Origin of the sequence: Streptomyces sp. NBC_01410, from assembly GCF_045040195.1 — a bacterium.
Lineage (GTDB): Bacteria > Actinomycetota > Actinomycetes > Streptomycetales > Streptomycetaceae > Streptomyces.
The window spans coordinates 7,045,582-7,160,924 of the sequence record NZ_CP109530.1 but is presented as its reverse complement, the minus strand read 5'-3'; the positions used below and the strand labels follow the sequence as shown (position 1 = coordinate 7,160,924).

Here is a 115,343-nt window from a genome sequence, read left to right as displayed (position 1 = left end):
CACTCCCGGTCAGCAGGAGGAGGCCATGAACTCAGCCGTCGTACTCCCGGCGACCACAGCGTCGGGCCCCGTTCGGGTGACCAGCCCCGCCCCGCGGGAGACCTGGCGGCAGCTGGCCGACACCGACGAGAACGCCGTGGTCAGCCAGACTCCGACGTGGCTCGACTGCATCTGTGCGACGGGACCGTTCGAGGACGCCAGCCGGCTGTACGAGTTCGACGGAGGGCGCCGGCTCGTCGTACCGCTGGCCCGGCGGCGAGGCTGGCCGGCGAGGCTGGCGGGCGAGGACTCCTGGCCGTTGGACTGGGGTATCGGCGGGCCGTTGGTGCCCCCCGGGTCGCCCGACGAGACCGAGGCTCGCGTCGTCTTCGACGACCTTGCGCGACGCCCGACGCTCCGGGTCGCCATTCGGCTCGGGCCGGGCGCCGACCCGGTGTGGGCACGGGCGGCCCCGCAGAGCTTCCACGCGGAGGAACACATGACGCAGGTGCTGAACCTGGACGGCGGCTTCGGCACCGTCTGGGACCGGCGCTTCCACGGGCGCGTCCGACGTGCCGTGCGCCGAGCCGAGCGGTCCGCGATCGAGGTGGAGGTCGATCGCACGGGCAGGCTCGTGCCGGTCTTCTACCACCTGTACGAACAGTCGATGGAGCGCTGGGCCCGGCAACAGCACGAGCCGCAGGCACTCGCCCGGTGGCGGCAGACCCGGAGCTTCCCACGGCAGTGGCTGGAGGCCGTTGCCGAGCGGTTCGGTGAATCGTGCGTGATCTACGTGGCATCGTGTTCCGGCGAGCCTGCCGCGGCGATTGTCGTCCTCCGTCACGGGCCTCATGCGAAGTACTGGCGCGGTGCGATGAACCGGGATCTCGCCCACCCGGTCCGGGCGAACTTCCTGCTCCACCACCTCGCCGTCGAGGACGCGTGCGAGGCGGGCTGCACCTATTACCACCTGGGGGACTCCCGGCCGGGGTCCTCGCTCGCTCATTTCAAGGAGGGCTTCGGGGCCGAGAGCTACTCGACCCCCACCTTGCTGCGCGAGCGGCTTCCGGTCTCGGCCGCCAATCGCGGGCTGCGGGAGATCGTCAAGCGCCTGATCCGCTTCGAGGACGCCTAAGCAGTTTCGTTTGGATCACCTGGCGGACCAGAGGAAGATGCCCGCCATGTGCAGTCCGGCCAGGTAGATGGTCGCGGTCTTCTCGTATCGGGTGGCGATGCCGCGCCACTGCTTCAAGCGTGGACCCACTGCGATCCGGTCTGGAACTTCCAGGCGATCGCACCTCACGGTGGTCCCTCCACCGGCCACCCCGCTTCGGCGTCCGGTCCGGAAGCAACGGCTCGATCCGCGCCCACTGCGCGTCAGTCAACGACGCACCTGGACCAACGATCAGATGATCCGAACGAAACGGCCGAGCTGTGGGCGACGTGCCTCAGTCGTGATCGTCACGAAGCCACACCATGCGCCGTCGATCTGGAACAGGGCATCGATTGGACCGTCGTGAAGCGCGGTCAGCTCCGCCTGTCGGTGAGGCGGGCCTCGACAGCTCCGCGGATCCGGTCCAGCTGATCCTGGAGCCGGGTGAGCGGCAGGCGCTCGAGCCGGTACTCGGCGAGAAGTCGTGCGCGTGCGCCAAGTTTTTCCTTGAAGCGCTCCAGCGAAGCGACCCCGCCCGATTCGCCCATCTCGTAGAAGCGGCAGCCGGCCTCACAGGCCAGCTCGACGGAGCGGAGCTGAAGGAGCTGGTTCGCGCGCAGCGGACCGGCCGTCTCCTTGTCGCCGTAGCCGCGCCAGTAGATGCAGACCGATCCGTGCAGCAGAACGATCGTGGCGGCCACCGGTTCCCCGTCGAGCCTGGCGACCAGGATGCGACAGGTGCCCGGGAGGGACGCAGCCACCGCCTGGAACTTGGCGAGCGGCTCCGCACGCTTTCCACGGCTGCGGACGACAGCCGGGGGCAGGTGCCGTTCCCGCGCGCGCCGGTCGAGCCACCGCAGGTACAGGTCATAGTAGGCAGCCACCAGCTCGGGCGAGTTGCCGGTTTCGATGACCAGGCCCGCCTTTTCGGCCCTGCGTTCCGCGGTGCGCAGGCGACTTCGCGTATTACTGGACCATCGCTGCGTCCACAGGGCGTCCATGCCGCCGTCGAGATCCAGTACGTGGACCGTCCGGGGCACGGTGAGGACCCCCGGTGCCGCGGCCGACCACGCGTGGGCAGCGGTGAAGGCGGGACGGACGCTGGTGCGCAGTGCCCGGTCGGAGATGAGGTCGGCGAGGACCATGTCGACTTCGTGGGGGTCAACTCCTCCGGACGCCAGAATGCCGCCTGTACCCCACCACGGTGGGAAAGAGGACTGCAGCGAGAGCGCACGGACATGCCCTGGCCGGCGAACCATCGGCAGGACGAGCTCCCGTCCTTCGCCGGTCCGGTAGAGGCGGCTCGCGTCCTGCCAGCCACCGACGCGGCAGATGCAGTCCAGCCACTGGGGCAAGTGGAATGCCGTGGCTCCCGGGTCTGTGGCGAGAACCTGCGCCCAGGTCTCACGTGGGACCGGGCTCATGCATACCACTCCATCACCGGTGGGGACGTCCCACTCCCGGGGCTCATGTTCGGGTGCCTGGTGGTGGCTCACAGATAGCCTCCTCACGACCCCGAGCAGCCGGATGGACACCACGGTCCAGCGTTCCGGCAAGCCGAACAGGAGGGTACGGAGCGTCGGCTCCAGGCTCCTGCTACCAAGGTCCATTGTCCGAACTCCCGCAGAGCCACGCAACGCGAGGCCAGGACCGACGATCAGATGATCCAAACGAAACGGCCGGGCTCGGGGACACGGAAACGCGTGCGAGGACGGCCCGAGGCGGACCATGTCGCAGACTGCCCGTCCTCGACCTAGGCTGAGGGGAAACGAGGAGTTGTTGGAAAACCAAGCTATCCGTGGCCGCCGGATGGAGTCCTCCGTAGCGCAAATTCTTCGTACGGATCACCCGTCGCCTCCTTGTCCGGGCTGCGCATCACTGGGAGGCACCTTGCGCCGTCGGCAGGAGTGCCACCGCGGACACCTGAGCATCGCCCGGTGTCCTGAGGGTGATTGGGCGAGCGTTGCTGCCGACGGCCGTGCGGCCGCCCCGTCGCAGGAGGCCGAGCACCTGACCGACAACTGGCGGACACGGTGAGCCCGGGGCGGCAGGCCAAGGACCATTTGCTGCGTACCGGCCACGTGCTGACGTTCAACTCGCTGTTGACAGCAGCACTTGGGGCCGGGTACTGGGCGTTGGCCGCCCGCTGGTACGACACCGGTGCGGTGGGCCGCAACTACTCGGCGGTGTCGGCGATGATGCTGCTGGCCGGGGTGGGCCAGCTCAACCTGACCAATGTGCTGCTCCGTTTCGTGCCCACCGCGGGGGAACGCACCCGGCCGCTGGTCTCCAGGGCCTATCTGGCCGCTTGCGTTTTCACCGCGTTCCTTGCGGGGATGTTTCTCCTCCTGCTGCCCCAGATCTCGCCGGGGCTGCTCTTCCTGCGCGAGCCGCTGCTCGGGGGATGCTTCGTCCTGGCCACTGCGGCGTACGCGGTCTTCGTCATCCAGGACGGCGTGCTGACCGGCCTGCGACGTCCGGAATGGGTGGTATGGGAGAACGCGGTGTTCGCGGTGGGGAAGATCGTGCTCGTCGGCGTGCTCGCCGTCGTCGCGAAGTCGACCGGAATCCTGCTGTCCTGGGCTCTCGCCCTGATCCTCGCCATCAGCCTCACCAACGGCTTCCTGTATGCCAGGGCCTTCCCCCGGCATGTCAGCAACCCTGCGGACGAACGGGCCGACCCGAGCAGACCGACGCTGAGATACGTCATGGCGGACTACGTGGCCGCGCTTTTCTGGCTTGCCGCGACCGCCCTGCTCCCGATCATTGTTCTCAACCGCCTCGGCCCCGACCAGGCCGCCTACTTCTCGCTCGCCTGGCTCGCCGGGTTCTCGCTGTACCAGCTGAACACGAGCATGGGCGAGTCGCTCATCGTCGAGGCGGCGAACGACCCGGCTCAACTGCTCAGGCAGTGCCGCCGGGTCCTGCGGCACACCGGGATGCTGCAGCTTGCGGGAGTTCTGGTGCTCTGTGCGGCGGCGCCGCTCGTACTGCGGGTGTTCGGCCCGGAATACGCCCAGAACGGGGCTGGTCTGCTCCGCCTGGTGGCTCTGTCGGCGCTTCCCAATCTGGTCATCATCACGGCAGTCAGCGCCTGCCGTGCCCAGCGCCGGATGCGCACGCTGATCGGAATCCTGGCCGTCACCTGCTCGCTGGCCACCGGGCTGAGCCTGGTGCTGCTGGCGCCCCTGGGCATTGCGGGCGTCGGGGCCGGCTGGCTCATCGCCCAAAGTGTGGTGGCTGCCTTGCTGTGGTGGCGGAAGCCGCTCTGGCTGCCCGTAGGGAGCCGGTCGGCATCGCCGGCGAACGGGGGCCTGGTCGGACCCAAGTAAAAGCGCGCTCAGCTCTGCTGGTTGCCGAGACGAGCATCGGCGGCCCTGCTGATCCGGCCCAGCTGATCCTGGAGCAGGGTGAGCGGCAAGCGCTCCAGCCGGTACTCGGTGAGGGGTGTTACGCGTCCGCCGAGGCTGGCCTTGAATCGCTCCAGCGAAGCGACCCCGCCCGATTCGCCCATCTCGAAGTAGCGGCAGCCTGCATCACAGGCCTCCTCGATGGCGCGGAGCAGAAGGAACTGGTTCGCGCGCAGCGGAGCCGCCGTCCGCTTGTCGCTCGAGCCGCGCCAGTAGATGCAGATCGATCCGTGCATCAGCGAGATCGTGGAGGCTACCGGTTCCCCGTCAAGTCTGGCCACGAGAATTCGACAGGTGCCTGGGAGCGATGCTGCCACCGCCTGGAATTTGGCGAGCGGCTCCGCACGCTTTCCACGGCTGCGGACGACAGCCGGGGGCAGGTGCCGTTCCCGCGCGCGCCGGTCGAGCCATCGCAGGTAGACGTCGTAGAAGGCGGCCACCAGCTCGGGCGAGTGGCCACGTTCGATGACCAGGCCGGCCTGCTCGGCCTTGCGTTCCGAGGAGCGCAGCCCCCTTCGTTCCTTCGCGGACCATCGCTGCGACCACAGGGCGTCCATGCCGCCGTCGAGATCCAGTACATGGACCGTCCGGGGCACCGTGACGACCCCTGGCGCCCCAGCCGGCCACGCGTGGGCAGCGGTGAAGGCGGGACGGACGCTGGTGCGCAGTGCCCGGTCGGCCGCGAGGTCGGCGAGGACCATGTCGACTTCATGGGGGCGCACTCCTCCGGACGCCAGAATGCCGCCCGTTCCCCATCCCGGGGGGAAGGAGGACTGCAACGACATAGCGCGGAGCCATCCCGGTCGGCGAACCATCGGCAGGACGAGCTCCCGCCCTTCGGCCGTCCGGTAGAGCCGGCTCGCGTCCTGCCAGCCACGGACGCCGCAGATGCAGTCCAGCCACTGCGGCAAGTGGAATGCCATGGCTCCGGGGTCACTGGCGAGCACCTGCGCCCAGGTCTCACGGGGAGCGGGGCTCACGGCCCGTATCACGCCGCCACCGGTGTGGACGTCCCACTCTTGGGGCTCATGATCGGGTGCCTGGTGGTGGCTCACGAATGGCCTCCTCACGATCCGCCCAGGCGGATGGACACCACGGCCCAGTGCTCCGGCGAGCGGAACAGGAGGAGTCGGAGTGTTGACTCAAGTCTCCTGCTTCCACGATCCATTGTCCGAACACCCGCAGACCACGCAACGCGACGCGTGCGTTGGGGCAGCAGCGGCACCCGGGACACGGGCACTCGGCTCAACCGTCTGCCGCCGACGGCGCCCCTGCATGACGTCACCTGCCCGTCCCCCGCAGATCAGCGGTTCACCTTGAGGGATCCATTCAGGCGAGCGCTCGCCAGACCTAGCCTGGAGGGCCGGGCGCCCGGCCCTCCCGAACGAGCGTGGGCATTCGGTATCCACTAGTGTGAAATTTCGAATGAAAAGGCACAAAATGATGAATCAACCGTCATGCCGCCGGTCCGAGGCGGGTATGCGCGGTCGGTTCGCGAGCCAATAGGGGTGACCCGTGGGCCAATTGGACGGAACTCAGGCTTCCACGCGCATGGTGCGCCTCCACCAGAGGATCCCGGCGCTTCGGCTGATGCTGAGCGCGCGTCGCAAACTCGACAACGCGATCGATCTGGTCCGCCTGAAGCTCGACGCCCTGCCCGACGGCGTCTACCAGCCGGTCCCCGGCCTGCCAGTGCGGAAGGCGAAGCGAGCGGTCGGCAGCCGGTCGCGATGGGCGGCGATGGAGCCGGTCATCGAGCGGCTGGGCGTGAAGAGCGCGATGGATGTTGGCGCAAATGTCGGCTATTTCCCCATAATGCTCGCCAGCCGCGGGGTGCCCTCGGTCGCGCTCGAATCGGTCCCGAAGTACGTTCGGACAACGACGACAGCCGTGCGACGAAACCAGCTGGACAACGTGGCGGTGATGGAACTCGAGCTTCGAACCGACACACTCGGCCTGCTGCCGTCAACCGACTGCACCATCCTGCTGTCCGTCTGGCATCACCTGGTGCGACACCAGGGCCTCGACACCGCGACACACCTGCTGCGGGAGCTATGGGCCCGGACCGGCAAGGTGATGTTCTTTGACAGCGGCGAGGACGAGATGCCCGAGTCGTTCGGCCTTCCTCGCATGGTGCCCACGCCGGACGCCTGGCTCACGGAGTACCTGCAGAAAACCTGCGCCGGGGCGCACATCGAACACCTCGGCCGCCATCGCGCCTTTGACGCCGCCGGTCTCCCGACGGACCGGGCGCTCTTTGCCGTGATACGGGATCCGCAGTAGAGACAGGCGTGCCCGGCCGCGAGGTACACGGCCGGGCACGGTCGGTCTGAGGGTCAGTGCTGCCAGACCCTCACATAGTCGGTCATCATGTCGGCCGGGGTCGAGATCGGACCGCCGTGCTCGGTGCTGACGCCGTTGTTGAGGATCACGTACATCGGCGACGAGGTGATGCCGGTCGTGATCTGGCCCACCTGCTTGCCGTCGTAGTAGTACGTGACGACTCCGGGCTTCCACTCGGCTCCGTACGTGTGCCATCCGGTGAAGTCACCGGGGGCGCAGCCGCCCGGGCCGCCCGACGGGGAGTGGAAGTGGTAGCAGGCCTTGCCGCCGCCGAGGCCCTCCATGACGTCCATTTCGCCGTCCTCGGGCCAGTTCTGCCCGTCCGTCCAGAAGGCGGGCCAGTTGGCGATCACCCCGGGCGACGCCGCGGGGGTGTAGATCCTGGCCTCGAAGGCGCCGTAGGTGAACTGCGCCTTGCCGTTGCTCTCGACCAGGCCGGAGCGGTAGGCGTAGGTCTTGCCGTCGTTTGCGGTGGTCTGCTGCTTCTCGGCCTTGAGGTGCAGGGAGCCGCCGCTGACGCTCACCTGGGACGGGGCGTAGGCACCCAGCTCGGCGGAGTTGACCGGCTTCGTGGTGCAGGTGGGGCAGCCCAGCCAGTTCGGGTTCCACTTCGAACCGTCGAGGCTGGTGCCGTTGAATTCGTCCCCGAAGACCTGGCGCCAGGTGCCCGGGATTCCCACTGGTGCGGCGCCGGTCGTCGACGTGGTCTGGCTGGGGGACGGAGCCGTCGGGGTCGGCGCAGTCGGGGTGGAGCTCGGGCTGGGAGTGGAGCTCGGGCTGGGTGACGCGGAGGCGGAAGCCGTCGGGCTGGGCGTCGGCGTACCTGTGGCGCCGGACGTGAACGTCTTGATCGGCGAGAGGTTGTGCCAGGTGTCGCGGTACTTGTATGCGACGAAGGCCTTGTACGTGCCCGCCGGGAATGTGCGGCTGCCGGAGGTGAATGTCGTCTGCGAGGGGCCCAGTGTCGGCGCGGTCGCCCCGGGGAAGTCGAAGTGGGAGCCGTTCGCCGACCGTACGGCGACGGTCAGGGCCTGCACTCGGATCGTGCGATCGGAATGGACCTTCGCGGTCGCCGTCAGCCGGCCACTCGATGCCGTCGAAAGGGACAGCGAGTCGACGACCACCCCGCTCGACGGCTGCGACTGGCCCGCCCATGCGGCGCTGCCCATGGCAAGGGTCGCGAAGGAAAGCACGAGGGCGGAAATCTTCGTCCGGGTGGTCAGCTTGCGGCGGTGTCTGGAATTTCTGGGCATGAATGGATGACCTTTCGCCCCCCACATCAGGCAATAGGCCTGCCATTGCGCGGGGCAAAAGCGGGCTGAAGGCTTGGACTCTGCGCGAGACGAATCGGGCACGCAACCGCCTTCGTTGTCCTGTCACCCGTATCGCCGAGGTCACTGACCCTCAGGACTTATGACACAACGCCGAGTTGGCGAGACTCGGCGCCTTTTATGTGATGTCCGCCATAGTGAATTACATTTCACTCAAATGGGACGAACGCGATGCGATGGAAACGTCCCATTTATGCCGAAGATGAAGAATTTCCGCCCTACCGGGAACCGGCAAAACACCCCCACGGAGGCCGACCGGCAAAGAATGGCCTCAATGCCTGACCCGGGGCAGCTCCGGACCTCCGGTCGCCTCCCACCCAAAGCCGACATACCATCGAAAAAGCCAACGAACAGGCCGACGTTGCCCAGCAGACAACGGTGCTGTACCGGGTGTCCGATGGTGGTAGGAGGCGGTTCGCATTGACCCGGTTCCAGCGCCTGATGGCCGGCTACTTCGCACTCGTGATCCCGCTCACCGTCGTCTATCTGACGATGCCGAGCCTCCACACCGTCACCTGGGCCGCCATCGGCCTCCTCGGCGTTTGCGCCATTCTCCTGGGCATCCGGATCAACCGGCCGACCCACAGCTGGCCGTGGCTGGTGCTCGCCGCCGCCAACCTCACCTTCACCGCCGGCGACACCACGTACAACATCCTCAACACCGTCTTCAATCAGCAGAATCCATTTCCCTCGCTGGGCGACGCCTTCTATCTGGCGACGTATCCGCTGTTCGCCATCGGGCTGTTCGGATTCATCCGGTATCGCGCGACGGGGCGGGGGCTCGCGAATCTGCTGGACGCGTTGATCCTGGTGTCCGGCCTGGCGCTGCTTTCCTGGGTCTACCTGATCACGCCTTATGCCCAGGCCGCCGACATGACCTGGATTCAGCGAGCGATTTCGATCGCCTACCCGCTCGGTGACGTACTGATGCTGGCGATGCTCGTGCGGCTGCTCGTTCCCGGCGATGTGCGCAGCCCCGCGGTCCAGCTCCTCACCGTCGGCACGCTCGGCATGCTCGTCTCCGACGTTTTCTACGGACGTCTCCAGCTCGATGGAACCTGGCAGGCCGGCACCCCGATAGATCTGGGCTGGGTGGTCTTCTTCACCGCCTGGGGTCTGGCGGCGCTGCATCCCTCCATGGTGGAACTGACGGCACGAATGCCCGAGCGGCAGCCGGTCATCCGCATCCGGCGGCTCGTCATACTCGCCCTGGCCGCGCTGGTCGCTCCCTCGATGCTCCTGTACGAAGCCCTGGGCGGCTCTGTGGACGACGGGGCTGTCATCGCTGTGTTCTCGGCTGTTCTCTTCCTGCTCGTACTGGCCCGTCTTTCCGGCCTGGTCCCGGTCCACTTGAAGGCCATGAGCCGCGAACGGGGCCTTCGGGAGGCGGCCGCGTCGCTGGTGGCGGCGGTCAGTGTGAAGGAGATCGCGAATTCGGTCCAGGGAGCGGCGGACCTGCTCTTCGGAGCGCGGACGCCCCACGAGGCCGTCCTGCTGACCACCGACACCGGCGAGTCCAGGCTCCACAGCGTGCGCACGACATCGCGCGTCTGGGACTGGCGCCTCGACTGGACCGACGAGACGGCCGAAGCGTGGCTGCCCGCATTCCTCGCCCGTGAGACGCAGGTGGTGAAGGTCGAGGACCTCGGGGAGTCCGCAGCCTCCCAGTTGGGGGACCTGCCGAACGCCCTGCTGTGTCCTCTGTCCTTCCCCGACCGTCCGACCGGTGACGCGCTGGTCGGCGCTCTGGTCGTGGCGGGGCAGGAGCAGAGCCTGGCGGAATTGTGGGGGTCGTTCGAGACCCTGGCCTCGCAGGTCGCGCTGGCGGTGGAACGCGTCGCGCTCGGCAAGGAGGTCAATCGCCGTAACAGCGAGGCGTACTTCCGCACCCTCGTGCACAACGCCTCGGACGTGATCCTGATCCTCGACGACGACAACACCGTCAAGTACGCGAGCCCGTCCGCCGAGGGGATGTTCGGCCGGTCCCCCCTGTACGGGGTGGGACTCGGCGAACTCGTGGCGGACCAGGACAGCGAGCGGGCGATGGAGTCCCTGGCGCGGATGCGCACCGAGGACGATCTGGACAGCCGCAACGACTGGCAGGTCCTGCAGCAGGGCGGGGGACGCATCGATGTGGAGGTCCGATGCAGCAACCTGCGGCACGATCAGACCGTCCACGGACTGGTCCTCACCCTGCGCGACGTGACCGAGCAGCGCAAACTGGAGCAGGAACTCACCTACCGCGCCTTCCACGACGGGCTCACCGGCCTCCCGAACCGTGTGCTCCTGCTGGAGCGGATCGAGCGGGCACTGCTGCGCGGACGCCGGGCTTCCACCCTCACCTGCGTACTGTTCGTGGACCTGGACGACTTCAAGGTGGTCAATGACACGAGGGGCCACGCGGTCGGGGACGAACTCCTCATCGCCGTGGCACGGCGGTTGACCGGAACACTGCGGGTCAGTGACACGGCATCGCGCCTGGGGGGTGACGAGTTCGCGGTGCTCATGGAGGGTGCGAAAGAACCGGCAGCCGCGGAAGTGCTCGCCCAACAGATAATCCAGAGTCTCACCGAGCCGTTCCGGCTCTCGAGCGGAATGGTCAGCCTCTCGGCCAGCGTGGGCATAGCCAGCGCGCAGGACAGCGCCAACGCGGAAGAACTGCTCGAACATGCCGACTTGGCCCTGTACGCGGCGAAATCGGCCGGGAAGCGGCAGTGGCGCACCTACCGGGCGCAGTTGCACACCGGAATGCTCGAGCGGCACGAACTCCAGGCGAGCCTCGAAAGCGCCATCGCCGCCGAGGCGTTCCATGTCCGCTATCAGCCCATTGTCGAGATCCCCACCGGCGAGGTGGCCGGCTTCGAAGCGCTGATCCGCTGGCCGCAGGACAGACGCGGCCTTGTGCCTCCCGACCAGTTCATCGCGCTCGCCGAGGAGACCGGGCACATCATGCCGCTCGGTGCCTGGGTGCTCGAACACGCCGCCGCCCACGTGGCCCACTGGCAGCAGGCGGTGCCACGGCCGGAGCCCTTGAACATCAACGTCAACGTATCCGCCCGCCAGTTCCGCGACCCCGGGTTCCTCGACCAGGTGCGCCGCGTCCTCGACACGTCCGGCCTGGCGAGCGGTTCACTGGTGCTGGAGTTGACGGAGACCGTCCTCATGAATCGCGATGATCAGATACGTTCGGTGATGAGGACGCTGAAGGAACTCGGCGTGGGGATGGCGATCGACGACTTCGGCACCGGCTTCTCGTCGCTCAGCTATCTCCGCGAATTCCCGATCGACGTGCTCAAAGTCGACAAGTCCTACATCGACGACATCGGCGTCGACGACCAGCAAGTCGCTCTGGTCGAAGGCATTGTGCGCATTGCCGACACCCTCGGCCTTCAGGTCATAGCCGAAGGTATCGAAGAGGTGGAGCAGCGAGACCGGCTGGCAGCCATGGGCTGCCGGTTCGGGCAGGGCTATCTGTTCGCCCGCCCGATGACGGCGGACCAGAGCGAACAACTCCTGAGAAGCGCCAGCGAACACCAGGCCCCACGGCTGATCAACAGCACGGCGACACGTCGGACGACCCGCATTCGCCAGAGCACCGCCGACGTGGGCCCGCGGTCGTCGACCGGAGCCGAAGGCGCGGTGGACGAGGATCCCGTACGCAAGACACTGACACCCAGCGACGTGCGACGCGACCCACGCTGGGGAGATCTCGAACACCTGCGGCGTTCCAGCCCGATGTGCGATGCGGTCGTCGACGAGGTCCGCGGCCGGCACCTGCGCTGCGGTGACCACTGGCTCATCGACTTCGCATCATGCAACTTTCTGGGCTTCGACCTCGACCCCGAGGTCATGGACGCGATCGAGCCACAGATTCAGCGGTGGGGCACCCACGCGAGCTGGCCGCGGCTGGGCGGCAGTCCCAGCCTCTACCCGGAGATCGAGGAGCGGCTCACCCAACTGCTGGACGCGCCGGACACGTTGCTGCTCCCGACCATCACCCTCATCCACGCTTCCGTGATCCCCGTGATCGGCGGCGAGGGCCACATCTTCATCGAGGCACGCGCACACCGCACGGTCTACGACGGATGCCTGGTCGCCCGGGCACACGGCGCCACGGTGCAGCGGTTCCACGCAGACCGGCCGGACGAACTCGATGCTCTGCTGCGCGCCGCGCCGGCCGATTCCTCCCGGCTGGTGTGCCTGGACGGGGTCGACAGCATGACCGGGAACCTGCCCAATCTGGCCGAACTGGCAGGCGTCTGCCGGGCGCGGGACGCATTGCTGTACATCGACGACGCGTACGGCTTCGGGATCATCGGCGAACGCCGTGCCGACGAGACGTCCCCGTACGGCTCCCGCGGCAACAGCATCGTCCGCCATCTCGGGGAGACGTACGACGACGTCATCCTGGTCGGCGGATTCTCCAAGGCGTACTCGTCGCTGCTGGCGTTCCTGGCCCTGCCGACCTGGCTGAAGGACCATCTCAAGGTCGCCGCCGCACCGTATCTCTACTCCGGCCCCTCACCGACGGCCTCGCTCGCCAGTGCGCTCGCCGGCCTGGATGTCAACGACCGGCGGGGCGACACCATCCGCGCCGATCTGCACCGCAAGGCGATGCGCGTCCTGGACCATGTCAACGCCCTTGGCGTCTTCACGCCCAACACCAGCGGGCTGCCCGTCATCGAGATTCCCCTCGCCGACGGCTCGGACCTGGATGCGGCGGCGCAGTTCCTCTGGGACCGCGGGATCTACGTCACGCTGGCGGCGTATCCGCTCGTCCCGCGCGACCGGGTGGGAGTCCGCATCCAGGTCACCGCCAAGAACAGCGACGAGGACATCGACCAGCTCAACGAGACGCTTTCGGAGTTCGTCGAGCGGTTCGAACTGCACATGCGGCCCTGACGCCTGGGCCCGAGCCTGCTACTCTCCGGCCGGATTGTGACCCTGTGCTGTCTCCCGCAGGGTGAAGGCCGTGTTGACCAGCGCGATGTGGCTGAACGCCTGTGGTGTGTTACCGAGTTGGCGGCGGGTCACCGGATCCCACTCCTCGGAGAGCAGCCCGACATCGTTACGCACATCGAGCACCCTCTCGAAGACCGCGCGGGCCTCGTCCTGGCGCCCGGTGACGGCCAGCGCATCGGCCATCCACATAGAACAGGCCAGGAAGGCCCCCTCCGAACCGCGCATTCCGTCCACGTCGTTCACCTCATGGTCCCTGCTGGCGTAGCGGCGCAGGAAGCCGTGGTGATCCAGCGCCCTGACCGCCTCGACAGTGCCGAGCACCCGGGGATCGTGAACCGGAAGGAAGCCGACTCTGGGGATCAGCAGCGCGGAGGCATCGAGCACATGGGCCCCGTAGTACTGCACGAAGGACCCCTTCTCCTCGTTCCAGCCGTCGCGGCACACCTCCCGGCGGACCTCTTTGCGCATGGCCCGCCAACGCTCGACGTTGTCGGTGCGCCCGGCCAGCTTCCACATCCGCAGGGCGCGGTCGGCGGCCACCCAGCACATGATCTTGGAATGGACGAACTGCCGCCGTGGCCCGCGTACCTCCCACAGTCCCTGATCGGGCTCTCTCCAGTGCTCTTCGAGGTAGCTCATGAACGCGTGGACGAGGCTCCAGACATGGCGTTCCATGGGAACACCGGAGCGCAGAGCCAGATACAAGGCGTCCAGCACCTCGCCGTAGACGTCGAGCTGGAACTGCCCCACGGCCGCGTTCCCGAAACGGACCGGCTCCGACCCCTCGTAGCCGGGCAGCCACAAGGCTGACGACTCTTCCGGCAGCCGGCGCTGCCCGCCCACGCCGTAGAGCGTCTGCAGGTCCGCCGGATCCCCCGCTATGGCGCGCAGCAGCCAGTCCCTCCAGGACCCGGCCTCCTCCCGGAAACCGCTGCGCAGCAGGCAGGAGAGGGTGAGAGTGGAATCGCGGAGCCAGCAGAACCGGTAGTCCCAGTTCCGCTCTCCGCCGATGCTCTCGGGCAGGGACGTGGTGGCCGCGGCGACGATGCCCCCGGTGGGGGCGTAGGTGAGCGCCTTCAATGTGATCAGGGAGCGCACCACAGCGTCCCGCCAGGGCCCCTGGTAACGGCACTTCGCCGTCCAGCGCTCCCAGAAATCGAGCGTTTCGAGCAGCGCGGTCGCCGGGTCGACGAGCGGCGGGACCGGCATGTGCGAGGGTGACCAGCTGAGCATGAAGGCGAGAGACTCGCCTTCCCGGACGGTGAAGTCGAAATAGGTGCAGTCGTCGGTGGCGCGCACATCCACCCGTTGGTCGGCGCTCAGCCATGCGGAGTCGGGCCCGGCGACCGAGACGACATAGGTGCCGCGGGTGCGCGTCCAGGGAACGACACGGCCGTGGTTGAACCGGAGCCTCAGTTCTCCGCGCATGGCCACGGTCCCGGAGAGACCTTCCACGATGCGCACGACATGGGGCAGATCGGCACGCGGAGGCATGAAGTCGGTGACGCTCACCGCGCCGTCGACCGAGTCCCAGATGGAATCCAGCACCAGGGTGTCGCCGCGGTAGGACCGGCGGTTGCACTGACGCCGGCCGACGGGCGCGATGCGCCAGTACCCGTTGCCGGGACCCCCGAGAAGCGCGGCGAAGCAGGCCGGAGAATCGAAGCGGGGCACACACAACCAGTCGATCGCCCCGTCGCGGCTGATGAGGGCTGCCGTCTCCAGATCACCGACGACGGCATAGTCCTCGATCATCCCGGCCATGAGCCACTGCCACTCTCGGGGGCGCCCGGCGGACGGGTTACCCGTCGTGCATACCTCCCGGCTGCCACGACGCCGACGCTGGATGCCCAGATTTTCCAAGCTCTCACGATGGCCGCCACAGTCGCTGGAGTATCAGCCTTTCCCGGTTCAGTTTGCCTTGGATGCAGCATAACTCCGGCTTTGCGACGCCGCGCGGCGTCGCAAAGCCGACGAACACGGAAGGCCCGTACGGCGGAGGCGCCGACGACAGCATTCACCCATACGGCGCAGCACTAGTGGCTGTGCCCGCCTGCCTTGGCGTCGGAGTCGGCTTCCCGCCCGGCGCCCACCGGGTGGTGCGGCTCGTACCCCGGAATCGTCCCGTCCGGCTTGGCCACCAGGAACAGCCCGGCCATGCCCATGTCGGAGTGGCTCTGGACGTGGCAGTGGTACATCCACGCCCCCGCCCCCACGCTTTCGCCCGCGACGACCTGGAAGCCGAAGGAGTCCGCCGGGCCCGTGATCTTGTTGTCGATGACGCGGCTGACATCCTCCGGACCCTCCAGCAGACCGGTCCGGTTGTCCGCCCAGCGATGACCGTGCATATGGAAGGTGTGGTAGTACTCGCCGTGCGTGATCATGATGATCTCGACACGATCGCCCACCGTGGCCCGGAAGTTGGGGCTCGCGCTCGCCGGCTTGTTGTTGATCGTCATGTCGTTGAAGACAATTGTGAACTGCTTGTCCGGGAGGATGTCGCCTTTCCTGCGGACCACCAGTGGACCGTAGAGACCCTTGCGGATGCCGCCGGTGCCGTGGTCCGTGCCCACGACATGGTCGTGGTAGTGCCAGTAGCCCGCGCTACCAGGGCGCCAGGTGCCGTCGGCGCGCCTGCCCGGGGCGTGCGTACGCCAGGTGTACGTGCGCGTGGCTCCCGGTTCGACATGGCTCTTGCCCATCCGGGTGCCGTCGTTGGCGATGTCGTAATCCACGCCATGGGCATGCAGGCTGACCGGAACGTCCATGGCGTTCTCGAACTCGATGTGCAGTGTGTCGCCTTCGATCAGCTCGATGAGCGGGCCGGGGATCGAGGCCTTCCCCTTCTCCAGGCCGTAGCCCATCTGGCCGTCCGTCAACTTCTCCGCGTACAGCTTGAGATGGCGTATCTGGCCGCCCGCCGGGGCGGTCCTCGGTGCGTCCGCCGCCGACGGCGCGCTCGTCGCGCTCTGGGCGGCGGCCAGCGATAACGATGTCACACCCGTCGCCGCCACCGCGCTTCCCGCCAGCAGCCGCCGGTTGAAGCTCCGTCTGTCCATGCCGAACTCTCCAGTCCTGTACGGAGATTGACGGGGTACGGATATGGCACAGGTGACCCCGGGGACGGCCGCCACGGTAACCCGGTGATCTTCGTTTATCCACGCCCAGGACAAAGTTCGTGCCATTGCGGTCTTTTCTCTTGGCGAACCACGAAAAGGGGTCTAGTTTCCAAGGCTGTTGTTGTGACCACAGAGGGGTGGGTGACCACATGCAGCGCACACCACATCACAGGTCGAGATCTCGAAGAAGCGGTCTGGCGGCGGCCCTTGGGGTCGGCGCACTGACCGTGTCCCTGCTCGGCGGCGGCGATGTCGCCTCGGCCAGGACCGATCCGGAACCGCCGTCGACAACGTTGTCCTTACCGTCGCCCCCGGGCGGCCAGAACGTGAAAGTCCTCGTCTTCCACGCCTCGGCCACCGCCGAGTCGCCGACCGTCGACGCGGGTATCGCGGCGATCGAGACCATCGGCCGGACCGGGCCCGCCGCGGGCCGGTTCACGACCGAGGCCACGGACGACGCCGCCGTCTTCACCGATGCCGCCAGACTCGGCAAGTACAACGCGGTCGTCTTTCTGACCGGCGGCGGCGATGTGCTCGACCCGGAGCAGGAGGCCGGGCTGGAGTCGTATCTGGAGGCCGGCGGAGGCTTCGTCGGCATTCATGACGCGGTGCGCACCGAGCCGTACTCCGACTGGTTCACCGGGCTGATCGGCGCCCGGCCGACCGGCGCCCCGAGCACGGTGCAGCGCGCGGTCGTCGAGGTCGGCGACCGCCGGCATCCGGCCACCGCGTCGCTTCCGCTGCAGTGGAAGCGGCCCGACGCCTGGTTCAACTGGGCGGTGAACCCGTCCGGCAGCGTGCACACCGTGGCCCGGGTCAAGGAGAGTTCGTACAAGCCCGCCGCCGGCGCCAACGGCTGGGATCACCCTGTTTCCTGGTGCCGTGACTACGACGGCGGCCGCTCCTTCTACACCGGCATGGGCGGTACGGTCGACAGCTTCGCCGAGACCGACTTCCGCGACCATCTGCGCGGCGCCCTCGCCTGGACCACCCGCCTCTCGCGCGCCGACTGCAAGGCCACCATCAACGCCAACTACACCGCCGAGCGTGTCACCCGGCCCAACCAGCCCGGGCAGAACGACCAGATCGGCGAGCCGCACGGCCTGGTCACGGCCCCCGACGGGCGGGTGCTCTACATCGGCCGCGGCGGGGCCGACTCCAGCAAGCCCGTCGTCACCGACTGGAACAACCCCGACATCGGCAAGGGCCTCGGCGAGATCCATGTCTACGACCCGAAGACCAGGAAGGTCACCCTCGCCGGGGCGCTCACCGTCTTCGGCAACAAGGGCGGCGGCGATGAGCTGATCAAGGTCGAGGAGGGGCTGCTCGGTATCGAGCTGGACCCCGGCTTCATGACGAACGGCTGGGTGTATCTGCACTACACGCCGCATGCGCAGATCAACCGCGATACGCATATGGCCGAGCGCCGCGTCTCGCGCTTCACGCTCGACCTGGCTGCCGACAAGCTGGATCTCGCCTCCGAGAAGGTACTGCTCAAGTGGCCCGTGCAGATCCACAGTTGCTGCCACTCGGGCGGCGGTATGGCGTGGGACTCGAAGGAGAATCTCTACATCGCCACTGGGGACAACAACTCCTCGGGTTTCAGCGGCGGTTACTCCGGCAACAGCCCCCAGCCCAACTTCAAGGGCGTGTCCTTCGCGGACGCGCGCCGCACCGCGGGCAACACCAACAACCTCAACGGCAAGATCCTGCGGATCCACCCCGAGGACGACGGGACGTACACGCTCCCGGCAGGGAACCTGTTCACGGGCACGGAGCAGGACGAGGGCGGCGGCAAGACCCGCGGCGAGATCTATGTGATGGGCGTGCGCAACCCGGCACGTATCTTCGTCGACAAAACGACGGACATTCTGTACGCGGGCTGGGTAGGTCCGGACGCGGGCGCACCGAGCACGACCTGGGGCCCGGCGAAGTACGACACCTTCTCCGCCATCACCACGGCGGGCAACCACGGCTGGCCGTACTGCATGGGCAATAAGCAGCCCTACCGGGACCGCAATCTGCCCGATCCGGGCAAGCCGCTCGGCTGGTACAACTGCGACGCCCCGAAGAACGAGTCCCCGAACAACGACGGCCTGGTAAATCTGCCGCCGGTCACCTCCAACACCATCTGGTACTCGCCGCAGGGCGGCGGCGTGGACTATCCGCGCGACGCAAATGGCGTTCCCAGCTACAAGACGGAGGAGCAGAAGATCCTCATGCCGTGGCTCAAGGGCGGCGGCCAGGCGACCATGAACGGACCGGTCTACCGCTTTGACGCGGCGAGCACCAGCAAGGACAAGTGGCCCTCGTACTGGGACGGGAAGTGGTTCGTCGGCGACTTCTACGACGGCGACCAGCCGCGGCACGCGGTCCTCACCGACCCCAAGACCGTCGGCAAGGGCGGGATTCCGGTGCACGCCGAGTCCCTGAAGAAGATCATCCCGGTCGGGGCGGACGGCATCCGCAACCTCATGGACTGGAAGTTCGCCCCCGACGGCTCGCTCTATGTCCTGGACTACGGCCGCGGATTCTTCACCTCCGACTCCAAGTCGGCGCTGTGGCACGTCACGTACAAGGGCGGCGAGCCGACGCCGTCCGCCGACGAGCTGGCACGGAAGGCGGCGCGGTGAGACCCGTGAAACACAGAACGGCGAGTTTCTGGACGGCCGTGGTGGCCGCGCTGACGATGGTCCTCGGCCTGATGTCGGCGGTCGCCTACGGGCAGAGCGACGACATGGCCGCCGACCAGGTCCTCACCTGGACGGCCGGCGACTCGATCGAGAAGTACGCGTCGTTCCCGGCCACGGCGGTGGCAGGCAGGACGACCATCGTCTTCGAGAACAGCGCGGCGACAGGCAACACCACGGGAATGCCGCACACCCTGACCTTCGACGTCTCCGATCCCGAGTACAACAACGACGTACCGCTCAACATCCTCGCCAACCCCAACGACGACCAGGGCGGCAAGCACACCGCCGAAGTCACCCTCACCCCCGGCCGGTACCGCTTCCACTGCACCATCCCCGGCCATGGCGCGATGCAGGGCATCCTGACCGTCACCGAGGGCGGCGGCGAGGACACCACGCCGCCGGAGACGTCCGCGAAGGTCGACGGTGACAAGAACGCCGACGGCGCGTACGTCGGCCAGGCCACCGTGACCGTCTCGGCGACCGACGCGGGTTCGGGTGTGGACAGGACCGAGTACGCGGTCGGGGCCGACGGCCCCTGGCAGCCGTACACCGCTCCCGTCGTGGTGAACGAGGTCGGCACGCACAAGATCCGCTACCGGGCCCGTGACAAGGCCGGCAACACCGCCACGGAAAAGGCGGTCGACTTCGCTGTCGTCGCCCCGCCGACCGACGACAAGACCCCGCCCGAGACTTCGGCGACGGTCAGCGGCGAGAAGAACGAGCAGGGCCAGTATCTGGGCATGGCCACGGTCACCGTGACCGCGTCCGACACCGGCTCCGGCGTCAACACCATCGAGTACGCGATCGGCGCGAGCGGGGCCTGGCAGCCGTACACCGCCCCGGTGATGGTGCACGAGGCCGGCACGCACAAGGTCCGCTACAAGGCCACCGACAAGGCGGGCAACGCGGCCGCGGAGAAGTCCGTGGACTTCACCGTCGTCACACCGCCCGCCGAGGACAAGAATCCGCCGCAGACCGCGGCCGCGGTGAGTGGCAGGCAGAACTCCGACGGCGCGTACATCACGAGCGCCAAGGTGACCGTCACAGCGAGCGACGCGGAATCCGGGGTCGCCAAGGTCGAGTACTCCCTCGACGGCGGTCCCTATCTCGCGTACTCCACACCCGTCATCGTCGACCGGGTCGGCTTCCACACCCTCCTGCACCGGGCCACCGACAAGGCGGGCAACACCTCGGCCGCGCAGAAGGTGACGTTCACGATCGCCGAGGGCGGCGGCGTCCCGGCGCCCAACTGCCCGGAGTTCGACGAGCGGTTGACGGTGATCGTGGGTACGGTCGACACGGGTGTGCCCAACCGCGTCACCCGCAGCCGCTGCACCATCAACGAGCTGATCGAGGACGAGAAGGACTGGTCCTCGCACGCGCTCTTCCTCAAGCACGTCGACAAGGTCCTCGACCAGCTGCTCGCCGACGGTGTGATCGACCAGCGCGAGCACACGAAGATCTACCGGGCGGCCAAGCAGTCCGGCATCGGCAAGCCGGGCCAGAACACCGGCTACCGCGAACTGTTCGACGGCACACAGACCTCGTTCGCCAAGTGGCAGCACGTGGGCGGCGGTTCGTTCGGGCTCAACCCCGACGGGTCGATGACCAGCGGCACCACCAGAGGCGGCCTGGGCATGCTGTGGTTCCCGCAGCGGCGGTACGGGGACTTCTCGCTGAAGCTCCAGTGGCGCGACGACGCGCCGGGCACCGGCAACGCCAACAGCGGTGTCTTCGTGCGCTTCCCGTACGTCCACGACAATCCGGAGGAGCCGCGTCCCGAGTGGGTCGCCATCAAGTACGGCCACGAGGTTCAGGTTCTGGACCGGCCGGACGGCGACATGTACAAGACCGGCTCGGTCTACGGCTTCGACCGGGTGGGCCTCGGCGGCGCGGGTGTGACGCCGAAGGGCACCTGGAACGACTACGAGATCCGGGTGATCGGCCAGCACTACTCGGTCTACCGCAACGGCGTGCTGATCAATGAGTTCGACAATGCCGGAGGCCAGGAGTTCGTCCCGCCGCGGGGCGACGACCCGGGCGCGGACGGCCGGCGGTACGCCTCCGGCTATGTCGGGCTCCAGGTCCACGGCACGACCGATGTGATCTCCTACCGCAATATCCGCGTGAAGGAGCTGTAGCGAGGGAGCTGTGGCCCACGGGCCCGGCGCGGGGCGCTCAGGCGTCGTCGTGCCGGGCCCTGCTGGGCTGTACGCGCTTCGGCTCGCCCGGCATCTTCGGATACTCCGGCGGGTAGGGCAGATCGCCGAGGCCGTGGTCCGCCTCGTCCTTGCGGGCCACCTCCAGCAGACTCTCCAGGCTGAACCGGTGGTCGTCCATGTCCGCGTGCACATCGCCGACCTCCGCGTACCGCGCGGGCATCGTCCTGATGTCGAAGTCCTGCGGCACCGCGTCGTCGATCTCCTCCCAGCGCAGCGGCGCGGAGACCGGGGCGTGCGGGCGCGGCCGCACGGAGTAGGCGGAGGCGATGGTGCGGTCCCGGGCCGTCTGGTTGTAGTCGACGAAGATCCGCTCGCCGCGCTCCTCCTTCCACCACTTGATGGTCACCCGGTCCGGCATGCGGCGCTCCAGCTGCCGGCCGACGGCGATCGCGGCCCGCCGGACCTGGGTGAAGGTCCACTGCGGCTCGATCGGTACGAAGACATGGATGCCGCGTCCGCCCGACGTCTTGGGCCAGCCGCGTAGTCCGGCCTCATCCAGTACGGCGCGCAGTTCGTGGGCGGCGCGCACGGCGTCGGCGTAGTCGGTGCCGGGCTGCGGGTCGAGGTCGATCCGCAGTTCGTCGGGGTGGTCGGTGTCCTCGCGGCGTACGGGCCAGGGGTGGAACGTGACGGCGCCGAGGTTGGCCGCCCAGAGCACGGCGGCGGGTTCCGTCGGGCACATCTCGTCCGCGGACCGGCCGCTGGGGAAGGTGATGTGGGCGGTCGGGATCCAGTCGGGCAGGTACTTGGGGGCGCGTTTCTGGAAGAACGACTCGCCGGTCACCCCGTCGGGGTAGCGCTCCAGGGTGGTCGGCCGATTGCGCAGGGCGCGGGTGATGCCGTCGCCGACGGCGAGGTAGTAGCGGACCATGTCCAGCTTGGTGTAGCCGGGCTCGGGGAAGTAGATCTTGTCGGGATTGGACACGCGTACGGTCCGCTCCCCCACTTCCAGTTCGATTGCTCCGGCCATGCCCGCCAGCGTAGGCCGTGCCGAGATTCCCCGCATACCGGACAATCGCCGTATGGATCTGCCTGTGATGCCGCCCCTGAAGCCGATGCTGGCCAAGTCGGTCAAGAAGATCCCGCCCGGCATGCAGTACGAGGCCAAATGGGACGGCTTCCGGGCGATCGTCCACCGGGACGGCGACGAGCTGGTCATCGGCTCCAGGACCGGCAAACCGCTCACCCGCTACTTCCCCGAGCTGGTCGCCGAGCTGCTGGCCAACCTTCCGGTCCGCTGTGTCGTCGACGGCGAGATCGTCATCGCCCACGAGGGGCGCCTCGACTTCGACAAGCTCACCGAGCGCATTCACCCGGCCGATTCCCGGGTGCGGATGCTCGCCGAGCAGACGCCCGCGAGCTTCGTCGCCTTCGATCTGCTCGCGCTCGGTGACGAGGCCCTGCTGGACGCCCCGCTCGCGGTGCGGCGCACCACGCTGGCCGCCGCGCTGGCCGATGCCGCACCGCCGGTGCATCTGGCGCCCGCCACCACCGACGTCGCGCTGGCGCAGGAGTGGTTCGAGCGGTACGAGGGCGCGGGGCTCGACGGGATCGTCGCCAAGCCCCTGGACCTGCCGTACCGGCCCGACGCCCGGCTCATGTTCAAGATCAAGCACGAGCGGACGGCGGATGTCGTCGTGGCGGGCTACCGCTTCCACAAGAGCGGACCGATCGTCGGCTCGCTGCTCCTCGGCCTCCATGACGCATCGGGCGCGCTGCAGCACGTCGGCGTCTGCGCGGCGTTCTCCATGAAGGTGCGCGAGGAGCTGATCGAGGAGCTGGAGCCGCTGCGGATGGATCCGCCGGAGGGCCATCCGTGGGCGGCGTGGGCGGAGGAGAGCGCCCACGAGAGCGCCCGGCTCCCCGGCGCACAGAGCCGCTGGACGGGCAAGAAGGATCTCTCGTGGGTGGCGCTGCGGCCCGAGCGGGTCGTCGAGGTCGCGTACGACCACATGGAGGGCGACCGATTCCGGCACACCGCGCAGTTCCGCCGCTGGCGCCCGGACCGCGAGCCCGCCGACTGCACGTACGCACAGCTGGAGGAGCCGGTGCGCTACGACCTGTCCGAGGTGTTCTCGGCGCCCTGAGGCGGTCGTGCACTCAGCCTGCTCGCAGCCCGTCGCGACCGCCTCGGCGTGCTCCTCGCTCTCGGCGATCAGGTGACGTGCACCACTGCCGGGTACGGTCCTTTCGATCCGATCCGGCGACCAGCCCGCGTCGTTGGGCACGCTCCCGCCGCCCGCCGCCCGGACGGCGAAATCCGGCCCGGCCCACTTGTACCTGGTCCGGGGCATGATCGCGATTCGGTCACCGGGCTCGATGCCCGCAATGATCAACGCCTCGGCCACGGGGGTCACTTGGGCCGCGCAGGCGCCGGCCGTGACGGGCCGGTCGTCGCCGTTGCGTCGCGCGACGAGAGAGTGGGGTGCGTGGCCGGCCTTCACGTAAGGTGTGTCGGCGGCGCAGCCGGAGGCCGCCGGCGGCGCGAGTCGCGCGCTTCTGGCACCACACCGTTGTCCCTGACGATGCAATCGGCGGGTGATCCGAAACGGTTGCCGCACAGAGACATCCCCGACGACGAACGCGGAAGACCGTCCGGTACGTATGAAGGGGTGGGCGCCGGCCTCCGGCGCCCGACAGAGAAGAAGAGAAGGACTACACGTGACCGCGTCGCCCCTCGTACCCGTACCGATCCCCGATCGCGTCGCCGCGCTGATCGGGTCCTGCATGCCGCTCGACATCCTGCAGGCGGAGGTCGACGCCGAGTGCGCCGTACGCGAGGTCAACCGGTTCCGCATACCCCTGTGCAGCGAGGACCAGGCGGACCGCGAGCACGCGCTGTCCGCGCTGGCTCAGGCCAACAAGATCCTGGCCGCGTACAACCCGCGGCTGATCATCAAGCCGTCACGCGGCTTCTGAAGTCACCTGGCGGCGCGGGCGAACCGCAGCAGCCTGACCCGGCACCTTGCCCCTACGCCCCGGACGGCGCGGGGCTCCGGCTGAACGCGCGCCGGTAGGCCTGCGGGCTGGTGCCGACCTGGCGCTTGAAGCGGTCGCGGAAAGCCGTCGGTGAACCGAAGCCGACCTGTGTCGCGATCCGGTCCACCGAGTGTGCCGTCGTCTCCAGCAGATACTGGGCCTGACGGATACGCGAGCGGTGCAGCCACTGCAGCGGCGTGGTCGCGGTCTGTTCGCGGAAACGGCGGTTGAGGGTGCGGGTGCTCATGCCCGCCCGCGCGGCGATCTCGCCGAGGGTGAGTTCGCGGCGGGCGTTGTCCTCCATCCAGCGCAGCAGGGGCTCCAGCGTCATGCCGTCCGGGCTCGGCGGCTGCTCGTGGACGATGAACTGCGCCTGGCCGCCCTCGCGTTCGAGCGGCATCACCGACAGGCGGGCCGCGTCCGCCGCCACCGCCGAGCCGTGGTCCCCGCGGATCATGTGCAGACACAGATCGAGTCCGGCGGCGGCGCCCGCCGAGGTCAGGAACTGACCGTTGTCGACGTAGAGCACATCGGGGTCCACGTCGACCTCGGGGTGCGCTGCCGCGAGCGCTGCCGCGCCGAGCCAGTGAGTGGTCGCCCGCAGCCCGTCCAGCAGGCCGGTGGCCGCGAGCACGAATGCGCCCACGCAGATGGAGGCGATACGGGTACCACGGGCGGCCGCCGCGCGCAGGGCGTCCAGTACCTCCGGCGGGACCGGCGCGGCCGGGTCGGCACAGCCGGGCACGATGATCGTGTCGGCCTCGGCGAGAGCGTCGAGACCCCGGGGCGCGCGCAGCGTGAAAGCCCCCGCGTCGACCTCCGGTGACGGGGAACACACGCGGACCCGGTAGGCGGCCCGGCCGTCGGGCAGCCGGGTGCGGCCGAAGACCTCCAGCGGGGTGGACAGGTCGAAGGCGATGACTCCGTCGAGTGCGAGGACGGCCACGGTGTGCATGGCCACAACGTACGCCCTGCCCGGTTTCCGGCCAAGTGCTGTCAGGTGGCACTCATCTGCCGTCAGCCGCCTTCCACGGGCCTGGCGAGAATCCGGTGGAAGCTGGCATTCACGCCACTGTCCTGTCTCTTCGGCGCTCCATAACGTCGGTCCGGCGGCCTGAAGGGGGCCGCCCCCCCAGACAAGGACTGGTGCCGGATGCTCGCCCAGATCGTTCTGTTCGACGGCTTCGACCCGTTGGACGTCATCGCTCCGTACGAAGTGCTCACCGCCGGCGGCATGGTCGCCGGCGGTGCGCTCACCGTCGAGCTCGTCTCCGCCGAGGGCGCGCGTGAGGTGCCGAGCGGCATGGGCCTGCTGTCGCTGCGCGCCGTCGGTGTGCTGGACCCCGAGCGCGCGGACCTGGTCCTGGTACCGGGGGCGGCGGGCCGTATCTCGGACGACGGGGGCGAGGACACCGTCCCCGCGATCCTCGGCCGGAGCCTCAACACTCCCCTGCCCGGCCTGCTCAAGGCCTCAGTCGAGCGGCCCGAGCTGGTCATGAGCACGGTGTGCGGCGGCTCCATGGTGCTCGCGATGGCGGGACTGATCGCCGACCGCCGTGCCACCACGCATCACATGGGTCTGGACGCGCTGGCCGGTGCCGGGGTCCATGCGGTCGAGGCACGGGTCGTCGACGACGGCGATCTGGTGACCGGCGCGGGCGTCACCTCGGGGCTGGATCTCGCGCTCTATCTGCTGGAGCGGGAACTCGGCCCGCGGATCGCGCACGAGGTCGAGAGGCTCTTCTCCCACGAGCGCCGCGGCACGGTCTGGAGCGCCCGCGGCACCATCCCCGTATCCGAAGGCCTGCCGGCATGACCAAGTTCCTGCTCATCGTCCATGTCCTGGCGGCGATCATCGCGATCGGTCCGGTGACCGTCGCCGCGAGTGCTTTCCCCGCCGCCGTCCGCCGCGCGGTGGCCGAGCCCGGGAGCGAGCAGGCGCTGGGAGCCGTACGCAACCTCCACCGCATCTGCCGGGTGTACGCGCTCGTCGGCGTCGTCGTGCCGGTCTTCGGTCTCGCGACCGCCAACAGCCTGCATGTGCTCGGCGACACCTGGCTGATCGTCTCGATCGTGCTCACCGCGCTGGCCGCCGCGGTCCTGGGGCTGCTGGTGCTGCCGGGGCAGAGCGCGGTACTGGAGGATCTCGGGGGTGCCTTTGGGATCAGGCCGGATCAGGGAGCGGGGTCTGGTGCGTGCGATCGCAAGGCGGAGGAAGGAGCCGACGCGGAGCGTCGGCGACTGACGACAACGCAGCGAGCGTGCGTGCCAGGGCACGCGAGCCCGGCAAGATCCGAAAGTCACCCCCGAGGGGCGGGCACCTCGGCCCGGCTTGCCATGAGCACCGGGGTGTTCAACCTGCTGTGGGCGACGGTGACGGTGCTGATGATCGTCCGGCCCGGATCCACCACAGGGGCCTGACCCCACCGGCAACTGCCGCTTCCGGCTCAGTCCAGGAATTCGCCGTCCACGTACACCCAGGCGCCGCCGTGCCGCTCGAAGCGGCTGCGCTCGTGCAGCGCGCCCCGCTTTCCGTGGAGCCGGAAGCGGGCGCGGAAGGTGACCGTGCCGGACGAATGGAACGGACTGCCCTCCTCGGTGTCCAGGATTTCCAGGCGCGTCCACTGCATCCCGGGGTCGATCTCGAGGTGCCGCGGCCGGGTCGAGGGATGCCAGGTACGCAGCAGATACGCCTCGTTGTGGGCGACGAAGGCGCTGTAGCGGGAGCGCATCAGCAGCTCGGCCGTGGGTGCGGTGGCCTCGCCCGAGTGGAAGCGCCCGCAGCACTCGCCATAGGTGGCGGGCAGCCCGCAGGGGCAGGGCGAGGTGTCGGTGAGGGCGGGGGCGGAACCGCGACCGGGGCGGGAGCTGCGTCGGGACATGACTCCATTTTCCGCCATTGAACGATTGGGCCCACGCGTGGCTTCCGGGTCATGGGGGATCTCCGTATGCTCCTGCGCCGGACGGACAGTTACCGTCGGTAAGCGGGATGGGGATGAATCGGGTGGGCAGCACACGACGCACCTTCATGGCGGGGGCGGCCGCGGTCGGCGGCACGGCCGCACTGGCCGCGGCGGGCGCAGCCACGGCGGCCGCGCAGTCGAACACGGACGGCACCGCGGCAGTGCCCTCGGTCGCCGTACTCGGCGGTGGCGTCGCCGGACTCACCGCCGCGCACGAGCTGGCCGAACGCGGGTTTAGGGTCACCGTCTTCGAGCGCAGGGCGCTCGGCGGCAAGGCCCGCAGCATGGAGGTCCCGAACAGCGCGAAGGGCGCCCGCCGTCCCCTGCCTGCCGAGCACGGCTTCCGCTTCATCCCCGGCATCTACCACAACCTGCCCGACACGATGCGGCGCATCCCCTTCCCCGGAAACGCCAACGGCGTCTGGGACAACCTGGTCGCGCCGCCCGAGATGTCGTTCGCCCGCACCGGGCGCGAGGACTTACGGATCCCGCTGCCCTGGCCGGGACACAAGCCGGCCCAGCTCACGCTCGACGAAATCCGCCGGGCGCTGACCGCCGCGCTGGACACGCTCAGGGGCATCCCCGCCCACGAGACGGCGTACTTCGTGAACCGCGGCCTGGTCTTCCTCACCAGCTGCGACGAGCGGCGCGACCAGGCCTGGGAGCGCACGCCCTGGTGGGAGTTCATCCGGGCCGAGCGGATGAGTTACGACTACCAGCGCATCCTGGCCGTCGGACTGACCCGGAACATCGTGGCGACCAAGGCCGAGGAGGCCAGCACCCGTACCGTCGCCACGCTCCTTGAGGCCTTCGTCTTCAACGCACTGGGCCGGGGCGCGGACGGCCCCCTCGACCGGATCCTCAACGCCCCCACCAATGAGGCGTGGATCGACCCCTGGGTGGACCATCTGACAGGGCTGGGCGTGGACTTCCGGATCGGCTGGACGGTACGGGAAGTGAAGTACGGCGGCGGGCGGGTCACGGCTGCGGTGATCGAGGACCCGCAGGGGTTACGTCAGTCGGTCATCGCGGACCACTACGTGTCCGCGATGCCGGTCGAGCACGCACGCCGGACCTGGGGAGCCGAACTGCGCGCGGCCGACCCGCAGCTGGCCCGGTGCGACAAGCTGGAGACGGACTGGATGACGGGCATCCAGTTCTATCTCACCGAGAAGGCGCCGCTGCTGCACGGCCACCTCAACTGCATCGACTCCCCCTGGTCCCTGACGGCCATTCAGCAGGCCGGTCACTGGCCGTCCCGCGACTTCCCCGCCGACTACGGCGACGGCATCGCGGTCGACTGTCTGTCGGTGGACATCTCCGAATGGGACAGAACCGGCATCCTGTACGGGAAGACCGCCAAGCAGTGCACCCGTACCGAGGTCGCGAGGGAGGTATGGGCCCAGCTCAAGGCGGCCGTCAATGACACGGGCCGCACGGTGCTCAAGGACAGCGCCCTGCACTCGTGGTTCCTCGACCCGGGCGTGGACGGCCTGGGGACCCCCAATCCGACCAATCAGGACGAGCTCCTGATCCACCCGGTCGGCACCTTCCACAACCGTCCGAAGGCCGCCACCGCGATCCCCAACTTCTTCCTGGCCGGGGACTATGTCGCCGTCGACATCGACCTGGCGACGATGGAGGGTGCCAACGCCTCGGCCCGCGCGGCGGTCAACGCCCTGCTGGACAGGACCGGTTCGGCGGCGTCCCGCTGCACGGTGAAGCCGCTCTTCCGCGCCCCGGAGATCGAACTGCTGAAGCGCCACGACCGCACCCGCTACCGGCTGGGGCTGCGCAACGCCTTCGACCTGGGGTGAGGGCCACGCGGATGTGGGCTGGGCAGCGTGTCGGAGCGGGCCGTTCCCAGCGTCGGGCTGAGCTCCCCCGAGCGGCCTAGTCAAGTCCTTACGGACCTGTGACGGCACGGCGTGCAAAGGCGATCAGCGCGCTTCTCGGCCGTAGCGTCGCGAGTATGCGTGTACTTGTCACAGGAGGCGCGGGCTTCATCGGCTCGCAGGTCGTCGCGGCTCTCGCCGCCCGCGGCCATGACCCGGTCGTGCTCGACGCCCTGCTCCCGGCGGCCCATCCCGTACCCCCGCCGCTGCCCGACGCCGAGTGGTTGCTCGGGGACGTACGGGACCGGGAGCTGCTGGCGCGGGCGCTGCGCGGTGTTGACTCCGTCTGCCACCAGGCGGCGATGGTCGGCCTCGGCAAGGACTTCGCGGACGCACCGGAGTACGTCGGCTGCAACGACCTCGGCACGGCGGTGCTACTTGCGGCGATGGCCGAGGCCGGTGTGCCCGAACTGGTGCTGGCCGGCTCGATGGTGGTCTACGGCGAGGGCCGCTACGACTGCTCGCGCCATGGCCGGGTCCGCCCTGGTCCGCGGGCCACGGGCGATCTTGAGGCCGGGCGCTTCGAGCCCCTGTGCCCCGAGTGCGGCGCGGAGCTGACGTCGGGCCTGGTGGAGGAGGAAGCGCCGACGGACCCGCGCAATGTGTACGCGACGACCAAGCTGGCCCAGGAGCATCTGGTCGCGGCCTGGGCCAGGGCGACGGGCGGCCGGGCCGTCGCCCTGCGCTACCACAATGTGTACGGGCCGGGGATGCCCCGCGACACCCCGTACGCGGGCGTTGCCTCCTTCTTCCGGTCCGCTCTCGAACGGGGCGAGGCGCCGCGGGTGTTCGAGGACGGGCGGCAGCGACGGGACTTCGTGCATGTACGGGACGTGGCGGACGCGAACGCGATCGCCCTCGAGGCCCTGCGCGGCCGGGAGCCGGGTGTGCTCACCGCGTACAACACCGGCAGCGGAACCCCGCACACGGTCGGCGAGATGGCGGACGCGCTCGCGTCCGCCCGCGGTGGTCCCGCGCCGGTGGTCACCGGGGAGTTCCGGCTGGGCGATGTACGCCACATCACCGCGGACTCCCGGCGGCTGCGGGCCGAACTGGGCTGGAAACCGCGGATCGGCTTCGCGGAGGGCATGGCGGAGTTCGCGGCGAGCAGGCTGCGGGGTACGGCGTCATGACGGTCGATGTGATCCTTCCCTGCCTCGACGAGGCGGAGGCGCTGCCCTGGGTACTGAGCCGGATCCCGGCCGGATGGCGCGCGATCGTCGTCGACAACGGCTCGACGGACGGCTCCGGCCGGATCGCCCGTGACCTGGGCGCGACCGTCGTGCACGAGGGACGGCGCGGGTTCGGGGCCGCGTGCGATGCCGGGCTGCGGGCGGCGGAGGCGGAGTACGTGTGCTTCTGCGACTGCGACGCCTCGCTGGACCCGGGGCTGCTGGTCGATTTCGTACGCCAGGTCGCCGACGGCGAGAGCGACTTGGTACTGGGGCGGCGTCGGCCGCAGGGGCCCGGTGCCTGGCCGCCGCACGCCCGGGCCGGGAATCTGGCGCTGGCGCGGATGCTGCGCCGGCGCTCCGGTCTGCGACTGCGCGACCTGGGCCCGCTGCGGGCGGCGCGCCGCGAGGAGCTGCTGGCGCTCGACCTGACGGACCGCCGCAGCGGCTATCCGCTCCAGATGGTGGTCCGCGCGGCGGACGCGGGCTGGCGGGTGACGGAGGTGGACGTCCCGTATCTGCCGAGAGCGGGAAGGTCGAAGGTGACGGGCACGTGGCGGGGCACCTGGCAGGCGGTCCAGGACATGCGGGCGGTTCTGGCGGAGCGGCCCGCGGGCCGGGTCGGCGTCATGGGTGGTGTGCGATGAGCGGGGAACGCGCCGCGGAGCGCGCCGGCGTCGGCACACCGTCGCCGGACAGGCCGACGGCGACGGGCCGCGCGGTGCGCGCACGTTGCGCGGTTACCGCGGACGGCACGGTCGCCCGGCAGGAGCGGCCCGGCACCGGGCTGCCCGGGCCGTCCGACGGCCCGATGACCGCGCCCCACACGTCCCCCGCCCGGCAAGAGCGGCCCGGCACGCTGCTCGTCATCGCCAAGGCCCCCGTACCCGGGCGGGTCAAGACCCGGCTCTGCCCCTCGTACTCCCCCGAGGAGGCGGCCCGGCTCGCCGAGGCCGCGCTCGCCGACACCCTGGATGTCGTGCTGGCCACGCCCGCACGCCGCCGGGTTCTGGTGCTCGACGGCGCGCCCGGCGCCTGGCTGCCGGACGGTTTCGAGGTCGTGCCGCAGTGTCCGGGCGGACTCGACGAAAGGCTCGCTCATGCCTTCGGGCTCTGCGAGGGGCCCGCGCTGCTCGTCGGCATGGACACACCACAGCTCACCGTCGAACTCCTCAGCACCGGACTGGAGTTGAGCGAGGGCGAGGCAACCTTCGGTCCCGCCGACGACGGCGGATTCTGGGCGCTGGGCCTGGCCGAGCCGGATCCCTCGCTGCTGCGAGGCGTACCGATGTCCGTGCCCGAGACCGGCGCGATACAGCGGCACCGGCTCCTGCGTGCCGGTCTCGCGGTGCGTCAACTGCCCGTGCTGCGGGATGTGGACACCGCCGACGATGCCCGTCTGGTCGCGGCCCAGGCCCCGCACGGCCGGTTCGCCGCGGCTATGGCCGCGCTCGCCGGGACCGGGGCGCGATGACGGCGCCCGCCTGGCAGGCCGATCCGTACACCGACGCCCTGCGCACGGGCCGGGGCCCGCTGTTTCTGCGCCGCCCCGACGGCTGGCTGCTGCCCCTGGAGGTCGAGCGGTGGTGCGCCGATCCGGACGACGCCGATCGGACCGTGCTGGAGCGCTGCCGGGGTGCGGTGCTCGACATCGGCTGCGGGCCCGGCCGTCTGGTCGCGGCGCTGGCCGCACGGGGGCAGCCGACGCTCGGCATCGACGTCAGCCCCGAGGCGGTGGCCCGCACGCTGCGGCTCGGCGGAAGTGCGCTTCACCGTTCGGTCTTCGATCCGCTTCCCCTCGAGGGGAGTTGGAGCACTGCTCTGCTCATGGACGGCAATATCGGCATCGGCGGAGACCCCTGGGTGCTGCTCGCCCGGGTGGCGGCTCTGGTCGCCCATGACGGCGTGCTGCTGGCCGAGACCGCGCCGCAGGATGTCGACGAGCGCGTGCAGGTGCGGGTCTATGACGGCAGTGCGCAGGGCTCGGCGTTCCCCTGGGCCCGGGTGGGTACGCAGGCGCTGCTCGACTACGCGCAATCGGCGGGCTGGGCGGCGGACCAGGCGGAGCTCTGGACGGTGGCCGGGCGCGCGTTCGTGGCGCTGCGCCGCGCATAGGGCGTGCTTGAGAAGTAGCGCCTGCCCCACGGCCTCAGACGCCGGAGCGGACCGATGTGAGACGGGGTGTCGTGAAGACCGGCGGCTGGCCCGCCGGGACCGGCTGTTCCGGCTGGTCCACGGCGCCCTGCCACAGCAGCACCCGGTGCCGGCGCTCCCAGCGGGCCGCCCGTTCGGCCCGCATCAGCGGGTCCACCGCCCAGACGAGGTTGAACGTCACGACCAGCGGTTCGTAGACGGCCAGTGCCGTGCCCAGCGGGAGCCAGAGGGCAAGCCTCATTCCGTAAGTCCTGATCAGCCACAACCGGACCTGTGCCGGGGCGGACAGCGCCCTGGCCGGGTCCGCGATCGGGACCGCGGCCCGGAACAGCGGGAGATCGCCCTCCTTCAGCAGACCGCTCGTGGAGGCGACCCCCCAGAAGACGCCCCAGGCCGCAATCGCCGCGATGAACCACCAACCGGGCAGTCGGACGGGGCCGTTCGCCGCGACGCCCACCGTCGCGGCGATCAGCCCCGAGACCCCTATCACCAGGGCGTACGCCAACTGTTTGTGTACGAACCTGACCATGACCGCGTCCCCCTTGTACGCCACGGACGGGCACTCGGTGTCACTATGCCCAGGTGGACACGGTCACCGACCGTCCCGGCCGATGCGTTCGCCAAGAGTTCAACGCCGCGGCACCCGCCGCCTGATCCACCGCGCCGCCAGCAGCATCCCCGTGAGCACGGCGACCGCCGCGAGCGCCAGCAGCCAGTTGCGTACGTAGTCCAGCGGCAGCACGGTCGGGTTCTTCGGCGTTCCCGGCCGCAGCAGTACCGGCAGGGCGACCACCGTCAGGCAGCCCGCCACGACCAGCGCGCCCCGGACCGTTCCGCGCGCCGGGACCGCCGCGAGGAGCAGGCCCACGCCGAGGACCAGCGGGGCGACGATCCCGTCGTGCAGGACGATCGCGCCCGCCAGCCACAGCGCCACGTCCTTCAGCTGTCCGCCCGTCACCAGCAGTACCGCGCCGACGGTCATCAGCGCGAGGCCCAGCGCACCCGTCACGATCCGCATCAGATGACCTCCATCCGGGCAACCCACTTGGTCTGCAGCACACCGGGCCGGTTCGGGGCGATGATGCGCGCCGGGTAGCCGTGGTCGAGCGAGAGCACCTGGCCGTTGAGGCGCAGGGCGAGCAGGCTGAGCGGATCGTCGGCGTAGTCGGCGCCCATCTCCATCACGCGGTAGGCGCCGCGCCGCTCCATCGACACGACCCGTACCGCCGTGCCGGGCCGGGCTCCGGCGCGCTCCAGCAGGTCCCGTACGCGCACGCCGGTCCACTGGGCCGACTTGCTCCAGCCCTCCACGCAGGCGATCGGAAGGGTGACGGTCGTCTGGGGCAGCGCCCTGAGTTCGTCGAGGGTGAGTTCGTAACTGTGCTTGCCGACCACGGTCAGCCGCCAGTCGGCGACGGTCAGCGCCGTCACCCCCGCGGTGGATGCCATGCGGTTGACGGGCAGCCCCTGCGGGCCGTGGTCGGGATGTCTCGGCGCGAGCAGGTCGAAGCGCTTGAGGGGAGTGAAGGACTGACCGACTGTCGTCAGCGTGACCGCGCCGACCGCCGCCGCGATGCCGGTCAGCAGGGAGCGCCGGTCGGGCCCGTCCGCCGCCGGCAGTTCGAGCGTGCCCGGTGAGCGGCTGGTCCAATGCGCTCTGATCTCCGGGTACTTGACCGCGATGTGCAGTATCAGCGCGCCGAACAGCAGCCATGCCACGGCGAAGTGGACGGGGACGAACGAGAACGGCCACGGGTACCACTGGACGGTGTTGAGCAGCCCGGTGAAGAGCTGGAAGACAGCCGCGGCGACCAGGACCGCCACCGAAAGACGCTCCAGTGCGTGGCGCACCGACCTCAGCGCGGGCCACACGAACAGCCGGGGGTACACGGCCCACAGCTTGGCGAACAGCAGCGGGATCGCCGCGATACCGCTCGCCACATGCAGCCCCTGTGTCACCCGGTAGCCCCAGGACGGACGGCTCGGCAGGACGTTCACGAGATAGTCCGGCGGGTGCTGGAGGTAGTGGCTGATCACGCCGGTCACGAAGCACACGGCGATCGCCAGGCCCAGCCAGCGGCCGATCGAGGTCGCCGTACGGGCGTCGTGCAGCTTGCCCGAGAAGGACGGCAAGGGAGGCGCGGACAGTCTGGGCAGTCGGGGCGGCTTGATCTTCATGTCTTCCATGAGACCCCCGCCAAGGCCCCTGTGGGGCGGCGTGACACCTTACGGAATGCGGACATCAGGAGGTGGCGCGGCGTCCGGCCCCCTTCCCGGTGCCAGGCTGAGCCTGTGATCAACCCGCGTACTCTCACCGCCGGCGTCCTCCTCGCGGCCCTGACGGCCGCACTCGCGCTGACCGTCCGCAAAGACGGCTATTTCACCGACTCCGTCGGTCTTTCCTGGTGGTACGCCGCCTGCTGGACACTGTTCGCCGCGGCGGTCTTCGCGGTGCGCAAGGCGCCAGTGCGCCAGGCCGTGGTCCTGGTGATCGCGGGCGGTGTCGCGGTCGCCGCGACCGGGCTGCTGGCTCCCCCGCGCACCAGTACGGACTCCTATCGCTATGCCTGGGACGGCAGGGTGCAGGCGGCCGGCATCTCGCCGTACGACCACGCCCCGGCCGATCCCGCGCTCACGGGGCTGCGTGACGACTGGCTGTTCCCGAGCGGGGCCGCGTGCGCCGGGCCCGACCTCGTACGCATCGCCGGGCCCCGGGGCGAGGTGCACTGCACACGGATCAACCGGCCGCAGGTGCACACCATCTACCCGCCGGTGGCGGAGGGGTACTTCCTGCTCGTCGACTCCCTCGCGCCGGACGGTTCACGGCACAAGGCACTTCAGGCCGGCGGTGTGGCGTTGTCTCTGGGCACCACGGCGGCGCTGCTGCTCGTATTGCGCAGGCGCGGCGATCCCCGCAGTGCGGCGTACTGGGCATGGTGCCCGATCGTGCCCATCGAAGCGGTGAACAACGCGCATGCCGATGTGCTCGGGGCGCTGCTGACCGTGGTGGGCCTGGGAGTACTGATACGGCGCCGCATCGCGGGCGGGGCGCTGCTCGGGGCGGCGATCGCGACCAAGCTGCTGCCGGCGGTGGTGCTGCCTGGCGCCCTGTCCGGGGTGCGGCGGGTACGGGACGCGGCGGCGGTCCTGCTGCCGGCGACCGCCGTGGTCGCGCTGACGTATTTGCCGTACGTCCTGGTCTCCAACAGCTCGGTGCTCGGCTATCTCAGCGGCTATACGGAGGAGGAGGGCTACGACGATCCCTCGGCCCGCAACCGCTACGCCCTGGTGCGACTGGTACTGCCGGACGACTGGGCGCTGCCCGCCGTGATCGTGGCGATGCTGGCGGTCACCGCCCATGTCCTGCTGCGCGGCGATCCCGAACGCCCGTGGAGCGGCGCCCTGCTGGTCACCGGATCGGCCTTCCTGCTGCTGACTCCCGGCTACTCCTGGTACGCGCTGCTGCTGGCCGCGCTGGTGGCGCTGGACGGACGGTGGGAGTGGCTCGCGGTCGCGGTCGCGGGCGCGGCCAAGTACGTGACCGTGAGGTCGGACGCCGACCCGCAGAGCATGGGGACCTGGGTGTACGCGGTCGCAGCCGGTGTCGTGCTCACCGGCTGCGTACTGCGCCGTCGTGGGCCACGGCGCCCGGCGCCGCGCGGTGGGTACGACCGGCAGGTCGGCAGTGCTCTGCGGGGTCAGCGGAGTTCCGCATGAGCCCAATGGCCAACTCTGCTGTCTTTACGGCCCGTTGGGCGCCCCCTACGCTCCGGCCCCATGACCACACCCGGTACCCGTTTACGAAGAGCGGCCGCGCTCGCCACCGCGGGCGCGCTGCTCGCCGGCGGACTGCTGGCCGCCACGCCATCGGCGGCGGCCGACAGCCCCGTGACCGAAGCCGCCACGGTGGTGCCCGTACAGACCACCGGCCCCGCGGACAAGCGCTTCAACATCATCGTTCTCGGCGACGGCTACACCGCCGCCGAGCTCCCCAAGTTCCGCGCCGACGTCGACAAGCACCTCAATGTGCTCTGGTCCACCGAGCCTTTCGCCTCGTACCGCTCCTACGTCAACGTCTGGGCCGTGGAGGTCCCTTCGGCCGAGTCCGGCGTGGACTGCGACCCGGGTCTGGACTCGCCGCGCCGCAACACCGCGCTGGGCATGGGCTTCTGGGGCGGCTGCAACTCCGGCAGCGTGCAGCGTCTGCTGACCGTCGACAGCTCACCGGCGTCCGCTCTCGCCGATCTCGTCCCCGGGTCGGCGAGCGCCAACCGGCAGATCGTGGCGCTCGCCAACAGCGAGACCTACGGCGGCGCGGGAGGCACATTCGCCACCGCGTCCGGCGGCAACGCGCTCTCCTCGCTGATCACCCCGCACGAGATCGGCCACTCGCTGGGCAATCTCCAGGACGAGTACGACTACTACGCGCGAGGGGTCCCTGGTGCGGCGTACGAAGGCGGTGAGCCGTCGTCCGCCCACCACACCCTGCTCACCGAGGAGCAGATGAAGCAGCAGCGGGCCAAGTGGTGGCGCTGGCTGGGCGAGAAGAGCGAATCGGGCGGGGTGATCGGCCGGTTCGAGGGCGGGATGTACAGCACCAAGGGCGTCTGGCGGCCCAGCAAGCACTCGATCATGAAGACCCTCGGGTACGCCTTCGACCAGGTCGGGCGCGAGGTGATGACCCAAAAGATCTCCGCCAAGGTCAGCCTCGTCCAGGACCACACCCCGAACGGCGCACCGATCGGCGACGACCGGACGGTGTGGGTGGACACCCTGCATCCGGTGGGCGGTGAGCTCGATGTCGTATGGCGGCTGGACGGCCGTCCGCTGCGTGCTGTCGGCGATGCCCGGACGGTGGATCTGCGCGGGCTCCAACTCCCGCGCGGCGTCCACTCCTTGACGGCGACCATCAGCGACCCGACGCCGTTCGTACGGGACCCCGCGATCCGCGCGTCCGCCGCGCTGACCCGTACCGTCTCCTGGAATGTGGACACCGAGGTCACGACCCCGCGGGAGCCGGTCGCGGCAGCCTTCGCCGGTCACACCGACACCGCGGCCCCGTTGGGCTCGGCCTCGGTCGTGTACGCGGACACCACGCACCCCGCCGACCGGACCCACTCCGTGCGCTGGACGCTCGACGGGCGGCCGGTGGCCAATCCGGGCAACGACCGCGATCTCGATCTGGGCGCACTGCGACTGCCTCCCGGCACCCACAGCCTCACGGCTCGTATCGCGGGCACGAAGACGTCGCTGACCTGGAGGGTCGACGCGGCACCCGCGGCCGGGGCGTACACACTCTCCAAACCGTTGCGCACCGTGCACCGGCCGGGCAGGCCCGTGGAGTACGTCTACGACGGCCCGTTCACGATGAAGCTGACGGCCCGCGACGACCAGGACGGCTCCGTGGTCTCGCAGTTCCGGGTCGACGGCGACGGCTGGCAGACCTACTACGGCTGGCCGACGGACGCGGACGCGCCGTACCGCTTCACCCCGGGCGGCACGGTCATCGACGGTCTCGTCTACGGCAAGCTCGGCCGTACACGCGCGGTGCCGTGGGACGACGCCACACCCGACTACGGGACCCACACGATCGAGTACCGGACGATCGACGCGGCAGGCAATGTCTCGCCGCCGAAGGCGTTCCTCGCGACGCTGCTCCCGCCGGGGGCCACGAAGCGCTGAGCCGACACCTGAGCCGGCACCCGAGCCGACAGCCGAACCGTCAGGTGAGCAGGAAGTCCGCCTTCCCGGACTTGGCCCCCTGGATGAACGCCTCCATTTCGTTGGAGGTGTAGATGAGGGCGGGGCCGTCCGGGTCGGCGGACTGGCGCACCGCGACCCGGCCGTCGGCCAGCTTCATCGTCTCGAAGCAGTTGCCGCCGTTGCCGCCGCTCCACGGCTTGTGCCAGCCCTCTTCGCCCAGTTCGGCCGCCGGCATCCCGTTGTATATGTGGTGATTCATTACAACTCCTTGCGGAGACCCTTGAGAATCTCCTTCGTGCGTTGCGCAGTCGCGGCCTGAGCCGCCATGCGGTCCAGAACCTCCAGATGCGAGGCGACCTCGGGGCGGGCGTCCAGGTAGACGGCGCCGGTGAGGTACTCGCTGTAGACCATGTCCGGGAGCTCGGGGACGGCGAACCGGAAGAGGACGAACGGCCCGTAGGTGCCGGGGTGATGTCCGGTCGCGAACTCCGCGATCTGCAGGGTGATATGGGGCAGCCGGGCCCATTCGAGCAGCTTGTCGATCTGCGCTCGCATGACGCCGGGGCCACCGACGGGCCGGCGGAAGACCGTCTCGTCCATGATCACCCAGAACTTGGGTGCGTCGGGTCGGGTGAGCAGAGCCTGGCGTTCCATCCGCAGCGCCACATGGCGCTCGATGTCGGCCGGATCGGTCTGCCCGACGGCTCCGCCGGTCATGATCGCCCGGGCGTAGTCCTCCGTCTGCAGCAGACCGGGCACGAAGTGCGGCTCGTAGGTCCGGATGAGGGCGGCGGCACCCTCCAGACTCACGTACATGCTGAACCAGCCGGGCAGAACGTCGTGAAAGCGCTGCCACCAGCCGGGCTTGTTGGCCTCCTCGGCGAGCTCGATGAAACCCCGGGCCTCGTCGTCAGTGATCCCGTAGGCGTTCAGCAGCAGTTGGACATAGGGGATCTTCAGCGCGACCTCGGCGGTTTCCATCCGGCGGATGGTGCCTGCGGCCACGCGAAGGACCTTTGCCGCTTCCTCGCGCCTGAGTCCGGCCCGCTCCCGCAGATCCTGCAAGCGCTTGCCGAGAACGACCTGGCCCACCGTGGGGGCGGACCGCGGTTCACTCACTTCGAGACCTCCCCACGTGCTGTTGCGTGCAGTGTGCCACGCTCCCGCAAGGATGAATATGCCCACTCTGAATATTTCAAAGTGGGCCTTGCCAAGCTGACCATTACAGCGGGAGAGTGGTCGGGTGAACCGTGACGCGCTCACCGCCCCACACGTGGACCAGTGCTCGGGGGCCGACCACCACCGGTACGGCTTCGAGCTTCCGGCGCGCGTCGAATTCGTCGCGAGAGCGCGAAGACTCGCGCGCGAGCGGCTGCAACTCTGGGGCATAGGCGGGGACGTTCACGACACAGCGATGCTCGTCGTCTCCGAACTGGTCACCAATGCGGTCGTGCACACCGACGGCCATCTGGTGGCCTGCGAACTTCTCAACGGCGCCGAGCGCCTGCGTATCACCGTGCAGGACCAGGGGTCGTCCCCCGCCGGCCCGCACGTGTGCCACACCCTCGAAGAGGAACGCGGGCGCGGCCTTCTGCTGGTCGAGGCCGTCAGCAGCGCCTGGGGGGCGTACGACTCGCAGCACGGCCCCGGCCGTCTCGTCTGGGCGGAACTGCCGCACGCCCGCACGTCCCGGGAGGGCGGCATTCCGCACGCCCGCGCATCCCGGGAAAGCGGCATTCCGCACGATCCGCAGAGGCCATGCTGAAAAGCCTGGCGACGCTCCTCTTCTTCCGGAGCTTCTCCCGGAGGTTCCCACGGAGCGCCCGCCGCGGCACCGTCCGCACCGAGACCCCGTTGACCCGGCTCGACCTTCCGCCCACGCTCTCGGCCCATCTGGGCTGTGACGCCGTGGGCTTTCCCGCGCGCCACGGCTTCCGGCTGCTGGGCGGACTGCCGCGCTACGGCTGCGTCTTCGCCGACACCGACTGGTGGTGGTGGATCGTGCCGGCCGGCTCGGACCTGGAGCTGACCTGGCCGCTGCCGTCGCACTACGCCCGCGGCGCGTACGTACCGGCGGTGAATCCCCGGCTGATCCGCCGGCCCGACGACACCAGCCCGTACACCCCGCCGATCCCCCTCTATCTGATGGCGTGCCAGCTCACCGGAACAGCTCCCCGGTGGACGGCCGGTGTGGGCGGCGCGCGCACCGCCTGAGCCGACGCAGGGGCACACGGAAGATCAGCCCCTGCAGCCCGAAAGCCCCCGGGACCGCATAGGCTTTGATGCATGTCAGAAGCCAATTCGAGCCCGGAGCGGCAGGGGCTCACACCACGCCAGGCGCGTCATGTACGGATAGCTCTCTCCGCGGTCATCATGATCGCCGTGGGGGTCACGCTCGTGCTGCGGCTCGGCAGCACGCACTCGGTGCTGACGATGGGCTTCTACGGCATCGCGCTGATCCTCTCGGGCAGCGCGCTGGTGCTCAGCCGCCAGGGGCGTACGCGGGTGGCCACCGCGGTGCTGGGGGTCGGGGTCGCGGTGGCCCTCGTGTCGGAGTGGGCCGTGGCGTCGATGCGTTGAGCTTGATCTTTACTGCTCGTAGACCTCGGCCAGGCGATCCCGGAGCCGCGCGTGGCGGATCAGTCTGCCGGGCCTTGTCCCCTTGTAGACAGCCGCGATCCTTTCCAGCGGACCGGTCAGGTCCAGCGGGAGAGTGGCCGCCGCTTCGGCCGAGACGTCGAGGATGCTGTCCCGGCGGCCGGTCAACGTCTCAGGTGCCGGTCGACAGCGCACAGGCAGCGGGGCCGGATCCCACAACCGCTGCTGCTCCTCCTCACGCTTCAGGAAGGCGCTGACCCTGTCCGCGAGCAGATTGGCCTTCCCGGCCAGCGAGTTGTCGGCGGGGCGCGCAGCGGGAAGGATGAGCACGTTGTTCGCGTAATCGCCGGTGCTCACGATGCCGTGGTTGTCGCCGCCCACGCTCACCGACCGGTCGCCGCCCGACCGGTCGGGCTTGTGCTCGGCGTGGTCCGGCTTCTGCAGACCGGGCCTGCCGCTCACTGGTGCAGGGTGTCGCACCGTCGCCGGTGGAAACGATCCCGGAGTTGTTTCCGGCGATGGCGACACTGCGCTCCCCGTCGGCTGAGTCGCTCAGCGCCTCGTGCAGGGCGATCCCCAGCTCCGCGCGCCGCACGGCGATCATGTCCCCGCCCGCGTCCTCGTCCGCCGGGCTGGTGACGTTGACTCGATCGGCGTCGGCGTCGGCGCCGCGGTTCAGGACCCTGGCGAGCAGCCGCTGCCGGTCGAGCAGCGCATCGATCTCGGGCACAGGCGTTCCCCCTGCCGCACAAGCGAATTCAGGTTCCATGCTAGTCACGCAGGCACCGTCGGTCAGCGGATCGGCCGCGAAATTGATCCCAGGTCAGGTTTCGCGGGCGACGCCCGCGCCTCAGCCGCTGGAGACCGCTCGCAGATGCGACTTGCCGCGCCGCACGTCGGGCGACACGGCGGACCGACCCTCGCGCATGACCAGCGTCAGCCGGGTGAATCCCCGGTCCTGCAGGGTTCCGGGGGTCTCGTCGAGGATCCGGCACTCGGTGCGCCCCCACCGGGGATCGGGGTGGTGGAGCGGCCGTACGGCTCCGTCGTGATGCACGGCCGCCGCTCCCATGACGCGCATCCAGTGCGGCAGTCCGAAGCGGTAGGCGGCGTCCATGATCGGATCGCCCGCGATGTCGCCACGAATGGCCTGAAGGACTCGGTCCTCCGGGTAACGCTCCAGGGCCGCGTCGAGCTGCGCCAGCAAGGGCAGGCACCAGCTCGTCTCACGGTCGCCGAGCACCGCACCGGCGTCCGGGTGGAACAGCACGAACCTGAGGAAGTTGTCGCCGGGCATGGCTGTGGGGTGCGGCGCGATGCCGTGGAACAGCGCCGCGAAGGAGTGGTTGGCGTGTGCCACGTCCCAGCGCCGGTCGAGCAGCACCGAAGGCATCGGCACGGCGTCCATCATCGCGGCATAGTCGTGCAGGTAGGCCTGGGTTTCGGGGTCCGGCGCAGCACCGGGGTCCGGCTCTCCGGGCGCCGCGGGGGTGGGCAGCGCGGGTGCGGTGACGGGCGCGAACGGGCGAATGGGCCCGGACGGGAACGCCGGACCCGAGGGGCGCGCGGGTCCCAGCGGAAGCGTGGACAAGGACGCTGACGAGGGCCTGTTGCAGGTGGCAGGGGGATCCCGGTCGACGGCGAGACGGAAGAGCCAGCCGCCCTGCTGGTCGCTCATCTCCAGGGCCTTGACCAGGGCACAGAGCCTGTCGTCGGTCCAGTCCTGGGCGGGGGTGCACTCCCAGTTTCCGTACGCGCCTGTGCTGATCTCGAGCCGGGCGGCCACGTCCTCCACGCTCAGCCCGAGCTCTTCGCGGCGCCGCCTGATGACATCGGTGACCCGCCTTGCCCGGACCGCGCCGCGAGCCGTGCCGGAGTGGCCTCGCCGCCCATGGGCACCGGGTCGTTCCACGCCTGCCTCATATGTCATCGAGAACGCCACCCTCTCGAAGTCCCGGTGCGGCAGGGCCATTTGGATCATCACCGCGTGGGCGATCCTGCTACCCGCACAGGGTCATGTCAACTATCGTGGCATTGGCCGCCGCTGAGCGCTCAGATCGCGCCACAGCTGTGGCAAGGCCTGGTTACACTTCCCTGAAACAGTTACTCTCCCGGCAGCCCACTGTGTGCGGAGTGACCTCGCGTGATCTAGGAGACCTACTGGTGACAGACGGCTTCTTGGTTCCGGGCCCGACAGCCGCAGGCCCCCTGACGGCATCGATTTCCCGTCTGGCCGAACTCGCGGGCAAGCTCGGTGTGCCTCACAGTGAGGTCTTCGACGTACATCACCTCTCCGAGGCCTCCGGCGTCCCCGCCGAAGTGGTCGGGGACCTCCTCGACGGCCGGCCCGCCGGCGAACCCGACCTCCAGGCGCGCTTTCTCCAGCGCTTCGATCTGCTGCGCAGGACGCGGCTCAAGCCCAACGGCCGCCGCTACACCCAGCAGGAGATCGCCGACGGCGCGGGCATGTCGCGGCAGCAGGCGGGGGCTCTCATCAACGGCGACCGCCGGCCGACCATGGAGCACTGCGACGCCATTCAGCGCTTCTTCAAGGTCCACGCCGGATTCCTCACCGCCGAGGACGCCGACGCGCTCGACGGCGCCCTGCAGCGCACCGAGCAGACGCTGCTGCACGACTACACCGGCGACAGCGACCCGCTGGAGCGTCTGTTGCAGGACCATGGGGTACGGGGCATCGCCTGGCGCGCGGCCCAGCTTCCCACCGACAAGCACCGCGACAAGGTCACCGAATGGCTCGACATGCTCCTGGAGAGCGTCAAGCCGACGGAGTCCTGAAGTGAACCCTGCACCGACGGGAGAACGGTGAACAAAGGCAAAGAGATGCGGCGGTTGTGCGGCGAACTGATCGCCGGAATCGACCTGCCCGTCCCCGCGGAACCGACGGACCTCTACGCCACCCTGTGCGCAAGGATGAGCAGCCGACGCGGCCGGCCGGTCCAGTTCCGCATGGCCTCTTTCCCCCCGGGAACCGCGAGCGGGCTCTGGCTCGACATGGCGGACCAGGACCTCATCGTCATCGAGGAGCGCACCGCCCCCGACCACCAACTGGTCATCCTCGGGCATGAGTTGTGGCACATGCAGGCCGGTCACTGCAGCCACCACGTCGAAGGCGCGGCCGTCGCGGCACGACTGCTGAACGACGGAGCCGACCTTCAGGACACCGTCCTGAAGGTCGCGGCCCGTACGCACTTCAACGTCGCCGAGGAGAACGAGGCGGAGAGCTTCGGTCTGCTGCTGAGCTCCAAGTGCCGTTCACTGCTGACGAGTTCGCCCGCCCACGGTCCCCTGCCCGGTCTGGACGTCATCGAGGGCCGTATCGAGGCGTCACTGGGATACCGAAAGCCGCAGGGCTGATGCGTGGAAGGCCTGGACCTCTGCATACCGGGCGCGGCGCACGCCGTCGCGTTCGCCTGTCGGCCGCGGGGATTCAGCCGCAGGCGGCGTGACCCGCTGCTGCGGTCCGTGAGCGCACTGCGCCCGGTGGCAGAGCTCGAGACCGATCCGGCGGGCGCGTGAGTGGGAACGGCCCCGGGAACCATCCACCGCTGGAGCCCAAGGCCGACCGGGAAACGGTACGACGGCACAACCTCAGCCTGGTGCTGCGGGCGGTCCGCGACGCGGGCGAGGTGACCCGGGCCGGGGTCTCGGCGCGAGTGGGGCTGACCCGCGCGGCCGTCTCCTCCCTGGTCGAGCAGCTGCTGGACAGCGGGTTCCTGACGGAGTCGGGCAAGACCTTCAGCGGTCAGGCGGGCCGTCCGGGCACGGTGCTGAAGGTGGCCCGTACCGGAGTCGCGGGCATCGGGGTCGAGATCAACGTCGACTATGTCGCTGTGTGCGTGGTCGACCTGGCGGGCACCGACCGGGTGCGGCTGGTCGAGCACATCGACAACAGGGGCGCGCCGCCCGAGCGGGTGCTGGACCGGGCCGCGTTGATCGCCGCCCGGGCCTTGGTGTCCGCGGCCGAGCAGGACCTGCACCCCGTCGGCGCCCAGTTGGCGCTGCCGGGCCTCGTCTCGGCCGGAACCGTCCGGTACGCGCCCAACCTCGGCTGGACGCGCGTCGCGGCCGAGGGCCCGTTCGCCGAGGCGCTTGCCGCGCTGCGTCCCGCGCAGCCCGTCCTGCCGGTGCGGTCCGAGAACGAGGCCAATGTGGCGGCCCTGGCGGAGCTGTGGTTCGGGGGCCTCGGCGACGTACGCAGCTTCCTGTATCTGACCGGCGAGATCGGGGTCGGCGGCGCGCTGGTCCTGAACGGTGAACTGCTGCGCGGCGCTCACGGTTTCGCCGGTGAGATCGGCCATGTCGTGGTGTCCCCGGACGGGCCCGAATGCCGCTGCGGCTCGCGCGGCTGCCTGGAGCAGTACGCCGGGCAGTCGGCGCTGCTGCGGGCCGCGGGCCTCGACGAGCACAGCGGCGCGCGGGGCGTGGCCCAGCTGGAACGCCGGGCCCGCGCGGGCGACGAGCGCGCGGTGTCGGCCCTCCGCCGGGCCGGGCTGCTGCTGGGCCGGGTGCTGTCCGGCGCGGTGAACCTCTTCGACCCGGACGCGGTGGTGCTCGGCGGGATCTACGGACCGCTGCTGCCGTGGCTGGCGCCGCCGGCCGACGGCGAGCTGTCGGCCAGGGTGGTCTCGGGCCTGTGGCCCGAGACCGCGGGCCGCCTGCGTGCCGCGTCCCCGGCGGCGGACGCGGCACGGGGTGCGGCGGCGCTGGTGGTACGGGACGTACTGGGAGACCCGGTGCGGTACGCGGCACGGGGCCGCACATCCAGCCCGTCCGGCGTTTGAGGACATGCGGCCGAAGGTCGCACATGGGGAGGTTGGGGGTCCCCCCGGACGGAGTCTGGGGGAGGGCGGGGTGGGGTGAAAGCCCGCCGCAGGCGCCCTGTTCAGCGCACCCCGAGCAAGTGGTCCAGCGCCAGCTGGTCCAGCTCCTCGAACGCCATCCCCCGCTCCGCCGCCGCCTCCACGTCGAACTCCTCGAACGCGGACCGGTCCGCCAGCAGCCCGGACAGCCCGTCCTCAGCCGTGGAGCGGCAGAGTTCGTCCAGGCGCGCCGCCCGCAGCGCCTCCCGGACCGCGGGGTCCGCGCGGAACGCCGCGGCCCGTTCCCGCAGAATCAGATAGTTGCGCATACAGCCCGCCGCCGACGCCCACACCCCATCCGCGTCCTCCGTCCTCGGCGGCTTGAAGTCGAAGTGCCTCGGGCCCTCGTAGCCGCAGGTCTCCAGCAGGTCGACCAGCCAGAAGGCGGACCGCAGATCGCCCGCGCCGAAGCGCAGGTCCTGGTCGTACTTGATGCCGTTCTGCCCGTTGAGGTCGATGTGGAAGAGCTTGCCCGCCCACAGCGCCTGGGCGACGGAGTGCGTGAAGTTCAGCCCGGCCATCTGTTCGTGGCCGACCTCGGGGTTGACTCCGTACAGCTCGGGCCGCTCCAACTGTTCGATGAAGGCCAGCGCATGGCCGACGGTCGGCAGCAGGATGTCGCCGCGCGGCTCGTTCGGCTTGGGCTCGATGGCGAAGCGCAGCTCGTAGCCCTGCTCGGTGACGTACTCCCCCAGCAGGTCGAAGGCTTCCTTCATCCGGTCCAGCGCGGTGCGTACATCCTTCGCCGCGCCCGACTCCGCGCCTTCGCGGCCGCCCCAGGCGACATAGGTGCGCGCCCCGAGCTCGGCGGCCAGGTCGATGGTCCGGATGGTCTTGCGCAGCGCGTACCGGCGTACGTCCCGGTCGTTGGCAGTGAAGCCGCCGTCCTTGAACACAGGGTGGGTGAAGAGATTGGTGGTGGCCATGGGCACGACCAGGCCGGTGGCGTCCAGCGCCTGCCGGAAGCGTTTGACGTGCGACTCGCGCTCGGACTCGGAGGCGCCGAAGGGGATCAGGTCGTTGTCGTGGAAGGTGACGCCGTACGCGCCGAGTGAGGCGAGCCGCTGTACGGACTCGACGGGGTCCAGTGGCGGGCGGGTCGCGTCCCCGAACGGGTCTCTGCCCTGCCAGCCGACCGTCCAGAGGCCGAAGCTGAACTTGTCGTCGGGGGTGGGAGTGAAGCCTTGCGCCATGGCCATGACCGCCTTCGGACCCTGGTTTGTTTGCTGACCTTACTAATGATGCATACCCCATCCCGATCGCAGTAGCCCCCAACACCTGTTCGCGCACGACCGCTTGACGTAATTTGTTCGGCGGACGGCCAAATAGGCCGGGAGGGAGAGGTGGGAACCATGCCCGCGCAGCAGGCGGTCATCGGCGTGGACAGCTCGACCCAGTCCGCCAAGGCCGCGTTCATCGACGCCGCCACCGGCCGCACGCTCGCCGTCGGCCGGGCCCCGCACCAGGTCGGCGGCGAGGGCGGCGCACGCGAGAGCGACCCCGAGGTGTGGTGGTACGCGCTGCGCGAGGCCGTTTCCGCCGGGCTCAAGGAGTCGGGCCTGCCCGCCTCCGCAGTCACCGGTATCGCGGTCGCGGGCCAGCAGCACGGCCTGGTGGTCCTCGACCGGTCCGGACGTCCGGTCCGTCCCGCGCTGCTGTGGAACGACACCCGTTCGGCCCCGCAGGCGGCCGCCCTCACGGAGGCGCTCGGCGGGCCCGATGCCTGGACCGCCCGTACCGGATCGGTACCGGTCGCCTCCATGACGGCCGCCAAGTGGCAGTGGCTGCGCGAGAACGAACCACGGGCCGCCAAGGCGGCCGCCGCCGTACGCCTCCCCCACGACTTCCTCACCGAACGGCTTGCGGGCACCGCGGCCACCGACCCCGGTGACGCCTCGGGCACCTGCTGGTACTCCACCGCCACCGGCGCGTACGACCCGGAAATCCTTCAACTCATCGGCCTGGACGCCGACTTGGTGCCCCCGGTGGCCGCGACCGGAGCCGTACGCATCGGCTCGCTGACCGACACCGCGGCAGCCGACCTCGGCCTGCCCGCGGGCATCGCCGTCGCCGCGGGCACCGGCGACAACATGGCCGCCGCGGTCGGCCTCGGGCTCGGCGGCGCGGGGCTCCTCGACCACCCGGCCCTCAGCCTCGGCACCTCGGGCACCGTCTTCGCGGCCAGCCGCACCCGGCCCGCCTCTCCGGCACTCGCCGGGTTCGCCGCCGCCGACGGTACGTATCTCCCGCTGGCCTGCACCCTGAACTGCACGCTCGCCGTCGACAAGATCGCGACCCTGCTGGGCCTCGGCCGTGACGCCGCCGAGGCGGGCGGTGAAGTCGTGCTGCTGCCCTACCTCGACGGGGAGCGCACCCCCGATCTGCCCGCTGCTTCCGGTCTGCTCACCGGGCTTCGCCACACCACCACCCGCCAGCAGCTCCTCGGCGCGGCCTACGAGGGCGCGGTGGTGACGGTGCTGCGCGCGCTGGACGAAGTGCTCCGCGCCTGCGGCCTCGACCCGGCCGACGAGGAGGTGGCGGCCCGCCCGCTGCGCCTGGTGGGCGGCGGAGCCAAGGGACGGCACTGGGTGGAGACCGTGCGCCGCCTCTCCGGCCGCCCGCTGCTGATCCCTCAGAGCGGCGAGCTCGTCGCGCTCGGCGCGGCGGCCCTCGCGGCGGGAGCCGCGACGGGCGAGGACCCGGTCGCGCTGGCGAGCAGCTGGCAGAGGGACGGCGGGGCCGTCGAACTCCCGCCGGTGGAGCGGGACATGGCGACCTGGGAGCGGGTCACGGCCGTACTGGAGAAGGCGGCGCCGACGCTGCTCGCATAACGTTCGCGCGGCTTAGCCCATGACCAGCAGGACTCCCGCGTACGAGACCCCCGCCACGACCACCCACGCGCTCAGCCCCAGCGCCGCGACCCGCGCCCCCGTGCGCGTCAGGGACGGCAGGTCGACCGCGCTGCCCAGACCGAACAGCGCTGCGGCGAGCAGGAGTTCCTGCGCGTGCTGTGCCACGTCGATGACCGATGTCGGCAGCAGGCCCGTACTGCGCAGGGCCACCATCGCCAGGAAGCCGACCACGAAGAGCGGGACGAGCGGCAGCCGCTTCCTCGCCGTCGCAGCGCCGCGCCGTCTGTGTCGTACGGACAAGGCCACCGCCGCGACGAGCGGTGCGAGCAGCGCCACGCGCATCAGCTTGACCAGGACCGCCTCAGCGAGCGCGTCGGAGCCCGCGGTCTGCGCGGTGGCCACGACCTGCCCCACGTCGTGAACGCTCGCGCCGACCCAGCGCCCGAACTCCGCCTCGCTCAGCCCCAACGGCTGCTGCAGCAACGGCAGTACGGCGATGGCGAGGGTTCCGCACAGTGTCACCAGCGCGACGGACGTCGCGGCGTCGCGCTCGTCGCTGTCCGTCGCCTCGCTCACCGCGCCTATCGCGGACGCCCCGCAGATGGAGTATCCGGCGGCGATCAGCAGCGGCTGATCGCCCGGGAGCCCCATCCGGCGGCCCAGCCACCAGGTACCCAGGAAGGTCGCGGCGACGACGCCGAGCACCATGGTGACCGTCGCCCAGCCGAGGCCGAGGACGTCGTCCAGGCTCAGCTTCAGCCCGAGCAGCACGATACCGACGCGCATCAGGCGCTTCGCGGCGTACGAGAGTCCCGGGCGGGCCGCTCCCCGGACCAGGGCGCGTGCGCCCGGCAGATGCGCCGCCACGATTCCCAGCACCACGGCGGCGGTCAGCATCGGTATGTCCGGCAGGAGTTGGTGTGCGGACCAGGCGACGGCGACAGCGGACGCGGCGAGGGCAAGGCCGGGCAGGGTGCGGGGCGCGGCCGCGGAAGGGGGTGCCTTGGCCGCCCGTTCCCTCAGCAGCGCCATCAGCGGTCGGCCGGCAGCTCGTAGACCCGCCGGACGCTGGTGCCCAGACGCGAGATGTCCGCCCCGTACACATGAAGGGAGATCGCCCGGCCGGGTCCCGCGTTCCAGACCCGGTGGATGTCGCCGGGCGGCGCGAATCCGCAGACCTCGCCCTGCCCGTTGACGACATCGCCGGTGGCGACAAGGCGCGCGGCCGCGCCGGTGGCCTGGGAGGGGAGGAGGCGGTAGCGCCGCTCGTACTCCTCGCCCTCGTGCACACCGGTGGTGCACCACGACACATGGTCGTGCACCGAAGTCCCCTGGCCCGGCAGCCAGACCAGGGCGACGATCGAGAAGCTTCCGTCGTGTTCGGCGTGCAGCAGATGCTGGCGGTAGCGGGCGGGGTCGCTCTCGCACTGCTCGGAGGTGAGCAGATCGTCCGCGCCGAGATGCGGTGCGAGGCGCTCGCCGACCAGATACGCCGTCAGGTCCGGCGGCAGGCCTCTCCCGACGGCCTCGCGCACGTCGGCGATCAGCGCGTCGAGGCGGTCGGTCGTGCGGGCGGCCGTGAAGGCGGTCGTTCCGGTCGAGAGGGTCATACGGGCAGCGTCGAGCCGCCCGACCCATCACGTCCAACGACGGTTTCTTGGCGACTCCCCAAGCTCCGCTTATCAGTGGGTCGCCGCTGTCTCAGCAGCCGATCTTGTTCGCCGCGACCTTCTTCAGCTCGTCGAGTACCAGCGCCGTCGCGGGTATCCGCAGATGTTCTTTCAGTACATACGCCGAGATCTGCCGCCGGGAAGCGGGTTGCAGCGGCCGTCCGGTGACTTTGCGGTGGCAGAGGAAGTTCAGTACGAGCGCCGGGATCATCGCGACGCCGAGCCCCTCCGCAACCAGGCTCTGCACCACGAGATTGTCGTCGGTCGTGAACGCGATGTCCGGCGCGAACCCCTGCTCGCCGCATTCGTGAAGGAGATTGGCGCGGCAGCGCAGACATCCGGCTATCCACCGCTCCTGCGCCAGATCCGCGAGCTGGACGGCTCTGCGCCGCGCCAGCGGATGCCCGGTCGGCAGCAGCACCGTCAACTGGTCTTCCAGGAGCGGGATCTCCACCAGCTCGTCCGGCACCTCTTCATGCAGGCCGGGATAGGTGAAGGCGAGCGTGATGTCGCACTCCCCGCGTACCAGGCGATGGAGCGACTCCGGCGGCTCGCTCTCCAGCAGGTCGACGCGCACACCGGGGTGGGCGGCGGCGAGGCGGGCCATCGCCTCCGGGATGAGGGTGGCATTGGCGCTGGGGAACGCGCAGACGCGGACCCTTCCCGCGCGCAGCCGGGTCAGCGCGCTCATCTGCTGCTGGGCCACTGACATGCTGTCCAGGATGACCGTGGCATGCCGCGACAGGGCCTCGCCCGCTTCGGTGAGACGCATACGGCGGCCGACCCGGATGAACAGCGGTGTGCCGACGTCCCGTTCGAGGGACTTCATCTGCTGGGTGATCGCCGGTTGCGTATAGCCCAGGGTGCGGGCGGCCGCCGAGTACGAACCGGCTCTGACCACTTCATGGAACGTTCTGATGTGCCGGGAATCGAACACATCTGAATCATAAGCAGAATTTGGGTACCCGGGGGACCCCGCCGCTCGCTTGGCCGCTATACGCCGCCGCTATACGCCGCCGCGATACGCCGCCGACGACCGCTACTGCCACGGCTACGCCTTGCGCGCCACTCCCGCGTAGAGCGAAGCCGCCTCGTTCCCCTCGGTGACCTCGTCCACGCCCAGCTCGGGGTGCCACCGCGTCAGCTGGACGATGCCGGGCTCCGTCAGCTCAAGCCCCTCGAAGAAGCGGCCGACCTCGTCGCGCGAGCGCGGCACCAGGGTGACGCCGCCCGCAGCGTACATGTCGACGCCGCGCTGGACGGCGAGCGGGTCGAAGTCGGCTGTGAGCTGCGACAGTACGAGATAGCTGCCGGACGGCAACGCGTCCACGAGCTGTCCCACCAGCTCGTACGGACTGGCCTCGTCGGCGACGAAGTGCAGCAGCGCCACCAGCGAGAGGGCGATCGGCTGCTCGAAGTCGAGGACCTTTCTGGCCTGTTCAAGTATGCGCCCGGGCTCGCGCACATCTGCCTGGATGTAGTCGGTCACGCCCTCGGGAGTGCTGCGCAGCAGCGCCTCCGCGTGGGTGAGCACGATCGGGTCGTTGTCGGTGTAGACGACGCGGGACTCGGGCGCCACGCCCTGGGCTATCTGGTGCAGATTGGGCTCGGTGGGGATGCCGGTGCCGATGTCGAGGTACTGGCGTATGCCCGCCTCGCCCGCCATCCATCGGGTGACGCGGTGCATGAACCACCGGTTGGTCTGGGCGACATGCTTGGCGCGGTTGTCGATACTCATGATGTGGCGTCCCAGTTGCTCGTCGACCGGGTAGTTGTCCTTGCCGCCGAGGAACCAGTCGTACACCCGGGCCGGATGCGGCTTGCTGGTGTCGATCCTGGGGACGGCCGGCTCGCTCCCGGTCATGAGGCGCTCCCTGGATGGTCAGGAATTCTGCTTCGTCGATCATGTGATCCTCGCAGGAGGAGAGACCACCGGCAAGCAACTCTTCCTCCGGGAACGGGGAGTTGGGCGCAGGTGAGGGCGAGGTGCGCCGACGGAGGGGGCGAGCGGTGGTTGGGGGATGCGGCAGAGTAGGCGGCGGCACATATCGGACGGTTGGAAGGGATGGCGATGATTCTGGAGCTGCAGCCGGAGGTGGGAGTTGACACGCTCAGGCTCGGCATGTCGGCCGACGAGGCGGTCGGGGCCGCGCGCGAACTGGGCTTCGCCCCGTCCGACCCTGACTACGGTGACGCGCCCGGACAGGTGCTCTGCGAGCACGGGGAGTCCCAGACGGAGTTCAATCTCGGCTTCACCAAGGGCGCGCTGACAGACATCCATGTGTACCGGTTCCGAGTCGAGGACGCGGATGTGACGGTCGTCCTCGACGGGCTCGACGTCTTCCGGACTCCAAGCGAAGAGCTGCTGGAGCGCCTTGAGGAACGGGGCCACACGGTCGAGCAGAACGACGACGGCGTGGACACCCTTCCCGACCTCAAGGTGATCCTTTCGAACGAAAGCAGCTTCGATTACCCGATGGACGAGGAGGGGGACCCGATCTCCTTCGACTACGCCCTCGTCACCTCGGTGGACTTCCGGGGGCGGCGCGGGGACTGACTCCGGCGGCCGTCTATCGGGCCGGTCGCACTAGGTCGGGGACGACCGTGAACGTCGTACCTGGGAGAGGTACTGCGACGCGGAGCGCGGGCGGTTCGTATTCCGGAGCGCTCCTCGCGGAGGGCCGCAGGCCCCCGGCGGGGTGCGAGTGCTCCACTGAACAGGCGTTCACTTCGGATACGCAGGTGAGGGCCCGCCCACCCGCAATCGCCGGAATTCCCGGCCCCGTTCTTGCACACGGATAGAGAATGAGGACCGTTATGAACGACACCCCCGGCTCTTTCGAACTCCTGCCCGGCGCCGCCGACTCGCCGGTGATTCTGCACGTCCCCCACTCATCTCGAGTCGTACCGGAGCCGGTCCGCAGCGGTATCGAGCTGGACGACGCGGCGCTGGGGCGGGAGCTCGACCACATCACCGACGCCCACACCGCGGAGATCGCCGCCGCCGCGGCGGCAGAGGCCGCTCCCGTCGCCCCCTGGCGTTTCGTGAACGGTCTTTCGCGACTAGTGATCGATCCCGAGCGGTTTCCCGATGAACGGGAGGAGATGCTGGCCGTCGGCATGGGCACGGTCTACACCCACACCACGCATGGCGAGCAACTGCGCTCACCGGATGTGGACCCACAGCCGCTGATCGACCGCTACTTCCGTCCGTACGCGGAGGCGATGACCGCAGCGGTCGGCGATCGGCTGGCGGCAACCGGACGCGCTGTCGTCGTCGACATCCACTCGTATCCGACCGAGCCACTGCCGTACGAGCTGCACGGCGAGGGCCCAAGGCCGCCGGTCTGCCTGGGCGCCGACGACTTCCACACTCCGCCGGAGCTCGTCGCCCTGGCCGGGAAGGCGTTCGCCGGTTTCGGCGGCACGGCGGTCAACACGCCCTTCGCCGGTACGTATGTGCCGTTGAAGTACTACGGCAAGGACCCTCGCGTCAGCGCGCTGATGATCGAGGTCCGCAGGGACCTCTACATGACGGAGCCGGGCGGCCCCGCCGGCCCCGGCCTCGCGGCGCTCGCACGCGCGGTGGCCGACCTGTTCGGTCACACGGGCGGGACGAGAGTCCTGTAGCGGTCGGGGCCATCCCGGTCGCCCTTGGCCGATCGCCGGTCTCTTGCGCAGCAACCTCCTTGGCTGCGCACCAAAATTGCCTGGTGCCTCTGCTGCGTCTCGGGCAGGGTCCGCATGGATGAGCAACGAATCAGCGGGTGGCCAGGCATACGCAACGGTGGACTCGCTCAAAGGGCTTCTGCAACGCGGTCGGGGTCTGGGCGCACTACATGCGATGGACGATCCGGCTAATGCGGCCGCCTGGCAGGCAGGCGTTGAACGTCCAGGCATGCCGGTTGTCACCTGGGTCGCCAGTGTTTTCATGGCGTTTGCCGCCGGGCTGCTGGAGTCCATTGCCGGGCCTCCGGCAACCCGGCCGCAGCCAGGCCCGATTGGTCAGGACTCCTGGAGAGCGGCGTCCACCTCCCGGGTGACGCCGGTCCAGTCGTCCAGTTCGCGCACGCGTGCGGCGAGGGCGCCGCGAATGCCGTCCTCCGCCGCGCGTCCCAGGGCGAGGCGCAGGGGCGGCTGCTTGGCGTCTACGGCGCTGATGACGGCCGCGGCGACTCGGGCGGCATCGAGGAACGCTTCAGGGGACAGTTCACCGAGCGAGCTCTGGACGGCGCGCACGGTCCGGTCGTAGTCGGGGGTGGGTTCGGCGAACACCAGGTGGGACAGGAAGCCGGTCCCCATGTAGCCCGGCTCGATCAGCGTGAGCTTGATGTCCAGGGGGGCGAGTTCGGCAGCCAGGGCGTCGGAGAGTCCTTCGAGCGCGTACTTGCTGGCGGCGAGCAGACCGACGCCCGCGTGCGCCAACTGCCCGTAGAGCGAGGATCCCTGGAGGATGTGGCCCGATCGCTGCCCTCGCAGGACGGGCAGCGTCGCGCGCAGCACGTTCAGCGGGCCGAAGACGTTGGTGTCGAAGATGGCCCGGGCCTGTGCGTCGGTCGCCTCCTCGACGGCGCCGAACAGTCCGTATCCCGCGATATTGGCGACCACGTCGATGCGGCCGAAGGCGGCGAGGGTCTGCTCGACGGCGCGGTGGGCCGCGCTTTCGTCTTGGACGTCGAGTTCGATCGCGATGACCTGGCCGGGGTAGCGGTCGACGAGGTCGGCGACCGACTCCGTGCGGCAGGCAGTTGCCGCGACGCGGTCGCCGCGGTCGAGGGCGGTGATCGCCAGTGCCCGACCGAGGCCCTGAGAGGAGCCGGTGATGAACCAGGTGCGGGCAGGGTTCGAGGTGTCACTGTCGTTCGTCATGGTTAGGACCATAAGCATTTAGCTCCTAACTAGCAAGCGAACTGGCGCCCCTATGTCCATGCCTGACAGCAATGACGCCTCACTCACCTCGGGTACTGTGGGCTTCATGGCCATGGATGCAAGCCGGACTACGCTCAGCCCTTCGGCGTCGGCGGAGGTCGTACTCACCTTCGTCAACACCCGTGCGATCGACGGCAGTCGTGAGGAACTCCTCGACGGTGCCGCCCTTTCGCAGTGGTTGCGGAGGGAGGACCTGATCGACTCCGCATCGCTGGTCACGGATGCCGATGCCGCCGCCGCCCGTGAGCTGAGGGACGCCTTGGTCATCGTCCTGCTGGCCCATGCGGGCGAGCAGGACGAGGCGGGCCGAGCCGGAGCCGAGGAGTATCTGCGCCGCAGTGCGGAGCTCTATCCCCTGGCTCCTGTCATCACCGCCTCCGGCGTACACCTCGCGCCCACCCAGAGCGGCGTACCGGGCGCGCTCGCGAAGATGCTCGCCTCAGCATCCGACGTAGCCCTGCGCGGCTCCTGGATGCGACTCAAGGCATGCCGGAACCCGCCGTGCCACCTCGGGTTCTACGACCGGACGCGCAATTCCTCCGCGGCTTACTGCAGCCCGAATCGATGCGGAGCCCAGGTCGCCATGCGCACCTACCGCAGCCGCAAGGCGAAGGATGAAGGCCGCTAGGGCGTGTTTTAGAAGTCCCGCCTGCCCCGCGACGCCTGGCACGCACACTCGCGATGTTGTCGGAGTCGCCCAAGTACGTCCAGTACGAGGACGATCCTCCGCCTTGCGATTGCACGCACCAGACGCCGCGGGGCCCACCCTGCGGGCGGACGGCGCTACTTCTCAAACACGCCCTAGCCGGGCCCATCGGGCACTCCGCGCTCCCGCAGCCCCGGGCAGCCACTTCGTGGAAGCGGGATCACCGCCGATGCCTGCACCCGCTCAGCGAGCGCGGTTCTTGATCCGGCTGTCGTAGTAGTGCTCGCCGCCGACCAGTACCGAGGTGACGTGGACGGGGAGACCGTCGGGGGTACGTGGGACCTCCTGGGAGGTCTGGCGTGTGAATCCGAGCGATACGCCAGGGACGAAGGGGTATTCGGCCTCGGTCCGGTCCACGGTCCAACCACGTTCGGCCGCTCTCAGGAACAGGTCCTCGGCGGGGGTGAGGAAGACGTCGTCACCGTCGAGCAGCACCCGGACCTCGGTCTGCCGGCCTTCGCCGGGCCACCACAGCTCAACAGCCGTGACCACTTCCCCTGAGCCTTCCAGGAGGACATTGACCCGGATTTCCTGGAGCGCCGTATAGACGGTCTTCGAGGCCTCCCCCTCCTCCGGCGTGTCCTCTTCGTCCTCGTCCTCATCGTCGAAGTAGTCGAACTCCTCGTCGATCCTGTGGGGACCCCACGGGGAAACCGCGGCCACGGCCTCGTCAAGTGTCATCCCCAGCCGAACCGGACCGACGCCGTGGGGCGGATCCAGAACAATATCCATGGCCATCTCCTCCAGGTCATTTCAGAATGTTGTAGTCGATCGTCCAACCGCGCTTCTCGAGCATCTTCTGGAACTTCCTGTTGTTCTCGAGACTCGCGATCATGTCGGCGATGTGCTGGTCGTATTTGTCGCCGAACTTCCGGCGGCACTCCCTGATGTCCATCATCATCGCCTTGTCCCAGCGCCCCTGGTCGATCAGCTTGCGTTGCCTCGCACGCCACCTGACCGATCTGTCACTGGATCCGGTGCTGGTCATCTCACGGTGATCGTCGTACTCCATCCTGATCGACGGGCCCATGCCTGCCCCGCCGCCGCTCGAGTTCGTCCTGAACCCTGGTTCATCCAGGTGGGCATAGGAGTTCTTGGCCGGGATGTGGTTGATCTCCATCTCCACATCGGTGCGGCGACTCCCGTCCGGATTTTTCAGGTTGGCGGGCTGCATCCCGCTGTACCAGCCGCCGCTCTCGGTGCATCCCTTGGCGATCAGCCCCTCGGGATCCATCCACATATGCGGATTGGGGACATACGCCACCGGATTCGGCGCCGCGTCGAGACCGAGCGGATCCGGGCTGATGTAGCGGGCGGTCGTGGGGTCGTAATAGCGGAAGCAGTTGTAGTAGAGCCCCGTCTCCGCGTCGTCGTACTGGCCGGGAAAGCGCAGTGGCGTATAGGCGACCGCAGCGCGGTTCCACATCGTGGTCCCCCACAAGGTGGTCCGGGTCTGCCATGCGATGTTCCCGTCCTCGTCGACGAGTTCGCTCGGAGCGCCGATCACGTCGGTGATGATCGCGAAGAACCGGGAGTCGACATCGTCTCCGGCTGGCGCCCGGTGCACTGCGCGGCGCTCCAACTGGGTGAGAGGTACCCGCCCGTCGTATTCCCAGGTGAGCGTCGTGTCGTTGACAGTGTCCGTCTGCTCGGCCAGGCGGGTCCCGTCCCAGGTGAAGTGGACGGAATGCAGGACAGTACTGCCGTCGTCGGCGATTCGGTGCTTGGCCGTCCGGCGCCCGAGCGGATCGTAGGCGTACTTCCACAGTGACCCGTCGGGCGTACGGCAGCCCACCAGCCGGCCTTCGGCATCCCAGGAGTACTGCCAGGTGTCCGGCTTGCGGGACAGGCGTGTTCGCTGCCGCGACACTGTGCGCCCGGCGGCGTCGTAGTCGCAGCGTACGGCGCCGGCGGAGAGCAGCCGGGTCCCTTCGAAGGTGCGTTCACCCCTGCTCTCGGTCCGCCGGGCACGGTCCGGCCATGTGGCCGACGTCTGATTGCCCGCCAGGTCGTACGCGTACGACTCCGTCCAGTCTTCCGCCGTCACGCGCGTCGGGCGGCCCACAGGGTCGAGTTCGAAGTGCTTGCTCGCGCGGGTCAGCTCGTCGGTGATGCTTTCGAGGAAGCCGTCGGCCCGGTACGCGTACGCGCGTGCACGCAGAGTCTGCTCGGCGGTGGCAAGCGCCTGAGTAGCCAGGCGTCCGGCCCGGTCCCAGGACGATGTGAGTCTGAGCGACTCTTCGGTCCGGCCGATGGTCCGCGTGATTTCGCGTCCGCGCGGGTCGTGTGTGAAGGACAGCATGTGACCCCCGCTCGTGAGCGAGGTGCGATTGCCCGCCGCGTCGTAGCAGGAATCCGATACGGCTCCCGTGGGAGTGGTACGCCGGATACGCCGCCCGGCCTCGTCGTACTCGAAGGACATGGTCCGGCCATCGACCGTCTCGGCCACCACCCGCCCGACGGTGTCGCGCTGCCACTCCACTGTGGACGTCGGCGACACGGCGCTCAGGAGCTCTCCGGCCGCGCCATAGGTGTAGTGGGTGGTCTGCCCGGCAACGTCCTTGGAGACGACACGGCCGCAGATGTCGTACGCCATGGTGATCCGGTCACCCAGCGGTGTCGTGCGGCAGACGAGCCGCCCCGCGGCATCGTACGCGTACGTGACAACACGGTCGTCGAAGTCGGACTCGGAGACCAGATTTCCTGCGGCGTCGTACGCATAGGTCCAAGTCAAACCCTGCGGACTACGCACTTCAGTAAGCCGCAACTCGGTGTCGTAGGCGAACTCGTACCGTGCTCCGTCGGAACCGGTGCGGGCCGAGAGACGGTCGAAGTGTGTGTATTCGAACCTGGTCGTGTCCCCCCGAGGATCCGTGTGGGACAGGCAATTGCCCTCGTCGTCCCAGGTCCATGACTCTTCGGCGCCGTCAGGTCCTACGCAGCGCGAGAGCCACCCCTCCGGGGTCCACTCCATGGCGGTGACTGCCCCGTTGGGGTCGGTGCCGCGGACCGGGCGGCCGAACGCGTCCCGGACGACGATGTTGCTGTGTCCGAGCGGGTCGGTGAGCGTGAGCGCGACGCCGACGCTGTTGTAGGTGAGTCGCTCGACGGCCCCCAGCGGGTCCGCGTGCTCGGTCACCGCGCCCTGGGCGTTGAAACGGTAGTGAGCGACCGCGCCGTCCGGGGCTGTGAGGGAGATTGGGTTTCCACGGTCGTCGTAGCCCTGCCGCCACATGGAGCCGTCCGGGTGCACGATTTGTTCGGGCAGATCGAACTCGTTGTAGACGGTGGAGGACGTGCCGCCGTCCGGCTGCCGTATCGACAGCAGGTTTCCGCGCTCGTCCCAAGTGAATTCGGCGGTGTTGCCGAGCTCGTCCGTGCGGGAGAGAAGGTTGTCGTACCGGTCCCATTCCCGGCGGACCGTGTTCCCGAGGGGGTCGGTCTCCGCGATCACCTGTCCAAGCTCGTTGAGGTACGACACGGTGACCGCACCAGTGGAGTCGGTGAACCGGGTGACGTGGTTGGCCGTGTCGTATGAGAAGTGGGAGGACAGGGCACCGTCGGGGCCTATGGTGCGCACCACGCGGCCGGCCGTGTCGTAGACGTACTGGTACGTGTAGCTGTTGCGGTCGGTCCACGATGTGATGCGCCGCTCGTCGTCGTAGGTGAACCGAAGAGGTGTTCCGCCGGAGTTGGCGACCGACTCCAGGTTCCCGTCGCTGTCGTAGCCGAATGCGGCGATCTCGACCGGGCCGTCCGGGGTTCGTACCTCCAGCCCGGTGACGCGGCCCAGTGCGGGGTCCGAGGAGAGGGCCACGCGGTAACCGCCCTCGTGCAGCACCATCACCGGCAGGCCGTCCTCCGACCGGCCGATGCGTACGGCGTTGCCGTTACGGTCCTCGATCTCGTTCAGCCAGTACAGGCCGCCGCCCTGGTAGGGATTGCCCGTGAAGCGCCGGGTCAGACCCGAGTGGGGGTCGACTACGGCGTACGTCGCGTCGCCCAGCGCGGTGCGCTCGACAAAGGTGATCGACAGCCGGTCGCCTTCCAGCGGCAGGACTTCTTGACCGTTCTCCGCGGGGAGTTGCGGATAGACCAGGACCGAGCCGTCGTCCCGTGCCCAGGCCGCGCCGCTCGCGGTCAGCTCCAGGCGTTCGTCGAGGGTGGAGGCCCAACTCGTGCCGAAGCACTGGCCGAAGCGGTAGCTGGATATGTGTGTACGTCGCAACACCAGCGGCAGGACCCCGGGGAGAGCCAGATCCGTCTGGGAGAGCACCATTTCCCCGCTCGCGACGTCCACGGGGTCGGTCTTGCACCGCCGCTTGAACAGGGACATCGCCAGTTCGCGCGCCCGCTCGACCGCTTCCCGCATGGACTTCGGGCGGGGGCGGGCAGCGCCCGACTTCCCTATGCGCCCGTCCAGGCCGCCCTGTTCCTTGCGGTCACCGCCCTTGACCTTGCGGATGCCGTCGTGGGCGTCCTGGTCTGTCTCCTTGTGGGTCTTCGAACTCTTACCGATGGCCTTGGGCAGGGTCGTGCCAACGTGCTCGCCGAGGTCTTTGAGCGCCTTGCCGAGCTTCTCGGTGACGCCCTCGATCGTCGTGTCGAGGACAGCAGTCAGCGCGTCCTTGCCCTTGGCTCGGCCGTGGTGGCCCTTGGCCTTGCCGAGCTTGCCTCCGGCTTTGGTGCGCATCGAGATCTGCACATTGGCCAGGTGCATGCCTGTATTGCCGTGGGCGTCGTGGTCAATCACCGGCCCGCCACCGGGTCCCGGGCCTCCCGGCCCAGAGGCGGAGTTGAGCTGGAGGCCTTCCTTGCCGGCCTGCACGGTCTGGTCTGTGTCGTAGCCGTCCTGCACTCCGGCGACGTTCATCGCGGTCTGGATGGCCAGGTCCGCCACCACGTTCTCGATCGCGGCGACGGCGGGCGCAGTAAGGGTGGCGACGATCTCGGCGACTGCCTCCTCCGCCATCTCCTTCAGGATCTTCTTGAACGCGATCCGGGTGGCCGCGATTTTCGCGCCCGCGAGGAGTGTCGACAGACCGGCCGTCACCGGCGCGAACGCGAGCGTGATGCCCACCGTGGCGCACAGGTCGGCGAGTTCACCGACCGCGGCGATCTTACGGGCCACGATGATGTCCGCCACCCGGTCCAGCGCACCCGCAACGATGCGCGCCGCCTTCGCCAGGTCCTTGTGCTTGCCCTTCACCTTCGACCAGTGCTTGTCGAGCGCGGTCAGCGACTCGCTCTGCCCACTGGAAAGCAACCGCTGAACATGCTGATGCGCGGCATGGCCATCCTCGTCCGCGTCGTCCGCGAACTCCCGCAACGAGTCGGCCATATCGCGGTACGCGTCCTCGTCGACGTTGGGCCAGCCCACACCGACGACATCGAGCATGGTGTCGACACCCTCAGGAATCGTGTACCCCACGACGCAACAGCCCCCGTTCCCACATGCAATCCGATCATACGATGATCACTCTGACATGTGACGCCCCGTCGGTTCCAGTCGGTTCCCTGTCAACCTGCATGAGCGCTGTTGAGGACAGGGGCGCGTAGTCGAGGAACGGCCCACGAGCATGGAGAACGCAGCAAGGGGAGGGCAGGACAAGGCTCTTGCTCAGCAAAGAGGTACGTGCCCAACAGGGACGGGCTCGCACGACACTCCCCGAGGTAGACACTGCATATGGAATACACACACCTTGCCGCTGAACTCATCGCCCAAGGGCAGTTCCCGGGACTCGGCCTCCACCGCAACGACGCCTGGCTGGTGCGCGACCGCGAGACCTGGCTGGTGTCTGAGACCGCGAGCGAGATCGTCGTGGGGCGCGTCGACGAGGACCCGTCGCGCGTCTTCAGCGGGCAACACCGCTGGCCCTCCCCGCAGCCCGGTCGGAGCCACGGTTTCGCCTCGCCGCTGCCGGACGGCGGCCTCGCCGTCAGCGGCAGCAGCGTCGTCACCGTCTACGACGCGGACGGACGGGTGCGCTGGGCGTACGAGCACGAGCCCTGGGCCGACCAGCACATCGCCTCCGGTGCCTGCGTCGCCGATCCGTCAGGGCGTCGACTCCTTGCCACGATGGCCGGTCCCATGGAGGCGGGCGGCTCGTATCGGGGTGACCTGTGCGTCGCCCTCGACCTGGCCGATGGCCGGCGCGTCACGCAGACCGTGCTGCCGTCCGCGTCTGCGGGCTACATCTTTCAGCAGTCCCACACCGACCCCGCGCAGATGTTCCTCGACGCGGCACAGGGCGACACGTTCTTCTCCCTCGCGGTCACTTTCGAGGACGAGGCCCTCCGGGCAGAGCCGGTCGGCCTGGAGGACGAGCCGTTCGCCGGGCTCAGCATGAACGGCGCGTTCCTCAAGCTGGACGTGGGCGGGGAGTGGCTGAGCCGGTACGAGGCCGGGCAGTCCGATGTCAGCGTCGACGCCGAGGACGTCCTGCCCGAGGACCTGCGCTTCGTCGGCTACCGCCCCGGATTCCTGGACGCGGACCGCGTCCTGGCCGCCATCGCCGAAGACCAGGACGCGGTAGCCAACCGGCACTTGATCCTCGACGGCCGTACCCTCCAGCCGGTCGCCGAGCTCGACTACCCGGCACGAGCTGCTTCGACCCCCTGGCGTTGGGTGACGGCACGTGGCTGACCGTGGACGGCGACACCGTCCAGCGCTGGCGCACGGCCTGAGTGCGGGCACCGCCCGCAGCGGCGGGGCCTCAGTCGCGCCCCGCCGCCCACCCCGCCAGTTCCGCCCGCGCCGCACTCAGCAGCTCCGACGACGGCGCCGTCGCCCCGTTGGTGACGAGCGCATAGTGCAGGGCGTCGGCGCTCCCGGCCGTGAGCAGCAGGCGGCGGCTGCCCGTTCCGCCCGGTTCCGGGGCCACCGCGATCGGCACATCCGACCCGTACGACGGCAGGCCGCTGACCGTACCGAGGTCGGACACGACGGTGGTCCGGGCGGTCTCGAAGGAGGCCGGGAGGTGGAGTTCGGTGGGGGCGGCGCCGCCGTCCGAGCGCCACAGCAGGAGGCCGTACTGCCCGGAGCCGACGAGCTCGCGGACGCGCGGGAGCGACTTCGGTACGGGATTCCAGGTGAGGGTGGCCGATCCGTCCCGTGAGCGGTCCTCGTACGTGAAGGCGAGGGCGCGGCCCGCGGTGGCGCTGGGATAGAGGCGGTCGAGCAGTCTGGCGTCCTGCCGCAGGACCGGCGTCCCGGAGTCGTCGAGGCGTACGGCGGAGAGGTCCTCGTCGTTCCAGGCGTCGCCGGTGGTGCGGACCTTGTCGGGATTGCCGTTCATCAGCTCGTGGTGGCGGCCGTTGTAGATGTCCCACTGCCATTGCGTACCGGACAGGACCGGGCCCGAGTCCTGTGGCCGGGACCACCAGGTGGCGCCCGGCAGCCTGGAGTCCAGGGCCTGGTACATCGCCTTGTAGACGGTCGGGGCCTTGTCGGAGACCGTCCCGGTCAGAGGATGGCCGAACTCGCTGACGATTGCCGCCGTTCCCGTGCCCGCCGCGCGGTCGCGGACGGCGCCGAAGTCGCGCGCGTACTGCCCGTCGGCGGCCTTGCCCCACATGAAGACGCCGGAGATGGCCTTCTGGTCGTAGAAGTGGGTGTTGAAGACATAGCGCGGGCCGATGGTGCCCGCGTCCAGGAGGCCGCCCTCCTGCTTCTGGAAGGAGAGGTTGGCATTCCAGAAGAGGTTCGGTTCCACGAAGACGGGCTTGGACTGCCATCCCGCGGCGTCCATGCGGGCGCGGAACTTCTCGTAGAAGGGCCAGAGCAGGTCGCGCTCCCACGTGCGGCTGGTCTGGCCGGTGTCGTACGAGCCCGCGTGGGGTTCGTTGTACGGGTCGAAGCCCGCGACGGCCGCGAACTCCGCGTCGGTGAGGTGGTCGGCAAGGTAGGCCATGGTGGTCCGGGCGGTGGCGAGGAAGGCGTCCTGGACGCCGTCGCGGTTGTGCCAGAAGTCGTACGCCGCGCGCTTCACGGCCTCGTTCTGGGTGATGTTCTGGCCCCAGAAGAGGCAGATCCCGCAGGACTCCCGTGGATAGCCGCCGGCCTCGACCGCCCACTTGGGGGCGCCGTCGCCGGTGTACCAGCTGCCCGAGTTGAACAGATACCGCGAGTACAGGTCCTGGTGGAAGTCGGGGTGGACGCGGATGCCGGCGGCGAGGAAGGCGCGCATCTGCGCGGTGACCGCGGCGAGATAGGCGCTGTCCACCTGGCCGCGGACGGGTTCGGCGTGGGCCCAGGACAGCAGGAAGCGGACGCTGTTGGCGCCGCCGAGCCTGCGCAGGGCTGTCGCGGACTTCTCGGCGTCGGCGACGGACGCGAAGGGCAGTCCGCCGTTCTCCTCCAGCTTGGTCTCGCCGGAGACGTTGTATCCGCGCAGCACCACCTCGCGGCCGAGCCCGTCGGTGAAGCGGCCGCGGTCGACCGTGAACGCGCCGGCGGCCTGCTCGTCGAACCAGAGCGATCCGGGCGGGGTCGCGGCGGCGGACATGGTGCCTCCCGTGGTCAGGGACGCGGTCATGAGGACGAGCAGACCGAACAGACGCGCACGCATCATCGCCATGCCCACAACCGTTCCTGACGCGCCGTCAGACTGTCAATGGCCCAAGCCCGGTCGAGTACCGCCAAACGCCGTGGTATGCGCCGGAATCGACCATTCCGCTCGCGTCGGGCGCACCTCCGTTATACGGTTATCTCCGCTTCTGCCGGGGGGCCGGACCATTTCCCCCGTAATGCCGTGCCGATTGCAGCGCTGAACACCCTGTGAACACCCGAAGGAAACACTCCCTACACATGGACGTCGGCGGTGCGCGCACCACCTGACACAAGGAAGCTTTCTTCGGCGAATCTGCACACCGAATACCCAGGCGCCACACAGCCTCGGCACCGCAACCCGGCGCTGACCTGCTGGTCCGTTGTTTGGTGCGGAATGTCCTCCCCTCGGCCAAAGGGGCACCCGGGCATCGGAATTGAGGCGCGGCGAATACGTGAAGAAGATGGCACCAACCCATGGACGCCCGTGCACGCGACGTAATTCAGCGGGCCGGAAGCACCTTGATCCGACGCTGTCCGATTAGCTGCGCAACACGCCTGCGTGCTTTGATCCTTCGCACTGCGGGAGAGTCGAAAGACGCGGTCGCAGAAATTCGAGTTAGCCATGCGAAGGGAAGCTCATCATGAACTCCACCCCCCAGGTTGAGACCCAGGTAATCTCCGACGCCGACCTGGACAACGTGTCCGGCGGCCTGGTGGGCCAGGCCGCGGGCGCCGTCCTCGGCACCGCCGACTCGCTCGTCCCCGTCTCCGGCATCGTCGACGCCGCGTCCGGCACCGTCGGCTCCCTGGTCGGCACCGCCGAGGGTGTCACCGGCCTGAACACCTCCGGCATCACGGGCCTGGCCGCCGGTCTCTGAGCCGGTTCTGTGCCGCCGGGCGGCACAGGCAGTCGCGGTGACTACGGCAAGTCGGCTTCCCCTCCCTGCCGACCGGCCGGCCACGTGCCCCGGATCCCCCACGGGTCCGGGGCATTCGGTCGCCGCCCCCCGAGGAGTGTCCGTGCAGTTCCGCCAACAGGCCCTTTCCAAACTCCAGTCGCCCGAGGAAATCGATCTGCCGGTGCGCTTCGCCCGGCCGCGCGGCCGGCTCGTACTCGCCGTCACGGTCGTCGTCATGATCGCCGCGGCCGTATGGGCCGTGACCGGCACCGTGACCTCGACCCTTCGCGCGCCCGGAATCCTCACGCACGCCCAGGGCAGCTATGTCCTCCAGAGCCCCGTCTCGGGCCAGGTCACCGAGGTGCTGGCCGAAGAGGGCGCGAGGGTTCCCGCCAACGCTCCCCTGGTGAAGGTCCGTACGTCCCAGGGCAGCACCGTCGTCCGTACGATCGCCGCGGGCCGGCTGACAGCGCTGGTCGCGACGATCGGCTCGGTGGTCACCACCGGGGCGGACATGGCGGCCGTCGAGCGCGTCGAGAAGGCCGACGACCCCCTGATGGCGGTTCTGTATGTCCCTGCCGACAGCGCGTCCCCCGTGCGCGTGGGTGCGACGGTGGATCTCACGGTCCAGTCGGTGCCCACACAGCAGTACGGAGTGCTGCGCGGCCGGGTGAAGGCGGTCGGCCGGACGGCCCAGACCCGGCAGCGGATCACCGGCTTTCTCGGCAGCAGCCAGCTGGGCGAGCAGTTCTCCAGGGCGGGCCAGCCCGTCGAGGTCCTGGTCAGGCTCGATGCGTCGTCGGGCACCAAGTCCGGCTACTCCTGGTCCACTTCGCAGGGCCCTCCGTACGCCGTCGACTCCATGACCCTGGCCACCGGTTCCGTCCGCCTGGCCCGGCAGCATCCGATCGATTGGCTGCTTCCATGACCACGCAGCAGCAACTGCCTCCGGCGGGCCGCGGCCGGCACCGCCCCGAGAGCGCGCCCGCACCGCGACGCGGCGGCGCTCGCCGCGGAGGTCCCAAGGCCGAGAAGCGGGCGAAGCAGAAGACCGTTCGCACGCCGACCGTGCTCCAGATGGAGGCTCTGGAGTGCGGCGCCGCCTCGCTCGCCATGGTGCTCGCACACTACGGACGGCATGTGCCGCTGGAGGAACTGCGGATCGCGTGCGGTGTCTCGCGGGACGGTTCGCGAGCCAGCAACATCCTCAAGGCCGCGCGCAGTTACGGACTCCAGGCCACCGGCATGCAGATGGAACCCGCGGCACTCGCCGGGATGCGGGCGCCCGCGATCCTGTTCTGGGAGTTCAACCACTATGTCGTCTACGACGGCATGGGCAGGCGGTTCGGCCGCCGGGGCGTGCACATCAACGACCCCGGCAAGGGCCGCCGCTTCGTGGCGACGGAGGACTTCGACACCAGCTTCACCGGTGTCGCCCTGATCTTCGAGCCCTCCGGCAGCTTCCGCCGCGGCGGCCGCAAGCCCGGGATCATGCCCGCGATGCCCGCGAGGCTGCGCGGCACGACAGGCACCCTGCTCGCGGCGCTGCTGGCGAGCCTGCTGCTTGTCGCGGTCGGCGCGGCGGTGCCGGCGCTGAGCCGTACGTACATCGACATGTTCCTGATCGGCAATCAGACCTCGCTGCTCGGACCGCTGTTCGCGTCGATGGCGGCGATGGTGGCGCTGACCGCGGTGCTGACCGGACTGCAACAGGCGAACCTGCTGCGGGGCCGCATCATCTCGTCCACGCTCAGCAGCGCCCGTTTCCTGCGGCATCTGCTGCGGCTGCCGGTCACCTTCTTCGCCCAGCGCAGCCCCGCCGATCTGGTCCAGCGCCTCCAGTCCAACGACGCGGTCGCCGAAACACTCGCCCGGGACCTGGCCGCCGCGGGCGTGGACGGCTTCGTCGTGATCCTCTACGCCCTCCTCCTGTGGACGTACGACCCTCAACTCACCGTCATCGGCATAGGGATCGCCCTGCTCAACGTGGTCGCGATGCGCATCGTGATCAGGCTGCGGGCCACCCACACCCAGAAGCTGCGCGCCGACAGCGCCCGGCTGACCAACACCTCGTACACCGGTCTTCAGCTCATCGAGACCATGAAGGCCACCGGCGGCGAGAACGGATACTTCCGCCGCTGGGCGGGCCAGCACGCGACCACCCTGGAGGAACAGCAACGGCTCGGCGTGCCGAGCGCGTTCCTGGCCGTCGTCGCGCCGTCCCTCGCGACGCTCAACAGCGCGCTGATCCTGTGGATCGGCGGTCTGCGGGCCGTGGAGGGCCATATCTCGATCGGTCTGCTCGTCGCCTTCCAGGCGCTGGTGACCCGCTTCACCGCGCCCATCACACGCCTCAACGGCGTCGCGGGCAGAATCCAGGACTTCGCCGCCGACGTGGCCCGGCTCAAGGACGTCGAGAGCTTCCCCGTGGACTCGCTCTACTCGCGCCGGGAGACCGACGCGAGTACGCGCAGGCTCAAGGGCCATGTGTCCCTGGAGAACATCACCTTCGGCTACAGCCCGCTCGACGAGCCGCTGCTCAGCGACTTCTCCCTGACGGTCGGACCCGGCCGGCAGGTCGCGCTCGTCGGCGGGTCGGGCAGCGGCAAGTCCACGGTCTCGCGGTTGATCTCCGGTCTGTACAGCCCGTGGGAGGGGACGATCCGCATCGACGGGCAGCGGCTTGAGGACATCTCCCGCAGCTCGCTTGCCGCATCGGTCTCGTTCGTCGATCAGGACGTCTTCCTCTTCGAGGGCACCGTCCGGGACAACGTGGCGCTGTGGGACCCCTCTATAGCGGACGACGCCGTCGTCACCGCCCTGAAGGACGCGGCACTCTACGACGTGATCGCACGGCGTCCCGACGGCATCCACAGCCGGGTCGAGCAGGACGGCCGCAACTTCTCCGGCGGGCAGCGGCAGCGACTCGAGATCGCCCGGGCGCTAGTGCGCCGGCCCAGCATTCTGGTGCTCGACGAGGTGACGAGCGCCCTGGACGCCGAGACCGAGCGGATCATCATCGACAATCTGCGGCGCCGCGGGTGTGCCTGCGTCGTCATCGCCCACCGGCTGAGCACGGTGCGCGACAGCGACGAGATCGTGGTGCTCGACCACGGCTCGGTCGTCGAACGCGGCCGTCACGAGGACCTGGTGGCCGCCGGGGGCGCGTACGCCCAGCTGGTCAGGGAGCACTGACGTGGCATCCGTTCACCCGGCCGCGGTCGTGGGACCGGGCGAGAGCGACGCGGTGACCCATGCCCTGGGCGGCCTGGGCGCGCCCGTCGACTGCACGGGACTGCGCAGTCTGCCGCTGGAGGGGCCGCATGTGCTGTGGCTCGTCGTCGGCGGCACTTTGGATCTCTTCGCGGTCGACGCCGCCCAGCAGGGGCACTGGCACTTCCTCGGCCGCCTGGAAGCGGGCACCCTGCTGCTGGGCCCGGTCGAGGGCCCCCGGCACACCCTGCTCGGCAGGCCCTCGCAGGACTGTCTGCTGCGCCGGATCCCGCTGCGGGAGCTGTACCGGCCGGAGCACAGCGGCGAGTACCCGGCGTACGGGTCCGAGTATCCGACGGGGTACGGGACCGGCTACCAGACGGGGTACGAGGCGCCGACCCCGCTGGAGCACGCCTTCGCCCTCGGCACCGGACGTGGCCTCGGTGTCCTGTTCCAGGCTCCGCTGGAGGGCCGGGCCACCGACGAGGCCATGGCCGACGACGACATCCTGTGGATGCCGGTGCCGTCCGGCAGTGTCCAGTACGGCGCGATGTACAGCGCCGAGGCCGCGGGCGATCTGCTGGTCGACGCCGCGCTGTGGCAGCAGATGGTCAACCAGCAGTACCGGCTGCTGTCCGCGGTGGACCGCTGGATCGAGACCCTTGAGCGCGCCCACGAGGACCGTACGGCCGCGGGCATCAAGGCGGGCGAGACCGTCCGGGCCCGGGCCGACCAGGCGCTGCTGGCCTCCATCGGCAGGCCCGAGCGGGCCGGGCGGGCATCCGCCGGAGCGGACGGGGCCGACGACGACGCGACCTTCGCCGTCTGCCGGCGCGTGGCGGAAGCCGCCGGGATCACGCTCACCGAGCCGCCGAAGAGCGGCCCGGTCAACGACCGCGTCAGTCCCGTCGAGCGGATCTCGACCGGCTCCCGGATCCGCACCCGCGCGGTCCGGCTGGAGGGACGCTGGTGGCGTACGAACACCGGTCCCCTGGTGGGCCATTGGGCCAAGTCCGGCGCCCCGGTCGCCCTGCTGTGGCGCCGCGGCCGCTACGAGGCGGTGAACCCGGCCTCCGGCCTGCGCATCCGGATCGGCGAGAACCAGGCGGAGGAACTCGAGCCGCGCGCCGTGATGTTCTACCGCCCGCTGCCGGAACGGCCCATGACCCCCTGGCGCCTCCTTCGCTTCAGCCTGCGCGGTGCCGCAACGGACGTACGCAATCTGGCGATCGGCGGACTGGTGACCGTCGCCCTCGGCGCGCTGGTGCCCATCGCGACCGGCCAGGTGCTCGGCGTGTACGTACCGACCGCCGAGAAGAGCCTCATCGTCCAGGTCGCCCTGGCCGTGATGATCGCCGGCATCGTCTCGGCGGCGTTCATGCTGCTGCAGAACCTCACGGTCCTGCGGATGGAGGGCCGTATGGAGAGCGCGCTCCAACCGGCCGTGTGGGACCGGCTGTTGCGGCTGCCGACGCGGTTCTTCACCGAGCGCTCCACCGGGGAGCTGGCCGGCGCGGCGATGGGCGTGAGCGCCGTCCGGCGGCTGCTGTCCGGCATCGGTCCGGTGGCCCTGCAGGCGGGCACGGTCGGCGGGATGAACCTCGTACTGCTGCTCTGCTACAGCGTGCCGCTGGCGCTCACGGCCATCGCCATGCTGGTCGTCATCGGAGCAGTGTTCCTCGGGATGGGACTGTGGCAGCTGCGCTGGCAGCGGGAGCTGGTCGAACTCGGCAACAAGCTCAACAACCAAGCCTTCCAGACCCTGCGCGGACTGCCCAAGCTGCGGGTCGCGGCGGCGGAGAGCTTCGCGTACGCCGCGTGGGCGCGGGAGTTCGCCCGCTCCCGGGAACTCCAGCAGCGGGCGGGGCGGATCAAGAACCTGACGACGGTCCTCGACGCGGTCTATCTGCCGCTCTGTTCGCTCACCATGTTCATGCTGCTGGCCGGTCCCGCGCGCGGGAGCATGTCGGCGGGTGAGTTCCTGACGTTCAACACCTCCGTGACCATGCTGCTGACCTCGGTCACCCAGCTGTCGGGGGTGCTGGTGTCGGCCGCCGCCGCACTGCCGATGTTCGAGCAGATCAGGCCGGTCTTCGAAGAGGCTCCCGAGGTCCGAGGGGCCAGTGCCCAGCCCGGCACCCTGTCCGGCGGGATCGAGACCAGAAAGCTCAGCTTCCGCTACGCCGACGACGGCCCGCTCGTCCTCGACGACGTGTCCCTGCAGGTGCGGCCGGGCGAGTTCGTGGCGATCGTCGGCCCCAGCGGCTGCGGCAAGTCGACGCTGCTGCGCCTCCTCATCGGCTTCGACCGGCCGACTTCGGGCAGTGTCCTGTACGACGGCCAGGACCTGGCGGCCCTGGACCAGGCCGCCGTACGCCGCCAGTGCGGAGTCGTCCTGCAGAACGCACAGCCGCTGACCGGATCGATCCTGGACTGCATCTGCGGCACCGAGGCCTTCACCCAGGAAGAGGCCTGGGAGGCGGCCGAGATGGCGGGCCTGGCCGAGGACATCAAGCGCATGCCGATGGGCCTGCACACGATGATCGCGGGCGGCGGGGCGATATCGGGCGGCCAGCGCCAGCGCCTGATGATCGCCCAGGCCATCGTCCGCCGCCCCCGCATCCTCTTCTTCGACGAGGCCACGAGTGCGCTGGACAACGAGGCCCAGCGCATCGTGATCGAGTCCACCCGCCGCCTGAGCGCGAGCCGCGTCGTGATCGCCCACCGGCTCTCGACCGTGATGGACGCCGACCGCGTGATCGTGATGTCGGACGGCCGGATCGTGGAGCAGGGCCGGCCGTCCGATCTGCTCGCCCATGTGGGCGGGCACCTTCACGAACTGGTACAGCGCCAGATGACGTGATTCAACAGCAGTTCGGGACCGGGCTGGACCGGCGACGGTGCCCGATGCCGCGTTGTTCGGTGAGGTGGCCGCGGGCGGTGGTCTCAGCCCGCGTGGAGGCGACAAGGCTGAGACCACCACCCGCGGCCACCTCACCCCTAGGGAGTGTCTTCAAAGTAGCGTCGTCCGCCCGAAGGGCGGGCCTGGCGGCGTCTGGTGCGTGCGATCGCAAGGCGGAGGAAGGAGCCCACGCGGAGCATCGGCGACTGACGACAACGCAGCGAGCGTGCGTGCCAGACGCCGCCAGGCAGACGGGACTTTGAAGACACGACCTAGGGCCTGATCCAAACGACAGGCCCTAGATGGCTCGGCAGACGTGCACCGGCCCGGGGACCGGCCGGGGCTATGCGGCCGCCGTGTTGTCGGCGAGCAGCAGGTCGGCCAACTGCTCCTGGGTACGGGCGTATGCCGGGTGGTTGGTGATTGTCGCGCGGTCCCGAGGACGCGGGATGGGCACCGGGATGATCGTGCGCACCGACGGCTGCGGCGGGTTGGACATGACCACGATCCGGTCGGCGAGCAGAATGGCCTCATCGAGCCCGTGCGTGACCATGAGCACCTTCTCGGTCTCCGACTCGTTGCCCCACAGCTCGACGAGTTGTTGTTGCAATCGCGAGCGGGTGAGCGCGTCCAGTGCACCGAACGGCTCGTCCAGCAGCAGAGTACGGGGTCCCACGGCGAAGGCCCTGGCGACCGCGGCGCGCTGAGCCATGCCGCCCGATACCTGGCCCGGGCGCTTGTCGCGGTGCTCCCACAGCCCGACGGCGGTCAGATACCGCTCGACCATGTCGTCGGCCTTTGTCCGGGACCAGTCCGGCCGTGCCGCGCGGACGGCCTCGCGCACATTCGCGAGAAGGCTCAGCCTGGGCAGCAGTGAATAGTTCTGGAAGACCATCGCCCGTTCCGGACCCGGCCCCGTGACGGCCTGACCGTCCACGACGATCTCACCCGCATTCGGGCGGTCAAGTCCGCCGACCAGATTGAGCAGCGTCGACTTGCCGCAGCCCGAGTGACCGATGAAGGAGACGAATTCCCCTTCCTCGACTGTCAGATCGACCCCTCGTAGAACATGCTGAGCGGCTGATCCCCTTCGGCGGAACGACTTGTGTACCCCGCGGATCTCGACGGTCACGACTTAACCTCCTCGATGGCCACCTTGCGCGAGAGCCGTACCAGGATCGCGTCAAGGATCAGACCGACAAGACCGATGAGGACGATCGCGGCGACGACCGAGCTGAGGTTGCCGGCGTTGTACGAGTCCCACACGAAGAACCCGATCCCGGAATTGCCGGAGAGCATCTCGACCGCCACGATGACCATCCAGGCGATGCCCATCGACAGCCGCAGACCGGTGATGATCGACGGCAGGGCGTTCGGCACAAGCACATGCCTCAGGTAGGCGATGCGACCGAAGCGGAAGACCCGCGCGACGTTGCGGTGATCGTGAGGGATGTCCGCCGCACCGGCCGCGGTGTTGATGAGCGTGGGCCACAGCGCGGTAATGAAGATCACGAATATCGAGGCCTGGGAGGCGTCCTTGAACACGGCCAGCCAGATCGGAAACCAGGCCAGCGGCGACACGGGACGCAGCACCTGCACCACCGGGTTGAATGCCAGCCAGGCCCGGCGGCTCGCGCCGAGGAGCAGCCCTGCCAGCACCCCGACCACGGCGGCCAGAGCGAAGCCGGTGAACACCCGCTGCAGCGAGGTGGCCAGCTGAAGACCTACCCCCTTGTCGTTCGGGCCGTTGTCGTAGAACGGATCCCCCAGCAGGTCGACCAGCGTCCGTGCCCCGTCGAGCGGGGCCGGGACGTCGGTGGACCGGGATGCGGCCAGCTGCCACAGCAGCACCACGATTGCGGTACCGAGCACGGCCCATCCGATGCCGCGGCCCAGCTCGGCAAGCCGACTCACCCAACCGCCGCCGAGGGGCGACCGGGAGGCGGCGGGGGGGTCGGGCGGCCCGGGCTGGGCTTCCGCCTCAGCCGGTTCTGCCTGGTCCGTATGCGTCAGCGAGCTCGTCATAGCCGCTTCGCCTCCTCCTGCGGCTTCTTGGGGTCGAACATCGTGCCGTCGAGCTTCACGTGGAACGGGCTCATGTCGTCTGCCGGGACGTCGATGCCCTCCTTGCCGGCGACCTCCTCGTAGAGGTCGCGCAGGATGATCTCGTCAGCGATCTTGGTGTACGGCGGCGCCTCCTTGAGGAGCCCGAAGCGCTGGTACTGGCTCATGAACCAGATCGCGTGCCCGCGCCGCGGCGCGGAGGTCTGTCCGTCGCGGAAGAACATCATCTGGTCGCCGCTGAACTTCTTCTCGCCCAGGTCGGCTCCCAGCTCGTAGTTGCCGAGCAGTCGGCCCTCGATCTCCTTGGCCGGTGCCTTCACGTACTGCGGGGAGCCGATCGTCGTCGCCGCCTTGGCCCGGTTGTCCAGGTCGTCGAGCCACTTGCACGCCTTGAGGACGGCCCCCATCACATCGGCCAGGACGTCTTTCTTCTCCGCGGCGAACTTGGCGCCGGCGACCAGGGCCTTCTCCGGGTGGTGCTGCCAGATGTCCTGGGTCGTGATGTGGGTGAAGCCGATGTCCTGCTTGACGGCGAGGGCGTTCCAGGGCTCACCGACGCAGTAGCCGTCCATGTTGCCGACCTTCATGTTGGCGACCATCTGCGGCGGCGGGATCGGAACGATCTTGACCTTCGACAGATCGGCCTTGGTCGCCTTGAGCCAGTAGCGCAGCCAGGTGTCGTGCGTACCACCGGGGAAGGTCATGGCCAGGGTCGGGGACTTCTTCTCAAGGAGTGCCTTGGCGGCCTTCAGGTCCGCGTAGCCGGCGTCGGCGAAGTCCTTCTTGAGGGTGATGGCCTGGCCGTTGTTGTTCAGCACCATGGCGATCTTGAGGTCGGTGGAACCCTTGCCCGCGATCTTCGTTGCAACGGACAGAGGGAGGCTGAAGAGGGCATGCGCGGCATCGATCTGCCCATTGAGCAGGTTGTCCCGGGTGGCGGGCCAAGAGGCCTGCTTGATCAATTCAACATTGAGGTCACGCTCGGCGAAGTACCCGAGTTCCTCCGCCATCACCAGGGGCGCACAGTCGGTCAACGCGATGAATCCGAGTCGCACGGTACGGCCGGGCTTGGCTGATGAGGACTTCTTGTCGGCCGATCCACACGCGGTGAGCGCGCTGCCGAGCGAGGCGGTAAGGGCGGCTGTTCCAGAGAGGCGGAGGAAGCCCCTACGCCCGAGGTTGTTGTCCATGGCCAGAAGGTATGGGTGCCCGGCGACGGTGGAATTGCGCGTATGTCAAGGACGCAAATCACACATCTCGCAGCCCCGTGGGCACGCAGTGTGAGGTGGACGAAACGAGCCGGAGCCTTCCAGAGCAGGCTCCGGCGCCGGGAGAAGGCGGGGTCTTGCCCCCCCACACCGGGCGGCCTGCCGACGCCCCGCGCGAGCATCAGCAGGTGCCGATCACCCCGGCACACCTCGCAGCCGGCCGGGAAATGGCCTACGCACTGGGCCAGTTGGGCTGCCACTTCGAGGCACATCAGATGTGCACCACAGTGCGCTCGACGCGCGGGAGCGCGCCATGGGCCCCGACCACCCGGACACCTTGCGCTGCCGTCACAGCCTCGCGGTCAATCTGTTCGGGCTCGGGCGCCCGGAAGACCCGTACCGCATGGCGCGCGATACAGCGATCTCCTGCGCGGCCCGGCCGCCGCCGGTCGCGGTGCAATCGGCATTTTCACGCCACCTTGCCAACCACGGTCGGCGGCTGACCACAGGACCTAGTCGGCCACGCCGTCCAGGTGCGGCAGGTAGTGATCGAGGCGGTCCCGCTTGGTCCACAGATAGGACCTGTTCTCCGCGCGCGGCGGTATCAGCAGGGGTACCAGATCGGCGATCTTGATGCCGTGCCGCAGCAGCGCCTCGCGCTTGAGCGGGTTGTTCGACAGCAGCCGCACCGACTGGACGCCGAGATCGTGCAGGATGTCCGCCGCCACCTGGTAGTCGCGGGCGTCGACGGGGAGCCCGAGGGCGATGTTCGCCTCGACCGTGTCGAGGCCCTCCGCCTGGAGCTTCATCGCCCGGAGCTTGGCCAGCAGGCCGATTCCGCGCCCCTCATGGCCCTGGAGGTACACGAGAATGCCGTGCCCTTCCTGCACGATGGCGCCCAGCGCGGCGGACAGTTGGTCGCCGCACTCGCAGTGTTTGGAACCGAAGACGTCTCCGGTCAGACACTCCGAATGCACGCGGGTAAGCGCTCCTTCTCGCTCGACATCGCCGAATACCAGCACCATTTGTTCCTCGCCGCTTTTGCGGTCCAGGTAGCCGATCGCGACGAAATCGCCGTGCACGGTGGACAGTTGGACATCCACCACTCGTTCGACACCTGATGGACGAACACTTCCGCGGAACGCGCCATCACTTTCTGTCATGCGCCCGATCCTATCTGGCAGACTGCGTGTGGTGTGAGGGAAAATGACGAAGGGCACAACTGGGCGCCCGATTCATCACGTTCGACCATCGGCGCGCAGAGCGAACGACGAAAGGCCGGAAAGACATGAGCAGTTCGGGAACGCCACGGCAGGCAGCGGGACTGTTGCCGTTGCAATCCACGGAGGATGTGAGGGCCGAGGGGGCCGACATCGCCATCCTTCCCATCGGCAGCTTCGAGCAGCACGGTGCGTATCTTCCCTTGGTGACCGACACGGTCGTCGCCTGCACCATCGCGCGTGAGGTCGCCGCAGCTCATCGGGTACTCCACCTTCCTCCGCTGACCGTCTCCTGCTCCCACGAGCATGCCGCCTGGCCGGGCACCGCCAGTATTTCCGCCGCGACCCTCAACGCCGTGGTACGGGACATCGCCGACTCGCTGAGCCGGTCCGGTATCGGCGCCCTCATTCTGCTCAACGGGCACGGGGGGAATTACGTACTGCGCAATGTGGTTCAGGAATCCGACAGCAACGGTATCCGCATGGCGCTTTTCCCGGGCACGGCGGACTGGGACGCCGCCCGGGCCAGAGCCGGTGTGCAGACCCCGTCGCACAGTGATATGCACGCGGGGGAAGTGGAGACATCCATCCTGTTGCACGCACATCCCGAACTCGTCCGCCCCGGCTTTGAGACATCTGATTTCCTTGCCGACGAGCGTAAGCATCTCCTCACTCTCGGTATGGAGGCATACACGGACTCCGGAGTCATCGGCCGTCCGTCCATGGCATCCGCCGACAAGGGAAAGGAACTGCTGGCCTCACTTGTCGAATCCTTCGGTGAGTACGTCTCGCTGCTCTCCGGGCGGGGGACGCGATGAGCGGCACCGGTGGTGTGCTGGACGCGGCGGAGGCCTGGAAGCGGCTGCGGGCCGTACGGTCCGGGGCGGACGCGGAGGCCGCGGGACTGGTCCTGGACCCGAAGAGCGGCGGGCACTGGACGCAGGACGCCTCGCCCGAGGCCGAGTGGCTCGCGGAGCGCTATCTGCCGCTGTGCCTGGCCGGTCCGCGCGTGGCATTCGCGCAGCTCGGGCAGAGCCTGGACGGTTTCATCGCGACCCGTACCGGCGACGCCGACTATGTCACCGGCGAGGAGGACCGCAGCCATCTGCACCATCTGCGGGCCCTGGCCGACGCGGTGGTCGTCGGAGCGGGCACGGCCGTCGCGGACGATCCTCAGCTGACCGTGCGTGCCTGCGCCGGGGCCAACCCGGTGCGCGTCATTCTCGATCCGCGCGGCCGGGTGCCGCTGGGGCGCCGGGTGTTCACCGATGGGTCAGCCCCCACTCTGTGGGTGGTGGGCGCCGACAGCGGCCGGGACAAGTCCGTCCCCGCCGGTGTCGAGGTTCTGACCCTGCCGGACCAGGACGCGTTCGCCCCGGGGCGCCTGCTGGACTCGCTCGCGCGGCGCGGCCTCGGCCGGGTGCTGATCGAGGGCGGCGGCGTCACCGTGTCGCGCTTCCTTCACGAGCAGGCGCTGCACCGGCTGTACGTCACCGTGGCGCCGGTCCTGATCGGTGACGGCATCCCCGGGCTGCGCTTCGCCGGACGGCCGGTGATGCGCGAGGCGCTTCGCCCACCGGTCCGACGCGCCTTCCTCGGCGAGGACACGCTCTTCGAGCTCGACCTGCGGGCGACGTAGACGGGCGAGCCAGGGGCCGAGGAGCACGCCGATGCCGGGCAGGCTCGCGGCGAAGGTGAGGACTCCGTAGACCACGGCGACGGTCAGGCCCTGGGCGGCGCCCAGTCCGGCGGCGCCGAAGGCCCAGGCGGTGACGCCTTCCCTCGGCCCCCAGCCACCGACGTTCAGCGGCAGCGCCATGGCGAGCAGAGCGAGCACCATCAGGGGAGCCAGCTGGGCGAACGGAGCCGTTGACCCCGCTGCCCGGGCGGCGAGAAGGAACATGCCCAGATGCCCCGCCAGCACCGCGACGGACGAGATCACCACTCCCGGCCAGCTGGCGCGGGCGAGCAGTCCGAGGCGTGCTTCGGCCAGCGCCGTGCGGGTCGCCCGGTGCCAGCGGGAGGTGCCGGGCTTCCCGCGCAGCCGGACGGCGACCGTGATCATCAGCGCGCCCGCGACGGCGACGGCCGCGGCGAAGACCGGCACGGTGGCGAGGTGGCGGGCCGCTGTCAGCGCCGGGGACGGCTGGGCGAGCAGCACCACCCCGCCGACGGCGATGAGGACGACCTGACCCGCGGTCCGTTCGAGGACGACCGCGCGGACGCCCCGGCCGATGTCACCGGTGTTCTGCCCGTGCCGTACCGCGCGGTGCACATCGCCGAGTACGCCACCGGGCAGCGCCGCGTTCAGGAACAGGGCCCGGTAGTAGTCGGCGACGGCCCTGCCCAGCGGCAGCCGGATGTCCAGGCCGCGGGCCACCAGGCGCCAGCGCCAGGCGCTGAACACAGTGGTGAGCAGGCCCAGCCCGAGGGCGGCCAGAAGGGTCGGTCCGTCGATCCTGCGCAGCCCGTCCAGGAAGGCGCCGGTGCCAAGACGCCACACCAGCACGGCCAGGATGCCCGCTCCGGCGAGCGTGCCGATGCGGGCCCTCGTCCGCCCGCTCATGAATTCCCACCCGTCGCGCTGGGCAGTGCCAGCAGATCGCTGTGCTGCACCACCACCGTCAACTCGCCCGCCGCGCACGCCGCCAGGCGGCGGCGCAGATACGCCTGGGCGCGGGGGGCCAGGGAGGGGCGCTGCTCGCAGGCGGCGCCGACCCAGCCGCGCAGCCACTGCGCCGTCAGCAGCGCGTCGTCGGCGCCGAGCTGCCAGGGGCTGGCGTGCATCCGTACCGTCGCGCCCTGCCGTACGAAGGCTTCGGCGGCGACCGTGACGGCGTCGGGCCCCAGCCGACCCTCGCGCTGCTGGTGTTCGTTGAAGGCTTCGGCGATCTGGTCGTCCAGCGGCTCGGACGGTGTCAGCTCGACCCGCCCCACCACGGACAGCGCCAGCAGTGCCGGGCAACGGGCCCCGGCGCAGGCCCGGGCGAGCGCCTCGATCTCGTCCCGGGTGAGTACGTCCAGCAGCGCGGAGGCTGTCACCAGCGAGGCACTGGCAAGGAGGTCAGCCGTCAGGTGGGCGATGTCGCCGCGTTCCGTGGCGACCGTGACGCCGCTGCCGTCGGCTGCCGTACGGGGGGTGTGAGCGGCCGCCAGGCGGAGGAGTTCGGGGTCGTGGTCGTGCAGGATCCAGTGCTGGGGGCCGGGGAGCCTGGGTGCGAGCCAGCGCCCCATGGAGCCGGTGCCGCAGCCGAGATCGCGGATCACCAGATCGCCGGCCTTGTGGCCTGCCAGCCGGTCTCGCAGCGGATCGAGGAGTTCGGTCGCGCGGGCGGCGGCGTCGGCGCCCTCCCGCAGCTCGAGCCACTCGGGGGCGTAACGGGGTGCGTCGGTCGCATTCACGCGGCCCTCCGGGGATCGAGTCGGACGTGTTCCAGAGCGCCCGCCAGATTGCGGGCCGTGGTCTCCCAACCATCCAGCGCGGCGCGACGGGCGCCCGCGGCCGCCCTCAGCCGATGGCGCAGGGCAGGGTCGCCGAACCAGCGGCGCAGCGCCGTCGCGAGCGCCCCGGCGTCTTCCGACCGTACGAGCAGGCCCGGCACAGTGCCGTCGGGCGCGTGCCCGACCGCCTCCGGGAGTCCGCCGACGGCCGTCGCCAGTACGGGAATGCCGCGGGCAAGCGCCTCGGTCACCGCCATGCCGTAGGTCTCCGCGTACGAGGTGAGGACCAGGAGGTCGGCATCGGCGTAGGTCGCGTCCAGCTCCGCGCCGCTCTGCGGCCCGACGAGGTGCACCCGGCCGTCGAGGCCGGACTTTTCGATCAGCGCGCGCAGTTGGGCGACGTATGCGGGGTCCTGGCCGAGGCCTCCGGCGCACACGAGCGTCCAGGGCAGGTCCGCGACGTCGGCCAGGGCCTCGACCAGCCGGAGCTGCCCCTTGCGCGGGGTCACCGAGGCGACGCAGACCAGCCGCGAGGCGCCGTCGGTGCCGGCGGCCTGGGGCTCGATGTCGGCGCCGGGGGCCGCGACATGGACCCGGCCGGGGTCGAGCCCGTGGTGGGCCACAAGCCTGCGGGCCGCCCATTCGCTGGTCGCCACGACCGCGGGCACGGAACGCAGGGTCCTGCGCTCCAGAGCGTCGAGCTCACTCACCCGCGACGGTGCGAGCCCTGTCTCGTCGCCCAGCGGCAGGTGCACCAGTACCGCGATACGCAGCCGTCCGGTCTCGGGGACGACGATGTCGGGAACGGCGCAGGCGACGAGTCCATCGAGGAGGACGACTGCACCGTCCGCGGCCCTGGCCAGGATGCGGGCCAGCTCGGCCCGGGCGTCAGCTCCGGGCTGCGGCCAGCTGCCCGCGACGGTGTGCTCCCGGACCTGCCAGCCGGTGCCGGGCAGGTCCCGGCACAGGCGGCGGTCGTAGATGTTGCCGCCACTGGGCGCGGCCGGATCGTCGACCCCGCCCGGCATGACGATGTGCACCGAGCGGCTCATAGCGATCGCTCGTAACTCGCCCAGGCGACATGCGACTCATGCAGGGTGACCGTGATCCCGGCCAGTCCGCGTGCGCCCTCGCCCAGAGCCCCCGCCTGCACGCGGTCCGCGAGGCGGTCGGCGATGACCTTGGCCAGGAATTCCGTACTGGTGTTGATGCCGGCGAAGTCCGGGTCGTCGTCGAGATTGCGGTAGTTCAGCGCGCCCACGACGGTGCCGAGTTCCTGGGTGGCCAGGCCGATGTCGACGACGATGTTGTCCGCGTCCAGTTCGGGACGGCGGAAGGTGGCGTCCACGAGGAACGTAGCTCCGTGCAGGCGCTGCGCGGGTCCGAAAACCTCCCCGCTGAAGCTGTGAGCGATCATGATGTGATCACGGACGGTGATGCTGAACAAAGGACGACCCTCCAGGTGCGGTGGCACATCTGACCTGTAGTACGGCCGATCGGTCCGCCCTGTTCAGCGGTCGTACCGTACGCGCAGACACAACCCTGGAAGATCGCCGGAAGCAAGCCTCGGCAGCGCATCCGGCAACTCGTCGAAAGCACACTCCGCAGTGATCAGCGCATCGAAGGCGGGATCGGCGAGCAGATCGAGCGCGAGATCGAGCCGGTCGGCGAAGGTCCGGCGCGAACCCCTGGCCGGGGACACCGTGCCGACCTGGCTGCTGCGTACGACGAGGCGGCGGGAGTGGAAGGCCTCCCCCAGCGGCAGGCTGATGCGCCGGTCTCCGTACCAGCTCAGTTCGAGGACCGTGCCCTCCGGGGCGAGGAGTTCCAGTGAGCGCGCCAGCCCTTCCTCGGTGGCGCTCGCGTGGACGACGAGATCACAGTCGCCCGCGGCCTCTTCGGGGAGCGCGAAGTCGACGCCGAGCGCCCTGGCGATGTCCGCCCGCGCGGGATTGGCGTCGACGAGCTGGACGCGGACGGCGGGGAACCGCGCGAGTACGGCGGCGACACTCGCGCCGACCATGCCCGCGCCCACGACGGCGATGCGGTCGCCGAGCATCGGTGCCGCGTCCCACACGGCGTTCACCGCGGTCTCCACCGTCCCGGCCAGCACCGCCCGGGCGGCGGGGACGCTGTCCGGCACGGGAGTGACGGCACTCGCGGGGACGACGAACCGGGTCTGGTGCGGATAGAGGCTGAAGACCGTACGGCCCACCAGCTCCCCCGGCCCCTCCTCCACCAGACCCACGTTGAGATAGCCGTACTTGACGGGCCCGGGGAAGTCGCCTTCCTGGAACGGCGCGCGCATCACGCCGTACTGGCTCTCCGGCACACCCCCGCGGAAGACAAGGGTCTCGGTGCCGCGGCTCACGCCGGAAAAAAGCGTGCGCACCAGGACTTCGCCTGCGGCGGGGTCCGCGAGGGCGACCTCCCGGACCTCGCCGTGGCCGGGAGAGCGGAGCCAGAAGGCACGGGCGACGCGCTGCATCGGCGTCCTCCTGAACGATCGCGCGGTGATTAACGTACTGGTCGCTGAAGCCGCGGCCACGGTACGCGGGAATGATCGACTCTGTCACTCACCCGGAGGTTGCGCACGGTGGCCTTGAACAATGCGTACGACATGAGGCCGCTGCGGCACGAGACGGCCGTGGGAGCGGGCGCACAGCTCGCCCTGCTGGGTCTGCTCGGCACGGTGATCGGCCTGGGGCCCGCGGGCTGGCTGACGGGCCTGGCCTTCGGGGTCGCCACCTGGGCGGCCCTGACCCGCGCACTGCGCCGCTCCTGGCTCGAGTCCTTCGGACCGGCCAATCGTGTGACGCTGGCCCGCGCGACGCTCGTCGGCGGGGTGACCGCGCTGGTCGCGGACTCCTTCGAAAGCCCGCCCCCGGTCACGGTCCTGGTCGCCCTCACCACGGTCGCCCTGATCCTCGACGCGGTCGACGGCAAGGTCGCCCGGCACACCGGCACGTCGTCCCCGCTTGGGGCACGCTTCGACATGGAGGTCGACGCGTTCCTCATCCTGGTGCTCAGCATCTACGTCGCCATGTCCCTGGGCCCCTGGGTGCTCCTGATCGGCACCATGCGCTACGCCTTCGTCGCGGCGGCGCGGGTCCTGCCCTGGCTGAACGGATCCCTGCCGCCGAGCACGGCCCGCAAGACGGTGGCGGCGCTCCAGGGGATCGTGCTGCTGGTGGTGGGCGCGGGGATCCTGCCGGTCCTGCCTGCCTTCGCTGCGGTCTTCGTGGCGCTGGCGCTGCTGATGTGGTCCTTCGGACGGGACATCAGGTGGCTGTGGCGGGTGCGGGACGGGGAGGCGGCTAAGGACGTCAGCCGGTCGCCCGACCTGTCCCCCGCCTCCAACCGCCCTCAGGAGCTTCAGACTCCGGCGAACTCGATGAATGCGACCCACGCAGCCTGAGACACCGCGAACCGCGGCCCGTCCTTCTCCTTGGAGTCACGGACGTGGACGGCGTCCGGTCGGCAGGCGACCTCTACGCAGCTGTCACCCTGGGAACCGCTGTAGCTGCTCTTGAACCAGTCCAGCTTGTCGTTGGTGCTCATAGCGCTCCTCGCATCCGCTGCAACAGCTCCGCCGAGTCCGCCGGGGACAGGGCCTGTGAGCGCATCTTGGCATAGCGCATCTGCATCAGGCTGACGTCTTTCGGGCCAGAGTTCAGCTGCCCGGTCTGCTGGCCCTCCGAGTAGCCCAGCCACTTGTTGTCCGGTGTCTCGAGAAGCTGCATCGGGCCGTCCGTACCAGCGTGATACGGCTGTCGCAGCGGCATGATCTGCAGCTCGACGTTCCACAACTCGGCGCAGGCGATGAGGTGGTCCAGGAGTTCCCGTGTGACGCTCTCACCACCGGTGTGCCGCAGCAGCACCGACTCCTCGACGATGAAGCTGAACGCGATCGGTGGCGTACGGGTCAACAGCTCCTGCCGCTCCATGCGCGCGGCGATCCGCTCCACGACCTCCGCCTCGGTGGGCGGCGGCGGGACGTTGAGCATCACGGCACGCGCGTACGCCTCGGTCTGCAACAGACCGGGCATCACCCGGCATTCGTACGTGCAAAGGCTGACGGCCGCGGACTCCAGCTGCGCCCACAGCCGGAACCACGCGGCCAAACCGGGCCGCCGCGACACATGCTGGGCCACCGCCCGCAGCACGCCGAACGAGTCCAGTGCCTCCTCCGCCCGCTCGACGAAATCACCGGGCGGCATGCGCCGCCCCTGCTCGATCGAGGCAACGCACGCATGCGAATAGCAGACCAGCGGCGCGAGTTGCTCCTGCGTGAGCGAGGCCCGTTCACGGAAGACCTTGAGGACGGCTCCGAATGCCTTGAGGCTGTCGGACTGTTCGGGTGCACTGCTGTTCGCCATGGGTGGCGACCCCCTTGTCGCGCTTGTCGCACTCGTTGCACCTGTACAACGACCCCATGTTCACGTTGGGTTACTCGTACCGTCCAGAGGGTGAGGTCGTACAGCGCGCCTGCGTACGGGCAGCCGCCCACGCAAGGCCCTGGCGCAGAGCGCCACCTGCCGATGTGTCCGAAAGCTAGGCAGCAACTACTCCCTGCATGTACCTTTCGCTCCCTATGTTGCACAGCGCGGCGCCCCAACATGGGGAAGGGAAGGGCGATATGCAAGGAAACGTTCCTCCCCTCCGTACCGAACGGCTTCGGTCAGGCGGCCTCGCCGACTCGGTGTACGAGACCGCCGAACGCGACCCCTCCCTGGTGCAGCTCTCCCGACTGACCGGCATCCGGCCGGAGACCTGGGAACCGGTCAGCGCGCAGCAGTTCCGCGACGACGTGATGGCCGTGGCCAAGGGATTCCTGGCCAACGGAATCCGCTTCGGCGACCGGGTCGCGCTCATGTCCCGTACCCGCTACGAGTGGACGATTCTGGCGTACGCCCTGTGGTCCGTCGGCGTCGAGATCGTTCCCGTCTACCCCACGTCGTCGATCGAGCAGGTGCGCTGGATCCTGTACGACGCCCAGGTCCGGGCCATCGTGGTCGAGCACGAGAACCATGCGATGACGGTGGCGGCGGCGACTGACACCGAGTCGCCGCTGTTCGCGATCTGGCAGATGGACCTGGGCTGTGTCGATGGCCTGATGGGCCAGGGCATCGACGTGGACGACGAACTGATCCACCGTCACCGCGCCGCCGTGATGTCCGACCAGGTCGCCGCGATCAGCTACACCTCCGGCACCACCGCCACCCCCAAGGGCTGCCTCATCACGCACGCCAATCTGGCGGCGGAGTGCGACATCCTCCTCGAAGGCTGGGGCGGGATCCTCGCCGAGCCCGGGGTGCAGCCGTCGATCCTCAACTTCCTTCCCGTCGCACACATTTACGGGCTGGCGGTCGTCGTCTGCTGTCTGCGCGGCGGCATCCGGCTCGGGCACCAGCCCGATCTGACACCCGAGACGCTGCTCCCGGCCCTGGCAACCTTCCGGCCGACGTTCCTGTTCGCCGTCCCGTACATCTTCGAGAAGATCTTCCACAAGGCCCGCCGCGCCGCCGAGGACGCGGGCCACGTCAGCCTCTTCGACAAGGCTGCCGCCGTCGCGGTGCGCTACGCCGAAGCCGCGGAACGCCACGCCATCGGTACGGGCCACGGCCCGAGCCCGTCGCTGAAGGTCCTGCACTCGGTGTACGACCGCCTGGTGTACAGCAAACTGCGCGCCGTCCTGGGCAGCCAGGTCCGCAACGCGGTCTCCGGCGGCTCCACGCTCCGCAGGGAACTGGGGCTCTTCTTCGCGGGCACGGGTATCACGGTCTACGACGGCTACGGCCTCACCGAAACCTCCGGCGCGATCACGGCCCAGCCCCCGGGAGCGGTCCGCTTCGGCACCGTGGGCCGTCCGATCCCCGGCTCCGCGGTACACATCGCGGACGACGGCGAGGTATGGGTCCGCGGCGACACGGTCTTCGCCGGATACCTCAACAACCCCAAGGCCACCGAGGCGGTCCTGCGCGACGGCTGGTTCGCCACCGGCGACATGGGCCATCTCGACGACGAGGGCTACCTCGTCATCACGGGCCGCAAGAAGGACATCATCATCACCAGCGGCGGCAAGAGCGTGGCCCCCCTCCCCCTGGAGGAACAGCTGCGCCACCACCCGCTGATCTCGCAGTGCCTGGTCGTGGGCGACGACCAGCCCTACATCGCGGCCCTGATCACGGTGGACCCCGAGGCACTGGCGCACTGGCAGAACCTCAGGGGCAAACAGCCGGCGGACGTCTCGGCGATGACGGACGACGAGGAGCTCCGGGCCCAGATCCAGCGGGCGATCTCGCGGGCGAACACCCGGGTCTCGAGGGCGGAATCCATCCGGGCCTTCCGGATCCTGCCGAACGAGTTCAGTCAGGACGACGGCCTGATGACGCCGACGCTGAAGCTCAAGCGGCGAGCGATTACAGGGGCGTACGCGGCGGACATCGACGCGCTGTACACGCGCTGAGGCGGGTGTGGCGTCAGTCGAGCGACCTCAGTTCCGGAGCGAACGAAACCAGTCAGCATCGTGCGCTGGGGGTCGGCTCACCGGAACCGAAGGAGCCGCCGCTCACGCTGCTGATCAATCGTCACAGGTAACGGTTTGACCCGCTCACTTCAAGCCACTACTTTCTGCGCACCGGCTTGCTCCAAGAGGACAGGCCCCATCGCGGTCCTTTGGGGGGACGCAGTGAACTGGTACGTGGATGTACTCAAGAAATATGCGGTATTCAGCGGGCGTGCGCGCCGGCAGGAATACTGGATGTTCACCCTTTTCAGCGTCGTCATCAGCCTCGTGCTGCTGGTCCTCGACCGGGTGCTGGGCACCAGCTTCCTCCAGCTGATCTACGTGGTCGGCGTGTTCCTCCCGAGCCTCGGCGTCACGATCCGCCGACTGCACGACACGGACCGCTCGGGCTGGTGGATCCTCATCGGGGCGATCCCGCTGGTTGGCTTCATCATCCTGATCGTCTTCCTGGCGACCGAGGGCAAGCCGCACGACAACGCGCACGGCCCGGACCCGAAGGCCGTCGCGGCCTTCTGACGCTGACACCCCGGCCGGCGGGACCGCTCCCTGCCGCCCGGTGGCCTCACCGTCCGCTCGATTGCCCGTCAGCCCACGGCTGACGGGCAATCGTCGTTGTGGGCGGTACTAGACGGTGCGCCCCACATTCAATGTGTTAGGCCTGGGACGTGCCAGAAGCCTGCGCGATGGCGGGGTTTGTCACCATGCCGAGGGCCAACTCTGCGTAGAACTCCCCAAGTTGCTCGGGCGAGTCCGGACCGTCGAGCCGGTACCAGCGGACGAGGTCGACCGCCAGGGACAGCATTGCCCGCACGACCCGGTTCACGTCGACCTTCACGAAGGAACCGTCCGCGATGCCCCGGAGGACTGCCTTCCGGAACACTTCGGTGGTCTGCTGCCGGATGCTGAGCACCTCCTCGTAGTGCTCCGGAGTGAGGGAGAACATCTCGTACTGGTTGACCCGGCCGGCGACATGGTGGCGGGCGTGCCAGGCCACGAATCGCGAGAAGACCGACCGGAGATGCGCCGCCGTGTCCGGGGCCTCGGGGCCCTGAAGTGCCGCGAGGGCTCGCTCGTGTCCGACCCGGGAGATCGTGAACAGCACGTCCTCCTTCGAGGCGAAATGGACGTACAGCGAGGCAGGGCTCAACTTGGCGCCCGCCGTGATGTCTCTCGTCCTGGTGGCCTGGAAGCCCTTCGCCGCGAAGCATCGCACCGCCGAGGTGAGCATGCTCTGGCCCACCTCACTGAAGCCGTGCCCCCACAGCGCCGGCGACTCGTCCTCGAGCCGGGCATCACGCGCCTCTTCCGCATGGGACAAACCGGAGCGCTCCGCGACCGACATCCTGTCTCCTCCACCACAGGCCCCGAACCGCAGAGCCCGTACTCCCGTGACCACACACTGGCCATCCATATTAGTGACTATGCGCTCAGCCACGGACCTGGCTGCCCTTGCGGCAGGGAGAACATGCAACGAGGGCCGCAACCCTAAGGTCGCGGCCCTCGTCATTGTTTGTTTGTTTGTTTGTGTCCGAGGGGGGACTTGAACCCCCACGCCCGATAAAGGGCACTAGCACCTCAAGCTAGCGCGTCTGCCATTCCGCCACCCGGACAAGGTGACCGCGGTCTCCCGCGGCGACAGGGACAACAATACCAGGGGTTTGAAGCGCCCCTCACCTGTATATCCGGTGGTCAGTGGGGTGCCGGGGGCTCGATCAGAGCCCGTTTCCCGCACCCACCAGGCACAGCTACCGCGTGTACCCGTACGCCTGCGCAACGTAACGCTACCGTCGGCTCCGTGAGTGATCGCAGCTATCGACGACCCCGCGTCCTCTCGCAACTGCGCGAGCATCTGCGGGACACCTTCTGGTTCGCGCCGACCGCCGGGCTGGTCTGCGTCCTCGTGCTGTGGGGTGCGGCCGCGGAGCTGGATGCGGAGATCATCTCGTCACTGCAGGACCAGCAGGAGTACGAGATCATCGAGGATCTCATCGAGCTCGCCAATGATGCCAAGACGATCGTCACCACGATCAGCTCGGCGATGATGACCTTCATCGGCGTCGTCTTCAGCATCTCGCTGGTGGCCGTCCAGATGGCGAGCGGGCAGCTCACCCCCCGCGTGGTGAGGATCTTCGTACGGAGCCGGATCACCAAGGCCACCTTTTCGGTGTTCCTGGCGACGTTTCTGCTGTCGCTGCTTGTACTGACGTCGTTCGAGAGCAAGACAGATCCGCGCCTCGTCACCTCGGTGCCGTTCGTGCAGGGCGTGCTGACCATGGTGATGGTCGGGCTGAGCATGCTGCTCTTCATCGCCTTTGTGACGTCGATGCTGCGGCTGATGCAGGTCGGACCCGTCGTTGACCGCATCGCCCGGGAGGCCATGCACGCGGTGGTGAGACAGCCGGGCGGGGAGCGGGAACCGGCACCGCTCGCGGCGGAGAGCGCGTGGGTTCCGTACAACGGTCGGGCCGGGGTGCTGCGGGATGTGAATGTCGCGCGGCTCGTACGGATCGCGAGGCGGCAGGGGGTCGTGCTGCGGCTGATCCCCCGGATCGGGGACTTCGTCGTGCCGGGGACGCCGATGCTGGCGGTGCACGGGACGGGGGAGCTCTCGCGGCGTGCGTTGAGTTACACCGTGTCCGTGGGGGTCGAGCGGACCTTTCACCAGGATCTCGGGTTCGGGCTGCGGCAGTTGTCGGACATCGCGCTGCGCGCCCTGTCGGCCGCCGTGAACGATCCGACGACCGCCGTGCAGTGTCTGGACCGGATCGTGCAGTTCCTGACCGTGGTGGCGAGGAAACCTCTCGGGGCGGTGCACCACCGGGACGGCAACGGCGAGGTGCGGCTGGTGCAGGACGTGCCCGGGTGGACGGATCTCGTGGATCTCGCGCTCGCCGAGGTACGGCTGCACTCGGCGGGCAATCCTCAGGTGAGCCGACGGCTGTTGGCCGGGATCGACGATCTGCTGCTGATCGCGCCCGGGGAGCGGAAGGAGCCGTTGATCAGGCATCGTGCACTGCTGGTTCAGGCGGTGGAGCGGGCCGTGCCCGAGGCGGCCGAGCGGGAGTTCGCGCTCCTGCCCGACCGCCAGGGGATCGGCTGAGGCATCACGGCATCACGGACTTACGGCATTACGGACTTACGGCATTACGGACTTACGGCATCAGGTGGTAGTCGGGGAAGTTGCCCGGCAGCCGCTCCCCCGCCGGGCCGTCGGTCACGGCCCGCACCAGCAGTTCGCCGCCGACGAAGGCACCGCGCCACGACGCCCCGAAGCCGCCGAAGAGTTCGTCGCGGTCGCCGCGCGAGCGGGGCTTGCCCTGGCCGACCTTGAAGGCACGGATCTGCGGAGACAGACGCTCGTACGTCTCCGGGTCGTCCGTCGACAGGGTCGCCACGAGCGCGCCGTTGGAGGCGTTCATAGCGGCGAGCAGTTCGGCCTCTGTGTCGACGAGGACGATCGTGTCGACCGGGCCGAACGGCTCCGCGTGGTGCAGCGGCGAGGACGGCGGCGGGCCCAGGAGCGTCACCGGCGGGACGTACGCCGAGGTGTCCTGGCCGGAGAGGAACGCGCCGTCGGACAGCGTGCCCCGGTGCAGCGGCACAGCCCCGCGGTCGATCGCCTCGGCGACCTGGTCGCCCAGTTCCTTGGCCTTCGCCGCGTTGATCAGCGGGCCGAAGTCGAGGTTCGGCAGCGGGTCGGCGGCCTTCTCGACGGCCAGGGGGTGTCCCGTACGGATGGAGCGTACGGCGGGCAGGTAGGCCGCCAGGAAGTCGGCGAACAGCTCGCGCTGGACGACGAATCGCGGGTATGCGGTGCAGCGCTGCTTGCCGTAGTCGAAGAGCTTGGGGATCACGGCGGTCAGTGAGTCCCAGTCACTGAAGTTCCACAGGCCCCAGGTGTTCAGGCCCTCCTGCTCCAGGATGTGCCGCTTGCCGAGGTCGGCGACCGCGGTGGCGATACGGGCCCCGGTGTCGCGGCCGCCGACGAAGGAGACGCAGCCGATCTCCGGGGAGCGGACCAGCGCTTCGGAGAGCTGGCCGCCGCTGCCGCTGACCAAAGTGATCGGGATGCCCTCGCGGGCGGCGAGCGCGGAGGCCAGGGTGAGGCAGGCGACGCCGCCGTCGGTCGGGGTCTTGGCGATGACCGCGTTGCCCGCCAGTGCCTGCACCAGCATGGCGTGAACCAGTACGGACATCGGGTAGTTCCAGCTGGCGATGTTGGAGACAGGGCCGGGCAGCGGGGTGCGGCCCTGAAGCATCGGCTCGATGCCGTCGACGTACCAGCGGACTCCGTCGATCGCACGGTCGACGTCGGCCTGGGCGAGCCGCCACGGCTTGCCGATCTCCCAGACCAGCAACAGGGCGAGCAGCTCGCGGTGTTCGGTGAGGGCGTCGAGCGCGGCACCGACGCGGGCCCTGCGCTCTTCGAGGGGGACGTGCCGCCAGGCGCGGTGCTGGTCGAGCGAGGCGCGTACCGCCTGCTGGGCGGTCTCGGCGTCCAGGCGCGGCGGCCCGGCGATGGGGCTGCCGTCGACGGGGCTGGTGGCGGACAGGGCGCTGCCGTCGGCCTGCCACTGCGCGGACCAGAGGTTGAGCACGCGCTCGTCCCGGAAGGCCTCGGGGGCGACGGCGAGAGCGCGCTGCCAGGCGTCGGACCAGGCGGTGCCGGGCTTGAGGATGAGGGTGGATGCTGCGGTGAGGGTGGGTGCCATGAAGGTGGTCTCCGCTCGAAAGGGGGCGGGAGGGGCCGGACGGTGGGCCATGAGTGTGTGGCACGCACTCGGCGTCATTGGGCGGCGACGCCAACGGGACCACGGAGTGCGGGACTGCGTCAACGCGACCGCGTCACGACGTCAGCGGGACGTCAACGCGACCGCGCGGCCCTGTGCCGACAACCGGGTCGCCGCAGATGCCGACGGCGGACGAGAAACCTATGTCCCCGGGCTCGTACATGAGTTGACAGTCAGCAGAAACCGCGGCCGTGGCGCGTCGCCGCTTCGCGCGGAGGTTGTCCGTCCAGAGCGGACGATCAAGGGAAAGGGGAGTACCCACTCCTTTCCACTCTCAACATATAGCGCACCGGGGGGCTTGCGGCAAGGCCCCGGTCGTGCCGCAGAATCGCTGGCCTAGGGCCAGGACCTGCGGAAATGGGAGATTCACAAAGTGCGTTTGTTGTTGTCGGTTCATAGGTCGTGCGGCGACGTCGAGCCAGTGGTGGGACCCGCGCTGCGGTCGCGGACACTCGGCGGCGGCGTGCGGGTGTGCGCGGCCGGACTTCGCGGGATCTACCTCGGATCGGAGCTGATGGCATGAACCCTCTGACCACCAGCGCGTTCGACCTTCCCGACCGCCTGTCCACCAAGGCCGACCCGACGCTGATCGGCGGCGACGAGCAGCACTTCGCGGCCGTCGCCGAGTGCCTCGAGCAGTCGATCGCCGAACTGTCCGACCGCCTAGAGGCCACGCGCAAGGCGCCAGGCGGCGTAGGCCAGCAGGCGATGGACCGGGACATGGAGATCCACCGCCTGACCGCTCGCCTGCGCACACTGCGGCGCTTCGGTCTCGACCTGTGCCTCGGACACATGGTCGGCGCGGACGACCCCGAGCCCGTGTACGTCGGACGGCTCGGCCTCACCGACAGCACGGGCCGTCGGCTGCTGATCGACTGGCGCTCCCCCGCTGCCGAGCCGTTCTTCGGAGCCACCCACGCCAACCCGATGGGGCTGACAAGCCGCCGCAGGTACCGCTGGACCCGCGGCCGGATCAGCGACTACTGGGACGAGGTGTTCACCTCGGACGGGTTTGCCGGGCACGCCGCGCTCGACGACCAGTCCGCCTTCATCGCCACCCTGGGCAGCAACCGGTCGCCCCGGATGCGTGACGTGCTGGGCACCATCCAGGCCGACCAGGACGCCATCATCCGCGCGGGATCCCGCGGCGCTCTCGTCGTAGACGGCGGTCCGGGTACGGGGAAGACCGTCGTCGCGCTGCACCGCTCCGCCTACCTCCTCTACTCCGACCCTCACCTCGGCCACCGCCGGGGCGGCGTGCTCTTCGTCGGACCGCACCGGCCCTACCTGGCGTACGTCGCCGACGTCCTCCCCAGCCTCGGCGAGGAGGGCGTGCAGACCTGCATCCTGAGTGACCTCGTCGCTGAGGGAGCCGCAGCAGCGAGCGAGACCGACCCGGACGTGGCTCTCCTGAAGTCGTCCGCGGACATGGTGAAGGCGATCGAGAAGGCTGTCAGGTTCTACGAGGAGCCGCCCACCAAGGGGATGACGGTCACGACCGACTGGTCCGACATCTGGCTGAGCGCCGACGAGTGGGCCGTGGCGTTCGAGGCGCCAGGAGCAGGTACTCCGCACAACGAGGCACGCGACCAGATCTGGGAGGAGCTGGTCACAATCCTGATGGACAAGCACGACGGCGATGTCCCGCCCGACCTGTTCCGCAAGTCGCTGCTGCGGAACAACGAGCTGGTCACGACCCTCAACAGCGCGTGGCCGCTGCTCGAAGCGGCCGACCTCGTCGGAGACCTGTGGTCGGTACCCGCCTACCTGCGGATGTGTGCTCCCTGGCTCGGCCCCGATGACGTCCGCAAGCTGCGGCGCACGGACGCCCAGGCATGGACGGTGTCCGACCTGCCGCTCCTGGACGCGGCACGGCAGCGGCTCGGCGACCCGGAGGCGTCGCGGCGCAAGCGGCGGCACGACGCCGCTGTCGCCGCCGAACGCGAGCGCAGGGCGGGCGTCATCGACAACCTTCTGGAGGCCGATGCCGACGGTGAGGGTGCGGTGACGATGCTGCGCGGACAGGACCTGAAGGACGCCCTGATCGACGAGACCGCACTGCCCGGCACCGAACCGGACCTGCTCGCCGGCCCGTTCGCGCACGTCGTCGTGGACGAGGCGCAGGAACTGACCGACGCAGAGTGGCAGATGCTGCTGCTCCGCTGCCCGTCCCGGAGCTTCACCATTGTCGGGGACCGCGCCCAGGCCAGGCACGGGTTCACGGAGTCGTGGCAGGAACGGCTCGAGCGGATCGGGCTCGACCGGATCGACCTGGCCTCCCTGAGCATCAACTACCGGACGCCGGAAGAGGTCATGGCGGAAGCCGAGCCGGTCATCCGAGCCGTGCTCCCGGACGCCAATGTGCCGACCTCCATCCGTAGCAGCGACGTCCCCGTCGCACACGGATCTGTTGCGGATCTGGACTCGATCCTCGACAATTGGCTCGCCGCACATGCCGACGGGATCGCCTGTGTCATCGGCACTGGTGACATCGGAGAGGGCACGTTCCGGGCGACGTCCCGCGTCCGGTCGCTGACCCCGGACCTGTCGAAGGGGCTCGAGTTCGACCTGGTCGTCCTGGTCGACCCAGAGGCGTTCGGCAAGGGCATCGAAGGAGCGGTCGACCGCTATGTCGCGATGACCCGAGCGACCCAGCAACTCGTCATCCTCACGAGCCGGTGACCCGCCGCCTGGTGGAGGCGGCGGGCCTTCGCCTGCTCTAGCAGTTCTCGCGCAGTGAGTGGAGGTGCTCGCTGGACTTGCGGGCGAACGCGAACGACTCGACAGGGTTGTCGTGTTCGGTCTGCCAGTGGTGCTCGCGGTAGCCGCCCTGGGTCTTGTTCACCGAGGAGATGAAGCGCTTGTAGTCGATGTCGCCGTCCCCGACGTCCACCATCCGGTAGCCGTCGCGGGCGGCTTCGTCGTGGACGCCGTCCTTGACATGGAAGAGCGGGTAGCGGTGGGGCTGCTTCAGCACATAACGCAGGGGGTCGAAAGGGGCGGGCGTGCCGTCGACGCGCTTGCTGAAGCGGAACTGGCCCACGTAGGCCCAGTAGATGTCCATCTCCAGGTGGACCAGCTCGGGGTCGGTCTCGGCGAGCAGAACGTCGTAGAGGCGGACGTTCGGCTGGTCGGTGGCGAAGGAGAACTCCTCCGCGTGGTTGTGCTGGTAGAACTTCATGCCGCGGGCGCGGGCGGCGGCTCCATAGGTGTTGAACTCCTCGGCGGCCCGCTTCCAGGCGTCGACGGTGGCGCCGTAGCGGAAGGGGCCCGAGGCGGTGCCTATGTGCTTGAGGCCGAGGGCCTGGGCGTCGTCGAGGACCTTGGTCAGGTTCTGCGCGAAGGTGTAGGCGTTCGGGTCGCCCGAGTAGTAGCCGACGTGGCTGCCGATGGGGTTCAGGCCGTGGTCACAGGCGAGCTGCTTCAACTGGGCGAGCGTGATGGGGCCCGCGGAGCCCTGGGTGTAGCCGGCGAACTCGATCTCGTCGTAGCCGTAGCGCTCCAGCTCGGCGAAGACCGGTGCGAAGCCGAGCGTGGAGACCTTGTCGCGGAGGGAGTAGAGCTGGGTGCCGAGACGGCCGGGGGGAAGAACGGGGCGGCCCCGGCCGGGGGCGGCGGCTGTCGTCGTCGGGGCGGCGGCGGCCGGGCCCGCGGCGCCGATGAGGGCGGCGGCGGTCGCGCCGGCGGCGACGCCGAGCATGCCGCGTCTGCTGAGCCTGTGAGCGAGTTCGGGGTCGCTGTTCGTGGTGGAGCGGCTCATGTGGATAACTCCTTGATGTCCGTGCCTGGTTGTCAGTGGCGTCTGCTTCAGTGGAATCCAGCGAGGTGAAGCAGCAGGGACTTCACTTCGGTCGCTTTCACGCGGCCGGTCACAGCGCGGGGGGTGGAGCACACAATGAGCGGACCTTCGTCGTCGCTCGTGGGGAGGCGGCCATGGCTGCCGCGAATAGGTGAGGGGTCCAGGGGCACGACCGCGAGGCGGTAGCGCATGCCGAGCTTCTTGCGGGCGATCGCCTTCGCGGCCTTGACGCGTACGTAGGGGTCGAGCGGGTCCATGAACAGCTCGGCCGGGTCGTAGCCGGGTTTGCGGTGGATCTCGACGAGCTGTGCGAAGTCGGGAGCGCGGGTGTCGTCGAGCCAGTAGTAGTACGTGAACCAGGCATCCGGCTCGGCGACGGCGACGAGTTCGCCGGAGCGGGGATGGTCCAGGCCGTGGGTCTTCTTGCCCTCGTCGTCGAGGAGTTGCTCGATGCCGGGCAGGTCCGCGAGGGCTTGGCGGGTGGCGTCGAGGTCTTCGGGGCGGCGGACGTAGATGTGGGCGAGCTGGTGATCGGCCACGGCGAAGGCGCGTGAGGTCATCGGGTCGAGGTATTCCATGCCGTCCTGGGTGTGGACCTCGAGCAGGCCCGCGCGGCGCAGGGCGCGGTTGATGTCGACGGGACGGCTGACGGGGGTGATGCCGTACTCGGACAGCGCGACCACCGTGCGGCCCTCCCGCCGGGCGTCGTTGAGGAGGGGGGCGAGGGCGGCATCGAGGTCGGTGGCGGCCTGGTGGGAGCGGGGGTCGTCCGGTCCGAAGCGCTGCAGGTCGTAATCGAGGTGGGGGAGGTAGCACAGAGTCAGGTCGGGGTGGCGGGTGCGCATGATGTGCCGGGTGGCGTCGATGATCCACTGACTGGAGACCAGGTCGGCGCCGGGGCCCCAGAAGTGGAAGAGGGGGAAGGTGCCGAGTGCGCCGGTGAGTTCGTCGTGGAGGGCCGGGGGCCGGGTGTAGCAGTCGGGTTCTTTGCGGCCGTCGGCGTAGTAGACGGGGCGGGGGGTGACGGTGAAGTCGGTGTCGGCGCCCATGGCGTACCACCAGCAGATGTTGGCGACGGTGTACCCGGGGTGGGTACGGCGGGCGGCGTCCCAGAGTTTGTCGCCGCCGACCAGGCCGTTGTGCTGGCGCCACAACAGCACCTCGCCGAGCTCGCGGAAGTACCAGCCGTTGCCGACGATGCCGTGTTCGGCCGGCAGTGCGCCGGTGAGGAAGGTGGACTGGGCGGTGCAGGTCACGGCGGGCAGCACGGTGGAGAGGGGGGCGCTCGATCCCTTGTCTGCGAGGGCTTGGAGGTGGGGCATGTGGGCCAGCAGCTGGGGGGTGAGACCGACGACGTCCAGGACCAGAAGGGGGGTTGGCGCGGGCTGTTCGGCGACGGTCACGGCAGCTCCTTGAGTCCGAGGTCGGTCAACAGATCACGGGCAAGGGCGAGTTCGGCGGCGATGCCGTCGGCGAGCTGGGTGCGGTTGCGCGGGCGCAGCTCGGGCGGCAGCGCCTGCCAGGTGTAGGTCTCGACCTCGAGGTGCCGGGTCAGCGGGACCCGGCCGCCGACCAGCCGGGATAGCGCGTCCCGGAGCACCGGGAGGGTGGAGGTGAGCGGAGGGGCGGGCCGGGCATGCAGGGGAACATGGAAGTGGGCGCGCCAGGGGGCGGCCTCGGGCAGCGTCTGGCCCGCGAGGGCTTCGTCCAGGTCGTCCGTGCCGCGGAGGCCGGCGGCGGTGCGGGTGCGGGTCTGGTGCAGGAAACGCGGTTCGGCGAAGGCGGCCAACGCCGCCCGCACTTCGGGAAGGTGGGGTTCTTCGGCATGGAGCGCGGCGGACAGCTGCGCTTTGGGGATGGTGATGCCCGCCGCGGTGAGTGCGGCCAGGGCAGTCTGCGGATCTTCGAAGGAGGTTGCGAGATGGCAGGTGTCGATGCAGATGCCGATGCGGCGGGACGCGATCGCGGCCAGTGGACGTATCGCGTCCGCGGTGGTCTCGACGATGCAGCCGGGCTCCGGCTCCAGACCGATGCGTATCGACTTCCCGGTCAGCTCCTCCAAGGCGTCCAGACGCTCGGCGAGGGTGACAAGTGCGGTGTGCGCGGCCCCGGAAGCCGTAGTGCCGAAGGAAGTACGCCAGGCCAGCGGCAGGGTGGAAATGCTGCCCTCGGTGACATCGTCGGGAAGGAGGGAGGCGAGGAGGCGGGCCAGGTCGGTGGTGTGGGCGAGCCGTTCGGGATCGGCCCAGTCCGGCTTGTAGACCCGGTACTTGACCTCCTCGGCGCCGAACCCTTCATAGGGAAAGCCGTTGAGGGTGACGACCTCCAGGCCGCGGCGGTCGAGCTCGGCGCGCAGTCCTCGGAGCGCCGCCGGGTCGCCGACCAGGGCGCGGGCCGCGTCCTTGGCAAGCCACAGGCCGATGCCGAGGCGGTCGCGGCCGAGGCGCTTGCGTACCGGCTCGCAGTGGTCGCGCAGTTGGGCGATGACGCCGTCGAGGGTCTCCGCGGGGTGGACGTTGGTGCAGTAGGAGAGGTGGACGGTGGTGCCGTCGGGGTGGCGGAAGCGCATGCGTCGGCCTCCTCATTCCCCGCCGCGGAGGATGGAGTTGCCCTCGTGGAGGGACTCCGGTTCGGGGATGTCGAGCTGGAGGCGGCCGCTGAGGCCGTAGAAGGCGACGGGGTTGCGCCACAGGACCTGGTCCACGTCGTCCTCGGTGAAGCCTGCGGCGAGCATCGCATCTCCGACCCTGCGGGTCGTGAGCGGGTCGCTCTTGCCCCAGTCGGCGGCCGAGTTGACCAGCACCTTCTCGGTTCCGTACGTCTTGAGGATCGCGACCATCCGGTCCTCGTCCATCTTGGTGTCCGGGTAGATGGAGAAGCCCAGCCAGCAGCCGCTGTCAGTGGCGTGCTTTACGGTCGTCTCATTGAGGTGGTCGAGCAGCACGCGGTCCGTGGGCAGCGCGGATTCGCGGATGACGTCGACCGTGCGGTGGAGGCCCGCGAGCTTGTCGCGGTGCGGGGTGTGGACGAGGGCGGGCAGGCCGTGCTCGGCGGCGAGCTGGAGCTGGGCGGCGAGTGCGGCGTCCTCGGCGGGGGTCATGGAGTCGTAGCCGATCTCGCCGACGGCGACGACGGAGTCCTTGACGAGATAACGGGGCAGGGCATCGAGGACGGGGGTGCAGCGGGGGTCGTTCGCTTCCTTGGGGTTGAGGGCGATCGTGCAGTGGTGGGCAATGCCGTACTGGGATGCGCGGAACGGCTCCCAGCCGAGCAGGGCGTCGAAGTAGTCGAAGAAGCTGGCGGGCGAGGTGCGGGGCTGGCCCAGCCAGAAGGACGGCTCGACCACCGCCCGCACACCCGCGTCGTACATCGCCTGATAGTCGTCGGTGGTACGGGAGGTCATATGGATATGGGGGTCGAAGATACGCATCAGAACTCCTCGGACTGCTCGCCGGTCAGGGTCAGCACGTGGTTGAGGTCGGGGGGCACGGCGCGGCCGGCGGCGGTGCGCTCGGCGGCGTAGTCGGCGAGCATCCTGGCCAGCTCGTCGTCGCCCGCGGCCCGGCTGTCCAAGTCGGCGACGGCATCGACGGGCACACCGGTGAACAGGCACTTGAGGACGGCGTGCCGCCAGGCGTGCGGATCGAGGTGCTCGGCGGCGTACGGGCCCACCGCGGCGCCGACCAGCCGCGTGTCGTTGGTGCGCAGTGCGTCCTCGACGAGCGGAAGGGCGACGGGCCCTTCGAGGAGGTGGTGCAGGGCGAGGAGCACGGCACGGCGTTCGGCGGCGGTGCCCTGCTGGTAGAGGCGGGTGAGCGTGGCGCTGCCGGCGCGGGCCTCGACGAGGAGCAAGGTGCGTACGGAGTCGGCGTAGTGCTGTCCACAGGCCCGGCCGGCTGAGGCGAAGCGGAGCTCCCAGAGGGGTGCGGCGTACGGGGACGGCTCGGCCGGAGTCGTCTCGGCGGGGGCGCGGGCGGCTTCGGCGGCGGGGCGCGCAGCCTCGGCGGCCTCGGCGGCCTCGGCGAGTGCTTCGTCGAGCCAGGCGCGGGCGTCCTCGGGGAGCTGCTGGTCGAGTTCCTTGTGGCTCGGAGTCACGATGTCGGTGCTCCCTTCAGTGGGGTCCCCGAGCGGAGGAACTCGATCGAGGCGCGGGCGAGTTCGGGTCCCGCGTGGGAGTGGCGGGGCAGTTCGACGACAGTCAGGCCCTGGTAGCCGGTGGCGGCGAGGGCTTCGAGTACGGGCGGGAAGTCGATCTCCCCGTCCCCGAAGGGGAGGTGTTCATGGACGCCGCGGCGCATGTCCTCGATCTGGACATGGCGCAGCCAGGGGGCGGCGTCGCGTATGCAGTCGGCGGGCGGGGCCGGTTCGAGGCACTGGCAGTGGCCGATGTCGAGGGTGAGACCAAGAGGTTCGGGGTCGCCGAGGATGCCGCGGAGGCGGTGGAAGTCGGCGAGGGTGGCGAGGAGGTGTCCGGGTTCGGGCTCGACGGCAAGGGGGACGCGGGCGTCGGCTGCCGCCTGAAGGACGGGGGTGAGTGACTCTTCGAGCCGCTTCCAGGCCGTGTCGGACGTCGTGTCCGCGGGGGTGATGCCGCTGAAGCAGTGCACGGCGTGGGCGCCGAGGTCGGCGGCGACCTGCACGGCGGTGGTGAGCAGCGCGGTACGGGCCGCACGGCCCTCGGGGTCCGGGTCGAGGAGGGAGGGGCCGTGTTTGCGGCGGGGGTCGAGGACGTAGCGGGCGCCGGTCTCGACGGTGACGCCCAGTCCTAACTTGCCTAATGTGGCGGCCACTTGGCTGGTGCGGGCGGCCAGGTTCGGGGCGAGCGGGTCCAGGTGCATATGGTCGAGGGTGAGACCGACGCCGTCGTAGCCGAGGTCCGCGAGGAGGGCGAGGGCGTCGCCGAGACGGAGATCGGTGAGGCCGTTGGTGCCGTAGCCGAGGCGGATGGGGGCGGGGTTCATGTGACGCTGACCTTCCGTGCGAGCTTGCGGGCGAGCGGGACCAGTGCCATCACCGCGAGGGCCGTGGCACCGGCGCCGGTGCGGGCGGCGAGGGTCGCCTGGAGCGGGATCATGGCCCGGATGCCACCGCCGACGGCCCGCTGGGTGAGGGGCGGGGAGGGGTTGAGTGCGGCGTGCAGGAGGGGCTTGGCGGCGGTACGGATGTAGGCGGCGGCGAGAGCGGTGGTGGCGAGGTGGGCGGGGGTAAGCGGGGTCCGGGGTGCGGGGGGTCGGGGTGACGGGCGGGGGATCTCCCCTGCCCCGCCCCTTCCCGAGACTGGGGGCAAGCCCCCAGACCCCCGGGGCGAGAGGGACAGCCGGGGCAGCCCCCGCCCCCGACCGCGCACGCTTCGCGGCGCGGGGTCCGAAGCCTCCGGTACGGCGCGAACCCCGGCCCCCCGCGCGCCTCTCGTCGCGAGGGCGCCCAGCCCGATGGTCGCCGCAAGCGCCGCAAGCGGCACCGCAGTTGATCCGCCCTGCGCCTCATGACGCGACACCGATGTCACCGCATATGTGTGGGCGCTCAGCACGGCAGCTGAGGCAAGCACCGGGCGCCGACCCCCACGCACCGCGCCCGAACCCGTCGCGACCGCGCCCAGCACCAGATCCAACCCCCGCGCGGCCGCCATCGCCGCCGGGCCGCCCGCCGTGTGCTTGAAGTAGAGGTCGTACGACCAGACGGTCACCGACAGCGCCGACGCCACCGCCAGAGCCGGGCGGCCCGCGCGGGAAGCCAGCACCAGGCCCGCGCCCGTCAGCGCACCCGCCGCCCCCAGCGCAGCCCCGGCGCTGAGGCGCCCCGACGGAATCGGCCGGTGCGGGCGCTCCACCGCATCGACCTCCCGGTCCGCCCAGTCGTTCAGCGCCATGCCCGCCTCGTACAGACACAGCGAGCTGCCGACGGCCAGCAGGGTCCGGCCATTGGGTCGCACGCCCACCGCCGCCGCTCCCGCCAGGGCATCCCCCGGCACCGTGAACAACGCCGACACCCGCAGCAGTTCCGCCCAGGCCCGCCAGGTCATCGCGCCTCCCGCAACCGATCGGCAAAGGAAAGGAGCGCCTCGAACTGCTCCCCCAGCGCCGCCGGACCGCCGTCCGGATCCTTGAAGTAGAAGCCCAGCTCAGGCAGCGGGCCCTCCAGACCCACCTCGTGCGCGCGGGCCACGAGCCGTGCCAGATCCAGAACCAAGGGGGCCGCGAGCGCCGAGTCGCAGCCCTGCCAGATCGTCTGGAGGATCATCCGCGAGCCGAGGAAACCCTCGAACGCGATGTGGTCCCAGGCCGTCTTCCACTCGCCGAGTGCCGGGACCTCGTCGATATGGACCTCGCCCTCCGGCACGATGCCCAGGGTGTCGCTGAGCACCCGCTCCTTGCCCGCGTTCTTCGCGGCCGCCGCGCCCGGATCGGCCAGCGCCGCTCCGTCCCCGCCGCCCAGCAGGTTGGTGCCCGACCACGCCCGTACCGTCAGAGCGCGCTGCGCGAACATCGGGGCGAGCACGGAACGGAGCAGCGTCTGGCCCGTCTTGCCGTCACGGCCCGCGTGGGGAAGTCCACGTGCCGCGGCGGCGTCGGTGAGGGCCGCGGTGCGCAGCCCGGTGGAGGGGGTGAAGTTGACGAAGGGGCACCCTGCCCGCACGGCCGCGGCAGCGTAGAGCGAGCTGGGCGGCAGACGTACAGCGTCGGGCTCGGGCACCGGCTCGGTGGAGGAGACGTTGACGACGACGACGCGGGCGAGCCCGTGCCGGTCCCGGAAGTCGCTCATGTCCGAGGCGAAGGCGGCGATCAGTTCCTCGTCGGTCCGCGCGTCGCCGGACTGCGGCCCACCGGGGCGTATCTCCGCGTCCGCGGCGGCCAGTTCACCTCGTACGGCAGCGGTCAGCCCGTGCGGCAGCACTCCCCCGGCCGCAAGGGCCTCGGCCCGCTTGGGCAGCGGGCCGTGGGCGATGTCGTGGCCGCCGAAGACCAGCGACGACAGGGGAGGCAGCCCCGATCCGGCGAACGGCCCGGTCTCCGTGACCATGCCGTTCGGGGGATGCAGTCCGGCAGCGATCGCGGCGCACCCCGCGACGGCCGTGGTGGCCACGGAACCACGCGCTCCCACGAACCAGACTCCGGTGCGTGTCGTGCGGTCATTCCCGTTAGTCACGGGCTGCCTCCCTGCCTCTCGGTGTGGTGGGGACGGCGGGCGGGGGGTACGGCGCCTCCCCGCCCGCCGTCGTCTCGGGGGACGCCTATGAGGGCAGCTCCCTGAGTTGGATGTCGCGGAAGGACACCTGATCGTCGGCGCCATGATTCTGGAGGCCGATATAGCCGTCCTTGAGGCTGCGGGCAGGGTCGGCGTTGGTGAAGTCGTTGATCTTCACGCCGTTGAGGAAGACCTGCAGCCGCTCCCCCTGCACCCGGAGTTCGTAGCTGTTCCACTGGCCGGGCGGTCGCAGGACACGGTCGCGGGCCGCGAGGTCGGCAGACTTGAAGCCGTAGACGGCGCCTGTCGTGCGGTCGGGTGCGTCGGTCGCGTCGATCTGCACCTCGTAGCCGTTGTTCACCGCCGACCAGGGGTCGTCGGAGGCCGGGAAGCCCACGAAGACTCCGGAGTTGTCGTCGCCGTCCAGCTTCCAGTCGAGCTTGAGCGAGTAGGACGTCAGCTCCTTGGCCTGGTACCAGAGCATGCCCATGCCGCCCTCGGTGCGCAGTTCACCGTCGACGACAGTGAACTTTCCGGGCCCCGCCTGCTTCCAGCCATCCAGGGTCCTGCCGTTGAAGATCGGCCGGTATCCGGTCTTCGGCCTGCAGTCGGCCGTGACCTGTCCCGTGGCGTAGCGCAGTCCGCCGAGCAGGTGCTGTCGGAAGGCCGGTTCGGCGTACGACTCCTTGGTGTGACCGCCTCCGGTGTAGAAGGCGCGGCCGCCCTCGTAGGTCTGGCACCAGGCGATCGGGTGGTCGCCCTTCATGGTGCCGCCCTGGTAGGTGGTTTCGTCGAGGGTGGCGAGGATCCGTGCCTGTGCACGGGGGTTGGTGCGGTAGTTGTACCACTCGTCGGTGCGCTCCCAGGCGTCGTCGAGATGGCTGGTCGAGGGATGGGTGTGGTCCTCGACCCGCACGGTCGCGGGCTGGATCTGCGGGTGCGACTGGAAGTACGCGCCGACGAGCCCGCCGTAGAACGCCCAGTCGTACTCGGTGTCGGCCGCGGCGTGCACGCCCATGTAGCCGCCGCCTGCGGCCACATAGTTCTCGAACGCCTTCTGCTGGTCGGCGCCCAGGACATCCCCCGTGGTGGACAGGAACACCACGGCGTCGTAGCGGGCGAGGTTGCCGGCGGTGAACTGGGCCGCCTCCTCGGTGGCGTCCACCGTGATGTTGCTGCTCGCGCCGAGTTCCTTGAGCGCCGCGATGCCCGTCGGGATGGAGTCGTGGCGGAAGCCGGCGGTCTTGGAGAAGACCAGGACACGCTTGGCGGTCCGGTCGACGGGCGTGTTGGAGAGCTCGAAGTCGTCCACGTCGTACAGCGCTCCCTGTCCGCCCTTGAACGCCAGGAACAGTTCGGTGGTCTTCCTCGGTACGGCCCGCAGCGGGATGTCGACGTCCTGGAAGGTCTCCCAGCTGCCGGTGACCGGCACGGGTGCGGAACCGAGGATCGGACCGCTCGCCGATCCGGTGCGCACCTCCAGGAAGCCGCCCGCTCCGCCCGAGGAGATCCGGGCGGTGAGCTTGGTGGAGCCGGTCAGGTTGTACGGCTTGAAGGCGATCCAGTCGCCGTTGTCGATGTCGCCGACCGTCTTGCCGCCGTGGGCGGTGGCCTTGTCGTAGAGCTTGATGCCCGAGGAGGTGGTGAAGTGCTCGGCCTGTCGGTGACGGGGCTGGAGCTGCGACTGGTCGTGGCTGGTGAGCGGGGCCTGGCCGCCGCCACCGCCGTCGGTGTACTCGGCGTCGAAGACCCCGAAGATATTGGCGTTGGGGTCGTGTCCGCCGTCGGCGGAGGTCTTGATGGTGCCGGTGCAGCCGTGGGCCGAGGTGACGGGGTGGCCGTGGCTGTCATGGCCGAGGACGTATGTCACCTTGACCTTCGCGCAGTCGACGGTCCCGTCCTCCGGGTCGGTGACCGCGACCTTGAAGGGGATCTCGTCGCCGAAGCTGAACAGCTGGCCCTCGACGGGGAGTTGCAGGACCACCTTGGGCGCGGTGTTGCCGACCACGACATGGACGCTCGCGGAGCCGGTGCGGCCGCCGGGGTCCTTGGCGGTGACGGTCGCGGTGTAGGTGCCGTTCTTCTTGTACGTGTACGTGGGGTTGGCGTCGGTGGAGGTGCCGCCGTCGCCGAAGTCCCAGGCGTAGGTGAGCGCGTCGCCGTCGGCGTCCGAGGTGCCTGCCGAGGAGAAGCCGACCCGCAGCGGTGCCTGGCCGGAGGTCTTGGTGGCGGCCGCCTGGGCTACTGGCGAGCGTCCACCGGTCGCGTTCTCGATGCGGTAGAGGGCGGAGTTCTTGTCGCCGCCGAAATAGGCGGTGCCGTAGTCGAGTACGTACAGCGCACCATCGGGACCGAAGGCCATGTCCATGACCTGGGTGCCGGTCCACGGGACCGGGTTGATGGACTGGACCGCGCCGTCCTCGCCCTGCTCGATCCGCTTGATCCAGCGGCGGCCGAACTCACCGGCGAAGAAGTCTCCGTCGTACGCCTCGGGGAACTTCACCGGGGACGTGGACGCCGCGTCGTAGCGGTAGACGGGCCCGCCCATCGGGGACTCGGAGCCGGTGCCGAACTCCGGGACGGAACTGCCGTCGTAGGGAATCCAGGCCGGCTGCGCGGGCGGCAGGTCGACCAGGCCGGTGTTGTACGGCGACTCGTTCTTGGGGACCCCGCAGTCGAAGGTGGCTCCGGATGTCTTGCTCGCGAAGTCGTAGTCGACGTATGGGTCGTTCTTGCCGGTGCAGAAGGGCCAGCCGAAGTTGCCGGGCTTGGTGATCCGGGCGAACTCGACCTGGCCACCGGGGCCCCGCTTGGGGTCGGCCGCGCCCGCGTCGGGGCCGTAGTCGCCGACGTAGACGGTGCCGGACTTCTTGTCGACGCTGAACCGGAAGGGGTTGCGGAAGCCCATGGCGTAGATCTCGGGCCGGGTCTTGGCCGTCCCCGGCGCGAAGAGGTTGCCGTCGGGGACGGAGTAGCTCGCGTCGTCATTGACCTTGATCCGCAGGATCTTGCCGCGCAGGTCGTCGGTGTTCCCCGAGGTGCGGCGTGCGTCGTACGCGGGGTTGCGTCCTGGGCGTTCGTCGATCGGGGTGTATCCGTCTGAGGCGAAGGGGTTGGAGTCGTCGCCGGTCGACAGATAGAGGTTGCCCTGCGCGTCGAAGTCGATGTCGCCGCCGACGTGGCAGCAGATGCCACGGGTCGCGGGAATGTCGATGATCTTCTTCTCGCTGGCGTTGTCGAGGGTTCCGTCCGCCTTGAGGACGAAGCGCGAGAGCCGGTTGACGCCGTCGAACTTCGCGAAGTCCTCGGCGGTGCCCTCATTGGGGGCATCGCCCGCGGGGGTGCTCAGCGGGGGCGCGTAGTAGAGGTAGACGAAGCGGTTCTCGCCGAACTCGGGGTCGAGACCGATGCCTTGGAGGCCTTCCTCGTCGTGCGAGTAGACGGGGATGGTGCCGACGACGCGGGTGTTGCCCGCGCTGTCGGTCATCCTCAGCTCGCCGTTGCGGGAGGTGTGCAGCACGCTGCGGTCGGGAAGGACCGCCAGCGACATGGGTTCGCCGGTCTCCTCAACGCCCTTGGCGAGGGTGACCTGCTGGAATTCCTCGGCGGCCGGGGCTGCGTCGGCGGCGGGTGCGGCCTGCGGCGCGGTGAGGGCGAGCGAGCCGGCGGCGAGAAGGCCGCCGGTGAGGAGTGCGAGTGCCTTGCGGGCTCTGTGCAGTTTCCTGTGCACGAATGTCCTCCGGGATAGCCGGTCGAACGGGCTGGCAGTGCCCTGCCCTGATGCGCGGGGCGGGGCCGTCCGTGGAACCGGAGTGCGCCGTCACACCGGGGACCACCTTTGTCCTGTACACCTCATGGACCGTAGTCGGGTTCGTCCGGGACGGAAAGCCCTTATGCAGTAGGGAAGTTCAACTTCTTCCTACCGCAGGACAAAGACGGACCCGGGCAACTGGGACCTGCCCGGCGGCGGATCCGCCGCCGGGCGTGGAGCTGCGGCAATGCGCCTGACAGCGTTAGTCGTTGCCTCCGAATGCCGCATCGAAGGACGCGGTGGGCGGATCGAAATCAAAGCGCTTCAGGCCGGCAAGCGCTTGTGGAGCACCCGTCAGGCGGTCCATACCGGCGTCCTCCCACTCCACCGAGATCGGACCGTCGTAGCCGATCGAGCGGAGCATCCGGAAGACGTCCTCCCAGGGGACGTCACCGTGGCCGGCCGAGACGAAGTCCCAGCCGCGCCGCGGGTCTCCCCACGGCAGATGGGAGCCGAGCCTGCCGTTGCGGCCGTCGAGACGCTTGCGCGCCTCCTTGCAGTCGACGTGGTAGATCCGGTCCCGGAAGTCGTACAGGAATCCGACCGGGTCCAGATCCTGCCAGACGAAGTGGCTCGGGTCGAAGTTGAGCCCGAAGGCAGGCCGGTTGCCGACGGCCTCCAGAGCCCGCTGGGTGGTCCAGTAGTCGTACGCGATCTCGCCGGGGTGCACCTCGTGTGCGAAACGGACACCCTCCGCGTCGAAGACGTCCAGTATCGGGTTCCAGCGCTCGGCGAAGTCCTCGTATCCCCGCTCGATCATCCGCTCGGGCACCGGCGGGAACATCGCCACCAGATGCCATATCGAGGAGCCGGTGAAACCGATGACGGTACGCACCCCGAACGCGGCCGCGGCCCGCGCGGTGTCCTTGATCTCGGCCGCAGCCCGTTGCCGTACGCCTTCGGCCTCGCCGTCGCCCCAGATACGGGCGGGCAGGATGGCCTGGTGGCGTTCGTCGATGATGCGGTCGCAGACCGCCTGACCGACCAGATGGTTGGAGATCGCCCAGCAGGTGAGGCCGTACTTCTCCAGAAGCGCGTGGCGCCCGTCGAGATACGAGGGGTCGGCGAGCGCCTTGTCGACCTCGAAGTGGTCGCCCCAGCAGGCGAGTTCGAGGCCGTCGTAGCCGAAGTCGCGGGCGAGCCGGCAGACCTCCTCCAGCGGCAGATCTGCCCACTGGCCGGTGAAGAGCGTGAACGGGCGGGGCATGCGGACCTCCTAGGCCTGTGTCTGCACGGATGTCGGTACGGGGGTGTAGACGGCGTTCTTCTCGGCGCTCTCCTCCACCGCCGCGAGCACCCGCTGCACCTGCAGCCCGTCCGCGAACGACGGCGCCGGATCGGTGCCCGCCGCGATCGCCTCGACCAGATCGCGGGCCTGGTGGGCGAAGGTGTGCTCGTATCCGAGCGCGTGGCCTGGCGGCCACCACGCCGCCAGATACGGATGCTCCGGCTCGGTGACCAGGATGCGCTTGAAGCCGGATGACGCGGCGGGCTCGGTGTGGTCGTGGAAGAACAGCTCGTTCAGCCGCTCCAGGTCGAAGGCGAGCGAGCCGAGCTCGCCGTTGATCTCCAGTCGCAGGGCGTTCTTGCGTCCCGACGCCATCCGCGTGGCCTCGAAGGAGGCCAGGGCCCCCGAAGCGAGGCGCCCGGTGAACACCGCCGCGTCATCCACGGTGACCGGCCCGCGCTCGGCCCCGCCCGCCGCGGAAGAAGTCACGGAAGGACCGCCCGCCGCGGAAAGGCCGGCCGACGCCCCCGCGAGCAGCGGGCGTTCCCGTACGAAGGTCTCCGCGAGCGCCGAGACGCCCACCAGCGGCTCCCCCGCCAGATACTGCGCGAGGTCCACGATGTGCGCGCCCAGATCGCCGAGCGCACCGGAGCCCGCCTGCTCGCGCCGGAGCCGCCAGGTGAGGGGGAACTCCGGGTCGACCAGCCAGTCCTGGAGATAGGTGAACCGCACATGCCGCAGGGTGCCGAGCCTGCCGTCGGCGATCAGCCGGCGGGCGTACGCGATCGCGGGCACCCGCCGGTAGTTGAAGCCGACCATCGCCAACTGACCGCGCTCCCTGGCCGCTTCGGCCGCCGCGACCATCGCCTCGGCCTCGGCGACCGAATTGGCCAGCGGCTTCTCGCACAGGACGTGCTTGCCCGCCTCCAGGGCCGCGACGGCGATCTCCGCATGGCTGTCCCCCGGCGTGCAGATGTCGACCAGCTGCACATCGTCGCGGGTCACGAGGTCGCGCCAGTCGGTCTCCGCCGCCGCCCAGCCGTGTCTGTCAGCGGCGGCCCGCACGGCCGCCGCGTCACGGCCGCCGATCGCGGCGAGGACCGGCCGCAGAGGCAGGTCGAAGACGCGTCCGGCGGTGCGCCACCCCTGTGAGTGGGCGGCGCCCATGAACGCGTATCCGACCATGCCGACGCCCAGGTCCTGCGCCGGCGGACCGACTGTCGCTGCGGCCTCACTGTCCCTCTGTTCCATACGGGTTCCTCCTCGTCGGTTGCTCGGTGGGGGCGGGCAGGCCGGTCAGCTGAACCCCGTGGGCAGGTACTCCTCGACGTTCTCCTTGGTCACGACGGCGGAGTACAGGGTGATCGAGGCGGGGATCTCCAGTTCCGACATTCCGCTGACGCCCTTGGCCTGGCCGAGCGCGCGGGCGAGGTCGATGGCGGACGCGGCCATGGTCGGCGGATAGAGGACGGTGGCCTTCAGGACGCTGTTGTCGGCCTTGATGGCGTCCATCGCGGACTTGGCTCCGGCGCCCCCGACCATGAGGAAGTCCTTGCGGCCCGCCTGTGCGATGGCCCGCAGCGCCCCCACACCCTGGTCGTCGTCGTGATTCCACAGTGCGTCGAACTGACTCTGGGCCTGAAGGAGTTGTGCCATCTTCGCCTGGCCGGACTCGACGGTGAAGTCGGCCGCCTGGCGGGCCACCTTCTTGATGTTGGGGTAGTTCTTCAGGGCGTCGTCGAAGCCCTGGGTGCGCTGCTTGGTGAGCTCCAGATTGTCGAGTCCGGCCAGCTCGACGACCTTGGCGTTCGGCTTGTCCTTGAGCTGCTCGCCGATGTAGTTGCCGGCGTTGAGGCCCATGCCGTAGTTGTCGCCGCCGATCCAGCAGCGGTACGCCTGCGGGGAGGCGAAGATCCGGTCCAGGTTGATGACGGGGATGCCGGCTTTCATGGCCTGGAGGCCGACCTGGGTGAGGGCCTTGCCGTCGGCGGGGAGGATGACGAGGACGTCGACCTTCTTGTTGATCAGCGTCTGGACCTGGCCGATCTGGGCGGCGGTGTCGTTGGAGCCCTCGGTGATTTCCAGCGTCACTTCGGAGTACTTCTTGGCACGCGACTTCGCGTTCTCGTTGATCGCGTTGAGCCAGCCGTGGTCGGCCTGCGGTCCGGCGAAGCCGATGGTGACGGCCTTGCCCGGCTTGTCGTCGGCCGCGGGCACGTTGTTGGTTGCCGTCTCCGACTTCTTGGGCTCATTGCTGGTGCAGGCGGTCAGCAGCGCGCCGGCGGAGACGGCGGCCGTGCCGAAGAGCAGTCCTCTGCGGCTGGTGGCTGGGATTTCTGGCATGACGGATCAACCCTTCGGCTGGGCGGTGCGACAGATGGGGGAGGCGGAGTGGGAAGGGGTGTGACGGGCGGTCAGTGTTCGGCGCCGCGCAGGGTGCGGTGCTGCACGAGAACGGCGGCGACGATGATCGCGCCCTTCGCGATCTGCTGGACGGCGCTCTCCAGATTGTTGAGGGCGAAGATGTTGGTGATCGTGGTGAAGACGAGGACGCCGAGCACCGAGCCGACGATGGTGCCCCGGCCGCCGCTGAGCAGCGTGCCGCCGATGATCGCCGCGGCGATGGCGTCGAGTTCGTAGAGATTGCCGTTGGTGTTCTGTCCCGAACCGGCCAGGACGATCAGCATGAACGCGGCGATGCCGCAGCACAGTCCGGAGAGCAGATAGAGGTAGAGCCGCTGGCGGCGTACGTCGATACCGGCGAGGCGCGCGGCCTCCGCGTTGCCGCCGACGGCGACGGTCCGCCGCCCGAAGGTGGTGCGGTTCAGCAGCAGCCAGCCGACGACCGTGACGGCCGCGAAGACGAGCACGAGCGGCGGGATGCCGAGGATGTACGCGTCCTTGATACCGAGGTCCAGCACGGAGTTGACGGTGACCATCTGCGTCTTGCCGTCGGTGATCTGCAAGGCCAGACCGCGCGCCGAGGCGAGCATCGCGAGGGTCGCGATGAACGGCACCATCCCGCCGTACGCGATGAGCAGACCGTTCACCAGACCGCAGCCCAGACCGACGATCACGGCGGTGAAGAGGATGCCGGCGAAGCCGTACTCCTGCGTCGCCACCGTCGTCGCCCACACGGAGGCGAGTGCCACGATCGCGCCGACCGACAGATCGATGCCGCCGCTCGTGATCACAAAGGTCATGCCGACGGTGACGACGCCGATGATGGACGCCTGGGTGAGGACGAGCTGAAGATTGCTGGTGGCGAGGAATTCGTCGGGCTTGGTGATGCCGCCGACGGCGATCAGTACGGCGAGGACGCCGAGCAGCGAGAGATTGCGGACATCCGCGCGCAGTCCCAGCGGTCGACGCCAACCCCCGCCTGCGGGTGCGGACTTGGCGGTGGGTATCGGCGCGTCCTGCCGCGCCGGAGAGGCTGGCTGCGTCATGCCGTCGGGCTCCCTTCCATCACAAGGTCGAGTACGCGGTGCTCGTCCAGCTCCCGGGCGTCGGCCCGGTGCACGACGCTGCCCTCGCGGAGCACCAGCACCCGGTCGGCGAGGCCCAGGACTTCGGGCACCTCGCTGGATACGAGAAGTACGGCGAGCCCTTCGTCGGCCAGCCGACGGATCACGGCATACAGTTCGGCGCGCGCGCCGACGTCGACGCCGCGGGTGGGCTCGTCGAGCAGCAGCACCCGGCAGCCGCGCAGCAGCCAGCGGGCCAGCACGGCCTTTTGCTGGTTGCCGCCGGAGAGGGTGCGGATGCGGGCGTCGGGGTTGTCGGGGCGCAGGGAGAGCTCCCTGGTCGCCTGCTGTGCCGCTGCCCGTTCGGCGCGGCGGTCGAGCCAGCCGCCGCGGGAGAAGCGGGAGAGGGAGGAGACGGAGACGTTGCGGGTGACGGACTCCAGCATCAGCAGGCCCTGCGCCTTGCGCTCCTCGGGGGCGAGGCCGATTCCGGCGCGTACGGCGGCGCGTACGCTGCCGGGGCGCAGCGGGCTGCCGTCGACGAGGACACGTCCGGCGCTGGCTTTGCGGGCGCCGTAGATCGTCTCCAGGATCTCGGAGCGCCCGGAGCCCACGAGTCCGGCGAGCCCGACGATCTCGCCGGGGCGCAGTTCGAGGTCGACGGGCGCGAACTCCCCTTTCCTGGCGAGACCTTCGACCGTCAGGACCGGCCGCCGGTCCGCCGCGTGTGCGGCGTGGGGGCGGTCGGGGAAGACGTATGCGACGTTCCGGCCGGTCATCATGGCAACGATGTCGCGGGTGGGGGTGTCCCTCGCGGGCAGTCCGACGGCGACGGCCCGGCCGTCCTTGAGGACCGTCACCCGGTCGCCGATGCGACGGATCTCTTCGAGGCGGTGGGAGATGTAGACGACGGCGACCCCGTCGGCGGTCAGATCGCCCACGATACGGAAGAGGTTGTCGACCTCGTCGGGGTCGAGGGCGGCGGACGGCTCGTCCATCACGATGAGGCGTACGTCGTGGGAGAGCGCCCGGGCCATGGAGACGATCTGCTGCTGGGCGGCCGAGAGGTCGCCGACATGACGGCCCGGGTCGATCTCGGGGTGGCCAAGTCGCTTGAGAATGGCGGCAGTTGCGGCCCGGGCCTCTGTGCCTCGTACGACAAAACCGGCGGAGGCCGGCTCGTGTCCGAGGAAGACGTTCTCGGCGACGGAGAGCCCTTCGACGAGATCGAGCTCCTGGTAGATGGTGGCGATACCGAGCCGCATGGCGGCGATGGGCGACTTGAGGGAGACCCCCTCGCCGCGCCAGGTGATCTCTCCGCCGTCGGGCTGATGGGCTCCGGCGAGCACCTTGATGAGGGTGGATTTGCCGGCGCCGTTCTGGCCGAGGAGGCAGTGGACCTCGCCGGCCTGGACCGCCAGGTCCACTCCGTCGAGCGCGCGGACGCCGGGGAACGACTTGGTGATGCCGGACATGGTGAGCAGGGGCGGTTCTGGTGCCATGACGAATCCCCTCGGCGGGTGCGGCCGGTGAGCGGGCAGGGCGGTTCCAGTGCACGTGCGGTCGTACGTACCGGCCCGGTGAATCAGGCCGGCGAGAACAGGTGGTCGCTGATGAGCCGGGCCGCGCCGATCACTCCGGCGGTCGGGCCCAACTCGCCCAGCACGATGGGCAGATTGCCGGTCGCCAGCGGCAGCGACTGGCGGTAGACCTGGGTGCGTACGCTCGCCAGCAGCGTGTGGCCGAGGCCGGTCACCCCGCCGCCGATCACCACGAGCCCCGGGTTGAAGAAACTGACCAGTCCGGCGATGACCTGGCCGACGCGGTTGCCGCCCTCACGGATGAGTGCGAGCGAGGTGGCGTCGCCCGCGGCCGCGGCCGCCGCGACATCGATCGCCGTGAGCCGGCCCGCCGTCTCCAGCCTGGCTGCAAGTTCCTCCGACCGGCCGGTGCGAGCCGCTTCCTCGGCGTCGCGGGCGAGCGCGGCACCGCTGAAGTGGGCCTCCAGGCAGCCCTTGTTCCCGCAGGCGCAGGCACGGCCGTCCGGTTCGACCTGGATATGGCCGATGTCGCCGGCGCTGCCCGTCGTACCGCGGTAGACCTCACCGCCGACGACGATGCCGCAGCCGATGCCCGTGCCGATCTTGACGCAGAGGAAGTCACCCACGGAGCGTGCGACGCCCGCGTGCTGCTCCCCCATCGCCATCAGGTTCACATCGTTGTCGACCATGACCGGGCAGCCGAGGTCCTGGCTGAGCGCCTCGCGTACGGGGAAGCCGTCCCAGCCGGGCATGATCGGCGGAGCGACCGGCACGCCTTCGGGGAAACGGACCGGACCGGGGACGCCGATGCCCGCGCCGTCGAAGCCCTCGGCGAGTCCGGAGGCTTTGAGCTTCGCCGCCATCGACAGCACCTGCTCGAAGACGGCGACCGGGCCCTCGCGGACATCCATGGGGTGGTTGAGGTGGCCGAGCACTTCGAGCTCGGCGTTGGTGACGGCCACGTCGATGGAGGTGGCGCCGATGTCGACACCGAGGAAGCGCAGCGCGGGGGCGAGCCGGATGTTGTGGGAGCGACGCCCGCCGCGGGAGGCGGCGAGGCCGTCGGCGACGACGAGCCCCGTCTCGAGCAGCCGGTCGACCTCGACGGCGAGCTTGGAACGCGACAGATCCACCTGGTCGCCCAGCTGGGCACGGGAGTTGGGCCCGCCGTCGCGCAACAGCCGGAGCAGCCGCGCCTGATGCGCGTTCGCGGGTCGAGCGGTCATGCGTCTCACGTGCCCCTCCCCGCCTTTTCGGCCGCGGCCGTCCTTCTTTCGAGGGGAACGTAGCAGCGCTTTCTCCAACTGGGAAGAACTTGCGCAGGGTTCTGCTACAACTTTCTCCACACTCGGGACAAAGATCTGATCGAGGTCTTCGAGAAGCTGCGAGAAGGGAATCGCATGATCCTGGTGACAGGTGCCACGGGGAACGTGGGATCGGCGCTGGTCCGCCGGCTCGCCGAGGCGGGCGAACCGGTGCGCGGCCTCAGCCGCGGCGGTGACCCCTCGAAGCTCCCGCCGGGCGCGGAGGCCGCGGCGGGCGATCTCAACGACCCGAAGTCGCTGCTCCCCGCCCTGGCCGGAGTACGAGCGGTCTTCCTGATGCCGGGCTACGCGGACATGCCCACGACGCTGGCCGAGATCCGGGCGGCCGGGGCCGAACGCGTGGTGCTGCTGTCGGGCAGCTCCGCCGGAAGCAGCGACCTCGACAATGCCATCTCCCGCTACATGGTTGCGTCCGAGACCGCGGTACGGGAGTCCGGGCTGCCCTGGACCTTCCTGCGGCCGAGCGCCTTCATGACCAACACGCTTGAGTGGGCACCCCAGTTGCGCGCGGGGGATGTGGTGCGCGCGCCGTGGGCGGGCGTACGCATCGCGAACATCGACCCGTCCGACATCGCGGCGGTCGCGGCGGCGGCACTGCGGACCAGCGACCACGAGGGCCGCGTGTACGCGCTGTCCGGGCCCGAATCACTGCTTCCGGCGGACCGGGTGCGGATTCTGGGCGAGGTGCTCGGCCGTCAGCTGCGCTTCGAGGGGCAGTCGGACGACGAGGCCCGGGCGGAGATGAGCGCGGCGATGCCGGAGCAGTACGTCGACGCGTTCTTCAGCTTCTACTCGGCGGGGGCGCTGGACGAGTCGCGGGTGATGGGGACGGTGCGGGAGGTGACGGGGCGGGAGCCGGGGACGTTCCGGGCGTGGGCGGAGGCGCATGCGGGGGCGTTCGGGTAGTCGGGAGGTTCCGCTGCGCGGGGCTGTTCCCCACTCCCCTTCCCGAACTGGGGGCAAGCCCCCAGACCCCGTATGCGACCTCCGGCCGCATGTCCTCAAACGCCGGACAGGCTGACAAGCTCCTCCAGCCGGTCGATGAAGACCCGCTGCCCCGTCACCAGCTTCTCCCTGGCCTCGTCCAGGCCGAACCACTCGGCCCGGTCGATCTCGGGGAACTCCTGCATACGGCCCGAACCGCGCGGCCACTCCATGGTGAAGGTCCCCGGCACCACGAGGTCCGTGTCGAGGTCGCCCTCCAGCGCCCATGCGGTGACGATCTTCCCGCTGGTCTGGCGGGCATCACCGAGCGGCTGCCAGTCGCCCTCGGGCGGCGCCATGCCCAGTTCCTCCTCGAACTCCCGCCGGGCGGCAGCCATCGGCTCCTCCTCCGGGGTGTACTCCCCCTTCGGCACGGACCAGGCCGCGGTGTCCCGCCCCTCCCAGAACGGCCCTCCCATATGGCCGAGGAGCACCTCGATGTCCGGACTCCGCCTGCGGTACAGCAGCAGGCCCGCGCTTCGTTTCGCCACCATGCCGTTCAGTGTGCCCGGCTCAGGGGCAGCGGATGACCTGACCCGCGTACGAGAGGTTGCCGCCGAAGCCGAAGAGCAGCACCGGGTCGCCCGAACGGATCTCGCCGCGCTCGACGAGTTTGGAGAAGGCCATGGGGATCGAGGCGGCCGAGGTGTTGCCGGACTCCACCACATCGCGGGCGATCACGGCGTTGACCGCACCGATCTTGTGGGCGACGGGCTCGATGATCCGCAGGTTCGCCTGGTGGAGGACGACCGCGGCCAGTTCCTCGGGGGTGACGCCCGCCCGCTCGCAGACCTTGCGGGCGATGGGCGGGAGCTGGGTGGTGGCCCAGCGGTAGACGGACTGGCCCTCCTGGGCGAAGCGGGGCGGCGTGCCCTCGATCCGTACGGCATGGCCCATCTCGGGGACCGAGCCCCACAGCACCGGGCCGATCTCCGGTTCCGCGCTCGCCTCGATGACGGCCGCGCCCGCGCCGTCGCCGACGAGTACGCAGGTGGAGCGGTCGCTCCAGTCGACGATGTCCGCCATCTTGTCGGCGCCGATGACGAGCGCGCGGGCGGCGGCTCCGGCCCGTACGGCGTGGTCGGCCGTGGCGAGCGCGTGGGTGAAGCCGGCGCAGACGACATTGAGGTCCATGACGGCGGGCGAGCCCATGCCGAGACGGGCCGCGACGCGGGCGGCCGTGTTGGGCGAGCGGTCGATCGCGGTGGAGGTGGCGACCAGTACGAGATCGATGTCGGCCGGCGTGAGACCGGCGGAGGCGAGCGCCTTGGCGGCGGCGTGCGCGGCCAGCTCGTCGACCGGCTCGTCGGGTCCTGCCACATGCCGGGTCTCGATCCCGACGCGGCTGCGGATCCACTCGTCGCTGGTGTCCACCATCTCCGCCAGGTCGGCGTTGGTGAGCACCTTTGCGGGCTGGTAGTGGCCGAGCGCGACGATGCGTGAGCCGGTCATGGGCGGTTCCCCCTGGGTGCG

93 protein-coding genes, 1 tRNA gene and 2 pseudogenes are annotated in these 115,343 nt (G+C 69.6%); 40 read left to right on the top strand and 56 right to left on the bottom strand.

What is annotated here, in order from left to right; all coding sequences use genetic code 11:
* Positions 1 to 25 precede the first annotated feature (25 nt).
* A complete protein-coding gene (locus OG741_RS32790; RefSeq protein ID WP_405603727.1) occupies positions 26 to 1,114 on the top strand; it encodes a GNAT family N-acetyltransferase in 1,089 nt (362 codons plus the stop codon).
* A 392-nt stretch (positions 1,115 to 1,506) separates the two neighbouring features.
* Here OG741_RS32790 and OG741_RS32785 read toward each other — a convergent pair whose 3' ends face one another.
* Entirely contained in the window at positions 1,507 to 2,556 is a 1,050-nt protein-coding gene (locus OG741_RS32785; protein ID WP_405603726.1) for a GNAT family N-acetyltransferase, read from the bottom strand.
* A 609-nt stretch (positions 2,557 to 3,165) separates the two neighbouring features.
* On the opposite strand from OG741_RS32785, the gene OG741_RS32780 reads away from it, so the two are divergent.
* Positions 3,166 to 4,464: a lipopolysaccharide biosynthesis protein gene (locus OG741_RS32780; protein WP_405603725.1), complete on the top strand. Its 1,299-nt coding sequence runs from the start codon at positions 3,166 to 3,168 to the stop codon at positions 4,462 to 4,464.
* Positions 4,465 to 4,472: 8 nt separating this feature from the next.
* Here the strand turns inward: OG741_RS32780 and OG741_RS32775 are convergent, their stop codons facing one another.
* A complete protein-coding gene (locus OG741_RS32775; RefSeq protein WP_405603724.1) occupies positions 4,473 to 5,597 on the bottom strand; it encodes a GNAT family N-acetyltransferase in 1,125 nt (374 codons plus the stop codon).
* A gap of 496 nt (positions 5,598 to 6,093) precedes the next feature.
* Between OG741_RS32775 and OG741_RS32770 the strand changes: the two genes are divergently transcribed.
* A complete protein-coding gene (locus OG741_RS32770; protein ID WP_405603722.1) occupies positions 6,094 to 6,825 on the top strand; it encodes a hypothetical protein in 732 nt (243 codons plus the stop codon).
* Between the two features lie 53 nt (positions 6,826 to 6,878).
* Here the strand turns inward: OG741_RS32770 and OG741_RS32765 are convergent, their stop codons facing one another.
* The gene (locus OG741_RS32765) at positions 6,879 to 8,138 is read right to left on the bottom strand and encodes a family 16 glycosylhydrolase (RefSeq protein WP_405603721.1); all 1,260 of its coding nucleotides are present in this window, start codon (positions 8,136 to 8,138) and stop codon (positions 6,879 to 6,881) included.
* Positions 8,139 to 8,657: 519 nt separating this feature from the next.
* Here OG741_RS32765 and OG741_RS32760 point away from each other — a divergent pair.
* Complete coding sequence (locus OG741_RS32760; protein ID WP_405605886.1) at positions 8,658 to 13,118, top strand: aminotransferase class I/II-fold pyridoxal phosphate-dependent enzyme; 4,461 nt, start codon at positions 8,658 to 8,660, stop codon at positions 13,116 to 13,118.
* Between the two features lie 18 nt (positions 13,119 to 13,136).
* Here OG741_RS32760 and OG741_RS32755 read toward each other — a convergent pair whose 3' ends face one another.
* Positions 13,137 to 14,942, bottom strand: a complete 1,806-nt coding sequence (locus tag OG741_RS32755) for a glycoside hydrolase family 15 protein (protein ID WP_405603719.1) — start codon at positions 14,940 to 14,942, stop codon at positions 13,137 to 13,139.
* A 272-nt stretch (positions 14,943 to 15,214) separates the two neighbouring features.
* Positions 15,215 to 16,237 (bottom strand): multicopper oxidase domain-containing protein, encoded by a 1,023-nt coding sequence (locus OG741_RS32750; protein ID WP_405603718.1) that lies wholly within the window; start codon positions 16,235 to 16,237, stop codon positions 15,215 to 15,217.
* Positions 16,238 to 16,446: 209 nt separating this feature from the next.
* On the opposite strand from OG741_RS32750, the gene OG741_RS32745 reads away from it, so the two are divergent.
* A complete protein-coding gene (locus OG741_RS32745; protein ID WP_405603717.1) occupies positions 16,447 to 18,930 on the top strand; it encodes a ThuA domain-containing protein in 2,484 nt (827 codons plus the stop codon).
* Between the two features lie 56 nt (positions 18,931 to 18,986).
* Positions 18,987 to 21,131 (top strand): OmpL47-type beta-barrel domain-containing protein, encoded by a 2,145-nt coding sequence (locus OG741_RS32740; protein ID WP_405605884.1) that lies wholly within the window; start codon positions 18,987 to 18,989, stop codon positions 21,129 to 21,131.
* Between the two features lie 37 nt (positions 21,132 to 21,168).
* On the opposite strand, the gene ligD is transcribed toward OG741_RS32740, so the two are convergent.
* Positions 21,169 to 22,182: a non-homologous end-joining DNA ligase gene (ligD, locus tag OG741_RS32735; protein ID WP_405603715.1), complete on the bottom strand. Its 1,014-nt coding sequence runs from the start codon at positions 22,180 to 22,182 to the stop codon at positions 21,169 to 21,171.
* 52 nt (positions 22,183 to 22,234) lie between these two features.
* Between ligD and OG741_RS32730 the strand changes: the two genes are divergently transcribed.
* Positions 22,235 to 23,299 carry an ATP-dependent DNA ligase gene (locus tag OG741_RS32730; RefSeq protein WP_266483374.1) on the top strand — a complete coding sequence of 355 codons (1,065 nt, stop codon included), beginning with the start codon at positions 22,235 to 22,237 and terminating at the stop codon, positions 23,297 to 23,299.
* A 45-nt stretch (positions 23,300 to 23,344) separates the two neighbouring features.
* Here OG741_RS32730 and OG741_RS32725 read toward each other — a convergent pair.
* Positions 23,345 to 23,941 (bottom strand): annotated as a pseudogene (locus tag OG741_RS32725) (AMP-binding protein); the annotation flags it as partial.
* On the opposite strand from OG741_RS32725, the gene OG741_RS32720 reads away from it, so the two are divergent.
* Positions 23,874 to 24,131 (top strand): hypothetical protein, encoded by a 258-nt coding sequence (locus tag OG741_RS32720; RefSeq protein WP_405603714.1) that lies wholly within the window; start codon positions 23,874 to 23,876, stop codon positions 24,129 to 24,131. The pseudogene OG741_RS32725 and the gene OG741_RS32720 sit on opposite strands and share 68 nt — an antisense overlap.
* A 52-nt stretch (positions 24,132 to 24,183) precedes the next feature.
* On the opposite strand, the gene OG741_RS32715 is transcribed toward OG741_RS32720, so the two are convergent.
* Positions 24,184 to 25,146 carry a GlxA family transcriptional regulator gene (locus OG741_RS32715; protein WP_405603713.1) on the bottom strand — a complete coding sequence of 321 codons (963 nt, stop codon included), beginning with the start codon at positions 25,144 to 25,146 and terminating at the stop codon, positions 24,184 to 24,186.
* Between the two features lie 198 nt (positions 25,147 to 25,344).
* Between OG741_RS32715 and OG741_RS32710 the strand changes: the two genes are divergently transcribed.
* Positions 25,345 to 26,007 (top strand): DJ-1/PfpI family protein, encoded by a 663-nt coding sequence (locus OG741_RS32710; RefSeq protein ID WP_405603711.1) that lies wholly within the window; start codon positions 25,345 to 25,347, stop codon positions 26,005 to 26,007.
* Positions 26,004 to 26,612, top strand: coding sequence for a protease (locus tag OG741_RS32705; protein WP_405603710.1), 609 nt, complete (start codon positions 26,004 to 26,006; stop codon positions 26,610 to 26,612). The genes OG741_RS32710 and OG741_RS32705 overlap by 4 nt, the downstream gene beginning before the upstream one ends.
* 26 nt (positions 26,613 to 26,638) lie before the next feature.
* Here the strand turns inward: OG741_RS32705 and OG741_RS32700 are convergent, their stop codons facing one another.
* Complete coding sequence (locus tag OG741_RS32700; RefSeq protein ID WP_405603708.1) at positions 26,639 to 27,073, bottom strand: YchJ family protein; 435 nt, start codon at positions 27,071 to 27,073, stop codon at positions 26,639 to 26,641.
* A gap of 113 nt (positions 27,074 to 27,186) precedes the next feature.
* Here OG741_RS32700 and OG741_RS32695 point away from each other — a divergent pair, with 113 nt between their 5' ends.
* From OG741_RS32695 to OG741_RS32675, 5 genes are all read left to right on the top strand, one after another.
* Positions 27,187 to 28,971, top strand: coding sequence for an FAD-dependent oxidoreductase (locus OG741_RS32695; RefSeq protein ID WP_405605882.1), 1,785 nt, complete (start codon positions 27,187 to 27,189; stop codon positions 28,969 to 28,971).
* A 155-nt stretch (positions 28,972 to 29,126) separates the two neighbouring features.
* Complete coding sequence (locus tag OG741_RS32690) at positions 29,127 to 30,182, top strand: NAD-dependent epimerase/dehydratase family protein (protein WP_405603707.1); 1,056 nt, start codon at positions 29,127 to 29,129, stop codon at positions 30,180 to 30,182.
* Positions 30,179 to 30,868: a glycosyltransferase family 2 protein gene (locus tag OG741_RS32685; protein ID WP_405603705.1), complete on the top strand. Its 690-nt coding sequence runs from the start codon at positions 30,179 to 30,181 to the stop codon at positions 30,866 to 30,868. The genes OG741_RS32690 and OG741_RS32685 overlap by 4 nt, the downstream gene beginning before the upstream one ends.
* Before the next feature lie 164 nt (positions 30,869 to 31,032).
* Positions 31,033 to 31,695, top strand: coding sequence for a DUF2064 domain-containing protein (locus tag OG741_RS32680; RefSeq protein ID WP_405605880.1), 663 nt, complete (start codon positions 31,033 to 31,035; stop codon positions 31,693 to 31,695).
* On the top strand, positions 31,692 to 32,336 hold the full coding sequence (locus OG741_RS32675; protein WP_405603703.1) for a class I SAM-dependent methyltransferase: 645 nt from the start codon (positions 31,692 to 31,694) through the stop codon (positions 32,334 to 32,336). Before OG741_RS32680 ends, OG741_RS32675 begins: the two co-directional genes overlap by 4 nt.
* A gap of 34 nt (positions 32,337 to 32,370) precedes the next feature.
* On the opposite strand, the gene OG741_RS32670 is transcribed toward OG741_RS32675, so the two are convergent.
* The 3 genes from OG741_RS32670 to OG741_RS32660 all read right to left on the bottom strand — a co-directional run bounded on the left by OG741_RS32670 (position 32,371) and on the right by OG741_RS32660 (position 34,553).
* Positions 32,371 to 32,904: a hypothetical protein gene (locus OG741_RS32670; protein WP_405603702.1), complete on the bottom strand. Its 534-nt coding sequence runs from the start codon at positions 32,902 to 32,904 to the stop codon at positions 32,371 to 32,373.
* A 99-nt stretch (positions 32,905 to 33,003) separates the two neighbouring features.
* Positions 33,004 to 33,393, bottom strand: a complete 390-nt coding sequence (locus tag OG741_RS32665; protein ID WP_405603701.1) for a hypothetical protein — start codon at positions 33,391 to 33,393, stop codon at positions 33,004 to 33,006.
* Positions 33,393 to 34,553 carry a molybdopterin-dependent oxidoreductase gene (locus OG741_RS32660; protein ID WP_405603700.1) on the bottom strand — a complete coding sequence of 387 codons (1,161 nt, stop codon included), beginning with the start codon at positions 34,551 to 34,553 and terminating at the stop codon, positions 33,393 to 33,395. The genes OG741_RS32665 and OG741_RS32660 overlap by 1 nt, the downstream gene beginning before the upstream one ends.
* A 114-nt stretch (positions 34,554 to 34,667) precedes the next feature.
* Here OG741_RS32660 and OG741_RS32655 point away from each other — a divergent pair, with 114 nt between their 5' ends.
* Positions 34,668 to 36,092 carry a glycosyltransferase 87 family protein gene (locus OG741_RS32655; protein ID WP_405603698.1) on the top strand — a complete coding sequence of 475 codons (1,425 nt, stop codon included), beginning with the start codon at positions 34,668 to 34,670 and terminating at the stop codon, positions 36,090 to 36,092.
* A gap of 60 nt (positions 36,093 to 36,152) precedes the next feature.
* Complete coding sequence (locus OG741_RS32650) at positions 36,153 to 38,057, top strand: M64 family metallopeptidase (RefSeq protein WP_405603697.1); 1,905 nt, start codon at positions 36,153 to 36,155, stop codon at positions 38,055 to 38,057.
* A gap of 40 nt (positions 38,058 to 38,097) precedes the next feature.
* Here the strand turns inward: OG741_RS32650 and OG741_RS32645 are convergent, their stop codons facing one another.
* Entirely contained in the window at positions 38,098 to 38,337 is a 240-nt protein-coding gene (locus OG741_RS32645; RefSeq protein WP_266483335.1) for a DUF397 domain-containing protein, read from the bottom strand.
* Positions 38,337 to 39,197, bottom strand: coding sequence for a helix-turn-helix domain-containing protein (locus OG741_RS32640; RefSeq protein WP_405603695.1), 861 nt, complete (start codon positions 39,195 to 39,197; stop codon positions 38,337 to 38,339). The genes OG741_RS32645 and OG741_RS32640 overlap by 1 nt, the downstream gene beginning before the upstream one ends.
* Positions 39,198 to 39,321: 124 nt before the next feature.
* Here OG741_RS32640 and OG741_RS32635 point away from each other — a divergent pair, with 124 nt between their 5' ends.
* The 3 genes from OG741_RS32635 (at position 39,322) to OG741_RS32625 (ending at position 40,658) form a co-directional block, all read left to right on the top strand.
* The gene (locus OG741_RS32635; RefSeq protein WP_405603694.1) at positions 39,322 to 39,843 is read left to right on the top strand and encodes an ATP-binding protein; all 522 of its coding nucleotides are present in this window, start codon (positions 39,322 to 39,324) and stop codon (positions 39,841 to 39,843) included.
* Complete coding sequence (locus tag OG741_RS32630; RefSeq protein ID WP_405603692.1) at positions 39,837 to 40,292, top strand: hypothetical protein; 456 nt, start codon at positions 39,837 to 39,839, stop codon at positions 40,290 to 40,292. The genes OG741_RS32635 and OG741_RS32630 overlap by 7 nt, the downstream gene beginning before the upstream one ends.
* A 72-nt stretch (positions 40,293 to 40,364) precedes the next feature.
* On the top strand, positions 40,365 to 40,658 hold the full coding sequence (locus tag OG741_RS32625; RefSeq protein WP_266483327.1) for a hypothetical protein: 294 nt from the start codon (positions 40,365 to 40,367) through the stop codon (positions 40,656 to 40,658).
* Between the two features lie 9 nt (positions 40,659 to 40,667).
* Here OG741_RS32625 and OG741_RS32620 read toward each other — a convergent pair whose 3' ends face one another.
* Together OG741_RS32620 and OG741_RS32615 are read right to left on the bottom strand one after the other, a co-directional pair.
* Positions 40,668 to 41,138 carry a hypothetical protein gene (locus OG741_RS32620; RefSeq protein ID WP_405603691.1) on the bottom strand — a complete coding sequence of 157 codons (471 nt, stop codon included), beginning with the start codon at positions 41,136 to 41,138 and terminating at the stop codon, positions 40,668 to 40,670.
* Between the two features lie 388 nt (positions 41,139 to 41,526).
* Positions 41,527 to 42,588: a transcriptional regulator gene (locus OG741_RS32615; protein ID WP_405603690.1), complete on the bottom strand. Its 1,062-nt coding sequence runs from the start codon at positions 42,586 to 42,588 to the stop codon at positions 41,527 to 41,529.
* A 251-nt stretch (positions 42,589 to 42,839) separates the two neighbouring features.
* On the opposite strand from OG741_RS32615, the gene OG741_RS32610 reads away from it, so the two are divergent.
* From OG741_RS32610 to OG741_RS32600, 3 genes are all read left to right on the top strand, one after another.
* Complete coding sequence (locus OG741_RS32610; protein ID WP_405603688.1) at positions 42,840 to 43,472, top strand: helix-turn-helix domain-containing protein; 633 nt, start codon at positions 42,840 to 42,842, stop codon at positions 43,470 to 43,472.
* A 45-nt stretch (positions 43,473 to 43,517) separates the two neighbouring features.
* On the top strand, positions 43,518 to 44,051 hold the full coding sequence (locus OG741_RS32605) for a toxin-antitoxin system, toxin component (RefSeq protein ID WP_405605878.1): 534 nt from the start codon (positions 43,518 to 43,520) through the stop codon (positions 44,049 to 44,051).
* A gap of 158 nt (positions 44,052 to 44,209) precedes the next feature.
* Entirely contained in the window at positions 44,210 to 45,478 is a 1,269-nt protein-coding gene (locus OG741_RS32600) for an ROK family protein (protein WP_405603687.1), read from the top strand.
* Positions 45,479 to 45,579: 101 nt separating this feature from the next.
* On the opposite strand, the gene xylA is transcribed toward OG741_RS32600, so the two are convergent.
* Positions 45,580 to 46,749 (bottom strand): xylose isomerase, encoded by a 1,170-nt coding sequence (gene xylA / locus OG741_RS32595; protein WP_405605876.1) that lies wholly within the window; start codon positions 46,747 to 46,749, stop codon positions 45,580 to 45,582.
* A gap of 159 nt (positions 46,750 to 46,908) precedes the next feature.
* Here xylA and xylB point away from each other — a divergent pair, with 159 nt between their 5' ends.
* Entirely contained in the window at positions 46,909 to 48,387 is a 1,479-nt protein-coding gene (gene xylB / locus OG741_RS32590) for a xylulokinase (protein WP_405603686.1), read from the top strand.
* Positions 48,388 to 48,399: 12 nt separating this feature from the next.
* On the opposite strand, the gene OG741_RS32585 is transcribed toward xylB, so the two are convergent.
* From OG741_RS32585 to OG741_RS32570, 4 genes are all read right to left on the bottom strand, one after another.
* On the bottom strand, positions 48,400 to 49,440 hold the full coding sequence (locus OG741_RS32585; RefSeq protein ID WP_405603685.1) for a YeiH family protein: 1,041 nt from the start codon (positions 49,438 to 49,440) through the stop codon (positions 48,400 to 48,402).
* A complete protein-coding gene (locus tag OG741_RS32580) occupies positions 49,440 to 50,018 on the bottom strand; it encodes a cysteine dioxygenase (protein WP_405603683.1) in 579 nt (192 codons plus the stop codon). The genes OG741_RS32585 and OG741_RS32580 overlap by 1 nt, the downstream gene beginning before the upstream one ends.
* A 91-nt stretch (positions 50,019 to 50,109) precedes the next feature.
* The gene (locus OG741_RS32575) at positions 50,110 to 51,015 is read right to left on the bottom strand and encodes a LysR family transcriptional regulator (protein ID WP_405603681.1); all 906 of its coding nucleotides are present in this window, start codon (positions 51,013 to 51,015) and stop codon (positions 50,110 to 50,112) included.
* A 114-nt stretch (positions 51,016 to 51,129) separates the two neighbouring features.
* A complete protein-coding gene (locus tag OG741_RS32570; RefSeq protein WP_405603680.1) occupies positions 51,130 to 51,942 on the bottom strand; it encodes an SAM-dependent methyltransferase in 813 nt (270 codons plus the stop codon).
* Between the two features lie 201 nt (positions 51,943 to 52,143).
* On the opposite strand from OG741_RS32570, the gene OG741_RS32565 reads away from it, so the two are divergent.
* Positions 52,144 to 52,635, top strand: a complete 492-nt coding sequence (locus OG741_RS32565; protein WP_405603678.1) for a hypothetical protein — start codon at positions 52,144 to 52,146, stop codon at positions 52,633 to 52,635.
* 260 nt (positions 52,636 to 52,895) lie between these two features.
* Entirely contained in the window at positions 52,896 to 53,708 is an 813-nt protein-coding gene (locus OG741_RS32560; protein ID WP_405603677.1) for an N-formylglutamate amidohydrolase, read from the top strand.
* Positions 53,709 to 54,083: 375 nt separating this feature from the next.
* Here OG741_RS32560 and OG741_RS32555 read toward each other — a convergent pair whose 3' ends face one another.
* A complete protein-coding gene (locus tag OG741_RS32555; RefSeq protein WP_405603675.1) occupies positions 54,084 to 54,947 on the bottom strand; it encodes an SDR family NAD(P)-dependent oxidoreductase in 864 nt (287 codons plus the stop codon).
* Between the two features lie 106 nt (positions 54,948 to 55,053).
* Here OG741_RS32555 and OG741_RS32550 point away from each other — a divergent pair, with 106 nt between their 5' ends.
* Positions 55,054 to 55,635 (top strand): CGNR zinc finger domain-containing protein, encoded by a 582-nt coding sequence (locus OG741_RS32550; RefSeq protein WP_405603674.1) that lies wholly within the window; start codon positions 55,054 to 55,056, stop codon positions 55,633 to 55,635.
* Between the two features lie 261 nt (positions 55,636 to 55,896).
* Here the strand turns inward: OG741_RS32550 and OG741_RS32545 are convergent, their stop codons facing one another.
* Positions 55,897 to 56,445: a hypothetical protein gene (locus OG741_RS32545; protein ID WP_405603672.1), complete on the bottom strand. Its 549-nt coding sequence runs from the start codon at positions 56,443 to 56,445 to the stop codon at positions 55,897 to 55,899.
* 16 nt (positions 56,446 to 56,461) lie between these two features.
* Entirely contained in the window at positions 56,462 to 61,111 is a 4,650-nt protein-coding gene (locus OG741_RS32540) for an RHS repeat-associated core domain-containing protein (RefSeq protein WP_405603670.1), read from the bottom strand.
* A gap of 288 nt (positions 61,112 to 61,399) precedes the next feature.
* Here OG741_RS32540 and OG741_RS32535 point away from each other — a divergent pair, with 288 nt between their 5' ends.
* Positions 61,400 to 62,359 (top strand): hypothetical protein, encoded by a 960-nt coding sequence (locus tag OG741_RS32535; protein WP_405603669.1) that lies wholly within the window; start codon positions 61,400 to 61,402, stop codon positions 62,357 to 62,359.
* 70 nt (positions 62,360 to 62,429) lie between these two features.
* Here OG741_RS32535 and OG741_RS32530 read toward each other — a convergent pair whose 3' ends face one another.
* On the bottom strand, positions 62,430 to 64,292 hold the full coding sequence (locus OG741_RS32530) for a cellulase family glycosylhydrolase (RefSeq protein ID WP_405603668.1): 1,863 nt from the start codon (positions 64,290 to 64,292) through the stop codon (positions 62,430 to 62,432).
* Between the two features lie 613 nt (positions 64,293 to 64,905).
* On the opposite strand from OG741_RS32530, the gene OG741_RS32525 reads away from it, so the two are divergent.
* From OG741_RS32525 to OG741_RS32510, 4 genes are all read left to right on the top strand, one after another.
* Positions 64,906 to 65,142 carry a type A2 lantipeptide gene (locus tag OG741_RS32525; protein WP_266483269.1) on the top strand — a complete coding sequence of 79 codons (237 nt, stop codon included), beginning with the start codon at positions 64,906 to 64,908 and terminating at the stop codon, positions 65,140 to 65,142.
* 142 nt (positions 65,143 to 65,284) lie between these two features.
* Complete coding sequence (locus tag OG741_RS32520) at positions 65,285 to 66,091, top strand: HlyD family efflux transporter periplasmic adaptor subunit (RefSeq protein WP_405603666.1); 807 nt, start codon at positions 65,285 to 65,287, stop codon at positions 66,089 to 66,091.
* Positions 66,088 to 68,358: an NHLP family bacteriocin export ABC transporter peptidase/permease/ATPase subunit gene (locus tag OG741_RS32515; protein ID WP_405603665.1), complete on the top strand. Its 2,271-nt coding sequence runs from the start codon at positions 66,088 to 66,090 to the stop codon at positions 68,356 to 68,358. The genes OG741_RS32520 and OG741_RS32515 overlap by 4 nt, the downstream gene beginning before the upstream one ends.
* 1 nt (position 68,359) lies before the next feature.
* Positions 68,360 to 71,239, top strand: a complete 2,880-nt coding sequence (locus OG741_RS32510; protein WP_405603664.1) for an NHLP bacteriocin export ABC transporter permease/ATPase subunit — start codon at positions 68,360 to 68,362, stop codon at positions 71,237 to 71,239.
* Positions 71,240 to 71,621: 382 nt separating this feature from the next.
* Here OG741_RS32510 and OG741_RS32505 read toward each other — a convergent pair whose 3' ends face one another.
* From OG741_RS32505 to ribA, 4 genes are all read right to left on the bottom strand, one after another.
* Positions 71,622 to 72,410, bottom strand: a complete 789-nt coding sequence (locus OG741_RS32505; RefSeq protein ID WP_405603662.1) for an ABC transporter ATP-binding protein — start codon at positions 72,408 to 72,410, stop codon at positions 71,622 to 71,624.
* Positions 72,407 to 73,303 (bottom strand): nitrate ABC transporter permease, encoded by an 897-nt coding sequence (gene ntrB / locus OG741_RS32500; RefSeq protein ID WP_405603661.1) that lies wholly within the window; start codon positions 73,301 to 73,303, stop codon positions 72,407 to 72,409. Before ntrB ends, OG741_RS32505 begins: the two co-directional genes overlap by 4 nt.
* Positions 73,300 to 74,532 (bottom strand): ABC transporter substrate-binding protein, encoded by a 1,233-nt coding sequence (locus tag OG741_RS32495; RefSeq protein WP_405603659.1) that lies wholly within the window; start codon positions 74,530 to 74,532, stop codon positions 73,300 to 73,302. Before OG741_RS32495 ends, ntrB begins: the two co-directional genes overlap by 4 nt.
* A gap of 530 nt (positions 74,533 to 75,062) precedes the next feature.
* A complete protein-coding gene (gene ribA / locus OG741_RS32490) occupies positions 75,063 to 75,713 on the bottom strand; it encodes a GTP cyclohydrolase II (protein ID WP_405603658.1) in 651 nt (216 codons plus the stop codon).
* Positions 75,714 to 75,838: 125 nt separating this feature from the next.
* Here ribA and OG741_RS32485 point away from each other — a divergent pair, with 125 nt between their 5' ends.
* Both OG741_RS32485 and OG741_RS32480 read left to right on the top strand, forming a co-directional pair.
* A complete protein-coding gene (locus tag OG741_RS32485) occupies positions 75,839 to 76,588 on the top strand; it encodes a creatininase family protein (protein ID WP_405603656.1) in 750 nt (249 codons plus the stop codon).
* On the top strand, positions 76,585 to 77,409 hold the full coding sequence (locus OG741_RS32480) for a RibD family protein (protein WP_405603655.1): 825 nt from the start codon (positions 76,585 to 76,587) through the stop codon (positions 77,407 to 77,409). Before OG741_RS32485 ends, OG741_RS32480 begins: the two co-directional genes overlap by 4 nt.
* 99 nt (positions 77,410 to 77,508) lie before the next feature.
* On the opposite strand, the pseudogene OG741_RS32475 reads toward OG741_RS32480, so the two are convergent.
* The 5 genes and pseudogenes from OG741_RS32475 to OG741_RS32455 all read right to left on the bottom strand — a co-directional run.
* Positions 77,509 to 78,336 (bottom strand): annotated as a pseudogene (locus OG741_RS32475) (lysylphosphatidylglycerol synthase transmembrane domain-containing protein); the annotation flags it as partial.
* Positions 78,333 to 79,241 (bottom strand): class I SAM-dependent methyltransferase, encoded by a 909-nt coding sequence (locus OG741_RS32470; RefSeq protein WP_405603653.1) that lies wholly within the window; start codon positions 79,239 to 79,241, stop codon positions 78,333 to 78,335. The gene OG741_RS32470 and the pseudogene OG741_RS32475, both read right to left, overlap by 4 nt.
* Complete coding sequence (locus OG741_RS32465) at positions 79,169 to 80,263, bottom strand: glycosyltransferase family 4 protein (protein WP_405603652.1); 1,095 nt, start codon at positions 80,261 to 80,263, stop codon at positions 79,169 to 79,171. Before OG741_RS32465 ends, OG741_RS32470 begins: the two co-directional genes overlap by 73 nt.
* Complete coding sequence (locus tag OG741_RS32460; protein WP_328666831.1) at positions 80,260 to 80,658, bottom strand: 6-carboxytetrahydropterin synthase; 399 nt, start codon at positions 80,656 to 80,658, stop codon at positions 80,260 to 80,262. Before OG741_RS32460 ends, OG741_RS32465 begins: the two co-directional genes overlap by 4 nt.
* A gap of 63 nt (positions 80,659 to 80,721) precedes the next feature.
* Positions 80,722 to 81,699 (bottom strand): zinc-binding alcohol dehydrogenase, encoded by a 978-nt coding sequence (locus OG741_RS32455; RefSeq protein ID WP_405603650.1) that lies wholly within the window; start codon positions 81,697 to 81,699, stop codon positions 80,722 to 80,724.
* A 108-nt stretch (positions 81,700 to 81,807) separates the two neighbouring features.
* Between OG741_RS32455 and OG741_RS32450 the strand changes: the two genes are divergently transcribed.
* Positions 81,808 to 82,629 (top strand): CDP-alcohol phosphatidyltransferase family protein, encoded by an 822-nt coding sequence (locus OG741_RS32450; protein WP_405603649.1) that lies wholly within the window; start codon positions 81,808 to 81,810, stop codon positions 82,627 to 82,629.
* Here the strand turns inward: OG741_RS32450 and OG741_RS32445 are convergent.
* Both OG741_RS32445 and OG741_RS32440 read right to left on the bottom strand, forming a co-directional pair.
* Positions 82,587 to 82,772: a DUF397 domain-containing protein gene (locus tag OG741_RS32445; RefSeq protein ID WP_266483226.1), complete on the bottom strand. Its 186-nt coding sequence runs from the start codon at positions 82,770 to 82,772 to the stop codon at positions 82,587 to 82,589. The genes OG741_RS32450 and OG741_RS32445 overlap by 43 nt on opposite strands.
* Positions 82,769 to 83,590, bottom strand: a complete 822-nt coding sequence (locus OG741_RS32440; protein WP_405603648.1) for a helix-turn-helix domain-containing protein — start codon at positions 83,588 to 83,590, stop codon at positions 82,769 to 82,771. Before OG741_RS32440 ends, OG741_RS32445 begins: the two co-directional genes overlap by 4 nt.
* Before the next feature lie 260 nt (positions 83,591 to 83,850).
* Here OG741_RS32440 and OG741_RS32435 point away from each other — a divergent pair, with 260 nt between their 5' ends.
* Complete coding sequence (locus tag OG741_RS32435; protein WP_405603647.1) at positions 83,851 to 85,680, top strand: AMP-dependent synthetase/ligase; 1,830 nt, start codon at positions 83,851 to 83,853, stop codon at positions 85,678 to 85,680.
* Between the two features lie 222 nt (positions 85,681 to 85,902).
* Positions 85,903 to 86,256, top strand: a complete 354-nt coding sequence (locus OG741_RS32430; RefSeq protein WP_405603646.1) for a DUF805 domain-containing protein — start codon at positions 85,903 to 85,905, stop codon at positions 86,254 to 86,256.
* A 136-nt stretch (positions 86,257 to 86,392) separates the two neighbouring features.
* Here OG741_RS32430 and OG741_RS32425 read toward each other — a convergent pair whose 3' ends face one another.
* Both OG741_RS32425 and OG741_RS32420 read right to left on the bottom strand, forming a co-directional pair.
* Positions 86,393 to 87,082 (bottom strand): TetR/AcrR family transcriptional regulator, encoded by a 690-nt coding sequence (locus tag OG741_RS32425; protein WP_405603644.1) that lies wholly within the window; start codon positions 87,080 to 87,082, stop codon positions 86,393 to 86,395.
* 183 nt (positions 87,083 to 87,265) lie between these two features.
* Positions 87,266 to 87,350, bottom strand: a tRNA-Leu gene (locus OG741_RS32420).
* A 185-nt stretch (positions 87,351 to 87,535) separates the two neighbouring features.
* Between OG741_RS32420 and OG741_RS32415 the strand changes: the two genes are divergently transcribed.
* A complete protein-coding gene (locus tag OG741_RS32415; protein ID WP_405603643.1) occupies positions 87,536 to 88,840 on the top strand; it encodes a DUF2254 domain-containing protein in 1,305 nt (434 codons plus the stop codon).
* 52 nt (positions 88,841 to 88,892) lie between these two features.
* Here the strand turns inward: OG741_RS32415 and OG741_RS32410 are convergent, their stop codons facing one another.
* Entirely contained in the window at positions 88,893 to 90,452 is a 1,560-nt protein-coding gene (locus OG741_RS32410; protein ID WP_405603642.1) for an aldehyde dehydrogenase family protein, read from the bottom strand.
* Between the two features lie 597 nt (positions 90,453 to 91,049).
* Between OG741_RS32410 and helR the strand changes: the two genes are divergently transcribed.
* The gene (gene helR, locus OG741_RS32405) at positions 91,050 to 93,212 is read left to right on the top strand and encodes an RNA polymerase recycling motor ATPase HelR (protein WP_405603641.1); all 2,163 of its coding nucleotides are present in this window, start codon (positions 91,050 to 91,052) and stop codon (positions 93,210 to 93,212) included.
* A 37-nt stretch (positions 93,213 to 93,249) separates the two neighbouring features.
* Here helR and OG741_RS32400 read toward each other — a convergent pair whose 3' ends face one another.
* From OG741_RS32400 to OG741_RS32330, 15 genes are all read right to left on the bottom strand, one after another.
* Positions 93,250 to 94,290 (bottom strand): sugar phosphate isomerase/epimerase family protein, encoded by a 1,041-nt coding sequence (locus OG741_RS32400; RefSeq protein WP_405603640.1) that lies wholly within the window; start codon positions 94,288 to 94,290, stop codon positions 93,250 to 93,252.
* A gap of 47 nt (positions 94,291 to 94,337) precedes the next feature.
* Positions 94,338 to 95,732: a nucleotide pyrophosphatase/phosphodiesterase family protein gene (locus tag OG741_RS32395; protein WP_405603639.1), complete on the bottom strand. Its 1,395-nt coding sequence runs from the start codon at positions 95,730 to 95,732 to the stop codon at positions 94,338 to 94,340.
* Positions 95,729 to 96,898 carry a metabolite traffic protein EboE gene (gene eboE, locus OG741_RS32390; RefSeq protein WP_405603638.1) on the bottom strand — a complete coding sequence of 390 codons (1,170 nt, stop codon included), beginning with the start codon at positions 96,896 to 96,898 and terminating at the stop codon, positions 95,729 to 95,731. The genes OG741_RS32395 and eboE overlap by 4 nt, the downstream gene beginning before the upstream one ends.
* A 12-nt stretch (positions 96,899 to 96,910) precedes the next feature.
* The gene (locus OG741_RS32385; protein ID WP_405603636.1) at positions 96,911 to 97,759 is read right to left on the bottom strand and encodes a TatD family hydrolase; all 849 of its coding nucleotides are present in this window, start codon (positions 97,757 to 97,759) and stop codon (positions 96,911 to 96,913) included.
* Complete coding sequence (locus OG741_RS32380; protein ID WP_405603634.1) at positions 97,759 to 98,424, bottom strand: EboA domain-containing protein; 666 nt, start codon at positions 98,422 to 98,424, stop codon at positions 97,759 to 97,761. The genes OG741_RS32385 and OG741_RS32380 overlap by 1 nt, the downstream gene beginning before the upstream one ends.
* Positions 98,421 to 99,290: a sugar phosphate isomerase/epimerase family protein gene (locus OG741_RS32375; protein ID WP_405603633.1), complete on the bottom strand. Its 870-nt coding sequence runs from the start codon at positions 99,288 to 99,290 to the stop codon at positions 98,421 to 98,423. Before OG741_RS32375 ends, OG741_RS32380 begins: the two co-directional genes overlap by 4 nt.
* Positions 99,287 to 100,351 carry an SCO3242 family prenyltransferase gene (locus OG741_RS32370; RefSeq protein ID WP_405603632.1) on the bottom strand — a complete coding sequence of 355 codons (1,065 nt, stop codon included), beginning with the start codon at positions 100,349 to 100,351 and terminating at the stop codon, positions 99,287 to 99,289. Before OG741_RS32370 ends, OG741_RS32375 begins: the two co-directional genes overlap by 4 nt.
* Positions 100,348 to 101,619: an inositol-3-phosphate synthase gene (locus tag OG741_RS32365; RefSeq protein WP_405603631.1), complete on the bottom strand. Its 1,272-nt coding sequence runs from the start codon at positions 101,617 to 101,619 to the stop codon at positions 100,348 to 100,350. Before OG741_RS32365 ends, OG741_RS32370 begins: the two co-directional genes overlap by 4 nt.
* Complete coding sequence (locus OG741_RS32360; protein ID WP_405603629.1) at positions 101,561 to 105,244, bottom strand: ThuA domain-containing protein; 3,684 nt, start codon at positions 105,242 to 105,244, stop codon at positions 101,561 to 101,563. Before OG741_RS32360 ends, OG741_RS32365 begins: the two co-directional genes overlap by 59 nt.
* A 283-nt stretch (positions 105,245 to 105,527) precedes the next feature.
* Positions 105,528 to 106,532: a sugar phosphate isomerase/epimerase family protein gene (locus tag OG741_RS32355; RefSeq protein ID WP_405603628.1), complete on the bottom strand. Its 1,005-nt coding sequence runs from the start codon at positions 106,530 to 106,532 to the stop codon at positions 105,528 to 105,530.
* Positions 106,533 to 106,541: 9 nt separating this feature from the next.
* On the bottom strand, positions 106,542 to 107,804 hold the full coding sequence (locus tag OG741_RS32350; protein WP_405603626.1) for a Gfo/Idh/MocA family protein: 1,263 nt from the start codon (positions 107,802 to 107,804) through the stop codon (positions 106,542 to 106,544).
* A gap of 45 nt (positions 107,805 to 107,849) precedes the next feature.
* Complete coding sequence (locus OG741_RS32345; RefSeq protein ID WP_405603625.1) at positions 107,850 to 108,896, bottom strand: substrate-binding domain-containing protein; 1,047 nt, start codon at positions 108,894 to 108,896, stop codon at positions 107,850 to 107,852.
* Between the two features lie 71 nt (positions 108,897 to 108,967).
* A complete protein-coding gene (locus OG741_RS32340; RefSeq protein WP_405603623.1) occupies positions 108,968 to 110,002 on the bottom strand; it encodes an ABC transporter permease in 1,035 nt (344 codons plus the stop codon).
* Positions 109,999 to 111,522 (bottom strand): sugar ABC transporter ATP-binding protein, encoded by a 1,524-nt coding sequence (locus OG741_RS32335; protein ID WP_405603621.1) that lies wholly within the window; start codon positions 111,520 to 111,522, stop codon positions 109,999 to 110,001. Before OG741_RS32335 ends, OG741_RS32340 begins: the two co-directional genes overlap by 4 nt.
* An 83-nt stretch (positions 111,523 to 111,605) precedes the next feature.
* Complete coding sequence (locus OG741_RS32330; RefSeq protein WP_405603620.1) at positions 111,606 to 112,787, bottom strand: ROK family protein; 1,182 nt, start codon at positions 112,785 to 112,787, stop codon at positions 111,606 to 111,608.
* Positions 112,788 to 112,961: 174 nt separating this feature from the next.
* Between OG741_RS32330 and OG741_RS32325 the strand changes: the two genes are divergently transcribed.
* Entirely contained in the window at positions 112,962 to 113,792 is an 831-nt protein-coding gene (locus OG741_RS32325) for an NAD(P)H-binding protein (protein WP_405603619.1), read from the top strand.
* A gap of 95 nt (positions 113,793 to 113,887) precedes the next feature.
* Here the strand turns inward: OG741_RS32325 and OG741_RS32320 are convergent, their stop codons facing one another.
* On the bottom strand, positions 113,888 to 114,364 hold the full coding sequence (locus OG741_RS32320) for an NUDIX domain-containing protein (RefSeq protein WP_405603618.1): 477 nt from the start codon (positions 114,362 to 114,364) through the stop codon (positions 113,888 to 113,890).
* A gap of 19 nt (positions 114,365 to 114,383) precedes the next feature.
* On the bottom strand, positions 114,384 to 115,322 hold the full coding sequence (locus OG741_RS32315) for a beta-ketoacyl-ACP synthase III (protein ID WP_266483159.1): 939 nt from the start codon (positions 115,320 to 115,322) through the stop codon (positions 114,384 to 114,386).
* Between the last annotated feature and the right edge of the window lie 21 nt (positions 115,323 to 115,343).

Excerpts from the sequence above, each read along its gene's own strand:
- OG741_RS32790 (WP_405603727.1), top strand. The coding sequence starts at position 26 with ATGAACTCAGCCGTCGTACTCCCGGCGACCACAGCGTCGGGCCCCGTT.
- OG741_RS32785 (WP_405603726.1), bottom strand. The coding sequence starts at position 2,556 with ATGAGCCCGGTCCCACGTGAGACCTGGGCGCAGGTTCTCGCCACAGAC.
- OG741_RS32770 (WP_405603722.1), top strand. The coding sequence starts at position 6,094 with ATGGTGCGCCTCCACCAGAGGATCCCGGCGCTTCGGCTGATGCTGAGC.
- OG741_RS32765 (WP_405603721.1), bottom strand. The coding sequence starts at position 8,138 with ATGCCCAGAAATTCCAGACACCGCCGCAAGCTGACCACCCGGACGAAG.
- OG741_RS32760 (WP_405605886.1), top strand. The coding sequence starts at position 8,658 with ATGGCCGGCTACTTCGCACTCGTGATCCCGCTCACCGTCGTCTATCTG.
- OG741_RS32755 (WP_405603719.1), bottom strand. The coding sequence starts at position 14,942 with ATGGCCGGGATGATCGAGGACTATGCCGTCGTCGGTGATCTGGAGACG.
- OG741_RS32750 (WP_405603718.1), bottom strand. The coding sequence starts at position 16,237 with ATGGACAGACGGAGCTTCAACCGGCGGCTGCTGGCGGGAAGCGCGGTG.
- OG741_RS32745 (WP_405603717.1), top strand. The coding sequence starts at position 16,447 with ATGCAGCGCACACCACATCACAGGTCGAGATCTCGAAGAAGCGGTCTG.
- OG741_RS32740 (WP_405605884.1), top strand. The coding sequence starts at position 18,987 with ATGGTCCTCGGCCTGATGTCGGCGGTCGCCTACGGGCAGAGCGACGAC.
- ligD (WP_405603715.1), bottom strand. The coding sequence starts at position 22,182 with ATGGCCGGAGCAATCGAACTGGAAGTGGGGGAGCGGACCGTACGCGTG.
- OG741_RS32730 (WP_266483374.1), top strand. The coding sequence starts at position 22,235 with ATGGATCTGCCTGTGATGCCGCCCCTGAAGCCGATGCTGGCCAAGTCG.
- OG741_RS32715 (WP_405603713.1), bottom strand. The coding sequence starts at position 25,146 with ATGCACACCGTGGCCGTCCTCGCACTCGACGGAGTCATCGCCTTCGAC.
- OG741_RS32710 (WP_405603711.1), top strand. The coding sequence starts at position 25,345 with ATGCTCGCCCAGATCGTTCTGTTCGACGGCTTCGACCCGTTGGACGTC.
- OG741_RS32705 (WP_405603710.1), top strand. The coding sequence starts at position 26,004 with ATGACCAAGTTCCTGCTCATCGTCCATGTCCTGGCGGCGATCATCGCG.
- OG741_RS32700 (WP_405603708.1), bottom strand. The coding sequence starts at position 27,073 with ATGTCCCGACGCAGCTCCCGCCCCGGTCGCGGTTCCGCCCCCGCCCTC.
- OG741_RS32695 (WP_405605882.1), top strand. The coding sequence starts at position 27,187 with ATGAATCGGGTGGGCAGCACACGACGCACCTTCATGGCGGGGGCGGCC.
- OG741_RS32690 (WP_405603707.1), top strand. The coding sequence starts at position 29,127 with ATGCGTGTACTTGTCACAGGAGGCGCGGGCTTCATCGGCTCGCAGGTC.
- OG741_RS32685 (WP_405603705.1), top strand. The coding sequence starts at position 30,179 with ATGACGGTCGATGTGATCCTTCCCTGCCTCGACGAGGCGGAGGCGCTG.
- OG741_RS32680 (WP_405605880.1), top strand. The coding sequence starts at position 31,033 with ATGACCGCGCCCCACACGTCCCCCGCCCGGCAAGAGCGGCCCGGCACG.
- OG741_RS32675 (WP_405603703.1), top strand. The coding sequence starts at position 31,692 with ATGACGGCGCCCGCCTGGCAGGCCGATCCGTACACCGACGCCCTGCGC.
- OG741_RS32670 (WP_405603702.1), bottom strand. The coding sequence starts at position 32,904 with ATGGTCAGGTTCGTACACAAACAGTTGGCGTACGCCCTGGTGATAGGG.
- OG741_RS32665 (WP_405603701.1), bottom strand. The coding sequence starts at position 33,393 with ATGCGGATCGTGACGGGTGCGCTGGGCCTCGCGCTGATGACCGTCGGC.
- OG741_RS32660 (WP_405603700.1), bottom strand. The coding sequence starts at position 34,553 with ATGAAGATCAAGCCGCCCCGACTGCCCAGACTGTCCGCGCCTCCCTTG.
- OG741_RS32650 (WP_405603697.1), top strand. The coding sequence starts at position 36,153 with ATGACCACACCCGGTACCCGTTTACGAAGAGCGGCCGCGCTCGCCACC.
- OG741_RS32645 (WP_266483335.1), bottom strand. The coding sequence starts at position 38,337 with ATGAATCACCACATATACAACGGGATGCCGGCGGCCGAACTGGGCGAA.
- OG741_RS32630 (WP_405603692.1), top strand. The coding sequence starts at position 39,837 with ATGCTGAAAAGCCTGGCGACGCTCCTCTTCTTCCGGAGCTTCTCCCGG.
- OG741_RS32625 (WP_266483327.1), top strand. The coding sequence starts at position 40,365 with ATGTCAGAAGCCAATTCGAGCCCGGAGCGGCAGGGGCTCACACCACGC.
- OG741_RS32605 (WP_405605878.1), top strand. The coding sequence starts at position 43,518 with ATGCGGCGGTTGTGCGGCGAACTGATCGCCGGAATCGACCTGCCCGTC.
- xylA (WP_405605876.1), bottom strand. The coding sequence starts at position 46,749 with ATGGCGCAAGGCTTCACTCCCACCCCCGACGACAAGTTCAGCTTCGGC.
- xylB (WP_405603686.1), top strand. The coding sequence starts at position 46,909 with ATGCCCGCGCAGCAGGCGGTCATCGGCGTGGACAGCTCGACCCAGTCC.
- OG741_RS32585 (WP_405603685.1), bottom strand. The coding sequence starts at position 49,440 with ATGGCGCTGCTGAGGGAACGGGCGGCCAAGGCACCCCCTTCCGCGGCC.
- OG741_RS32580 (WP_405603683.1), bottom strand. The coding sequence starts at position 50,018 with ATGACCCTCTCGACCGGAACGACCGCCTTCACGGCCGCCCGCACGACC.
- OG741_RS32570 (WP_405603680.1), bottom strand. The coding sequence starts at position 51,942 with ATGACCGGGAGCGAGCCGGCCGTCCCCAGGATCGACACCAGCAAGCCG.
- OG741_RS32565 (WP_405603678.1), top strand. The coding sequence starts at position 52,144 with ATGGCGATGATTCTGGAGCTGCAGCCGGAGGTGGGAGTTGACACGCTC.
- OG741_RS32560 (WP_405603677.1), top strand. The coding sequence starts at position 52,896 with ATGAACGACACCCCCGGCTCTTTCGAACTCCTGCCCGGCGCCGCCGAC.
- OG741_RS32555 (WP_405603675.1), bottom strand. The coding sequence starts at position 54,947 with ATGACGAACGACAGTGACACCTCGAACCCTGCCCGCACCTGGTTCATC.
- OG741_RS32550 (WP_405603674.1), top strand. The coding sequence starts at position 55,054 with ATGGCCATGGATGCAAGCCGGACTACGCTCAGCCCTTCGGCGTCGGCG.
- OG741_RS32545 (WP_405603672.1), bottom strand. The coding sequence starts at position 56,445 with ATGGATATTGTTCTGGATCCGCCCCACGGCGTCGGTCCGGTTCGGCTG.
- OG741_RS32540 (WP_405603670.1), bottom strand. The coding sequence starts at position 61,111 with ATGCTCGATGTCGTCGGTGTGGGCTGGCCCAACGTCGACGAGGACGCG.
- OG741_RS32535 (WP_405603669.1), top strand. The coding sequence starts at position 61,400 with ATGGAATACACACACCTTGCCGCTGAACTCATCGCCCAAGGGCAGTTC.
- OG741_RS32530 (WP_405603668.1), bottom strand. The coding sequence starts at position 64,292 with ATGGCGATGATGCGTGCGCGTCTGTTCGGTCTGCTCGTCCTCATGACC.
- OG741_RS32525 (WP_266483269.1), top strand. The coding sequence starts at position 64,906 with ATGAACTCCACCCCCCAGGTTGAGACCCAGGTAATCTCCGACGCCGAC.
- OG741_RS32515 (WP_405603665.1), top strand. The coding sequence starts at position 66,088 with ATGACCACGCAGCAGCAACTGCCTCCGGCGGGCCGCGGCCGGCACCGC.
- ntrB (WP_405603661.1), bottom strand. The coding sequence starts at position 73,303 with ATGACGAGCTCGCTGACGCATACGGACCAGGCAGAACCGGCTGAGGCG.
- OG741_RS32495 (WP_405603659.1), bottom strand. The coding sequence starts at position 74,532 with ATGGACAACAACCTCGGGCGTAGGGGCTTCCTCCGCCTCTCTGGAACA.
- ribA (WP_405603658.1), bottom strand. The coding sequence starts at position 75,713 with ATGACAGAAAGTGATGGCGCGTTCCGCGGAAGTGTTCGTCCATCAGGT.
- OG741_RS32485 (WP_405603656.1), top strand. The coding sequence starts at position 75,839 with ATGAGCAGTTCGGGAACGCCACGGCAGGCAGCGGGACTGTTGCCGTTG.
- OG741_RS32480 (WP_405603655.1), top strand. The coding sequence starts at position 76,585 with ATGAGCGGCACCGGTGGTGTGCTGGACGCGGCGGAGGCCTGGAAGCGG.
- OG741_RS32465 (WP_405603652.1), bottom strand. The coding sequence starts at position 80,263 with ATGAGCCGCTCGGTGCACATCGTCATGCCGGGCGGGGTCGACGATCCG.
- OG741_RS32455 (WP_405603650.1), bottom strand. The coding sequence starts at position 81,699 with ATGCAGCGCGTCGCCCGTGCCTTCTGGCTCCGCTCTCCCGGCCACGGC.
- OG741_RS32445 (WP_266483226.1), bottom strand. The coding sequence starts at position 82,772 with ATGAGCACCAACGACAAGCTGGACTGGTTCAAGAGCAGCTACAGCGGT.
- OG741_RS32440 (WP_405603648.1), bottom strand. The coding sequence starts at position 83,590 with ATGGCGAACAGCAGTGCACCCGAACAGTCCGACAGCCTCAAGGCATTC.
- OG741_RS32435 (WP_405603647.1), top strand. The coding sequence starts at position 83,851 with ATGCAAGGAAACGTTCCTCCCCTCCGTACCGAACGGCTTCGGTCAGGC.
- OG741_RS32425 (WP_405603644.1), bottom strand. The coding sequence starts at position 87,082 with ATGTCGGTCGCGGAGCGCTCCGGTTTGTCCCATGCGGAAGAGGCGCGT.
- OG741_RS32410 (WP_405603642.1), bottom strand. The coding sequence starts at position 90,452 with ATGGCACCCACCCTCACCGCAGCATCCACCCTCATCCTCAAGCCCGGC.
- helR (WP_405603641.1), top strand. The coding sequence starts at position 91,050 with ATGAACCCTCTGACCACCAGCGCGTTCGACCTTCCCGACCGCCTGTCC.
- OG741_RS32400 (WP_405603640.1), bottom strand. The coding sequence starts at position 94,290 with ATGAGCCGCTCCACCACGAACAGCGACCCCGAACTCGCTCACAGGCTC.
- eboE (WP_405603638.1), bottom strand. The coding sequence starts at position 96,898 with ATGCGCTTCCGCCACCCCGACGGCACCACCGTCCACCTCTCCTACTGC.
- OG741_RS32385 (WP_405603636.1), bottom strand. The coding sequence starts at position 97,759 with ATGCGTATCTTCGACCCCCATATCCATATGACCTCCCGTACCACCGAC.
- OG741_RS32375 (WP_405603633.1), bottom strand. The coding sequence starts at position 99,290 with ATGAACCCCGCCCCCATCCGCCTCGGCTACGGCACCAACGGCCTCACC.
- OG741_RS32370 (WP_405603632.1), bottom strand. The coding sequence starts at position 100,351 with ATGACCTGGCGGGCCTGGGCGGAACTGCTGCGGGTGTCGGCGTTGTTC.
- OG741_RS32365 (WP_405603631.1), bottom strand. The coding sequence starts at position 101,619 with ATGGCGCCGACGATCAGGTGTCCTTCCGCGACATCCAACTCAGGGAGC.
- OG741_RS32355 (WP_405603628.1), bottom strand. The coding sequence starts at position 106,532 with ATGCCCCGCCCGTTCACGCTCTTCACCGGCCAGTGGGCAGATCTGCCG.
- OG741_RS32350 (WP_405603626.1), bottom strand. The coding sequence starts at position 107,804 with ATGGAACAGAGGGACAGTGAGGCCGCAGCGACAGTCGGTCCGCCGGCG.
- OG741_RS32345 (WP_405603625.1), bottom strand. The coding sequence starts at position 108,896 with ATGCCAGAAATCCCAGCCACCAGCCGCAGAGGACTGCTCTTCGGCACG.
- OG741_RS32340 (WP_405603623.1), bottom strand. The coding sequence starts at position 110,002 with ATGACGCAGCCAGCCTCTCCGGCGCGGCAGGACGCGCCGATACCCACC.
- OG741_RS32335 (WP_405603621.1), bottom strand. The coding sequence starts at position 111,522 with ATGGCACCAGAACCGCCCCTGCTCACCATGTCCGGCATCACCAAGTCG.
- OG741_RS32330 (WP_405603620.1), bottom strand. The coding sequence starts at position 112,787 with ATGACCGCTCGACCCGCGAACGCGCATCAGGCGCGGCTGCTCCGGCTG.
- OG741_RS32325 (WP_405603619.1), top strand. The coding sequence starts at position 112,962 with ATGATCCTGGTGACAGGTGCCACGGGGAACGTGGGATCGGCGCTGGTC.
- OG741_RS32320 (WP_405603618.1), bottom strand. The coding sequence starts at position 114,364 with ATGGTGGCGAAACGAAGCGCGGGCCTGCTGCTGTACCGCAGGCGGAGT.
- OG741_RS32315 (WP_266483159.1), bottom strand. The coding sequence starts at position 115,322 with ATGACCGGCTCACGCATCGTCGCGCTCGGCCACTACCAGCCCGCAAAG.